At 54.8% G+C, this 111,104-nt stretch carries 121 protein-coding genes, 2 tRNA genes and 1 pseudogene (2 of these 124 cut by a window edge); 62 read left to right on the top strand and 62 right to left on the bottom strand.

From position 1 onward, the window contains the following. The 8 genes from FPV09_RS01180 to ndk form a co-directional block, all read left to right on the top strand. On the top strand, positions 1-320 hold the 3' end of the coding sequence (locus FPV09_RS01180; RefSeq protein WP_148882067.1) for a phosphoadenosine phosphosulfate reductase domain-containing protein. 1,576 nt of this gene lie to the left of the window's left edge; only the last 320 of its 1,896 coding nucleotides appear in the window; its start codon lies off the left edge, out of view; the stop codon is at positions 318-320. Then, on the top strand, positions 272-1,228 hold the full coding sequence (locus FPV09_RS01175) for a helix-turn-helix transcriptional regulator (protein ID WP_168194710.1): 957 nt from the start codon (positions 272-274) through the stop codon (positions 1,226-1,228). The genes FPV09_RS01180 and FPV09_RS01175 overlap by 49 nt, the downstream gene beginning before the upstream one ends. A 45-nt stretch (positions 1,229-1,273) precedes the next feature. Further along, complete coding sequence (locus tag FPV09_RS01170) at positions 1,274-1,864, top strand: HVO_0476 family zinc finger protein (protein ID WP_148883583.1); 591 nt, start codon at positions 1,274-1,276, stop codon at positions 1,862-1,864. Positions 1,865-2,041: 177 nt separating this feature from the next. Beyond that, entirely contained in the window at positions 2,042-2,413 is a 372-nt protein-coding gene (gene rpl7ae / locus FPV09_RS01165; protein WP_058939102.1) for a 50S ribosomal protein L7Ae, read from the top strand. A gap of 75 nt (positions 2,414-2,488) precedes the next feature. After that, on the top strand, positions 2,489-2,701 hold the full coding sequence (locus tag FPV09_RS01160; RefSeq protein ID WP_014011629.1) for a 30S ribosomal protein S28e: 213 nt from the start codon (positions 2,489-2,491) through the stop codon (positions 2,699-2,701). 5 nt (positions 2,702-2,706) lie between these two features. Beyond that, a complete protein-coding gene (locus FPV09_RS01155; protein WP_148882066.1) occupies positions 2,707-2,913 on the top strand; it encodes a 50S ribosomal protein L24e in 207 nt (68 codons plus the stop codon). Positions 2,914-3,020: 107 nt separating this feature from the next. Then, positions 3,021-4,205 carry a V4R domain-containing protein gene (locus FPV09_RS01150; RefSeq protein ID WP_246112280.1) on the top strand — a complete coding sequence of 395 codons (1,185 nt, stop codon included), beginning with the start codon at positions 3,021-3,023 and terminating at the stop codon, positions 4,203-4,205. A gap of 50 nt (positions 4,206-4,255) precedes the next feature. Continuing rightward, positions 4,256-4,780 carry a nucleoside-diphosphate kinase gene (ndk, locus tag FPV09_RS01145; protein ID WP_148882065.1) on the top strand — a complete coding sequence of 175 codons (525 nt, stop codon included), beginning with the start codon at positions 4,256-4,258 and terminating at the stop codon, positions 4,778-4,780. On the opposite strand, the gene FPV09_RS01140 is transcribed toward ndk, so the two are convergent. Together FPV09_RS01140 and FPV09_RS11900 are read right to left on the bottom strand one after the other, a co-directional pair. Next, positions 4,777-5,427 (bottom strand): hypothetical protein, encoded by a 651-nt coding sequence (locus FPV09_RS01140; protein WP_148882064.1) that lies wholly within the window; start codon positions 5,425-5,427, stop codon positions 4,777-4,779. The two genes, ndk and FPV09_RS01140, sit on opposite strands and share 4 nt — an antisense overlap. A gap of 7 nt (positions 5,428-5,434) precedes the next feature. After that, complete coding sequence (locus FPV09_RS11900; RefSeq protein WP_168194709.1) at positions 5,435-5,596, bottom strand: hypothetical protein; 162 nt, start codon at positions 5,594-5,596, stop codon at positions 5,435-5,437. A gap of 93 nt (positions 5,597-5,689) precedes the next feature. On the opposite strand from FPV09_RS11900, the gene infB reads away from it, so the two are divergent. Then, positions 5,690-9,115 carry an intein-containing translation initiation factor aIF-2 gene (gene infB, locus FPV09_RS01135; RefSeq protein ID WP_148882063.1) on the top strand — a complete coding sequence of 1,142 codons (3,426 nt, stop codon included), beginning with the start codon at positions 5,690-5,692 and terminating at the stop codon, positions 9,113-9,115. Positions 9,116-9,210: 95 nt separating this feature from the next. Here infB and FPV09_RS01130 read toward each other — a convergent pair whose 3' ends face one another. After that, entirely contained in the window at positions 9,211-10,596 is a 1,386-nt protein-coding gene (locus FPV09_RS01130) for a dolichyl-phosphate-mannose--protein mannosyltransferase (protein WP_148882062.1), read from the bottom strand. Between the two features lie 61 nt (positions 10,597-10,657). Here FPV09_RS01130 and FPV09_RS01125 point away from each other — a divergent pair, with 61 nt between their 5' ends. Continuing rightward, positions 10,658-11,809 (top strand): methyltransferase domain-containing protein, encoded by a 1,152-nt coding sequence (locus FPV09_RS01125; protein ID WP_148882061.1) that lies wholly within the window; start codon positions 10,658-10,660, stop codon positions 11,807-11,809. Here the strand turns inward: FPV09_RS01125 and FPV09_RS01120 are convergent. After that, positions 11,804-12,007, bottom strand: a complete 204-nt coding sequence (locus tag FPV09_RS01120; protein ID WP_148882060.1) for a PCNA-inhibitor — start codon at positions 12,005-12,007, stop codon at positions 11,804-11,806. The two genes, FPV09_RS01125 and FPV09_RS01120, sit on opposite strands and share 6 nt — an antisense overlap. A gap of 160 nt (positions 12,008-12,167) precedes the next feature. Here FPV09_RS01120 and glmS point away from each other — a divergent pair, with 160 nt between their 5' ends. Both glmS and FPV09_RS01110 read left to right on the top strand, forming a co-directional pair. Further along, complete coding sequence (glmS, locus tag FPV09_RS01115) at positions 12,168-13,976, top strand: glutamine--fructose-6-phosphate transaminase (isomerizing) (protein WP_148882059.1); 1,809 nt, start codon at positions 12,168-12,170, stop codon at positions 13,974-13,976. A gap of 10 nt (positions 13,977-13,986) precedes the next feature. Then, the gene (locus tag FPV09_RS01110; protein WP_148882058.1) at positions 13,987-16,851 is read left to right on the top strand and encodes an STT3 domain-containing protein; all 2,865 of its coding nucleotides are present in this window, start codon (positions 13,987-13,989) and stop codon (positions 16,849-16,851) included. Between the two features lie 6 nt (positions 16,852-16,857). Here the strand turns inward: FPV09_RS01110 and FPV09_RS01105 are convergent, their stop codons facing one another. The 4 genes from FPV09_RS01105 to FPV09_RS01090 are packed head-to-tail and all read right to left on the bottom strand — an operon-like array spanning position 16,858 to position 18,494. Beyond that, positions 16,858-17,262: a ParB/RepB/Spo0J family partition protein gene (locus tag FPV09_RS01105; protein ID WP_210411142.1), complete on the bottom strand. Its 405-nt coding sequence runs from the start codon at positions 17,260-17,262 to the stop codon at positions 16,858-16,860. After that, on the bottom strand, positions 17,259-17,930 hold the full coding sequence (locus tag FPV09_RS01100; RefSeq protein ID WP_148882056.1) for a class I SAM-dependent methyltransferase: 672 nt from the start codon (positions 17,928-17,930) through the stop codon (positions 17,259-17,261). Before FPV09_RS01100 ends, FPV09_RS01105 begins: the two co-directional genes overlap by 4 nt. Next, entirely contained in the window at positions 17,931-18,212 is a 282-nt protein-coding gene (locus tag FPV09_RS01095; RefSeq protein ID WP_148882055.1) for an MTH1187 family thiamine-binding protein, read from the bottom strand. Continuing rightward, a complete protein-coding gene (locus FPV09_RS01090) occupies positions 18,213-18,494 on the bottom strand; it encodes a MoaD/ThiS family protein (protein WP_148882054.1) in 282 nt (93 codons plus the stop codon). Positions 18,495-18,556: 62 nt separating this feature from the next. On the opposite strand from FPV09_RS01090, the gene FPV09_RS01085 reads away from it, so the two are divergent. Further along, a complete protein-coding gene (locus tag FPV09_RS01085) occupies positions 18,557-19,306 on the top strand; it encodes a hypothetical protein (RefSeq protein ID WP_148882053.1) in 750 nt (249 codons plus the stop codon). Here the strand turns inward: FPV09_RS01085 and FPV09_RS01080 are convergent. Further along, positions 19,269-19,943, bottom strand: a complete 675-nt coding sequence (locus FPV09_RS01080) for an adenylate kinase (RefSeq protein WP_148883581.1) — start codon at positions 19,941-19,943, stop codon at positions 19,269-19,271. The genes FPV09_RS01085 and FPV09_RS01080 overlap by 38 nt on opposite strands. Before the next feature lie 111 nt (positions 19,944-20,054). On the opposite strand from FPV09_RS01080, the gene FPV09_RS01075 reads away from it, so the two are divergent. Further along, complete coding sequence (locus tag FPV09_RS01075) at positions 20,055-20,564, top strand: hypothetical protein (protein ID WP_148882052.1); 510 nt, start codon at positions 20,055-20,057, stop codon at positions 20,562-20,564. 2 nt (positions 20,565-20,566) lie between these two features. Here FPV09_RS01075 and moaC read toward each other — a convergent pair whose 3' ends face one another. Genes moaC through FPV09_RS01045 form a run of 6 tightly spaced genes read right to left on the bottom strand, consistent with a single transcriptional unit; the run spans position 20,567 to position 25,971 of the window. Continuing rightward, positions 20,567-21,031, bottom strand: coding sequence for a cyclic pyranopterin monophosphate synthase MoaC (moaC, locus tag FPV09_RS01070; RefSeq protein ID WP_148882051.1), 465 nt, complete (start codon positions 21,029-21,031; stop codon positions 20,567-20,569). A 46-nt stretch (positions 21,032-21,077) separates the two neighbouring features. After that, positions 21,078-23,891, bottom strand: coding sequence for an RtcB family protein (locus tag FPV09_RS01065; protein ID WP_148882050.1), 2,814 nt, complete (start codon positions 23,889-23,891; stop codon positions 21,078-21,080). A gap of 36 nt (positions 23,892-23,927) precedes the next feature. Continuing rightward, positions 23,928-24,389, bottom strand: a complete 462-nt coding sequence (locus tag FPV09_RS01060; RefSeq protein WP_148882049.1) for a methyltransferase RsmF C-terminal domain-like protein — start codon at positions 24,387-24,389, stop codon at positions 23,928-23,930. Further along, positions 24,386-25,321 (bottom strand): tRNA (cytosine(49)-C(5))-methyltransferase, encoded by a 936-nt coding sequence (locus tag FPV09_RS01055; RefSeq protein ID WP_148882048.1) that lies wholly within the window; start codon positions 25,319-25,321, stop codon positions 24,386-24,388. The genes FPV09_RS01060 and FPV09_RS01055 overlap by 4 nt, the downstream gene beginning before the upstream one ends. A 9-nt stretch (positions 25,322-25,330) precedes the next feature. After that, complete coding sequence (locus FPV09_RS01050; protein WP_058938396.1) at positions 25,331-25,759, bottom strand: archease; 429 nt, start codon at positions 25,757-25,759, stop codon at positions 25,331-25,333. Continuing rightward, positions 25,756-25,971 (bottom strand): hypothetical protein, encoded by a 216-nt coding sequence (locus tag FPV09_RS01045; RefSeq protein WP_148882047.1) that lies wholly within the window; start codon positions 25,969-25,971, stop codon positions 25,756-25,758. Before FPV09_RS01045 ends, FPV09_RS01050 begins: the two co-directional genes overlap by 4 nt. Before the next feature lie 86 nt (positions 25,972-26,057). On the opposite strand from FPV09_RS01045, the gene panB reads away from it, so the two are divergent. Together panB and FPV09_RS01035 are read left to right on the top strand one after the other, a co-directional pair. Then, positions 26,058-26,915 (top strand): 3-methyl-2-oxobutanoate hydroxymethyltransferase, encoded by an 858-nt coding sequence (panB, locus tag FPV09_RS01040; protein WP_148882046.1) that lies wholly within the window; start codon positions 26,058-26,060, stop codon positions 26,913-26,915. Continuing rightward, the gene (locus FPV09_RS01035; protein WP_148882045.1) at positions 26,916-27,584 is read left to right on the top strand and encodes a glycosyltransferase family 2 protein; all 669 of its coding nucleotides are present in this window, start codon (positions 26,916-26,918) and stop codon (positions 27,582-27,584) included. Positions 27,585-27,614: 30 nt separating this feature from the next. On the opposite strand, the gene FPV09_RS01030 is transcribed toward FPV09_RS01035, so the two are convergent. The 3 genes from FPV09_RS01030 to FPV09_RS01020 are packed head-to-tail and all read right to left on the bottom strand — an operon-like array spanning position 27,615 to position 30,264. Beyond that, the gene (locus FPV09_RS01030; protein ID WP_148882044.1) at positions 27,615-28,796 is read right to left on the bottom strand and encodes an RNA-guided endonuclease InsQ/TnpB family protein; all 1,182 of its coding nucleotides are present in this window, start codon (positions 28,794-28,796) and stop codon (positions 27,615-27,617) included. Then, entirely contained in the window at positions 28,777-29,385 is a 609-nt protein-coding gene (locus tag FPV09_RS01025; protein ID WP_148882043.1) for an IS607 family transposase, read from the bottom strand. The genes FPV09_RS01030 and FPV09_RS01025 overlap by 20 nt, the downstream gene beginning before the upstream one ends. A gap of 36 nt (positions 29,386-29,421) precedes the next feature. After that, complete coding sequence (locus FPV09_RS01020) at positions 29,422-30,264, bottom strand: DMT family transporter (RefSeq protein ID WP_148882042.1); 843 nt, start codon at positions 30,262-30,264, stop codon at positions 29,422-29,424. Positions 30,265-30,488: 224 nt separating this feature from the next. Between FPV09_RS01020 and FPV09_RS01015 the strand changes: the two genes are divergently transcribed. After that, positions 30,489-30,926 carry a hypothetical protein gene (locus FPV09_RS01015; protein ID WP_246112279.1) on the top strand — a complete coding sequence of 146 codons (438 nt, stop codon included), beginning with the start codon at positions 30,489-30,491 and terminating at the stop codon, positions 30,924-30,926. A 141-nt stretch (positions 30,927-31,067) separates the two neighbouring features. Here FPV09_RS01015 and FPV09_RS01010 read toward each other — a convergent pair. Together FPV09_RS01010 and FPV09_RS01005 are read right to left on the bottom strand one after the other, a co-directional pair. Continuing rightward, a tRNA-Thr gene (locus tag FPV09_RS01010) sits at positions 31,068-31,144 on the bottom strand. A gap of 40 nt (positions 31,145-31,184) precedes the next feature. Further along, entirely contained in the window at positions 31,185-32,000 is an 816-nt protein-coding gene (locus tag FPV09_RS01005; protein ID WP_148882041.1) for a phosphatase PAP2 family protein, read from the bottom strand. Between the two features lie 108 nt (positions 32,001-32,108). Here FPV09_RS01005 and FPV09_RS01000 point away from each other — a divergent pair, with 108 nt between their 5' ends. Both FPV09_RS01000 and FPV09_RS00995 read left to right on the top strand, forming a co-directional pair. Further along, positions 32,109-32,555, top strand: coding sequence for an HAD family hydrolase (locus tag FPV09_RS01000; protein WP_148882040.1), 447 nt, complete (start codon positions 32,109-32,111; stop codon positions 32,553-32,555). A 3-nt stretch (positions 32,556-32,558) separates the two neighbouring features. Then, positions 32,559-33,188, top strand: coding sequence for a YigZ family protein (locus tag FPV09_RS00995; RefSeq protein WP_148882039.1), 630 nt, complete (start codon positions 32,559-32,561; stop codon positions 33,186-33,188). Between the two features lie 44 nt (positions 33,189-33,232). Here the strand turns inward: FPV09_RS00995 and FPV09_RS00990 are convergent, their stop codons facing one another. Next, complete coding sequence (locus FPV09_RS00990; protein ID WP_148882038.1) at positions 33,233-35,932, bottom strand: DEAD/DEAH box helicase; 2,700 nt, start codon at positions 35,930-35,932, stop codon at positions 33,233-33,235. Positions 35,933-36,083: 151 nt separating this feature from the next. Between FPV09_RS00990 and FPV09_RS00985 the strand changes: the two genes are divergently transcribed. The 3 genes from FPV09_RS00985 (at position 36,084) to FPV09_RS00975 (ending at position 40,401) form a co-directional block, all read left to right on the top strand. Beyond that, positions 36,084-37,859: a ribosome biogenesis/translation initiation ATPase RLI gene (locus FPV09_RS00985; protein ID WP_148882037.1), complete on the top strand. Its 1,776-nt coding sequence runs from the start codon at positions 36,084-36,086 to the stop codon at positions 37,857-37,859. A 221-nt stretch (positions 37,860-38,080) separates the two neighbouring features. Further along, positions 38,081-39,268, top strand: a complete 1,188-nt coding sequence (locus FPV09_RS00980; protein ID WP_148882036.1) for a cell wall-binding repeat-containing protein — start codon at positions 38,081-38,083, stop codon at positions 39,266-39,268. A gap of 140 nt (positions 39,269-39,408) precedes the next feature. Continuing rightward, entirely contained in the window at positions 39,409-40,401 is a 993-nt protein-coding gene (locus tag FPV09_RS00975; protein ID WP_148882035.1) for an AIR synthase family protein, read from the top strand. 6 nt (positions 40,402-40,407) lie between these two features. Here FPV09_RS00975 and FPV09_RS00970 read toward each other — a convergent pair whose 3' ends face one another. Then, the gene (locus tag FPV09_RS00970) at positions 40,408-41,280 is read right to left on the bottom strand and encodes a type I restriction endonuclease (RefSeq protein WP_148882034.1); all 873 of its coding nucleotides are present in this window, start codon (positions 41,278-41,280) and stop codon (positions 40,408-40,410) included. Positions 41,281-41,362: 82 nt separating this feature from the next. Here FPV09_RS00970 and FPV09_RS00965 point away from each other — a divergent pair, with 82 nt between their 5' ends. The 3 genes from FPV09_RS00965 to FPV09_RS00955 are packed head-to-tail and all read left to right on the top strand — an operon-like array spanning position 41,363 to position 44,123. Continuing rightward, entirely contained in the window at positions 41,363-42,154 is a 792-nt protein-coding gene (locus tag FPV09_RS00965) for a class II glutamine amidotransferase (protein ID WP_246112278.1), read from the top strand. Positions 42,155-42,198: 44 nt separating this feature from the next. Beyond that, a complete protein-coding gene (locus FPV09_RS00960) occupies positions 42,199-42,606 on the top strand; it encodes a CBS domain-containing protein (RefSeq protein WP_148882033.1) in 408 nt (135 codons plus the stop codon). 5 nt (positions 42,607-42,611) lie between these two features. Beyond that, entirely contained in the window at positions 42,612-44,123 is a 1,512-nt protein-coding gene (locus FPV09_RS00955) for a metallophosphoesterase family protein (RefSeq protein ID WP_148883578.1), read from the top strand. Here the strand turns inward: FPV09_RS00955 and FPV09_RS00950 are convergent. Together FPV09_RS00950 and FPV09_RS00945 are read right to left on the bottom strand one after the other, a co-directional pair. Further along, positions 44,113-45,003 (bottom strand): 2-phosphoglycerate kinase, encoded by an 891-nt coding sequence (locus FPV09_RS00950; RefSeq protein ID WP_148882032.1) that lies wholly within the window; start codon positions 45,001-45,003, stop codon positions 44,113-44,115. The genes FPV09_RS00955 and FPV09_RS00950 overlap by 11 nt on opposite strands. Continuing rightward, positions 45,000-46,307 carry a 2,3-diphosphoglycerate synthetase gene (locus FPV09_RS00945; protein WP_148882031.1) on the bottom strand — a complete coding sequence of 436 codons (1,308 nt, stop codon included), beginning with the start codon at positions 46,305-46,307 and terminating at the stop codon, positions 45,000-45,002. Before FPV09_RS00945 ends, FPV09_RS00950 begins: the two co-directional genes overlap by 4 nt. A 179-nt stretch (positions 46,308-46,486) precedes the next feature. Between FPV09_RS00945 and FPV09_RS00940 the strand changes: the two genes are divergently transcribed. Further along, a complete protein-coding gene (locus FPV09_RS00940; protein ID WP_148882030.1) occupies positions 46,487-46,666 on the top strand; it encodes a hypothetical protein in 180 nt (59 codons plus the stop codon). Between the two features lie 77 nt (positions 46,667-46,743). After that, positions 46,744-47,622: an MBL fold metallo-hydrolase gene (locus tag FPV09_RS00935; RefSeq protein ID WP_148882029.1), complete on the top strand. Its 879-nt coding sequence runs from the start codon at positions 46,744-46,746 to the stop codon at positions 47,620-47,622. Positions 47,623-47,630: 8 nt separating this feature from the next. Here the strand turns inward: FPV09_RS00935 and cas4 are convergent, their stop codons facing one another. Together cas4 and FPV09_RS00925 are read right to left on the bottom strand one after the other, a co-directional pair. After that, complete coding sequence (cas4, locus tag FPV09_RS00930; RefSeq protein ID WP_148882028.1) at positions 47,631-48,272, bottom strand: CRISPR-associated protein Cas4; 642 nt, start codon at positions 48,270-48,272, stop codon at positions 47,631-47,633. Positions 48,273-48,440: 168 nt separating this feature from the next. After that, a complete protein-coding gene (locus tag FPV09_RS00925; RefSeq protein ID WP_148883577.1) occupies positions 48,441-48,776 on the bottom strand; it encodes a PIN domain-containing protein in 336 nt (111 codons plus the stop codon). A gap of 470 nt (positions 48,777-49,246) precedes the next feature. On the opposite strand from FPV09_RS00925, the gene FPV09_RS00920 reads away from it, so the two are divergent. The 10 genes from FPV09_RS00920 to FPV09_RS00880 all read left to right on the top strand — a co-directional run bounded on the left by FPV09_RS00920 (position 49,247) and on the right by FPV09_RS00880 (position 62,372). Next, entirely contained in the window at positions 49,247-50,128 is an 882-nt protein-coding gene (locus FPV09_RS00920; protein WP_148882027.1) for a hypothetical protein, read from the top strand. Between the two features lie 99 nt (positions 50,129-50,227). Then, on the top strand, positions 50,228-51,073 hold the full coding sequence (gene taw2 / locus FPV09_RS00915; RefSeq protein WP_148882026.1) for a tRNA(Phe) (4-demethylwyosine(37)-C(7)) aminocarboxypropyltransferase Taw2: 846 nt from the start codon (positions 50,228-50,230) through the stop codon (positions 51,071-51,073). 252 nt (positions 51,074-51,325) lie between these two features. Further along, positions 51,326-53,227: an aldehyde ferredoxin oxidoreductase family protein gene (locus FPV09_RS00910; RefSeq protein WP_148882025.1), complete on the top strand. Its 1,902-nt coding sequence runs from the start codon at positions 51,326-51,328 to the stop codon at positions 53,225-53,227. 74 nt (positions 53,228-53,301) lie between these two features. Continuing rightward, the gene (locus FPV09_RS00905; protein ID WP_148882024.1) at positions 53,302-54,855 is read left to right on the top strand and encodes an N-6 DNA methylase; all 1,554 of its coding nucleotides are present in this window, start codon (positions 53,302-53,304) and stop codon (positions 54,853-54,855) included. A gap of 10 nt (positions 54,856-54,865) precedes the next feature. Further along, a complete protein-coding gene (locus FPV09_RS00900) occupies positions 54,866-55,954 on the top strand; it encodes a PIN domain-containing protein (protein WP_246112330.1) in 1,089 nt (362 codons plus the stop codon). Continuing rightward, positions 55,944-57,224, top strand: coding sequence for a restriction endonuclease subunit S (locus tag FPV09_RS00895; RefSeq protein ID WP_148882022.1), 1,281 nt, complete (start codon positions 55,944-55,946; stop codon positions 57,222-57,224). Before FPV09_RS00900 ends, FPV09_RS00895 begins: the two co-directional genes overlap by 11 nt. Before the next feature lie 28 nt (positions 57,225-57,252). Beyond that, entirely contained in the window at positions 57,253-57,402 is a 150-nt protein-coding gene (locus FPV09_RS11895) for a hypothetical protein (RefSeq protein ID WP_168194708.1), read from the top strand. A 119-nt stretch (positions 57,403-57,521) separates the two neighbouring features. Beyond that, positions 57,522-58,709, top strand: coding sequence for a hypothetical protein (locus FPV09_RS00890; RefSeq protein WP_148882021.1), 1,188 nt, complete (start codon positions 57,522-57,524; stop codon positions 58,707-58,709). A gap of 58 nt (positions 58,710-58,767) precedes the next feature. Further along, entirely contained in the window at positions 58,768-61,719 is a 2,952-nt protein-coding gene (locus tag FPV09_RS00885) for a type I restriction endonuclease subunit R (protein WP_148882020.1), read from the top strand. Next, entirely contained in the window at positions 61,710-62,372 is a 663-nt protein-coding gene (locus FPV09_RS00880) for a M48 family metallopeptidase (protein ID WP_148882019.1), read from the top strand. Before FPV09_RS00885 ends, FPV09_RS00880 begins: the two co-directional genes overlap by 10 nt. Positions 62,373-62,646: 274 nt before the next feature. Here FPV09_RS00880 and FPV09_RS00875 read toward each other — a convergent pair. From FPV09_RS00875 to eif1A, 15 genes and pseudogenes are all read right to left on the bottom strand, one after another. Next, positions 62,647-62,732, bottom strand: a tRNA-Ser gene (locus FPV09_RS00875). A 16-nt stretch (positions 62,733-62,748) separates the two neighbouring features. After that, positions 62,749-63,057 carry a 30S ribosomal protein S10 gene (gene rpsJ, locus FPV09_RS00870; RefSeq protein ID WP_058938293.1) on the bottom strand — a complete coding sequence of 103 codons (309 nt, stop codon included), beginning with the start codon at positions 63,055-63,057 and terminating at the stop codon, positions 62,749-62,751. Positions 63,058-63,108: 51 nt separating this feature from the next. Beyond that, positions 63,109-64,395, bottom strand: coding sequence for a translation elongation factor EF-1 subunit alpha (tuf, locus tag FPV09_RS00865; protein ID WP_148882018.1), 1,287 nt, complete (start codon positions 64,393-64,395; stop codon positions 63,109-63,111). A 150-nt stretch (positions 64,396-64,545) separates the two neighbouring features. Next, positions 64,546-64,866 (bottom strand): annotated as a pseudogene (locus FPV09_RS00860) (DUF234 domain-containing protein); the annotation flags it as partial. A gap of 151 nt (positions 64,867-65,017) precedes the next feature. Beyond that, positions 65,018-67,216: an elongation factor EF-2 gene (locus FPV09_RS00855; RefSeq protein ID WP_148882017.1), complete on the bottom strand. Its 2,199-nt coding sequence runs from the start codon at positions 67,214-67,216 to the stop codon at positions 65,018-65,020. A gap of 136 nt (positions 67,217-67,352) precedes the next feature. Further along, positions 67,353-68,429 carry an HD domain-containing protein gene (locus FPV09_RS00850; protein WP_148882016.1) on the bottom strand — a complete coding sequence of 359 codons (1,077 nt, stop codon included), beginning with the start codon at positions 68,427-68,429 and terminating at the stop codon, positions 67,353-67,355. 26 nt (positions 68,430-68,455) lie between these two features. Beyond that, positions 68,456-69,262 carry a GTP cyclohydrolase IV gene (locus FPV09_RS00845; protein ID WP_148882015.1) on the bottom strand — a complete coding sequence of 269 codons (807 nt, stop codon included), beginning with the start codon at positions 69,260-69,262 and terminating at the stop codon, positions 68,456-68,458. Between the two features lie 61 nt (positions 69,263-69,323). Continuing rightward, positions 69,324-70,094, bottom strand: a complete 771-nt coding sequence (locus FPV09_RS00840) for a DUF4129 domain-containing protein (RefSeq protein WP_148882014.1) — start codon at positions 70,092-70,094, stop codon at positions 69,324-69,326. A gap of 79 nt (positions 70,095-70,173) precedes the next feature. Beyond that, positions 70,174-70,581: a DUF1699 family protein gene (locus tag FPV09_RS00835; RefSeq protein WP_148882013.1), complete on the bottom strand. Its 408-nt coding sequence runs from the start codon at positions 70,579-70,581 to the stop codon at positions 70,174-70,176. Positions 70,582-70,585: 4 nt separating this feature from the next. Then, entirely contained in the window at positions 70,586-71,833 is a 1,248-nt protein-coding gene (locus tag FPV09_RS00830; protein ID WP_148882012.1) for a DUF530 family protein, read from the bottom strand. Next, positions 71,830-72,990, bottom strand: a complete 1,161-nt coding sequence (locus FPV09_RS00825; protein WP_148882011.1) for a DNA topoisomerase IV subunit A — start codon at positions 72,988-72,990, stop codon at positions 71,830-71,832. The genes FPV09_RS00830 and FPV09_RS00825 overlap by 4 nt, the downstream gene beginning before the upstream one ends. Next, positions 72,983-74,680 carry a DNA topoisomerase VI subunit B gene (gene top6B, locus FPV09_RS00820; protein WP_148882010.1) on the bottom strand — a complete coding sequence of 566 codons (1,698 nt, stop codon included), beginning with the start codon at positions 74,678-74,680 and terminating at the stop codon, positions 72,983-72,985. The genes FPV09_RS00825 and top6B overlap by 8 nt, the downstream gene beginning before the upstream one ends. Positions 74,681-74,682: 2 nt before the next feature. Then, positions 74,683-75,429, bottom strand: a complete 747-nt coding sequence (locus tag FPV09_RS00815; protein ID WP_148882009.1) for a KH domain-containing protein — start codon at positions 75,427-75,429, stop codon at positions 74,683-74,685. An 11-nt stretch (positions 75,430-75,440) separates the two neighbouring features. Beyond that, on the bottom strand, positions 75,441-76,217 hold the full coding sequence (locus tag FPV09_RS00810; RefSeq protein WP_148882008.1) for a serine protein kinase RIO: 777 nt from the start codon (positions 76,215-76,217) through the stop codon (positions 75,441-75,443). Positions 76,218-76,261: 44 nt separating this feature from the next. Beyond that, a complete protein-coding gene (eif1A, locus tag FPV09_RS00805) occupies positions 76,262-76,636 on the bottom strand; it encodes a translation initiation factor eIF-1A (RefSeq protein WP_058938267.1) in 375 nt (124 codons plus the stop codon). Between the two features lie 207 nt (positions 76,637-76,843). On the opposite strand from eif1A, the gene FPV09_RS00800 reads away from it, so the two are divergent. From FPV09_RS00800 to rnhB, 3 genes are read left to right on the top strand one after another with little or no spacing between them, the layout of a single operon-like run. Next, positions 76,844-77,638, top strand: coding sequence for a metal ABC transporter ATP-binding protein (locus tag FPV09_RS00800; protein ID WP_148882007.1), 795 nt, complete (start codon positions 76,844-76,846; stop codon positions 77,636-77,638). After that, the gene (locus tag FPV09_RS00795) at positions 77,635-78,456 is read left to right on the top strand and encodes a metal ABC transporter permease (protein ID WP_148882006.1); all 822 of its coding nucleotides are present in this window, start codon (positions 77,635-77,637) and stop codon (positions 78,454-78,456) included. Before FPV09_RS00800 ends, FPV09_RS00795 begins: the two co-directional genes overlap by 4 nt. Before the next feature lie 4 nt (positions 78,457-78,460). Then, positions 78,461-79,156, top strand: a complete 696-nt coding sequence (gene rnhB, locus FPV09_RS00790) for a ribonuclease HII (protein WP_148882005.1) — start codon at positions 78,461-78,463, stop codon at positions 79,154-79,156. A gap of 283 nt (positions 79,157-79,439) precedes the next feature. On the opposite strand, the gene FPV09_RS00785 is transcribed toward rnhB, so the two are convergent. Beyond that, positions 79,440-80,327, bottom strand: a complete 888-nt coding sequence (locus FPV09_RS00785; RefSeq protein ID WP_148882004.1) for a nucleotide-binding protein — start codon at positions 80,325-80,327, stop codon at positions 79,440-79,442. After that, on the bottom strand, positions 80,327-81,196 hold the full coding sequence (locus tag FPV09_RS00780) for a nucleotide-binding protein (RefSeq protein WP_148882003.1): 870 nt from the start codon (positions 81,194-81,196) through the stop codon (positions 80,327-80,329). Before FPV09_RS00780 ends, FPV09_RS00785 begins: the two co-directional genes overlap by 1 nt. A 73-nt stretch (positions 81,197-81,269) precedes the next feature. Here FPV09_RS00780 and FPV09_RS00775 point away from each other — a divergent pair, with 73 nt between their 5' ends. The 7 genes from FPV09_RS00775 to FPV09_RS00745 all read left to right on the top strand — a co-directional run bounded on the left by FPV09_RS00775 (position 81,270) and on the right by FPV09_RS00745 (position 85,807). Then, positions 81,270-81,677: a NifB/NifX family molybdenum-iron cluster-binding protein gene (locus tag FPV09_RS00775; RefSeq protein ID WP_148883576.1), complete on the top strand. Its 408-nt coding sequence runs from the start codon at positions 81,270-81,272 to the stop codon at positions 81,675-81,677. A gap of 58 nt (positions 81,678-81,735) precedes the next feature. Then, positions 81,736-81,939 carry an isoprenylcysteine carboxylmethyltransferase family protein gene (locus FPV09_RS12110; protein ID WP_246112277.1) on the top strand — a complete coding sequence of 68 codons (204 nt, stop codon included), beginning with the start codon at positions 81,736-81,738 and terminating at the stop codon, positions 81,937-81,939. A 117-nt stretch (positions 81,940-82,056) separates the two neighbouring features. Beyond that, on the top strand, positions 82,057-82,596 hold the full coding sequence (locus tag FPV09_RS00765; RefSeq protein WP_148882002.1) for a DUF2250 domain-containing protein: 540 nt from the start codon (positions 82,057-82,059) through the stop codon (positions 82,594-82,596). Between the two features lie 309 nt (positions 82,597-82,905). Then, positions 82,906-83,133: a FeoA family protein gene (locus FPV09_RS00760; protein ID WP_210411141.1), complete on the top strand. Its 228-nt coding sequence runs from the start codon at positions 82,906-82,908 to the stop codon at positions 83,131-83,133. After that, positions 83,134-83,358: a FeoA family protein gene (locus FPV09_RS00755; RefSeq protein ID WP_148882001.1), complete on the top strand. Its 225-nt coding sequence runs from the start codon at positions 83,134-83,136 to the stop codon at positions 83,356-83,358. It abuts the gene before it with no gap. Then, positions 83,358-85,376, top strand: coding sequence for a ferrous iron transport protein B (gene feoB, locus FPV09_RS00750; RefSeq protein WP_148882000.1), 2,019 nt, complete (start codon positions 83,358-83,360; stop codon positions 85,374-85,376). The genes FPV09_RS00755 and feoB overlap by 1 nt, the downstream gene beginning before the upstream one ends. Next, positions 85,373-85,807 carry a hypothetical protein gene (locus FPV09_RS00745; protein ID WP_148881999.1) on the top strand — a complete coding sequence of 145 codons (435 nt, stop codon included), beginning with the start codon at positions 85,373-85,375 and terminating at the stop codon, positions 85,805-85,807. The genes feoB and FPV09_RS00745 overlap by 4 nt, the downstream gene beginning before the upstream one ends. 61 nt (positions 85,808-85,868) lie before the next feature. Here FPV09_RS00745 and FPV09_RS00740 read toward each other — a convergent pair whose 3' ends face one another. The 7 genes from FPV09_RS00740 to modA all read right to left on the bottom strand — a co-directional run bounded on the left by FPV09_RS00740 (position 85,869) and on the right by modA (position 91,434). Continuing rightward, positions 85,869-86,531, bottom strand: coding sequence for an MBL fold metallo-hydrolase (locus FPV09_RS00740; protein WP_148881998.1), 663 nt, complete (start codon positions 86,529-86,531; stop codon positions 85,869-85,871). A 62-nt stretch (positions 86,532-86,593) separates the two neighbouring features. Continuing rightward, positions 86,594-87,178 (bottom strand): regulator of amino acid metabolism, contains ACT domain protein, encoded by a 585-nt coding sequence (locus FPV09_RS00735; protein WP_148881997.1) that lies wholly within the window; start codon positions 87,176-87,178, stop codon positions 86,594-86,596. Next, positions 87,175-87,870 (bottom strand): hypothetical protein, encoded by a 696-nt coding sequence (locus FPV09_RS00730; RefSeq protein ID WP_148881996.1) that lies wholly within the window; start codon positions 87,868-87,870, stop codon positions 87,175-87,177. Before FPV09_RS00730 ends, FPV09_RS00735 begins: the two co-directional genes overlap by 4 nt. Positions 87,871-87,879: 9 nt before the next feature. Continuing rightward, complete coding sequence (locus FPV09_RS00725) at positions 87,880-88,638, bottom strand: RAD55 family ATPase (RefSeq protein WP_168194707.1); 759 nt, start codon at positions 88,636-88,638, stop codon at positions 87,880-87,882. 162 nt (positions 88,639-88,800) lie between these two features. After that, complete coding sequence (locus FPV09_RS00720) at positions 88,801-89,850, bottom strand: ATP-binding cassette domain-containing protein (protein ID WP_210411168.1); 1,050 nt, start codon at positions 89,848-89,850, stop codon at positions 88,801-88,803. Further along, complete coding sequence (locus FPV09_RS00715) at positions 89,837-90,634, bottom strand: ABC transporter permease (RefSeq protein ID WP_148881993.1); 798 nt, start codon at positions 90,632-90,634, stop codon at positions 89,837-89,839. The genes FPV09_RS00720 and FPV09_RS00715 overlap by 14 nt, the downstream gene beginning before the upstream one ends. Further along, a complete protein-coding gene (gene modA, locus FPV09_RS00710) occupies positions 90,622-91,434 on the bottom strand; it encodes a molybdate ABC transporter substrate-binding protein (RefSeq protein ID WP_148881992.1) in 813 nt (270 codons plus the stop codon). Before modA ends, FPV09_RS00715 begins: the two co-directional genes overlap by 13 nt. A gap of 172 nt (positions 91,435-91,606) precedes the next feature. On the opposite strand from modA, the gene tsaA reads away from it, so the two are divergent. Both tsaA and FPV09_RS00700 read left to right on the top strand, forming a co-directional pair. After that, positions 91,607-92,095, top strand: a complete 489-nt coding sequence (tsaA, locus tag FPV09_RS00705; protein WP_148881991.1) for a tRNA (N6-threonylcarbamoyladenosine(37)-N6)-methyltransferase TrmO — start codon at positions 91,607-91,609, stop codon at positions 92,093-92,095. 99 nt (positions 92,096-92,194) lie between these two features. Further along, positions 92,195-92,641 (top strand): CGGC domain-containing protein, encoded by a 447-nt coding sequence (locus FPV09_RS00700; protein ID WP_168194706.1) that lies wholly within the window; start codon positions 92,195-92,197, stop codon positions 92,639-92,641. A 35-nt stretch (positions 92,642-92,676) separates the two neighbouring features. Here the strand turns inward: FPV09_RS00700 and FPV09_RS00695 are convergent, their stop codons facing one another. Further along, positions 92,677-93,486: a hypothetical protein gene (locus FPV09_RS00695; protein WP_148881990.1), complete on the bottom strand. Its 810-nt coding sequence runs from the start codon at positions 93,484-93,486 to the stop codon at positions 92,677-92,679. Positions 93,487-93,624: 138 nt separating this feature from the next. Between FPV09_RS00695 and FPV09_RS00690 the strand changes: the two genes are divergently transcribed. From FPV09_RS00690 to FPV09_RS00660, 7 genes are all read left to right on the top strand, one after another. After that, positions 93,625-94,242 carry a NifB/NifX family molybdenum-iron cluster-binding protein gene (locus FPV09_RS00690; protein WP_148881989.1) on the top strand — a complete coding sequence of 206 codons (618 nt, stop codon included), beginning with the start codon at positions 93,625-93,627 and terminating at the stop codon, positions 94,240-94,242. 57 nt (positions 94,243-94,299) lie between these two features. Beyond that, positions 94,300-94,521, top strand: coding sequence for a hypothetical protein (locus FPV09_RS00685; RefSeq protein WP_148881988.1), 222 nt, complete (start codon positions 94,300-94,302; stop codon positions 94,519-94,521). 55 nt (positions 94,522-94,576) lie between these two features. Next, positions 94,577-95,059 (top strand): NifB/NifX family molybdenum-iron cluster-binding protein, encoded by a 483-nt coding sequence (locus FPV09_RS00680; protein WP_148881987.1) that lies wholly within the window; start codon positions 94,577-94,579, stop codon positions 95,057-95,059. A 118-nt stretch (positions 95,060-95,177) separates the two neighbouring features. Further along, positions 95,178-95,366, top strand: coding sequence for a hypothetical protein (locus tag FPV09_RS00675; protein ID WP_148881986.1), 189 nt, complete (start codon positions 95,178-95,180; stop codon positions 95,364-95,366). 19 nt (positions 95,367-95,385) lie between these two features. Then, positions 95,386-96,402 (top strand): hypothetical protein, encoded by a 1,017-nt coding sequence (locus FPV09_RS00670; protein WP_148881985.1) that lies wholly within the window; start codon positions 95,386-95,388, stop codon positions 96,400-96,402. A 62-nt stretch (positions 96,403-96,464) separates the two neighbouring features. After that, positions 96,465-96,764: an antibiotic biosynthesis monooxygenase gene (locus FPV09_RS00665; RefSeq protein ID WP_245610365.1), complete on the top strand. Its 300-nt coding sequence runs from the start codon at positions 96,465-96,467 to the stop codon at positions 96,762-96,764. A gap of 6 nt (positions 96,765-96,770) precedes the next feature. After that, the gene (locus FPV09_RS00660; RefSeq protein ID WP_148881984.1) at positions 96,771-97,349 is read left to right on the top strand and encodes a DUF998 domain-containing protein; all 579 of its coding nucleotides are present in this window, start codon (positions 96,771-96,773) and stop codon (positions 97,347-97,349) included. Here FPV09_RS00660 and FPV09_RS00655 read toward each other — a convergent pair. Beyond that, on the bottom strand, positions 97,346-97,768 hold the full coding sequence (locus tag FPV09_RS00655; protein WP_148881983.1) for a PPC domain-containing DNA-binding protein: 423 nt from the start codon (positions 97,766-97,768) through the stop codon (positions 97,346-97,348). The two genes, FPV09_RS00660 and FPV09_RS00655, sit on opposite strands and share 4 nt — an antisense overlap. 57 nt (positions 97,769-97,825) lie before the next feature. On the opposite strand from FPV09_RS00655, the gene FPV09_RS00650 reads away from it, so the two are divergent. Further along, complete coding sequence (locus FPV09_RS00650; protein WP_148883573.1) at positions 97,826-98,398, top strand: hypothetical protein; 573 nt, start codon at positions 97,826-97,828, stop codon at positions 98,396-98,398. Positions 98,399-98,587: 189 nt separating this feature from the next. On the opposite strand, the gene FPV09_RS00640 is transcribed toward FPV09_RS00650, so the two are convergent. Continuing rightward, entirely contained in the window at positions 98,588-99,046 is a 459-nt protein-coding gene (locus FPV09_RS00640) for a 6-pyruvoyl trahydropterin synthase family protein (protein ID WP_148883572.1), read from the bottom strand. A gap of 95 nt (positions 99,047-99,141) precedes the next feature. On the opposite strand from FPV09_RS00640, the gene FPV09_RS00635 reads away from it, so the two are divergent. Then, complete coding sequence (locus FPV09_RS00635; RefSeq protein WP_058937864.1) at positions 99,142-99,495, top strand: DUF134 domain-containing protein; 354 nt, start codon at positions 99,142-99,144, stop codon at positions 99,493-99,495. A gap of 433 nt (positions 99,496-99,928) precedes the next feature. On the opposite strand, the gene FPV09_RS00630 is transcribed toward FPV09_RS00635, so the two are convergent. Continuing rightward, positions 99,929-100,279 (bottom strand): hypothetical protein, encoded by a 351-nt coding sequence (locus tag FPV09_RS00630; RefSeq protein ID WP_148881982.1) that lies wholly within the window; start codon positions 100,277-100,279, stop codon positions 99,929-99,931. 1,025 nt (positions 100,280-101,304) lie between these two features. Beyond that, complete coding sequence (purB, locus tag FPV09_RS00625; RefSeq protein ID WP_148883571.1) at positions 101,305-102,660, bottom strand: adenylosuccinate lyase; 1,356 nt, start codon at positions 102,658-102,660, stop codon at positions 101,305-101,307. A 192-nt stretch (positions 102,661-102,852) separates the two neighbouring features. Here purB and albA point away from each other — a divergent pair, with 192 nt between their 5' ends. The 3 genes from albA (at position 102,853) to FPV09_RS00610 (ending at position 104,487) form a co-directional block, all read left to right on the top strand. Further along, positions 102,853-103,128, top strand: coding sequence for a DNA-binding protein Alba (gene albA / locus FPV09_RS00620; RefSeq protein ID WP_014011661.1), 276 nt, complete (start codon positions 102,853-102,855; stop codon positions 103,126-103,128). Between the two features lie 109 nt (positions 103,129-103,237). After that, positions 103,238-103,903, top strand: a complete 666-nt coding sequence (locus FPV09_RS00615) for an ArsR/SmtB family transcription factor (RefSeq protein ID WP_148881981.1) — start codon at positions 103,238-103,240, stop codon at positions 103,901-103,903. A 50-nt stretch (positions 103,904-103,953) separates the two neighbouring features. After that, positions 103,954-104,487 carry a CBS domain-containing protein gene (locus FPV09_RS00610; protein ID WP_014011659.1) on the top strand — a complete coding sequence of 178 codons (534 nt, stop codon included), beginning with the start codon at positions 103,954-103,956 and terminating at the stop codon, positions 104,485-104,487. Here FPV09_RS00610 and FPV09_RS00605 read toward each other — a convergent pair. Continuing rightward, complete coding sequence (locus FPV09_RS00605; RefSeq protein ID WP_148883570.1) at positions 104,477-105,019, bottom strand: NTPase; 543 nt, start codon at positions 105,017-105,019, stop codon at positions 104,477-104,479. The two genes, FPV09_RS00610 and FPV09_RS00605, sit on opposite strands and share 11 nt — an antisense overlap. A 55-nt stretch (positions 105,020-105,074) precedes the next feature. Between FPV09_RS00605 and mtnA the strand changes: the two genes are divergently transcribed. Then, positions 105,075-106,142, top strand: coding sequence for an S-methyl-5-thioribose-1-phosphate isomerase (mtnA, locus tag FPV09_RS00600; protein WP_394343840.1), 1,068 nt, complete (start codon positions 105,075-105,077; stop codon positions 106,140-106,142). 29 nt (positions 106,143-106,171) lie between these two features. On the opposite strand, the gene FPV09_RS00595 is transcribed toward mtnA, so the two are convergent. The 6 genes from FPV09_RS00595 to FPV09_RS00575 all read right to left on the bottom strand — a co-directional run. Next, positions 106,172-107,950 carry an ATP-dependent nuclease gene (locus FPV09_RS00595; protein ID WP_168194705.1) on the bottom strand — a complete coding sequence of 593 codons (1,779 nt, stop codon included), beginning with the start codon at positions 107,948-107,950 and terminating at the stop codon, positions 106,172-106,174. Further along, positions 107,907-109,253 (bottom strand): MBL fold metallo-hydrolase, encoded by a 1,347-nt coding sequence (locus FPV09_RS00590; protein WP_168194704.1) that lies wholly within the window; start codon positions 109,251-109,253, stop codon positions 107,907-107,909. Before FPV09_RS00590 ends, FPV09_RS00595 begins: the two co-directional genes overlap by 44 nt. Before the next feature lie 104 nt (positions 109,254-109,357). Further along, positions 109,358-109,519 (bottom strand): hypothetical protein, encoded by a 162-nt coding sequence (locus tag FPV09_RS11885; protein WP_168194703.1) that lies wholly within the window; start codon positions 109,517-109,519, stop codon positions 109,358-109,360. A 38-nt stretch (positions 109,520-109,557) separates the two neighbouring features. After that, entirely contained in the window at positions 109,558-109,833 is a 276-nt protein-coding gene (locus FPV09_RS00585; RefSeq protein ID WP_148881977.1) for a hypothetical protein, read from the bottom strand. A gap of 77 nt (positions 109,834-109,910) precedes the next feature. Beyond that, positions 109,911-110,411 (bottom strand): GNAT family N-acetyltransferase, encoded by a 501-nt coding sequence (locus tag FPV09_RS00580; protein WP_148881976.1) that lies wholly within the window; start codon positions 110,409-110,411, stop codon positions 109,911-109,913. Continuing rightward, positions 110,383-111,104, bottom strand: the 3' end of a protein-coding gene (locus FPV09_RS00575; RefSeq protein WP_148881975.1) for a hypothetical protein. Its footprint extends 736 nt past the window's final position; the window shows 722 of its 1,458 coding nt (coding positions 737-1,458); its start codon lies off the right edge, out of view; the stop codon is at positions 110,383-110,385. Before FPV09_RS00575 ends, FPV09_RS00580 begins: the two co-directional genes overlap by 29 nt.

Here is a 111,104-nt window from a genome sequence, read left to right as displayed (position 1 = left end):
TTAAAGAGGTCGCCCCGATCCTTGGAGAGGTCGAGGAGGGCGAAAACTACATAAGAGCGGGGGAGGTTATCTTTAGGGAGGACGGCGCATACACCGGAGACTTCGACGAGGGAGTCCAGGCATACTACCTCATAAAGAGGGCCTACGAGTGCGTCGGCTGCGGCGTCTGCGTCGGTAAGTGTCCGGAAGGGGCGCTCAGCATCGACCCGAGGAGCAGAAAGATCGTCGTGAACGGTGAGCTCTGCACCCACTGCAGGGAGTGTATGGACGTATGCCCTCTGCTGAAAATCAAAAACCCCGCGGAAGGAAGCCAGCTTTAATTGGGTTAGTCTCCATTCTCCTCTTCCTCTCTTTCGCGCTCCACGGTGTGGGCGCACAGGAATACGACTACGAGATAAACGCCTACGCAGTCTATTTCGACGTGGTTACTCCCAGCCAGGTGGAGGAGACGGTTGAGATCGATTTAACTTCCCATACAAACCTCAGCCAGTACGTTATCTACACGGACTACCCCGTGGAGGATCCGCGGGCCGTTCTAGACCTTCAGAGCGGCGTGAAACCGGTAAACGTGACGGTCAGGGAGGTTCTGGGGGGAACGAACGCGATCTACATGTACTTCCCAACCCTCGGTCCAGGCGAGAGCGCGAGGATACGGCTGACTTTCACGACCAGAGGCATGATAACCGAGGACGAAGGGAAGAAGCAGTTCACTTACTACATACGCTTCAGCCAGCCGGTGGGCCTCTTCCACATGCAGCTGGTCGTTCCCAGGGGCTACGCGGTACTCTCCCCGATAATTCCATCGCCGGACAGGGTCGAGAGCTCCACAAGCCGGCTCCTGCTTGAGTGGACGCGCCGCGACCTCCGCGCCGGCGACGAGTTCTACTTCATAGTGGGATTCTCAGGCGAGATAACGACCCCCTCCCAGCCATCCCCGCTCCTCTATGTGGGAACCTTCCTGGCGGGCCTCCTCATCGGCGGCGGCTCCGTTTACGGCTACATCCTCTACCGCGAGAGGAAGCGCGAGGAGGAGAAGATCCACCTGAGGAGCGACGAGGAGAAGATACTCGCCCTGCTGAGGGGGGGCCCGGTTCTCCAGAGCGAACTCGCCGATAAGCTCGGCGTTTCGAAGGCGAAGGTCAGCATAATCCTCCGCGAGATGGAGGAGAAGGGGCTCATCACCCGCATGAAGGAGGGAAGAACCTACAGGGTCTTCCTGAAGGAGTGAGTACCTTTATAAACGCCTCCCCTCTTCTTCCCACTGGTGAGAGACATGGAGGAGTATTTCATCTGTCCAGAGTGCGGTAGCGATGACGTTGAGGTCATCAAGGAGAGGGGAAGGGAGCTCACCCTTCGCTGCAACGAGTGCGGCAACGTGTGGATCATCACGCTTCCAAAGCTCATCAAGGTTCCGCTGATAGTCAGCAAGCACGAGAGGAGTTTCAGAACCTCCGTCGAACTGCCGGAGGGCGAGGAAATACGGGTGGGCGACATAGTTGAGACCGAAGACGATGAGGTCAGGATAACCGGCATAGAGCTTGAGGGAGACAGGCGCGTGGAAAGGGCCGAGATAGGCGAGATAAGAACCCTCTGGGGCGAGAGCTTAACCTACCCGAAGGTCATCAAGGTCTCCATCTATCTGCCGAAGGGCGTAACCCAGGCCTTCAAGGTCAAAGTCGGCAGGGACGAGGAGTTCGTCGTCGGCGAGGTTCTAGAGGTCGGCGGCTACACCTTCCGGATCGAGAAGATAAAGACCGAGACCAAGATGCTCCGCCACGGTGGGGCGAGGGCAGACAAAATCGTCTCTATTATGGGCCACTCGATTCTCCGTGCCCGCGCCAGGAGGAGCCTGGAGATATACTAGGGCTACGGCAGGGAGTCCCGGTGAGAACACCGGAGATGATGAGGTTTTCTTTCCTTTTCTGACCCCTTCGGGGAATGAAGAGCTTGGCCGCTGCTGATATCGAAATCCTTTTAAAGCCTCCCCCAGAATCGAGCATGCACAACTCGATGAACGATGAGGATTCCGGAGGGATGAAAAATGGCTAAGCCAAGCTACGTCAAGTTTGAGGTTCCGGCTGAGCTTGCTGAGAAAGCTCTTGAGGCCGTCGAGCTCGCTCGCGACACCGGAAGGATTAGGAAGGGTACCAACGAGACGACCAAGGCCGTTGAGAGGGGCCAGGCCAAGCTCGTTGTCATCGCTGAGGACGTTGACCCCGAGGAGATTGTTGCCCACCTCCCGCCGCTGTGCGAGGAGAAGGAGATTCCGTACATTTACGTTCCGAGCAAGAAGGAGCTCGGCGCCGCTGCCGGGCTTGAGGTCCCGTCGGCCAGCATAGCCATCGTTGAGCCCGGCAAGGGCCGCGAGCTCGTTGAGGACATCGCTATGAAGGTCAGGGAGCTCATGAAGTGAGCTCCTTTTCCCTTCATTCACGGAAAGATTTAAGTTCATCCGTGCGAGGGATTTTTAGGTTAAGGGGTGTGAGAAATGAGCGACGAAGGATACCCGGCTGAGGTTATTGAGATAGTCGCCAGGGCCGGCGTCACCGGTGGCGTTACTCAGGTCAAGGTTAGGGTTCTTGAGGGCCGCGACAAGGGCCGCGTCATCAGGAGAAACATCAAGGGCCCGGTCCGCGTCGGCGACATAGTCATCCTCAGGGAGACCGAGCGTGAAGCCAGGGAGATCAGGACCAGGAGGTAATCGCGATGGCCAGGTGGAACGTCTGCTCCTACTGCGGAAAGGAGTTCGAGCCGGGAACCGGCAAGATGTACGTCAGAAACGACGGCAGAGTCCTGTTCTTCTGCTCCAGCAAGTGCGAGAAGTACTACTTCATGGGCAGGAACCCGAGGAAGCTCAAGTGGACCAAGGCCTTCGAGGAGGCCCGCCTTCAGAGGGCCAAGAGAAAGAAGTGATTTCTTTCTTTTCTCCCATATGTTTGCCGACTCCCGTTCTAATAACTTACCTTGAATATTCGCAATTGTTATAAATCCTTCAATACACTTTAACCCGGGGGAATCCTATGATTCCGCTGGGAATGAAGCGCCTGGATGAGGTACTGGGTGGGGGCATTGAAGAGGGATCCAGCCTCGCGTTTGTAGGTTCAATCTGTCGAGACAACATTGTCCTAATGCATCAGCTTGTTTTCAACCTTCTGAAGGCAGGATACAGGGTTTTGATTGTGGAGTTCCGGCAGTCCCCAGACATGCTCAGAAAAGAGCTCCTTCACTATAACATCGACTACTCAGGTTTTGTGGAGAACGGTCAGCTGCGGATCTTCGATGGTTTTTCAAACCTCTACGGGGTTGAGAGAATCCAGGGGGCCAACGTGCTCTCCAATCCTCTCGACCTCGGAATAACGTCCGCGGTGATAAGGGACACAATGTCCGGAGGGGGGTTTGATTTCCTCGTTATAGACGACCTAAACGTTCTTTACACCCTCCAGTCCAACTCAAAGGCGTACCTCAGGGCAATCGTGAGGCTGGTGAACTCAATAAAGAGAAAGGGGTTCCAAACCTTCGCGGCTTTTTCCGAGGACGTGTTTGAGAGAAGTGATTTAACGGCAGGTTTAATGCCCTTTGATTATGTATTTGAGGTCAAGGACGGATACATAACCCTGCGTCGCTCTCTCCAGCCCCTCAAGGTGCCTTCCCCCAGGATGCCGTATGTCAAGACGGAACTCGGTGTTGAGGATATCCTGGAGAGGCATACCACCCTTGAATCCATAAAAAGGGATCTCTGGCTCGACGAAATGGGTAACCTGTGGCTGGGTGATACTAGGGTTCAGCTCATAAACGAGGACAGCGAGGCATCATTGGTTGAGTTCGTTTACGAATACCTCGGCCCGGAGGACGGAAAACGCTTCCTTTACCTGTGGGGAAGGAAGGAGTTCATAGGTATCGGCAGGGCAGCAAGGAATCAGTACGACAACCTTCGTGATGCTTTGCTGTCCGTTAAATTTGCAACTGAATCCAGCGGAGGCGGAAGGATCGAGATAGTGGAGGTTCAGGAGGATTTCGTCGTTCTCAGAGGCAGAAACCTGTTCCCATCCAGGAAGGGTTACTCATACCAGTTCCACATTAACTACGCGGGCGAACTTTCCCAGTTTTTGACAGAGTTCACGGGTGAGCAGTGGGAGGGAGAAGAGGTCAAATGTCAGTCAATAGGCTCCGAATATTGCGAATTCGTGTTCAGACGCAAAAAGTGAATCCAAAAACCTATTAACACTATTCCATTGTATTCATTGAGGTGTTGTCAATGGCTGAGAAGAAGATAGAAAGAACACTCGTTATACTCAAGCCCGACGCAGTCGTCCGCGGGCTGATGGGCGAAATAATCTCCCGCTTTGAAAAGAGGGGGCTTAAAATCGTCGGGATGAAGATGATATGGATCGACCGCGAGCTGGCTGAGAAGCACTACGAGGAGCACAAAGGGAAACCCTTCTTTGAGCCGCTCGTTGACTACGTCACTAAGGCCCCGAGCGTTGTAATGGTCGTGGAGGGACGCTACGCTATAAGCGTCGTCAGGAAGATGGCCGGCGCCACGGACCCCAAGGACGCCGAGCCCGGAAGCATAAGGGGCGACTACGGCCTCGACGTTGGAGACGCCATCTACAACGTTGTCCACGCCTCAGACAGCCCTGAGAGCGCCGAGAGGGAGATAAACCTCTACTTCAAGCCGGATGAGCTCTACAGATACTGCAAAGCCGCAGACTGGTTCTATCACACGCACGCCAGGGCAAAGAGGGAGTACCTCGACAGCATGGACTGCCTTGAGCGTTAAACTGCCACATCAATCTTCCTCTTTCTTTTCCTGAGGAACTCCCTGTACTCCCTTGCGACTTCGGGGCACGGCGTGGGGTGCCCTTTTGTAACAAACGCGGCCCCAATGAGCGTGGAGAGATAAGCCGTTGTCAGGCCGACTATAACGGTGAGGTCTCCGGGAGGCAGCAACACTGCTAGAAGGGGCAACAGGGAAACTAGAAGCCCCGTGGCTTTTCTTAAGCTCGAGGGCTTTCCGGCGCGCTTCATGCACTCCACGAGCTCCCTGGCTCTTGGGAACTCCTTCAGCGTCCTACCGCCTATGAGGACGGTATCCCTGATGAGGGTGCCCATAAGGCTGTCTTCGTCGGTCATGCAATCCCCTATCTCCTGTGGGCACGGCTTCACATTTAGTCCTCTGAGCGGGTTTTTCAGGGATAGCACCACCACAATGCCTATCAGCACAATTCCGATTGCCAGAAATCCGGACCAGAACTGGGACGCCAGAGCAACCCCGAGGGAGATGTAGGGCAGTGTGATAAAGCTGATCTGGATGAAGTCGTCGATTCTCAGTCCTTTTCTTGTCCTGAACTCCACATACGCCAGCGCCACGATTAGCCCCAGGAATGTTTCGGTTCCCGCTATGAATTCTGGAGAAAATCCATCCATTGAGACATTAAGGCCGGCGAAGAGCCCCGAGCTCGTGAAGGGCGATGGCATAGGTTACGAGTGGAACTCCTATGATGGCGATGAGAACCTCGCTGGCCTTTCCGAGGAGCTTCCCTAGAATAAGGGCTGTTGGAATTCCTATAACCACTCCCATTACGAGCGCTATCATGCAACCACCGCTGGACTTTACTACGGAGCTTTTTAATTCTTGCCCCGAACCCTTTAAAAACCTACGCCGGATTTAACCCCAGAGGTGAGGAGAATGAGGAGGATAAGACAGCCCATCATAGCGGTTCTCGGTCACGTTGACCACGGCAAGTGCCTGCTTCCGAGTGAGACCGTGGTGGTTCCAGAGCTGGGCAGGATAACCCTCAAAGAGCTCTTCGAGCTCGGTGGGAGGGTCATCGAGAGTGACGAGGAGAAGGAGATAAGGGAGCTCTTCCTCCCGGTGACGTCCGCTGGAGCTAATGCAAGAATATCGGTCGGGACTGGAACCCACGTGTGGCGTCTCAGGCACAGGGGAAGGATGGTGAAGGTTAGGCTCAAGAACTGGCACTCGGTCGGCGTCACGCCGGAGCACCCGTTCCTGACGACAAAGGGGTGGAAGAGGGCAGACCAGCTCAGACCCGGTGATTACGTTGCTGTTCCAAGGTTCCTGCACGCCAACGAGAGCAGGGACATCTTCGTTCGCTTTGTGAGAAAGAAGCTCTCAACGCCGGAGCTGATAGCGAAGCTCAGGGAGGATGCCCTTGAGAAAGTCAAGGAGAAGTTCAGGGAAGAGAAGGAATACAAGGTTCGGTCAAACGTGTTCCGGGCCGAGGATCTTGACGGGCTCTGGGATGCCGTTGAGAGGATAGCGTTCACCCCCAGGATACACCGCTCCGGAAAGCCCCTGCACTACGTAAGGCTACCGGAGACTGACGAGGAATGGAAGGCCATCTTCTACTTCGCCGGCGTTATGTTCGGCGATGGAAGCCAGGACAAGATAGCCAACAACGACGTCGAGGTCTTCGAGAGGCTCAAGGCTGTGGAATCCCTCGGGGTCGAGCTCTTGAGGGTTAGGCGCAGAACGTCCTGGGAGATTGAAATCAGAAACGGTAAGAACGCCCTGATAAGGCTCATCCGCGTTCTCTTTGATTATCCAGAGAGACAGAAGGCCAGGAGCATAACGGCTCCGGATATCCTGTTCATAGCCCCGAGGGAATACGTTGCGGAGTTCCTCCGCGGATACTTTGACGCGGATGGCCACGTTAGCCTCAAGGATGTCAGGATTGAAATAACCAGCGCGTCGCGGGAGTTCCTTGAGGGGCTCTCGCTCGTCCTACTCAGGTTCGGCATAGTCTCAAAGCTTTACCGCTCCGACTACACGACCCTCGTGATTTCCGGAAGGAGGAACCTTGAGGCGTTCAGGAAGCTGATCGACTTCACGGTTAAGGAAAAGGCCGAGCGCCTTGAGAGAGTCGTTGAGAAAAGTAAAAAGAGCGAAACCTATCCAATATTCGAGGAACTCAAACGCCTCAGGCTACTCTTTGGATTCACGAGGACGGAGCTGAACTCGTTCGTTCCGTTCTACTCAAAGTATGAGTCCAGCGAGGCGCCGAGCTACGAGACCCTAATGAGGATTCTCGACGCTATAGAGAGGGGCTCGCCTACGCTCGTCAAGAAGCTTGCTGTGCTTGAGGGAAAAGCCAGGAACCACAACTACCTCCTCGCCCTCGAAAAGGACGGCCTAATAAAGGGCGGAAAACTCACCGACCTCGGAAGGGAGCTCCTTGAGGTCTGGCGCAACAGGGAGTTCGATTCGAGAGATGTTGCCTACGTCCGCAACCTCGCGGAGAACTTCGTGTTCGTCCCAGTTGAGGAAATTGAGGAGTTCGACTACGACGGCTACGTCTACGACCTGACGACCGAGACCCACAACTTCGTCGCCAACGGAATCCTCGTGCACAACACAACTCTCCTTGACAGGATCAGGCGCACAAACGTCGCCGGCAAGGAAGCCGGCGGAATAACCCAGCACATAGGTGCAACCGAGGTACCGATTGAGACGGTCAAGCAGCTTGCCGGCCCGCTCATCAAGCTCTGGAAGGGCGAGATAAAGCTCCCTGGCCTGCTTTTCATCGACACGCCCGGTCACGAGGCCTTCACGAGCCTGCGCGCGAGGGGTGGTAGCCTCGCTGATCTTGCCGTCCTCGTTGTCGATATAAACGAGGGCTTCCAGCCCCAGACGATAGAGAGCATCGAAATCCTCAGGAGGAACAGGACGCCCTTCATCGTCGCCGCCAACAAGATAGATAGGATAAAGGGATGGAAAGTGGAGGAGGACGAGCCGTTCCTCGTGAACATCAAGAAGCAGGATCAGAGGGCCCAGCAAGAGCTTGAAACCAAGCTCTGGGAGCTCATTGGGAAGTTCTACGAGATGGGCTTCCAGGCCAACCGCTTTGACCGCGTCCAGGACTTCACCCGCGAGCTGGCGATAGTCCCGATTTCGGCCAAGTACGGCATAGGCGTTCCGGAACTTCTCGTCCTCATCGCCGGTCTCAGCCAGAAGTACCTCGAGGAGAAGCTCAAGATCGAGGTTGAAGGGCCGGCGCGCGGTACTATACTGGAGATACGCGAGGAAGTCGGCCTGGGAACCACGCTTGACGTCATTATATACGACGGAACCCTCCGCAGGGACGACACCATCGTGGTTGGAGGCAAGGATAAGGCGATAGTTACAAAAATCCGCGCCCTCCTCAAGCCGAAGCCCCTCGACGAGATACGCGACCCGCGCTTCCGCTTCGACCAGGTTGAGGAGGTCGCCGCCGCGGCAGGTATAAAGATAGCCGCCCCTGGGCTTGAGGAGGCTTTAGCCGGCTCGCCGGTTATAGCGGCCCGCTCGGAGGAGGACATTGAAAAGGCCAGGCAGGAGATTCTGAGCCAGATACAGAGCGTCGTCATAAGCACCGGCAAGGTGGGCGTCATAGTCAAGGCCGACACCCTCGGAAGCCTCGAGGCACTCAGCAAGGAGCTTCAGGAGAAGGGAATCCCCATCAGAAAGGCCGACGTAGGGAATATCAGCAAGACCGACGTGATGGAGGCCCTGAGCGTCCGCGAGGAGGAAGAGAAGTACGGCGTTGTTCTGGGTTTCAACGTCAGGGTGAACGAGGACGCTGAAGAGGTCGCCAAGGCAAAGGGCGTCCCGATTTTCGTTGGGAGCATTATATACAAGCTCATCGAGAACTACGAGGAGTGGATCAGGGCGGAGGAGGAGAAGAAGAAGCGCGAACTCCTCAGCAAGGTCACCTTCCCGGGCGTCATCAGGCTCTACCCGGACGAGCGCTACGTTTTCAGGAGGAGCCACCCCGCGATAGTGGGCATCGAAGTCGTGGAGGGCCGCATAAGACCCGGAGTGGCGCTCATCAAGCAGAACGGTCAGAAGGTCGGCGTCATCAAGTCCATCAAGAACAAGAACGACTTCGTCCAGGAGGCCAAGAAGGGCGACGCCGTTGCGATAGCCATCGAGGGTGCGATGGTCGGCAGGCACATCCACCCGGGAGAGACGCTCTACGTTGACCTGAGCAAAAACGACGTCATAATCCTCGCCAAGCAGCTCAAGAACGAGCTGGACGAGACCGACATAAGGGCCCTCAAGATGACGGCGAAGGTGAAGGCTCAGCAGGATCCGTTCTGGAAGGCGGTTTGAGGCATCTTGCATCCCATTTTAATTTTGTATTGAACTGGGGGTTCTATAAAAAGCTAAACCTGCAACTTTCCAGGAGTTTCGACGATGAACGTCCCTCACCTCCCCAGCCTCAGCCTTATCCTGTCCTTTATCTCCAGCAGCCACCCCAGGTAGAGCCACATTGACTCCCTGAAGGCCTCCCAGCGGAGGAGCTCGTTGAGTGCCACGCCCATGACCACCGCCGCAGGGGGAACCAGGGCGGTTGCGTAGAAGCTGAACTGTGTCGTGCCCCCGAGTGCGTACTGGAGGAGGAATACTGCCACGGTGCTCCAGAACACCCCGAAAGATGCCAGGATTCCGGATTTTTTCCTGTAAAGCCATGGGAGGGCAAGGATGAAGAGCACCATCGCCAGGAGGAGGAAAGGATCGGTCTGGGCGAAGATGTCCGGGTTGTAGTGCAGGGCGAAGGCCTTCTTGTTTATGAACCACTCCCAGACGGGAGAGGCGGCGGGATGGCCGCCTTTGTTGGAGAGATGCCATCTGAAGCTTCCGAGGAATTCGTCGAACCACTTCTTCGGTCCGATAGCCGCCATCGCCGGAACGTTCGGCAGGAGGAATCCAACCGCTGGAAGAACCGCTATCGTCACGAGAAAGCTGATGAGGTTCTTCTCCCTTTTGAGGGCCCTCCCAAGAAGGACGGGCCACCCGAAGGCGCCGCTGAGCTTGGTGGAGCCGGCGAGTCCGATGGCAAAGGCCGCAGGGCGGTCCCTGTCGTAGGCCAGGAAAAACACGAACAGGGCGACGAACAGGGCGACGTGGATGTCAAGCATGGCCACCACGGACATCGCCTGGAGGGTGGGGTCTGCGACGATGAAGGCCAGGGCTATGAGGGCCGCCAGATAGCTCCCGCTCACCCGGTAAGTCGCGAGGACGACGAAGAGCTCGATGAGGGCGAAGGCGATGATGCCGGGCATGCGCCAGTTTATCGGCTTATCCTCCAGGAGCATGCCGAGCATTATGAGGTCCTTCCCGAGGAAAGGATGCTCGGTGTTGAGGTAGTTCTGGATGTTGTCCTTGTCGGGATACCAGTAGCCGGGAACCGTATAGTAAGCCCCCTCGGGTATTTCCCTCCGGACTTCTTCAAGGAAGGGCTCGAACTCGTCGGGGGGGAGCTCAAAGTAAACGCCCGGGAACTTGAGGTACTCCCTCTCGTAGGTTGCCCCGTGCCCCATGGCGATTTTCTCCACCCGGTATTGGTATTTTATCCGCATGCTCTGGTTGGAGAAGATGACGTTTACCCCTCGGGAGCCCGTGGTCTCGTTCACGTAGGTCAGATCAACGCCGAGCCTGTGGAGGATGTTCCTGCCCGCGGGGACGTACCAGACCTCATCCCCCACGTAGTCACGAAAAACGGGCTGGGAAGCAAAGTCATACAGGTACCACAGAGAGCCGATGATAGTGACGGCAACTATCAGAATGAAGGCTATCCTTCGCCACTGCATTCTACCACCAGGCAGGAATATCGCGGGCAACGTTTTTAAGCCTCTCCCCTTAGGCGAAAACATGTTCGAAGGGATAAGCGAGGAGAAGGTCAGGGAAGCTGTGGAGCTGATTAAAAAGGGCTACGACGAGAGGAAGCTCCGCGCAAGGCTCGGCAGTGACTGGGAAATCATTGCGGAGATAGCCAGGGCGCGGATCAAGGCGAAGGACAAGTTCTCGCGCGACGACCTCTGGATGGATCTCGAGGGTCTGCGCTACTCAACCCATGAGATAGTCGCGAGATACCGCTCGGAGCGCCTTGAGAAGGCTGGCGTGAGGAGCATAGCAGACGTTTCCTGCGGTATCGGAATCCAGCTTATATTCTACGCCATGAAGGTTGAGAGGGCATACGGGATTGACATAGACCCCGCAAAGGTCGAGTTCGCCAGGAGAAACGCTGAAAAGTACGGTGTCTCGAACATCGAGTTCATCAACGCCGACTCGCTCGCCCCCGAGACGGTCGGGAGGATCGACGCCGAGGTCATCTTCTCAGACCCCGCCAGGCCCCCGGAAATGCCCGAAAGGCGGCTGGAAGACCTCCTGCCCAGCCCGCTGAGAATCTACGAGGCGTACAAATCCAGGGCCGACGCGTTCATCTTCGACCTCCCGCCGCAGATAAGGCGCGAGAGGATACCCTGGAAGGGGGAGTTTGAGTACATAGACCTCTTTGGGGCCCTCAACAGGCTGACCTTCTACACCGAACCCCTCGCCGGGGCGGAGAGGAGCGCGGTTGTTCTTCCTGCAGGAGCAAGGCTGGAGAGCAATCCGGACCTTGAGAACATCCTCGAATGGACAGACAAGCCCGGCGAGTACCTCTACGAGGTCCCGCAGGCCGTTGACTACGCCGATCTGCTGAACGAGCTGTTCCACGTTCTAAACGGGGAGGCCAAAATGCTCCTCCGCGAAAAGAGACGCGTTCTTGCAACGGGCGACGCGCCCCTGAAAAGCCCGTACCTCAAGAGAACCTACGCCGTGGTCGGCGTTGTCCCGTTTCACCCGGTGAGGATAAACGACTTCCTTAGGAAGGAGGGCTTCGGAAGGGCCACGCTCAAGCTCAGCGTCCCCCAGGAGGAGTACTGGCGGGTTAGGAAGAGGATAGAGGCCAACCTGAGCGGGGACAGAAGGGCCTTCGTCTTCAGGGTCGGCGGGAAGGCCGTGGTAGCCGAGGCGCTATAGCTCCTCCACCCGGGCGTTCCTTATTTTCTTCGACCCTATGCGGAGCTGCTTGAAGTAGTCCACGTGTTCCTGCGGAAGAAAAGACTCCAGACTGGTTGATTTCAGCCGCTTCTTTTTTCTCCTCCGCTCCCCGCTATCTCCATCCTCCAGAACCTTCGGGGGAGCCGCCTCAAGGAACTCATCGAGCGTCCTGTTCATCCGGCCACCCTGAGTAGGTAGCCCAACAACTATTAAAGACTTTTTCCCAATTGATGGATGAACCAAAGGGCATATTAATGCCTGAAAAAAGCCCCCCTGAGAAAGGCTTTTAACTCTCGACGGTTTATCGGGGAAGAGAGTAATAAAGCGGGTGGTTGCCGTGTGTGGAATAATAGGCTACATCGGAGATAGGGCCGCATGCGAGGTAATAGTCAAGGGGCTCAAGAGGCTCGAATACAGGGGGTACGATTCCGCCGGCGTTGTAACGGAGGACGGAGGAAAGCTCTTCATAAAGAAGGGGGCCGGCGCCATAGACGAGCTCACCGAAAAGCTCGGCCTCCTTGAGATGCCCGGAAAGCGCGGGATAGGGCACACTCGCTGGGCCACCCACGGCGTTCCAAGCGATGTTAACGCTCACCCCCATACCGACTGCACCGGAAAGATCGCACTCGTCCACAACGGTATAATCGAGAACTTCGCCGAGATTCGCGAGCACCTGCTCTCCAGGGGGCACGCCTTCAAAAGCGATACCGACACCGAGGTTATAGCCCACCTGATAGAGGAGGAGCTTAAGAGTGCCCCCAGCTTCGAAGACGCCATAAGGAATGCCCTCCTGAAACTGAGGGGCTCCTTCGCGCTTGGCATAATCTACGCCGGGGAACCCGACCGGCTCTATTTCGTGAGGAACGAAAGTCCCCTCGTCCTGGGGATAGGAGACGGCGAGAACTTCGCGGCCAGCGACGTGCCGGCCTTCCTTGAGTACACAAACAGGGCCATCTTCCTCGACGACGGTGAGTACGCGGTCATAGGAAAGGACTTCTACGTTATCAAAAAGCTCGCAACCGGCGAGGTCGTTGAAAAGCCAGTCCAGAAGATTGAATGGACGCTGGAAATGGCCGAGAAGTCTGGATATCCACACTTCATGCTCAAGGAGATATACGAACAGCCGAGGGCGATAAAGGACGCAATCCACGGCAACATCGACGCCGTGAAGAGGGCGGCGGAGGAGATAGCCCGCTATGAGAAGATATTCATAATCGCAATGGGCACCTCCTACCACGCGGGTCTCGTGGGCAGGTATCTCTTCCAGAGGCTCGCGAAGAGGGTTCCGATCGTTGAAGACGCAAGCGAGTTCCGCTACGAGTTCGAGGATCTGATAGACGAGGACACCCTCGTGATAGCGATAACCCAGAGCGGGGAAACCGCCGACACTCTCGCGGCGATGAAGCTGGCGAAGAAGCGGGGCGCTAAGGTTCTCGCGATAGTCAACGTCGTCGGCAGCATGGCTACCCGCGTGGCGGACATGACCCTCTACACCCACGCCGGACCGGAGATCGGCGTGGCGGCGACCAAGACCTACACCACCCAGCTCACAGTCCTGACTATGCTCGCCATCGAGCTCGCGAGGGTTCTCGGAACGGCGGATGAGGCGTACCTCTCCTCCCTGGAGGACGGCCTTCAGAGGGTTCCCGACCTCGTGGAGAGCGTCCTTAAGCACGACGCGGCCCTCAGGGAACTCGCCGAGAGTCTCGCGGATAGGAGGGACTTCTTCTACATTGGAAGGGGCATAAACGTGCCAACCGCCCTCGAAGGGGCTCTCAAGCTCAAGGAGATAAGCTACATCCACGCCGAAGGTCTCAGTGCGGGCGAGCTGAAGCACGGCCCGCTGGCCCTCCTCGAAGAGGGCGTCCCGGTCGTCGCGGTGGCCCCGAGCGGGAAGACCTTCGACAAGATGGTGGGCAACGTGGAGGAGTCAAGGGCGAGGGGAGCGTTCATAATCGGCCTGGGGGACAGGGAGGAGCTGAGGCGCGTCTCCAGCGCCTTTATCGAGATGCCCGGTATCGACGAACTGCTAACCCCCATCGTGTACATCATACCGCTCCAGCTCATCGCATATCACCTGGCGGTTTTGAGGGGCAACGACCCCGACAAGCCGAGAAACCTGGCAAAGTCCGTTACCGTTGAATGAGGTGATCCGGATGGTGAAAACAGAAATTAAGGAGAAGCGGAAGAAAAAAGGGGAAAACACTCCCCTCCCCGGATACTATCAAAAGTTCAAAAGTTACGGCCTTCCGCTGATAGCACTCCTGCTCGCGTATCTGGGCTTCAAACTGAGGAACATAACCTCGAACTCCAAGACCTTCCTTGACCCAGATACGTTCTTTCACTACGAGATGTACAAGCAGGCTATAACTGAGTGGATTCCCCAGTATTTCGCCTACGCCGACCCGCCGGCTGGAGTAAAAGCAGGCGGCTACCTCGGTCTCTACACAGTCCAGGCAATATTTTACAAAATCGTATCTATATTCGGCTACGACCAGCTGGGAGCTTTCAAGCTCTGGCCGCCTTTCGTAGGGGCGATGACCATCGTGGCAGTGTACCTCCTTGGAAGGAAGCTCCACTCCAACTGGGCGGGCCTCTGGGCGGCGGCCTTCATGATGTTCTCCTACGCCAACTTCAGCAAGACATACTCCGGCAACAACCGCGGTGAAGGACCGTTCATGATGTTCTTCCTCTATGCAGTGTTCTTCCTGCTGGTCTACCTCGACGAGAGGAAGTGGAACTCGAAGAAAATCCTCTCAGGGATTCTGTTCCTGCTGACGAGCGTTCTCTACATGGCGGTCTGGACCGGAAGCCAGTTCGGTGTCGGAATTCTGCTCCTCTTCGCAGGGCTTACAGTGGTGGTCTTTTTCACCTTCGGAATGATGGACGCCCTTAAAAGGTTCGTCAGGGACTTTTTCCCGCTCTTTGGACTCTCTCTTGTTATTGGACTAGTGTTCTCGTACACCAGGCTAGTGGGCATCAGAAGCTTCCTTGTGTTTGCTATTGAGGGCCTTGTAGCCCTGAGCGCTCTTGTCGCAATAATGATCTACGGCGAGCGGGTAGGCCTCAACTACTCCGACAAGAAGCACCGGTTTGGAACCATCATCGCCATAGCGATCCTTGGGTTCCTAGCGTTCTACGGATACTTTGGCAGGGACCTCCTCAAGTTCCTCGGCGGTGCCACCCAGTCGAATCCACTCTACCAGACCGTTGCCGAGCTCGCGAAAACGGACTGGAAAACCATAGCGGCATACTACAGCGTCAAGAGCAATGACGCCATAATCTTCATACTATCCGCCGTCGGATTCATCACAGTGGCTGCGAGGTTCGTGAGGAAGCTCGTCAAAAACGACCTGACCGGCCACAAGGAGATATTCCTGGTATCCTACTACGCGGGTTCCCTCTACCTTCTCCTGCTCGCGGTTCGCTTCGTGTTCCAGGCTTCGGGAGCCATACTCCTCCTCGCGGGCGTTGCAATCGGCGAGGCGTTCCTCTTCGTGGAGAACATGAAGGAGAGCGCCACGACCAAGGCCCTCTACGCGGTACTTCTGATAATCCTCTTCCTGCCACTGCCCATCATTGGGGCCCAGTACACCGGAAACATCGCCAAAAGCACCGCCAAGGCCCAGGGTTCCGTCCCAGCCGAATGGATGAACACCCTCAACTGGCTGAAGGAGAACAGCCACCCGCTCGACAGCGCCACGAGCTGGTGGGACTACGGCTACTGGATTGAATCAAGCCTCCTCAGCCACAGGCGCGCGGCTACAGACGGCGGTCACGCATACGACAGGCGCTACATAGTCGCGGACTTCTTCTCCCACTACGGCAACGAGAGCGAGCAGGACTTCGAGGCCTGGGAGCTCAACTACATGATAGTCTGGCAGCAGGACATCTACAAGTTCAACGCCATAAGCTACCTCGGCGGGGCGATAAACTACTACGAATACAGCCACATCCCGATGTTCCAGGTCGTGCCAATGCAGTACGTTAAGTACGCCAACGAGAGTGGAAAGACGGTTGTCTACCTTAAGACGGCCGAGGGTGACAAGCAGCCAGCGATGACAGTGGATCTGGCCAGGGGACAGATTATTCAGGGCAGGGGAGACATTCCATATGTTCTCTACCTCTTCGGCAACTATGGCATTCTGGCGTACCACAAGATAGCCTTCAGCAACTTCGTCAGGCTCGCGTTCCATATCCCGTACTCCCTTGAGCCGTGGGATGCTCAGAAGCTCTTCGCCAACTTCAAGTCCGTCCACAACGACGGAGGAGTCTCGACCTACGAGTTCAGGCCGTTCGCTGTGTACAGGATAGACCAGTACGAGAACGGCACATGGAAGACATTCTACAGCACTCTGGGCGGAGGAAAACTCCCGCTCGGAGAGCAGAAGCTCAGACTCTGGATTTCGGCCTTCGGCAGGGACGTCAAGGACGCGGCCCTGGTCTTCGAGGCATACAACGGAACCGAGCTCATCAAGAGGGAGACCCTCGCCGAGGGCCTCAGCATAAACCACCTCAACGAGACCCCCGTGGAGGTCAGCCTCTTTGTCCCGAACGCCACCGACTACCGCTTTGTCATAATCCAGGACGGTCCTGTTGGAGTGCTCAACGGCGAGCCGAGGGTAAACGGGAAGGTCGTCAATCCTACCTACCTCATGGGTGAAGGCCAGAGCGGTCAGCTCGAGCTTAAGGCGGCATTCAGGAAGGACTACAGTGATGTGGAGCTTGCACTCAGGGCGAGCATAGTTTACTACGTCGCCCCCAACGGCAAGGACATCTATCAGGACAAGTTCTATCTAGAACCCCACCAGGACATCATAACCTACGTTCCGGTCAAGGAGCTGAGCGTCAAGTCCGGTGACAACGTGATAACCGCACAGGCCTCGATGCCATCCGACGTTTTCGACCCATACATCGAGAAGCTCTACCAGGAGTACGGAAAGGACAAGGTTGTCATAGTCAAGAAGCGCGTGGAGCCGGTGTTCATAACGAAGAAGGAGTACGTAATCTGGGAGGGCTGAGCCCTCCTAATCCCTGACTATTTTTATCCCTCCTAGGCCCCTAAGTCCGCTCTTCTCCGCGGTCCTCACAACCCCCGGCAGGAACCGAACCTTCGGCCGCAGCACGAGCGCCTCCACCTCTCTGAAGCCCAGCTTCCAGAGGGCAAAGGCCCTGTGGTGGCCGTCGAGGATATAGTAGCGCCCCCCATAGGGTATGACTGTTATCGGGGCATCGTACCCGTGTTTTATCTCCTCCAGCACCACGAGAAGCTTCACCTCACTGAGCTCCGCCTGTGTTGGGACGAGAAGCTCCACGGGCAGGAAAGAATACTCTATCTCAAAATCGATACCGTAGGCCGCCCTGTATTCGTTCATTATGTGCTCCGCGCGTTTAAACGCCTCCTCCCGGGTTATGAGCCGTATCCTCCTCAAACCTTCCTCCCCCTGACCGCCACGAACGCCGCAAGGTTCCTGCATTTCCTGTGGCACTTCCTGTCCGTTCCCTCGGCCAGTCCCGTGAAGGGCCAGAACGAGGGGAAGAATATTACCCCCGCGCTCTCAACTTCCCTGAATCCCGCCCCCAGGAGGAGCTCCTCAAGCTCGCCGGGAGTGTAAAAGCGAGCATAGCGGTAGGCGGTTTCAACGAAGAGGCTCTTAAGCCGTTTGAAGAGGAACCATGCGCTGCGTCCGTTCATGGTGCCGATGACCGCCTCACCCCCCGGCCTCAGGACGCGGTAAATTTCGGAGATGACTTTTTCCGGCTCGTGGATGAACTCGAACATCGTGACGCTCAGAACGAGGTCAAAGCTCCCATCCGGAAACGGCAGGCTGTAGGCGTCTCCTCTGACGCAGTTCAGGCCCTTCGAGCGCGCTACCCTCAGCATCCCCTCGCTGGCGTCGAGGCCGACGACGTCGAAGCCCATTCTTTTGAGCTCCAGGGTGTAGTTCCCAGTCCCGCAGCCGAGGTCGAGGGCCCTTCCCCTTCTGGTCCGCAGCATGGAGAATATCAGCCATTTCTCCGTTCTGTCCACGTAGCGGCCCGTCTTCGTCCGGTACCACCCGTCGTAGCGTTCGGCTATCCTGTCAAAGTACTCGACCATTCAGACGCCCACCTTGCCCTCGATTGTCAGCGGCTTATCAACGCGGTCGTCGATTTTGAGGCTTATCACGACGCGCTTTGCCCCCGCTTCCAGAATCGCCCTGTGGCATCTCTCAACCAGTTCGAGAATCTCATCCACCGGGCCCTCCACTACCGTCCCCATTGGACAGACCCTGTACTTCAGTCCGCTGGAGGCTATAACGTCGATAACCGGACGCAGGTACTCCCCGACGCTGGGACTCTCCGTGCCGAGCGGGAAGAGGCAGAGCTCCGCGACCGCCATTCAACCACCCCCCGCGGGAGGGAATATGTGAACCACATCCTCCTCACTCAGCTCGGTATCGAGGCCCTTGAGGTGAAGAACGTTGTGGCCGTTGACGAGGACCATGCCGTCTATGGGCTTATCCGGGCCGACGCGGGGCGTTCCAAGGAGCTGCTTCTTTATCTCCGGGGTATAATGTTCGGCGAGGTAATCTATGAGCTCGCGGACGGTCCTCACCCCATGAACCTCAACCTCCCGTCTGCCGATTATCTCGCGGAACGTGGCATAGAACATGACCTTCATCTGGGTCACCCGGGGGAGGTTGGACAAAAACCCTTAAAGTGATTTCGCCGTAGAACTATCAAATGACAGTACTAACCGTTGAACCCCCCGAGTACTATCCCGTGGTCGAGAAACTCTTCGCTGGGAACATCAGGGACGCCCTCGAAACCCTAGGCGTGGAGCTCGTGGGTATGAAAGTCGGCGTGAAGCCGGTTGGGAGGGTCATAAAGCTGGCATTCCTCTTCGAAATCCGCAGGCCCGAGACGTTTCTTCCCGGCGAGCTGGACTCGATAATATCGGGCCTCCTTGAGAAGCTAGCCGAGGACGCCACCCGCACGTTTGGGAGGCTGTACGACGCCAGGTTTCAGGTGGCGGGATTCAGAACCATAGAGGCAGCCAGAAAGCCGCGGAAGGAGGAAGTCAGCCTCGTGGTAAGCTGCCCCGACGATATCAGAAGGACGATAGAACGGCTGGGGAAGGGACTTGTAATCTACCTGAAGGACAAGCGGGTTGAATTTTCCACCATCACGTTAACAATGCCCGTGGATGGAAGGCCCAAACTGACGATCACCCTGCTCGTTCCGGAGAAAAAGTCCCCCCACGATAAGGCGGCCCTCGCAAAAGAACTTGAACGCAAATCAACCTCCTACCTCAGGACCCTTAACGCGGGATACATATCCGTGGAGGCCAAGGTTCTGGATCCAGGCGACAAGAAGATAGGGGTAATCATGAAAAAGCTCGACGAGATAGAAAAGGAAGCGGAGGAACTTTCAAGGATGGACGATATAAGGGAGCTTATGAGCGTCCTTGGAAAAGGGACTCCCGAGAGCTGATGTAATCCAGAAGAGGACGTATCCTCTTCCACACCTCCTCGACTCCCCCGTTTCCTTCTATTCTAACGTATATCCCCTTTCCCCGGTAGAATTTTATTATGGGCTCCATGTTTTTCGTGTATATGCTGTATCTGCGCTCAACGATTTCAGGCATGTCATCTTTTCTCTGAACCAGCCGCCCCCCGCAAAGGTCGCATATACCTTCCCGCTTTGGTGGATTGAACCTAACGTGATAGACGGCACCGCAGTTGGAACATATCCTCCTGCCGGAAATCCTTTCGATGCTTGTTTTCAGGTCTATGAATATCTCCATCGCAAGGTCAAGCTTGATGCCGTGATCGTAGAGGTAATTCTCAAGGGTTATCACTTGTTCGGGGGTTCTGGGGTACCCATCGAGGATAAAGTTGCTCCTCTGCCTGCGGAGCTTTGATATTATTAGAGTGTTCACTATCGTGTCGGGTATCAGCTCACCCCTCGACAGGTAGTTGTCCATCTCAACGCCAAGGGCGGTTCTCTTTTCGATCTCCGAGCGGATTATGTCCCCTGAGGAGATATACGTCAGACCGTAGCGCTCGACTATCCGTTTGGCATGGGTGCTCTTTCCACTCCCGGGAGGGCCAAAGAGGAGTATGTTCACGGACACCACCAGTGATTTTCTCTGTACTTTTTCATTGAAATATTTTTTGAGTCGTCCACTCCGATAAATTTAAATTTTTCCCAGTACACAAATACTAACAGGTTGAGTACCATGATAATCGGGAGGTTCCTGAGCCCGAGCTATCACATAAGAGTTCTCAAACTCGACAAGTTCAAACCGGAGGAGATAGTTGATGGGTTCCGCCGGAGGGGCGCCCACGTCTCCGAATTCCCGAGGGACATCGATATCGAACTCGCCATAGAGTCGTTCATGGCCTCGAGCTACGGGGACTACGTTTACGTGCTGAAGTTTCCGAAGGGCCGGCTGTTCCTGGCGAGGCACACCAAACGGCTTCATGAAAAGAAATGGCCAAATTCGGGGCGCTACATCGCCCGCGATGAGAACGGACTTAAGCGCTTCCTTCTGAGGGAGGTCTCAAGGAAATCAATGGTCATTATAGAGGTGCCCCGCATCATCATCTGGGGAGCCGTGTGGTGGCTCGTCTGGAGCTACTTCGAGGAATATCCGCTCGGAACGTTCCTGCTGTTCTTCCTCGGCTTTCTCCTGAACGACCTCTCAAAGGTGCTGGAGTACTTCGTCCTAGGCTACTGCAAGGAATGAGCCTACTCCCCCTTCACCTTCTCGACCACGTGGATGCCCTCTATCATCGTGAACGGATATTGACCGTTCTCGTCCTTCTCGACGGCCTTGACCATGTCCCATATCGTCAGCAGGGCGACGGTGACGCCGGTGAGGGCCTCCATCTCAACCCCGGTCTTGTAGGTGGCGCGAACCTCGCAGGTGGCTTCTATGTAGTCTTCACCGAACTCGAATGAGATATCAACCCCCGTGAGAGGTATCGGATGGCAGAGCGGAATCAGCTCGGGCGTTTTCTTAACGGCCAGGGTTCCCGCTATCTGGGCTGTGGCTATGACGTTCCCCTTCTTCGTCTTCCCGGATTTTATCAGCTCGATGGTTTCGGGCTTCAGTTTTATCCTGCCCTTTGCCAATGCCCTCCTAAAAACCTCATTCTTATGGCCTACCTCCACCATTTTAACGCCCTTTTCATCAACATGGGTCAACTCCATCCCAAACGCCTCCGGGAATGATAGTGAATACAAAAACAGAAAGGATTCACCCCTTGGCGACGCCCATCGGGCGCATTCTCGCCACGAGGTTCGCTATGCCAGCCTGGTGGACGACGTTGACAACGTTGTCAACGCTCTTGTAGGCCCCTGGAGCCTCCTCGGCAACGACTCTGAGAGACGCCGCGCGGATGTAGATTCCCTGCCTTGCGAGCTCGTTCCTCAGTCTGTCGCCGCGGTACTGCCTCGTTGCAGCTTTCCTGCTGAGCAACCTTCCGGCGCCGTGGCACGAGCTGCCGAAGGTCTCCCTCATCGAGCCTTCGGCGCCGGCTAAGACGTAGCTGGCCGTCCCCATCGAGCCGGGAATCAGGACGGGCTGGCCGACGTCGCGGTAAGCCCTCGGAACGTCCGGGTGGCCGGCAGGGAAGGCCCTCGTCGCTCCCTTCCTGTGGACGACGACGGTAACCTTCTTCCCATCGACCTCGTGCTCCTCGACCTTGGCTATGTTGTGGGCGACGTCGTAGACGATGCTCATCTCCATGTCTTCAGCCTTCCTCTTGAAGACCTCCTCAAAGCTCTCCCTGACCCAGTGGGTTATCATCTGCCTGTTGGCCCAGGCGAAGTTTGCAGCAGCCTTCATCGCGCTGAAGTACCTCTGCCCCTCCTCGCTCTGGAAGGGAACGCTGACGAGTTCCCTGTCTGGCCAGGGAATCCCATACTTTCTGTTGGCCTTCTCCATGACGCGGAGGTAGTCGCTCGCCACCTGGTGGCCGAGACCCCTTGAACCGGTGTGGACCATGACAACAACCTGCCCCTCGAAGAGGCCGTAGGCTTCCGCTATCTTCTCGTCGAAGACCTTATCAACCACCTGAACCTCAAGGAAGTGGTTTCCTGAGCCGAGGGAACCGAGCTGCGGAGCACCCCTCTGCTTCGCCTTCTGGCTGACGGCATTTGGATTCGCACCTTCCATCCTTCCGCCTTCCTCGAGGTGCTCCAAGTCCTCCTTCCAGCCGTAGCCGTTGTCAACTGCCCACTTGGCACCGTCAGCGAGAACGTCGTCAAGCTGCGTCCAGTGGAGTCTCACCCTTCCCTTGCTTCCCAGCCCGCTCGGGACGTTCTTGAAGAGCGTGTCCACGAGCTCCTTGATGCGAGGTCTTACTTCCTTCTCGGTGAGGTTGGTCCTGATTAAGCGGACGCCGCAGTTGTGAACGACGACGCCGTTGGCTATGAAGTTGTGGGCGCTGTGGTAGACGCCGATGTCGTAGAGCTTTTTAGAGTCGCTTTTTACCCTCTTAACTTCAATTACCCGATCAAGCACGAAGCCGCCTTCAAGCCCGTAGGTTTTGAGGAAGCTCCCAAAGTCAGGCAGAAGTTCTCTCATCTTTCTGTTTCTCTGGACTAAGTTGCTCTCTGAGATGTTTTCTCCTATCACAATTTTTCTTCTCAAGTATTCCGCGAAGATCAGTGCGTAGGACTTCTGGGCAGTGTATTCGTAGCCAATCCTAGAGAGGAAGTTGTATATCTCTCTTGTGTTGGAGTATATTACAAGCCTGTACATTACCCGATTGTCGTACTCTTTGACTTTTCTTACATGTGAGGTGACTTCAAACTCTGCCAGCAGTTCTTTAATTGAATTCAGGAACTTCACAAGGCTTTCTTCAAGTTCTTTGGTCTTAACTGCGGTTAGGGATATAGAATTTGGAGTGTACTTGTGATAGCTGGACATTAATCTTGGTTTGCTTCCGTCCGCGCCGAAAAGCCCCGCCAAGAAGTTCCGCTTAATCCATTTGGGAGTATTTTTGACCCACTCTGGGACGTCGAAATCAACGTCAGTTTTCTTGCCCGTCGGGGCACCCAGCTTGATGAGAAGCTTTGAAAACGCTTTCGATGTAACCTTTATTGAGTACTCAGTTCCGGTGGTCTCAAACTCTCCCCATGCAGTCCTGACGTTTTCCTTTCTGGTTCTCTTGTAGACTCTGGATGCTTTGATGTTAAAGTAGAACTCAAGATCCTTCCTAAGAGCCTCTAGTCCTTCCTCGTCTCCGTAGAAGACTGTGATCATCCTTTCCCTTCCGTTCTTCTCACGGTAAATGTCAAAGGATCCATCGCCTATAAAGTATCCCAGTACCCTCGCCAGGATACCTATCCTTGGGTCGTCCATCCTCAGTGGGAGCAGTCCTCTCTCTTCCAAGTACTTAACCAGCTGTCTGTCCTCGTTTTTGAAATCTTCGTGAGTTAAAAGAATCCTTGGCTCTGGTTCTTCGTACTCGACTCCTTCGAATGGATAGACTGCTACCAAATCACCGGGCTTTAGGTCCTCTGCTTTTTTGTATCCTTTCTCAGTAAGCACCGGGTGGTCTCCCGAGGCCTTAAGAACCCTTCCACTTGTGAGTTTTATTTCGTATATCTCCTCGTCGCTATCCCTCTCCGCGACTAACATTATTCTAGAGTGGTCGTTGTGGCCTTCTTTTGCATCGTAAACCTTTAGTGGAACCCTTTTGAATGATTTGGGAAGATTCTTTACCTGAATCTTAAACCCCAAGTCGCTTATAACCTCAGTTTCTTCGTGGAGACAATTCACATCGTAGCCCACTCCTCCGGGGCTTATAACGCCCTCCTTCACATCAAACGCCGCGACACCGCCGATCGGGAAGCCGTAGCCCTGGTGACCGTCGGGCATAACGATGGAGTACTTGTAGATTCCAGGAAGCATCGCAACGTTGGCGGCCTGCTCAAGGGTTCTGTCTCCCCTCATCTTCTCTATCAGCTGGTCGTCAGCGTAAACCCTGCCCGGAACGCGCATTCTCTTGTCGTACTTCGGTATCTCCCAGCGTATTTTATCTATCCTCTTCAGCGGCACCATCCTCCCACCTCCTGTTTAGATTACCCTAACGTTATTTTAAGCTTTCGTGGGGTCTTCGAGCTTCAGCCTCCTCTCCTTCGGCACGTAGTTTATGAGCCTGCCTTCCTTGGCCTTGGCCGAGCCGAGGTAGTAGGAGCGCCACTTAAGGAGCACCCACCCGCTAACGCTTTCATCAATCTCAACGCTCTCGCCGGATAAATAACGCCTCGCCTTTTCATCGTCCAGCTCAACGAGGTTTTTGGTCGCCTTCGGCCCAACGAGGAAGGAACCTTCGATGCTCAGCCTTATCCCGTCGCTCTCCACCCTGCCGAAGTACACCCCGTTTCTGTCGGGGCCCCTGATTTCAAGGGAGCAGGGCTTCCATGCATAGACCTTGTGATACCTCCCGCGTATCTCATAGACAAGCTCCGGCGCATAGCCGTAGTTCTCAATGAGGAGCCTTTTGACGAGTTCGGCGTCATTTGTCTGCCCTATCTCCGCCCTCGGATTGTCGTTCATGCCCCTCCCTCCGGCTTTACAATCTTTGCGATGAAAAACGCCTCGGTGTCGTTGTCGTTGGGATGAATCCTCAGGGCCTTTCTCAGCTCCTCCGAGTAGGTTCTCCCCTCCCACTCGAGGATCGGCTCGCTGGTCTTCACGGGCAGGTCTATACGCTCGAGCCTCGCGTCGGTCTTCCGGAGCAGGTAATCGACGACCTCCTCGTTCTCTATGGGGTCTATGGTGCAGGTGGAGTAAACCAGCGTTCCGCCGGGCTTGAGCGCCCTATAAGCCGCCATGATGAGCCTCTTCTGGATGTTCATGCACCGGACAACCTCTTTCATGCGCCACTCTGTCAGGAACCTCCATTTCTTCCGTATCATGCCAACCGAAGAGCACGGGGCATCCAGCAGGATCCTGTCAAAGCGGTTCTCAAAGCGGGCAAAGTAAACGCCGTCCTTCACACTCACCCGGGTGTTCAAAACCCCCATCCTGTTGAGGTTCGCTATGAGAACGTTCGCCCTGCTTATTTTGGGGTCGTTGGCAATTATGCAGCCCTCGTTATTCATGTACTGAGCCATCTGGCCCGTCTTCGAGCCCGGCGCGGCGGCCATGTCGAGAACCAGCTCACCAGGTTTGGGGCCGAGGACGACGGGGGGTATCATGGAGCTCGCTTCCTGGCCGAAGATGAGGCCCAAACTGTGCTCCGGAACCTTCGCGAGGTTGTCAACGTTGATGAAGAACCCCTCACGAACCCAGGGAACCGGTTCAAGCTCGAACTCCTCCTTAAGCCTCTCAACGACCACATCAAGCGGAGCCTTGAGGGTGTTCACCCTTATGCTCTGCCGCAGGGGTCGGATTATGAACTCCCAGAACTCGTCCGTGTCTTCGAGCATCGAATAGCGCTCGTAAAAGGCGGGATTGGTCTCCTTAATCCTGTCCCTCGCGCTCATGGAACCACCTCAGATGTCCGGAACCAGCTGCGCCATCCATCTCCCGTCCGGCAGCTGTTCTATCTTCATCTCGTGGTAGGTTATCGCCTTCACCTCTTCCTTCGGCTCGTGCTTCTCGTAGTCGAGAACCTCGCCGCAGGCCTTCGCCCTGAGCCGGTAGCCTTCCCCGGCATTCTCTATCTCGACGTTAACGTCCCCAAAGACCAGACCATCCATGTCGTGGAGAACCAGGAGCTCCTCAAGGAAGTTGTAGAGGAGCGCCATCAGGTCCTCACCCTCGGCCTCGACCTCACGGCATTCTTTGCTCTCCACCTTCCTCACGTCAACCATCACATCAAAGAGCGCCAGGGCAACTGCTTCAAATGCCTCCTCGAGGCTCTCACCGTAGCCGCGGATGCCCACATCCGCCGTGTGCTCGTAGTGCTCCCACTCCCTCATTCCCTCACCTCCCACAGCCCTTTCTTTGAAAGCGCTGGCGGAAATTTCGTTACTTTTAAATCCGCCCATTCAAGATGCAGAGCATCAATTAACGTCTCCTCATGAGCGTCCGCACTTGAAACGTGCTGAGCCTGCATCTCCTCCATCACTCTCAAGGCAGGTTTTCCCTTGGCTTTGACTGATCCGAAGGATGGCTCCCCCACTACTGGCACCTATACTATCTCCGCTCACTGCTTAATAAACCCAACCATCGAAACCGTTAATTAGACCGCCGTCTAACCCTTCAGAGGTGGAGAACATGAGGGAAATAACGGCGCGAAGGATTATCGAGATGAAGGGGAAGGAAAAGATCGCGATGATAACCGCCTACGATTACCCGTCCGCACTGATAGCAGACAGGGCAGGGATGGACATCATCTTCATCGGCGATTCCCTAGGAATGGTTGTCTACGGAGAGGGGAACACGCTGAACGTTTCTATGGAGCAGATGGTCTTCCACACCAGGGCGGTCTCGAAGGCCGTCAAGAGGGCGCTCGTTCTGGCGGACATGCCCTTTGCGAGCTACGAGATAGACACCGACGAGGGCCTGAGGAACGCGGTTAGACTGATACAGGCCGGTGCGGATGCCGTTAAGATCGAGGGCGGCTACGACCACAGGAAGCTCGTCAGAAAGCTCGTGCGCATGGGAATACCCGTCATGGGGCACACCGGGCTTACCCCGCAGCGCTATCTGAGGTTCGGGGGATACAGGCTGATGGGGGAGACCGAGGAGGAGATCGAGGAGATACTTCGGGACGCCAGGGCACTTGAGAAGGCGGGGGCCTTTGCGGTTGTCCTCGAGTTCACCCTCGCGGACGTGGCAAAACTCGTGACCGAAGAGATATCAATCCCCACGATCGGCATTGGTGCCGGGCCGTGGGTCGACGGCCAGGTTCTCGTCTGGCATGACCTTCTCGGCATCTACGAGGAGACCCCACCCTTCGTCAAGAAGTACGCTGACATCGGCGGGATGATGCGCCTGGCTATTGAGAACTACCGGGAGGAGGTTAAGGGCGGCGCGTTTCCATGCAGGGAGCACTACTGGGAGTTCCTCGATAAGGAGGACTTCAGGAAAAAGGCCGCGCGTGCCCTGGAGAAACTGAGAGAGGAGGATTGAATGCTGGATGGAAAACGGGTAAGCGTTGTGATTCCAGCGTACAACGAAGAAAAGCGCCTTTCCAACGTTCTAGACAGGATACCGGAGTTTATCGACGAGGTAGTGGTCGTGGACGACGGCTCCGGCGATGGGACTTACGAGGTGGCACGGGCGTTCTCCGAGAAGGACCCCAGGATAAAGGCGATTAGACTCGAGAGAAACTGCGGCAAGGGCTGCGCAATGAGAAGGGGCGTTGAGGAGGTCTCTGGGGACGTGATAGTTTTCATCGACGCCGACGGACAGCACAGGCCGGAGGAGATAATAAAGCTCGTCGAGCCCATAGTCCGCGGTGAGGCCGATCTGATGATCGGGGCAAGGAAGGTCGAGGAGGCTGGAAAAAGGCCGCTGCACAGGAGAATCAGCAACATCCTGACGACACGGCTTATACGTCTCAAACTGGGGCGCTATGTCTACGACACCCAGAGCGGGTTTAGGGCCTACAGACGGGAGTTCCTTCCGGAAATAGAGAGCGACCGCTACGAGGTCGAGACGGAGATGCTCCTGAAGGCCGCAAAGATGGGCGCCAGGATAAAGGAAGTTCCTGTGGGCATGATATACGACCCCTCGAGGGAGGGCCGCTTCGAGGTCAGGGACGTGTTCCGCTTCATCAAGGCGTACCTTCGGTTTTGATTGCACTTTTAACCTTTATCGCCGTTCTGGTTATCCGCTACTTTTGGAACTTTCAAACCAATCGTAGCGGATAACCTTCCCCACTCCCGTCTTCATTGTGGGGCTTTCGGGGGGAACGGGAACTCCCCACATCTTCAATGCTCTCAAGCGAATATTCCAACTCCCAACCACATCACGGTCGGCTTCAAACCCACACTTTGAGCACTTCAAAACCCTGCCCCCATTCGGGCTTAACTTATCCCCACATACCGGGCACAGGGAGGAAGTGAGAGCGGGATTAACAAAAACAACGTTTATTCCTCTCAACTTCGCCTTGTATTCGATAATGCTTTGAAGCTTCCTAAAACTCCACCTGTGAAGCCTTCCATTCAACTCAGCCGAATACCTGATTGAATCCCTGATTTCCATCAAATCCTCTAAGGCAATTCCACCGTATTTTTCCGCCAGCTCAACAATCTTGTTCGCCAGCTTGTGGTACAAGTCGTTCAGCCTGTTCTTTTCCCTCAGCCCATACTTTTCGAGGAGTTCTTTTCTCATCTTCCCAACCTTGATTTTCTGCTGTATTCTCCTCCTCTTCACGAAGTAACCCGTCCTAATCTCCCGCTCGTGGGTGATGAACTGGACAAACTCCCCGTTAGGAAGAGAAAGCGTAACGTTGTTCTCGTTCAAATCCACTCCGACAAAAGCTTTCAGCTCTTTAACCTCAACCTCCCCGGAGAAAACAACGTTTAGAAAGACGCCTTTTGACGTTCTAACCAACCAAGCCTGCCCAACCTTCCACTCCCTAAACTTCTCGTGATACTTGGCAGGATAAAATTCCAACTGGACTCTTCCTTTGGGAGTGGAGAGTTTTACGGTTTTATTCTCCAAATCGAGTTTGAAGAGATGGTCGTCGAGCATAATGACGTCTTTTTTGAATACCGGCTTCCCCTTGGCTCTGCCTTTCTTCTTCCGTTTCCTAAAACTCTTGAAGATGGCTGTTGCCATTTGGCAGGCCGTGTAGAGGTAATGGCTCGGGAGTTCTGGATATTCCTTGCGTAAGCCTTTGTAAGTTTCTTTCTTTAGCCGGTAAAAACTGGTAACGTTGTTTTCAAAAGCGTAAGTGATGAGAAGGTTCACGATTTCTCGATAGGTTTGGAAAAGCTCATCTAATCCTTTGAGGGTTCCCTTGAGCTTGAATTTTGCTGTTAGTTTAATAGTCTCTGAGGGCATTCTTTACCGCCTCAACGAGGCGTTTTTTCTTGTGCGAACGCATACCATAAAGCTTTCCAGCGAAGGAAGTTACTATGGCTAACAAGTCCTCCACGAGTTCTTTCTCTGGTGTTTTCTCCTCATCATCGAAGATTACTTCAATTTCCACCCCGTGAGAGTTAAAGTATTGTTCGAGGTATTTGAAACCGAAGCGTGTAATTCTGTCCCTGTGAGTTATGACGACCTTGGTAACTTCTCCGCTTTCGATGAGTTTGAAAAGCTGTTTTAATCCTTTCCTGTTCTCGTTCAGGCCGGAGGAGATATCCGTGAGTATTTTGGCCACTTGGTAGCCTTTTGAAGAAGAGTAATTTTTGAGGTATTCGACTTGTCTTTCGAGGTCTTCCTTCTGGTCTCGGCTTGAGACTCTAGCGTAAATCACAACCTTGTTGGGGATTTTGCCCTCAAGAATTCTCTTGATTTCGCTTTCGGGGACTCGGTATTCTTTGCCGATTCTGTGGGCTTTGAGTTTGCCTGCTTTAATCCAGCGGAGGACTGTCATCTTGGAAACTCCGAGTTTCTTTGCGACTTCACCAGTCCGGTAAAGCTTCACCCCTCTCGCCCAAAAAAAAATTAGTGCCAAAAATATTTAAAAGTTTCGCTTGTTACAATTTATGGAACAACCCAGGGTTCCGGCGGTTATGAGGGCGAAACCAACGACGTGATAGAGTGTCAGTGTCTCCCCCAGCAGCACACTGACGCCTATTGCAACCGCCGGGGCCGGGGTTATTATGGCCGTTGCCTTGGAGAGGTTGATGCGCTTTATCGATCCGTACCACACGAGCTGACCGGCCGCTATCACCAGACCCTCTGCGATTACAAAGCCTGAGAACTCAAGTCCTGACGCAGCCGCCAGAGGCAGGAGAAGGAGGAATCCGAAGGTGTTACGAAGGGCCGCTATCGTCTGAGGGCTGTAGGGAAGCCTCTTGGCTATAACGTGGCCCAGCTGCCAGAAGAGGGGCACGAGGAGGAGCAGAAGATCACCCAGCCTGAGCTCAACCGAATGTCCTGGAACCATGATAAGAACCAGGCCCACCAGGATAACTAGGGAATACACCACAAGGCGCTTCGTTATCCTCTCCCCCAGGAGGAGCCACGCTAGAAGGAACGACCACAGAACCTCGCTCCTCGTTATGAGGGCGGCGTTTATTGCGGTGCTCATCCGGGCCCCAAAGGAGTATGCAAGATAGGCGAGCGCAGTTCCGAAGAAACCGACCAGAAACGCCGGTTTTATTCCGGCGGGATTTTCATGGATCTCATCCAGCCCCCCACCCCAGCCGACCGCGGTCCAGAGAACGAGCGACGCAACGAGGGCCGAGAGAGCGGCGAAACTGATGGGACTGGTCGGGTTGGATTTTATAACAACTGGCTCAAGTCCGTATATCACCATCCCCGAGAGCGCCAGGGCGGTCCCCAGAGCTTCGCGCCGCATACCCAACCTTTGGTGCTCCGGGTTTATAAACCTCCCAGTAGTGCGCCTGGAAGCCGACCACGGGTGGATAGTACCTGCCGCCGCGGTGCTCCAACATCCTGGATTTTGTCCAAGTATGTATTAAAACAGCAAAAATTGGGGATATTGGTGATAAAATCGTCTAAAATCAAGACTTTGAGTCACAATGTTTAAATAGGGCAGATACTATTTTGTAAATCGAGGGAATGAAGATGGCCGCAATAACCGTGAGGCCCCCGACCCTGAAAAAAATGGAAGCTCTCGGTTTCTCCCTCATGATAGTGGCAGCCGTGCTTATGGCCGCCGCGGTGTGGGGGGGCCCTCACAGGTTCCAAGAGGACGTCGTGCTGAACCCCGGGGAGTACTATCTTTACACGCTCAACGGCCATCAGTGGAGCACCGTGTACTTTTCGATAAAATCCACAGGGCCGGTGACGGTCTGCATCACCGATGGAACCGGCGTTGAAATGCTCAAATCTGGAGAAGGGCCCCTGTGCTTCTTCAAGGCGGAGGACACAACCAGCATTGAGAAGATCTGGAGGTTCCCGGAGAAGGGTCCGCTCTACCTGGTGCTGGTCCCGGCCCCGGGTACTCGGCAGGCCATAGTCTCAATTACGGTAAAGAGCGGACTGGTTCTGTGGTGACCATCGGGATGATCTGACTCTGTCAAGGCTTGAACGTTAGATCTGCCCGTTGCAACGTATAATAGGAGCCGTTTTATTGAGGATGCGATTTTAATGCGGCTTTCGACCAAAAGCGTGGCTTTTAGAAGGGAAGGACGATTGTGGAGCCGGGAGCGGGATTTGAACCCGCGACCTGCGGATTACGAGTCCGCCGCCCTGCCGAGCTAGGCTACCCCGGCACCCGATGTTAAAGACCAGCGGGGAGTTTATAAGCTTTTCTCAGGGACCACCAAGGAGCCCCCCGAAGATGGCCAGGGCCCTGGCGGGATCGGCCGCCACTATCAGGACTATGACCGCGAGGAGGAAGTTTAAGACTGTGACCCTCTGGAGCGAGGAAACCTCCCACCGGTATATGCCCGCGGATATCCTTGCGCCCCATTCCCAGGAGGTTCTTGACACGGCAATACCCAGGAGAAAGCCTGTGAGGACATCATAGATCCAGTGGTGCCCCAGGAACACCGTTGCGAACGGTATAAGGCTGTTCGTGAGTATCAGGACCTTTCCGCCGAGGCGCTTCCGGTATTTCCACAGGGTGATTATGTTTATCATTATGAACGTGTTGTGAAGGGAGGGGAGGACGAATTCCTGCCTCGTTAGGAGGGTATTGTCGGAGGTGTAGCCGGGCAGGTTGTAGACTATATGCGGGGCGTAGATGTGGGCTATCAGGTATATCGAGCCTGCAACGGCATACGCCATCAGATACCGGGCAAGCAGCCGGTCGGACGCCTCTAGATCCCTCAGATACAGCAGGAGGTAAGCAACGATAAGGGCTATGGAACCGGCAAAGCCGAGATAGTACACGACGGTAAAGAGTGCGTGGAGGGGCGGCACACCCTTGGTGAACTCCACCAGGCCAACGACCAGATCCCTCGATGTGAGGGGGAGTCTGAGAAACTGCGGCGTTAAGTCCACACTCCAGCGCCCGATGACGCCGTACAGAACGCCGAAGGCAACCCATCCAAAGTAGCTGAGGAAGAACGCGTTCAGCCTTACGAGCACCTCCGGATCTTCAAGGCGCCGCTGGAGCATGTTCATAACTTCTACCCCCAAGTAGTCAAGCCTTTAACTCCGCCTTCTTGAACACTGCAGGTTTGACTCCAAGCCTTAAAAACCTTACACTCCAACTTGTGATGGTGAACGGGCATGGAGATTCCGAACTACGGGAACCTGGAGATAAATGCGGTACTTTTTGACCTGAACGGTACCCTGGCGGAGGGCGGAAGGATCGATGACGAAGTTAAACACCTCCTAGAGAGGCTCGCGGATAAATACACGGTCGTCGTTCTGAGCGCGGACACCTTCGAGACGCTCGAGGAGGAGTTCAAAGGCCTTCCGGTGAGGATCGAGAGGGTTTCGAGCGGTGCTGAAAAGGCGGAAATCGCGAGGGGCTACGAACCCTACATAGCGGTTGGCAACGGAAACAACGATGTGGCCATGCTTGAGAGCGCGGAGTTGGCCTTCTGCGTGATAGGGCCGGAGGGAGCGACAACCGACGCCCTCCTCGCCAGCGACGTAGTGGTGAGGGACGTTAAGGACGCCATAGGCATGCTCCTCGACGAGAGAAAGCTCATAGCAACGCTCAGAGGGTGAGTTATGGACTACAGAACGCTGAAGGGTATCGGAACAGCGGAGCTGGTGATCAAGAAGTCGGTCTTCATAGGCTACGCATCACCCGCGGAGACGGAGGATGAAGCGAGGGAGTTCATCGCAAAAATCAAAGCCCACCACAGCGACGCCACCCACAACGTTTCCGCATACCTCATCAATGATGGAAAGAACTTTGCGGTTCGCTACGATGACGACGGCGAGCCGAAGGGTTCGGCGGGAAAGCCCGTGCTCAAGGTTATCCAGAACAGGGGGCTGAGCAACGTTGTCGTCGTTGTTACCCGCTACTTCGGCGGCATAAAGCTCGGCTACGGCGGTTTGGTCAAAGCATACAGCGATGCGGCAAGTTTGGCCATCGAAAACGCGGGTATCATTGAGGTGTACGAGACGGAGCGCTTCCAGGTCACCTTCCCCTACAGCCTCTTTCACACCGTCAGGGAAACCGTTGAAAAGGCTGGAGGAGGGGTTGTTAAGGAGGACTACGGCGAGCTGGTGACGTTCACCGTTGAAACGAGGAAAGGAGAGGCGGAGAAGCTGATGGAGCTTTTGACGGAGAGGACGAGGGGAAGGGTTCGGCTGAGGAGGCTCTTCATGAGCTCCTTCGAGGGGAACCTTTGAGTTTTTACATCTCATGTAAATTACATACCATGTAAAATCCCGAGTCAGTCATCCCTGCTCTCGGAAGAAGACCCTTCCAGAACCCTCTCCCAAACCCTTATCGCGGCCCATTTGTCTAAGAACTCGTTGAAGGTGCCGCACTTCGGGGAGAGCGTGCAGACGGGGCAGCCGTCCTGGCAGGAACAGGAACGGAGGTGCTCAGGGCTTTTCTCCATCAGCCTCACGGCGTTCTCGTAGATTATCGGTGCGAGGCCCGCTCCCCCCTCGTTGCCGTCGTAGATGAACACGACCGGCCTTCCAGCGTGGGGTAAGCCCGGGAAGCTCGCGTAGCTGTAGCCCCCGAGCTCCCTCGAATCCACGTAGGTAAAGATGGGAGCGATTTTTATCATGTTGTGCTCTATCGCGTGAAGCGCCGAGCCGATTCCGTCCTTGCTGTCGATCATCTTCTTTATCGCAAAGGCCAGCTCTTCATCGCTGATTCCGAGCCTCTGGAGGGCATCCCCGATTGTCTTCCTTATGACGTGGGTAGTCGTCCCGAGGTAGAGAGGGAAGAGCTTCCTCCTGTCGAGGTTGCTGTAGAGGGCAAAGGCAGGGTCTTCAAAGCCCTTCTCGGCAGCCACATCGAAGAACTCCCTGAACTCCTCGCTCGTGACTTCCCTTATTGAGTCCGGAAAGACTAGCCATATTCCCTCCGTCTCAAACTCCCGGACGTAGGGTTCCTCGAACTCCACCTTCGCGAACTTCTCCCAGTTGAGGATCGAGAAGTCCTCCTCGGCCTCGATCCTCTCGCCGGTCATCGGGGAGTGTATCTCGCCACGCAGGATGCCGTCCTCCTTCAGCCTGACCAGCTCACCGACGTAGTTCCCGGTGTCTGCCCCTTTGACGGCGAATCCGGTGTAGACGTGCCTGACCCTCAGCCGGCCGAGATGAATCTCCACTCCCCTGCAGGTTTTCTCGTCCCGGCTCTCAAGTATCTCGACCTCCTCCCTCTTGGCCACGAAGGTTTCCACGTCCCAGAAGCGGTTAAGTCCCCTCGCGAAGACGAAGTGGAACTTTCCGAGGGCTAACCGGTCTTTGACCATGTAGAGCTCTCCCCTCGAGAAGTAGGCCATCCCCGGCAGGAGCGAGCGGTGGTACTCGTCGGAATCGACCTCCTCGATGATGTAGCCCGTGAGCTTGAGCCAGTTGATGAAGTTGAGCAACTCCCTGAGCGAGGATTTCTCCATCAGCTTGCCCCTTATCCAGGGCTCGTCCTTGACGAGGAAGAACGTCTCATCGCTCGCTGTCCTCAGAGAGGAGTAGCTGAAGGCCGGCTTCCTCCGGCGAACCTCGAGCTTTCCGGTGAGCGGATTTTTCTTCAGGTCAGCCTTCCGTTCGATGACGAGCCTTTCGGCTATCTTCCTCTCGAACTCGTCAAGCTCGTCCCAGTCGATTATTCCCAGCTCGGTGAGGAGGTAGTGAAGGTGCTTCTCGGCTATGCGCTCGTTCTCGAGGTTTACCGGCATGTACTCGATTATTCCCCGCTCCAGCCTCTCAACGAGCTCGTCGAAGTGCTCTCGGTAGTAGTAGTCGAGACCGTTCTTTCTGAGGACTATGGCGTTGAGGGCCTCCCTGTCGGCCTTCCTCCCGGCCCTGCCGAAGCGCTGGATGAGGGAGAAAAGCCCGTCCGGAGGGATGCCGTAGTTGATGACTGCATCGAGGTCGCCGATGTCTATGCCGAGCTCGAGGGCGTTGGTCGTCAGGAGAACGAGCAGCTTTCCCTTCTTGAAGTCCCGCTCTATCTCCCAGCGGACGTTCTTCGGCAGGGTTCCCTTGTAGGTGCTCGTTCTGTGAAATACCGGCGAGCCGAGGAGGAAGCGGAGGAGCTTTTCGGTTCCCCTTCTGCTGTCGAAGAAGACCAGCGTCTTGATTTTCTCACCGACGAGCCTCTCAATGGCACTCCTTATTAGTTGCCTCTCGTCGAGGTTCCTTGGCTCGAAGAGGACCAGGTACCTCCGTGGGAAAGGATTCGTGGCACCGCTTACCGCCTCGAAGTTCTTCCGGAAGAGCTTCTCCGCGAACTCCTTCGGGTTCCTGAGCGTTGCAGAGAGCGCTATGGTTTGGGGCTTTGCTCCGAGTCTCCTTAGCCTGAAGTCGAGGCGGCGGAAGAGGTAGGCCGCGTTGCTCCCGAAGACGCCCCTGTAAACGTGAAGCTCGTCAACGACCAGGTAGCGGAGGTTTCTGAGGAGCCACTCGTAGTCCCTCCAGCGGCGCAGGATGTTGTAGTGGAGCATGTCCGGGGTTGTGAAGATAACCCTCGGCTTCTCGCGGAGGAGTTGCCTCCTCTCCTCCCAGGGGACGTCTCCGGTCAGGATCCTCGCGCTCACGTGCTTTCCGGTGAGGTGGTAGAAGACGAGGTTCTGAAGCGAAAACTTCTCGAGCTGGTTGTTTATGAGTGCCCTCGTGGGGTATATGAGCAGGTAAGTCGCGCGGGGGTTCGAGAGGTAGGAGTCGAAGATGGCCAGTCTGAAGATCTCGCTCTTCCCGCTCGCCGTCGGCGTCGTCACGACGACGTTTTTTCCAGAGTAAAGCCTCTCGAGGGCCTCGACCTGGTGGCGGTAGAGCCTAAAGCCGAGCTCTTCGAGGAGGGTGTTTACCTCGGGGTTGTTGAACCGAAAATCGCCGAACTCGCCTTCCTTTGGAGGAAAAACGTGAACCCTCGCTATCTCGGACTTGAGGGGCTTGAGCGTCTCGAAGAGGGACATGGGGGTAAATTGAAAATAACGGCTAAAAAAGTAGCGGGCGTGCTTCTACTAGACAACCCCTGCCCATTGAAAAGATGGGGCGGACGACAAGAGGGGCAGTATCCCGCAACCCTTTAAAACCCTCTCCCTCAGCCTAACCCGGTGGTGAGTGATGAGGATAGCGGTCATCGATTACGACAGGTGCAATCCGGACAAGTGCGGCAACTTCCTGTGTGAGAGGGTTTGCCCCGTCAATCGAATGGGCGGAGAGGCGATAATCATAGACGAGGAGAACTACCGCCCGGTGATTCAGGAGGCGAGCTGTACGGGCTGCGGAATCTGTGTGCATAAGTGTCCCTTCAACGCGATAACCATAGTGAACCTCCCGGATGAGCTTGAGGAGGGCTGCGTCCACCGCTATGGAGTAAACGCCTTCGTCCTCTACAGGCTTCCGGTGGTCAAGGACGGCATGGTCGTCGGTATCCTCGGACCGAACGGAACCGGTAAGACCACCGCGGTTAAGATACTCGCCGGCCAGCTCCTGCCGAACCTCTGCGGCGACAACGAGGATTGGGACAACGTCATCAGGGCATTCCGCGGCAACGAGCTCCAGAACTACTTCGAGAAGCTCAAGAACCGGCAGATTAAACCTGTAGTCAAGCCCCAGTACGTGGACTTAATCCCCAAGGCGGTTAAGGGCAAGGTTCGGGACCTGCTCAAGAGGGCCGACGAGACAGGCAAGTTAGAGGAGGTCGTAAGGGAGCTCGAGCTGGAGAACGTCCTCGACAGGGACATAAAACACCTCTCCGGCGGTGAGCTTCAGCGCGTGGCCATAGCCGCGGCGATACTCAGGGACGCGCACTTCTACTTCTTCGATGAGCCGTCCAGTTACCTCGACATAAAGCAGAGGCTCAAGGTGGCCAGGATAATCCGCCATCTGGCAGATTCGGGCAAGGCGGTTCTCACCGTTGAGCACGACCTGGCGGTCTTGGATTACCTCAGCGATGTTATCCACGTCGTCTACGGTAAGCCCGGCGCCTACGGTATATTCTCCCAGCCGAAGGGCACGCGCAACGGAATAAACGAGTTCCTGCGCGGCTACCTGAAGGACGAGAACGTCCGCTTCAGGCCTCAGGAGATAAGGTTCACCAAATCCAGCGAGAGGAAGAGCCAGGAGGGCGAGATACTGGTTGAGTACCCGAGGCTGGTGAAGGACTACGGCGGCTTCAGGCTTGAGGCTGAGCCCGGAACGCTCTACATGGGCGAGGTTGTGAGCATCGTCGGCCCCAACGGAATCGGTAAGACGACCTTCGTGAAGATGCTCGCAGGCGTCGAGAAGCCCACCGAGGGAGAGGTCGATTGGGAGCTGAAGGTTTCCTACAAGCCGCAGTACATCAAGGTTGATTATGATGGGACCGTCTACGATCTCCTGAGCAAGATAAACGCGGGGAAGCTCCTCAACAGCTTCTACAAGACGGAACTTCTCAACCCGCTCGGCGTTCCGGATCTCTACGACAAACAGGTGAACGAGCTGTCGGGCGGTGAGCTTCAGAGGGTTGCAATAACCGCGGCCCTCATCCGCGACGCGGACCTGTACCTGCTCGACGAGCCCTCAGCCTACCTCGACGTCGAGCAGAGGTTGGCGGTTTCGAGGGCGATAAGGCACCTGATGGAGAAGGAGGGCAAGACCGCCCTTGTCGTCGAGCACGACGTTCTCATGATAGACTACATCAGCGACAGACTCATGGTCTTCGAGGGCGAACCCGGAAAGCACGGCAAAGCTTTGCCGCCCACCGGGATGCGCGATGGAATGAACCGCTTCCTCGCGGGGGTCGGCATAACCTTCAGACGCGACCCGGACACGGGCAGGCCCAGGGCCAACAAGGAGAACAGCGTCAAGGACAGGGAGCAGAAGGAGATGGGCGAGTACTACTACGTCGCCCCATGATTCTTTTTCTGTTTACTCTCCCCCACACCCTCCGCAGCCAAAACCACCGGGTTTTGTGCCTCTGTAAACTTAAATAAACGTTGGCTAACGTTGTTTAACGATAAGCTATGAAAAAGCCCGTAAAGAGGGATTATGCTGAACAAACATGAATCTAAGACTACGATTTCGTGAAAAAAGCTTAAATATAACAGTCTTCAAAAAGAAAAGCGAGGTGAAGCGCCATGGTGTGGAAAAAAGCTATTGCATTGCTCTTTGGTCTGATGATGGTGGCGACGACCGTGTCCTTCGGCCATGCCTCCGCCGCGGATACCAGCGTGACCGTCATACTCGTCAGCGACAACGAGGCTGACTGCACACTGGCCCAGTACCTCGCCAACATGACCGGCGCGGTGGTCGTGACGACCCCCTGGGGGATCTATGACCCGAACGTCACGGCGAGCGTGATGAGCTACGGCCCGGATAATGTTATAATAATCGGCGGACCCAATGCCGTCGTCGATAGGTACCTGGATGACCTTGAGGAGCTCAACATCACCGTCGAGCGCTGGTGGGGCAGGAACCGGTACGAGACCAATCTGGCGGTCATAGGAAACGCAACCGCCAAGCTCAGGATAAAGTTTGAGAACAATGTGATAGTGGTTCCCGGCAACGACACCGCCGCGATCAAGGTCGCCCTCAGGAAGGCCGTGAAGGTTCACGGGGTGATAATCTTCGCCAACGACACCACCAACATAACCAGAGTCATGATGAAGATAGAGGCCCACCCGAAGAACATGACCCTCATCAGAAGCCAAGTCATGATGGAAATGGCCGAGAGACTCAGGGAGAGGTTCGAGAACCGCGTCGGGGCCAACGTCACAGAGATCGATGTCAACATAACCCCTGAGATGGCGATGGAGGCCATCAACACGAGCGAAGAGCGCATTGCCTCCGCCGAGGAACTGCTCGCGAACGTTACCCTGCCGCCCCAGATGGACCGGGTCGCGGAGAAGATGCTGAACCTCGCCAAGAAGGAGCTTGAGAGAGCCAGGAACGCCTATGACAACGGTGAGTACGGAAGGGCCTACGGGCAGGCGACGGCCGCAAAGGCCCACGCCGAGTTCGTCATAAGGATGGCCTCGAAGGAGTGGCAGAACAGGGTGAGGATCGACGCCGCTGTGATGGCGAGGGTGTTCCTGCACCGCGTGGAGATACAGCTCAGGATCATGGAGAAGTCGGGAATGAACGTCACCAAGGTAGAGACCCTCGTTGACCAGCTCAAGACCGCCATCGAGAACAAGGACTACGACGCTATCGATGCCCTGATGGCGCAGATCAGGCAGGAGCTGCTCCAGATGTACGCCCACGGAAAAGGCAAGTTCAGGGAGCACATCCTTCTCCCGGACCGTGCCGGACGCTGGCAGCCGTGAGGGCTGCCCTCCCCCGTTCTTTCATATTCTCGCCGCTCCGCCCGACAGTCCACGTATTCTGAAACACTCATCCTCGGGCAAAGTCTTTAAGCATTCACCTGTTATGTCGTACAGACACAAAGGAATTCAGGGGGATCAAGATGCTGCCTGTGGGTAAAATTCCACCGGAAAAACTCAGAGAGCTTGTTTTCAACCGCCTCGGGGCCAGGGGGGAGAGGGTGATAATCGGGGCCGACCTCGGGGTGGATGCGGCCGCGATAGACTTCGGAGAGACGGTTCTCGTTGCATCGACCGACCCCATAACCGGTGCCGGGGAGGGAATAGGTTTCTACGCGGTTCACGTCAACGCCAACGACGTGGCCACCTTTGGGGCCAGACCGAAGTGGTTCCTCGCTTCAATTCTCCTCCCCGAGAACTCCGACGAGGCCATCCTCTCGGGGATAATGGAGGAGCTCCACAGGAGCGCCGCAAAACTCGGCGTCGCCATAGTGGGCGGCCACACGGAGGTGACGCCGGGCCTCGACAGGCCGATAGTCGTCGGGACGATGCTCGGAGAGGTGCCAAGGGGAAAGCTCGTGACGTCGAACGGCTCGAAGCCCGGGGACGCGATAATACTCACCAAGTGGGCCGGCCTTGAGGGAACGTCGATAATAGCGGGCGAGAGGGCGGAGGAGCTTGAGAGGGCTTTCGGAAGGGAGTTCGTCAAGAAGGCGAGGAAGTTCATCGAGATGATAAGCGTCGTGGAAGATGCCCTCACGGCCAACGAGGTCGGCGTTCACGCCATGCACGACCCGACGGAGGGAGGAATAGCGAACGGCCTTCACGAGATGGCCGACGCCGCCGGCCTGGGCTTCAGGGTGCACCTCGAGAGAATACCCATACGAGAGGAGACGCTCGGAATATGCCGCTTCTACGGTCTAAACCCCCTCGCCCTGATAAGCTCCGGGGCCCTGATGATAGCCGCCCCGAGGGACGGCGTGGATGAAATCCTAAACGCCCTCGGAGAGAAGGGCATAAACGCCTCCGTCATAGGAGAGTTTGTGGAAGACCCCGGCGTCAGGGTCATCGTTGAGAACGGTGAAGAGAGGCCCCTTGAGAGACCTGAGAGCGACGAGCTCTGGAAGGTGGTCTGAGCCCCATCAAATCTCAACCGATATCCTCAGCTTTTCCTCTTCCTCCAGCTTTTTGAGTACACCCAGGGCGGTCTCGGGGCTGAGCGACATTCTCCTGATGTGCTCGTAGGCCCTCCGTATCTCCTCCCGCTCGTACCCCTGGGCGCGCTTCTCCAGATACAGCAGGACGGAGAGAAGAACCCCCTTGATGCTCCTTTCCTGGAGGGGAAGGAGCTTCCATCCACCGTCATAGACATAGGCTGCCTTGGGCGTCTCGTCCCCCTTCAGCTCCCCAACGGGAACCGTGTTCATGCCCTCCCGCGACGTCAGGTACTCGATCAGCATCTCCTCGGAGTAGCCCTCCTGCCTGAGCCCCAGAAAGCTCAGTTCAAGCGCCCTCAGAAGGGAGGCAACCCTCTCCATCTCGGTTATCCTGGACTTCGAGAGAATAGACAGCTTCAGCACGGCCTTCTCAAGGGGCTCTTCCTCGATGTTGACGGTGACGAGAACCCTGTCCCTCAGACGGGAGCCCTCTTCAAAGGCCTTCACCGCTATCCACACGGCACCGTTCGTGAGGATGCCGTATTTAACGCCGGAGTTGAAGCAGTAGCGCGCCAGCTGGCGGAGGGGCTCGTCCCGTTTGATTATGTTAACCCCGAGGTTCTTGGCCTCGACGTAGGCAAAGACCTCGCCGTTGAGGATGAGCGCGTAGTCCGCCCTCCCGTCCTCCGTCCGCTCCTCCGGTCTGACCTCTTCGGGGTTGTTCCAGTCCCATCCCAGTGCCTGAAAGACCTCCCCTATGAGGTGCTGCTTCACCGCCTCCTCGTTCTTGGCGTAGAGTTCCCTGTGTGAACGGATTTTCCTCCTGACGCTGGCCACGGCCTTGGTAAGTCCCTCCATGCCCATACCCCCGACCGCTTTAGTGCTCTCCCCACGACCTAAAAGCTTTTGGGCGGTGGGTTCAAATTGCTCCGGTGGGACTATGTGCCGCATAATGTTTGCAGCAGGTGACGGAAAGCGGATTCGTCCGCTGCTGGATGCCCTGGTAAGGTCCTCCGAAAATGACCCGTACAAGGAGCGGAGGGGAAGGGGGAATCAGCACAGGGACGGATGGGGGTACGTCCTCCTGAAGGAGGGTTCGGTGAAGCACTACCGCTCGCTGAGGCCCATATTTGAGGACGCCGCCGCCCTCGGTTCCCTCAGAGAGGAGTTTGAGGGCTTCACCGTGCTGATGGCCCACACGAGGGCGGCCAGTCAGGGGGCCAGGAACCTCTTCAACGTCCACCCGTTTGCATTTTCGTCCAGACACGGCTTCACGTTCTGGCTGCTTCACAACGGCGACCTTGACAAGGGGAGGATTATGGAGCTTGCCGAACTGGACGGGGAGGAGCTGGGGAACGTTTCCGACACCTACGCCTTCGCCACCTACCTGTGCAGGAGGCTCTCCAGCCCGTCGCTCGATGACGTTCTGGAGCAGTACCGGATCATCAACGGGACGATGAAGTCCCTCTTCAACACCGTCACCCTGTTCCAGGATTCCGGGGGAAGATTCTCCGCTTTCATAACCGCCAGCATGAGCGAGAAATATGCCGAGAACCCGCTGAACTACGACTACGGCAGGCTGCTCCTCATTGAAGGTGAGGACCTCTTCGCGGTGACGTCGTCAACCTTTGAGCTGTACCATCCCGCGGACTACCTGGTAATCCCAAACGGAACCGCGTTCTACGTCAGGCTTGGTGAGGACGGCTTCGACGTTGAGACCGTTCACCTGTGAAACGTTATATACGATGCCGCCCCACTTTTATTTTGGGTGGTAACATGGATGGGGACGCTCCGATCAAGGTTTACATGACGAGGAAACTGATAGGCGTTTCTCCGGACGACAGCGTAAAGCGCGCCTGCGAGGTTATGGTGGAGTTCGACATAGGCTCCCTGGTTGTCGTTGAAGAAAACAGGGTGGTGGGATTCTTCACAAAGAGCGACATAATCCGACGTGTCGTCATCCCGGGGCTGTCGAACGGCACCCCCGTCAGGGAGATAATGAGCGGGGAGCTGATAACAGTCGACGCGAACACTCCCGTGAGGGACGTCCTCAACCTGATGGCCAAGAAAGGGATCAAGCACATGCTCATCGAGGAGGATGGGGAGATAGTCGGCATATTCAGCCTGAGCGACCTGCTGACCGCCAGCCGGAGGCGGCTCGAGACAGCCATCGCGGCGGAGTGATGGTTATGATACGGATAGCGCACATAAGCGACACCCACATAACCGGCGAGAGCGCCTACAAGGGCTACGCCTACGACCTCATAGTCAACGACGTGAACCGCGGGGACTTCGACTTCGTGATACACACCGGTGACGTGACCAACCAGGGCCTCCGCGAGGAGTATGAGCGGGCCTCGTACGAGCTTGGAAAAATAAAGAAGCCGCTCGTTGTCATTCCTGGCAACCACGATGTCAGGAACGTCGGCTATGAACTGTTCGAGAAGTTCATAGGTCCGCTTAACGGCGTTTACGAGTTCCGCGACGGTGTCGTCATCTGGGTTGACTCGACCATACCCGACCTGAGCGACGGCAGGGTGGGCGGTCACAAGTTCCGGTGGCTCAAGTCGAGGCTCGAGGAGTACTCCGAGAAAAAGTTCAAAATCGTCGCCGCACACCATCACCTCGTCCCGCTGCCCGACACCGGGCGGGAGAGAAACGTTCTGTACAACGCCGGCGACGTCCTCGACCTCCTCCTCAGGCACGAGGTGGGCCTCTACACCTGCGGCCACAAGCACGTGCCCAACGTCTACCGCATCGAGGATATGGTGGTTGACAACGCGGGCTGCACATCCTGCAGGAAGACGAGGAAGGGGGACGTGAACAGCTACAACATCATCACCATCCACGACGACGGCAGGATCGAGGTTACGATAAAACGCGTGACCGGGGACGAGGTGCGGAAGGAACACAGACCCATAAAGCCGAAGATCTTCGTGCCCCGCGGGGAGCGCCTGCTCCGGATAGTCCAGATGAGTGAGAGCAACGTCTCGGACAGGATGTACTTCAGGAGGAAGGTACTCGAAAACGCGGTGCGCACCATAAACGAAAAGCTGAGGCCCGACATAGTGATCCACAACGGTGACATCGTGGATATGGGGATAGAGCGCTACTACGAGAAGGCCTACGAGTTCTACGAGAAGATCAAAGCGGAAAAGCTCGTCGTTCCCGGCCATAACGACATAACCTACCTGGGCTACGACCTGTTTCTGGAGTACTTCGGCGAACCGGAAATCGTGGAGATGAAGGGCTTCACGTTTCTTCCGGTGATAAGCGCCCAGTACGAAACTCCAATAGGGGTCGTCGGGCGGATAGGCCAGCGGAAAATAGCGAGGCACCTCGAGGAGTATCGCGAGAGCTTTACGGTGGTCGTTCTGCACCACAACATCATTCCGATTCCGCGGAGCAGGGAGGTGGGATTCCTCGAAGACGCCGGCGACGTGCTGAGGACATTGACGTGGGGGGAGGCCAACCTCGTGCTGACCGGCCATGGGGGCAACTCCTTCGCGGTCAAAGTTGAGAAAACACCCATAGTCAACGCGGGCTCAATAAGCTGGGAGCTCCACAGGAACCCCTTCGGAAACAGCTTCAACCTTATAGACATATACCCCGGAATGATAGTCGTCTTTGAGGTTCAGGCCACGTGGGGGAGCGGAAGGCTCCTTGGAATATGGAAGATAAAGGGCCCGTTCACCCCCTGACGTCTCTTCCCATCTTTCTCATCAGCCGCTCCATTATGTCCTCCATTATAACGTCCACCGTGCTCTCGAGTTCGACGTTGTTTATCACCCGAACCCCGTGCTCCCTGGCCATCTCCACGATGAAATCCTGTATCTCCATGATGGCGTCTATGTGCTCGATGTAGTACTCGGCGGGCCTCTTGCTGTAGCGCGCCCTTTCGTAGAACCTGGCCTCCAGGTCCCGCTTGCTCCCCACGGTTACCACGTACATGAAGTCCCTGTCGTTGAGCTCCACGTAGCCGGGAACCAGGTGTATGCCCTCGATGACCGTGTTGAAGCCCTCCTTGTGGGCCCTCTCAAGGACCGCCTTGAGGCCAACGGACACGTGACGGACCTGCTCCTCGAAGCCCCTGATCAGGGGGGAGTCCCTTCCCTTGACCCTGCCGGCGGCCGTCCAGGCGAGGAAGGACGATGTGTGGAGGTCGGGGAGAAGTTCGGGTGCTATTATCTTCCTCATGACCTCCCTTACCGTGTCAGTTCCTATAACGCTCCTTATGCCGAGGCGAAACGCCAGCTCGGTCGCTATCGTTGACTTCCCGACGCCCGTTGCCCCGCCAAGGAGAATGGTTATCGGCACCTTCAGGCGGCGGAGCTGGCGCCAGAACAGGTAGCGCTTAGCCGCCTCCCTGAGGCCGTGGTCAATGAGCTTCCTGTACGTCAGTTCCCGTATCTCCTCCGTGGTGACGAACTTGGCCTTCCTGGAATTCAGCTCCTTCTGAACCTCCGTGGCTATACTGTAGGCGATGCCAACGTCAACCCCCGCAAGGGTTATGGAGCGCGTGAGGATCCCCCTCGAGAACGGGAGTCTGGCCCTGCTCTCGGGGTCGGTTACGATTATCATCCTCTCCCCTCCAGTATCGAGCGGCCGAGCCTCAAAACGGCCCCTTTCAGGTCCTTTCCATCGATGTTGACCGGCTCGTTGTCCAGGTAGATCACCTCGATTCCCCTCTCAAGTGCCCACCTGGTAACAACGTCCACTGCGGCGGCCTTGAGCTCAACGGCCACCGCGTCGATGCCCTCAAATCCCTCCAGGTCTTTTCTCAGTGCGGGCCGCCTCGACAGGTTGCCGGAGGCATGGACGACATCCGCCCCCAGACCCTCGATGTACCTCCTCGCCCCCTCGAGGGCCAGCCCCGACGTCATCACAAGGGCCAGCCTCTTCCCGGAAACGTCCCCGAGGGGCCTCGGTTTGAACGCGGTCAAATGCACGTCCGCGTCGGGGTTAGTCTCCCGGATTATCCTCTCAAGCTCCCTCAGCCGCTCCGGGCGTACCGAGTCGGCCATCGTGACGACGACTATGTCCGCCAGAGAGAGCCTGAAGGGGCCGAAGTAGCCGCCTATGAAGTCGGACTTCTGGGCGGCGCTGACCATGAGGACGTACCCATCCGCACGGTACGCCGGAAACGTTGCCCCGCTGCCCTCGAGGATTATGAGGTCGTTTGGCAGGCTCTCCGCCAGCTTAACGCCCTCGTCCACAACGTCGAAGAAGGAAAACCCCGCCATGCCTCCCCCGCAGCGACGGCACCCTATGGTTGCAACACGTGAGGTGAGCGCGTTCTCAAAGTGGTCCGAGGCGGCGTGCTTCCCGCTCTCAGCGAGCTTGAGGAGGAACTCGGGGGTTATCTCAAACTTGTCCCCCTCTATCAGCTCCGGCTCTTCAGGACCTCCGCGGCCCATCGTGACTATGACGGGGTTGGCTATCTCCTTGAGGGTTCTGGCTATGAAGCCGCTGACCGCAGTCTTGCCGACCCTCTTCCCAGTCCCTATGACGGCAAGGCTCGGCTTTCTCGTCCTCTTCAGCTGCCTGGGGGTGAACGTGAAGTCCGCCCCCCTGTAGGTCACACCGTGGAGCATGCACAGGGATGCAATCCTAAACCTGTCCTCATAGTTCAGGACGGGCTCGTCGCTCAGGTCAACGACCTCGCAAACGTCGTTCTCCCTGAGGGCCCTCGCGAGGGCGGCAAGGTAGTTCCCCGCGTAATACACGGGAATCCCGAGCCTCTCCTCTATGTCACGAATGTCCCCAATCTTCTCGCTTCCGCCCAGAAAGACGGCGCAGCAGACGCCACCGAGCCGTTCCACCGCCCACGCGGTAACGTCGGGATAGTGTTCGCCGTCGATAAGGACGAGCCTCCGATTTTTCATGCCACCACCGTAACCACTATCTTCATAGAGCATTTAACATTTTGGAGTGCGCCCCAGTGGCACCTCTCCGGAGAGAATAGGTACACCACCCTGGGAACCGCAGGAAGGATTATAAACCCCAAGGAGGTATGATTATTGGCGGCCACTGAAAGCGGCCCCGCTGAAAGGAGGTGTATGAAATGGTTGAGATGATTGTTAAGAGCAAGGTTAAGGAGGCCGTTAAGGCCATCGACCCCGAGATGAGGGTCAACCCGGAGTTCTACGAGGCCCTTGAGGCCGAGATCAAGACCCTCGTTGAGAAGGCCGTCAAGAGGGCCAAGGACGAGGGCAAGAAGACCCTCTACCCGAGGCACGTTTGAGGCCTCTCCCTTTTCCTGCTTTTTCCATTCCATCGATGGCCTTTTATTCTCCTTTTCCTAACTTTCGCGGTGGTAACATGGCGCTGAGAGAGCTCGGAGATTCTATCTACCTATACCCGGGCAGTCCCTCCACCCTGATAAAGGTTCTCAGGGAAGGGGCGGTTCTGATCGACCCCGGCCACGGGAGCGGGCGGCACAAGGATCTGAAAAGGGAGGTTCGAAAGCTCGGGGTCGAAATAAAGGCCCAGCTTGCGACGCACGGCCACGCGGACCACATATCGGTTGCGCCGAGGATCGACGCTCCCCTGCTCATGCACCGCTTCGAGTTCTCGATAGCCGAGAGTCCGCTGAACAGGGAACTGCTCACCTTCGGCTCGAAGGCGCCGAACGGCTTCCTCGTCTTCCAGTTCCCCGATGAGGTCAAGGTTCATGCGGTTTTCGAGTGGGGTGACGAACCCTTCGGTCTCAAGTCTGTGAAGCTAAACGGACATTCCCCCGGCATGACCGGTTTCGTGGACGAAGCGGGCGGTGTCCTCTACGCGGGGGACGCCTTCTTCGGGGAGCGGGTTATAACCTCGGTCGGCCTGCCCTACATGGTCGACCCGGACCTATTCAAAGCTTCAATTGCAGAATTAAAGAATTATGCAGAAGATGGCTTTCTCCTGATACCCTCCCACGGCAGGCCGGTGGAGGGGGAGGCACTCGAACTGCTCGACTTCAACCTCACCCGTGTCGAGGAGACAGAAAGCCTCATCCTGGACATCCTGCGGGAGGGCCCGATGGGCATCGACGGTATCGCCTTCCGCATAATGAAGCACTACGGGGTCGAGGTCACGCCCCAGAAGCTCGCCCTCAACCTCGTCCCCGCCAGGGCCTTCATTGCGAAGCTCTACAACGAGGGAAAGGTGGGCGCGGTCGCTGATAACGGACTCAAATGGAGGGCGGAGAGGGGTTAGGGGGGCGCTCACTCATCGTCAGGATAGCACAGATAGCGGTAGGGGCAGAACCTGCACGTGTAGGAGTACTCTCCCTTCGGGGGCTTTCCTCTTTCGTAGGCCTTCTTGACTGAGTAGAAATGCTTGAGGGTCTCGCGGAAGAGCTTGCCGTCGTAGGGGACTTCAAAGGCCCTGAAGTTCGGCCCCTTTACGATGGGGAAGCGCGAAAAGTCGATCTTGCTTATCACCTTCATAGGTTCCTCGTGGAGCTTTATGTAGTAGAGATAGCCGTACTCCGCCTCCGCCCAGCGCATGTAAATGTTGAGCTGGGCCATGTGGTAGTCATAGGGTTTGGTGGGGAGGCTGGTCTTGCCCTTTATCTCGATCGGGAAGTCCCCTATGGCGTCTATCCTGCCGTGTATCTCGAAACCGAGTCTCTGGGACCTGAGAACGAGGTGCTTCTCAAGCTCGAAGCCGAAGCGTTTTTGCAGGATCTCACCGAGGACGTTGTGGGTATTTATGCCCTGGTTCAGCCGCACCTTCACAAACTCCGGCCACCTCTCGGGGTAGCCCTTGAGCCTGAAGTATATCCTCCTCGGGCACGTCAGGGCCTCGCTGGCGTAGAACTCGATGAAACCATCGTTCCCATTGCTTCCGTCATTTCCGGCCATTCCGTTCCCTCCAGGAAGGGGGGCGGGTCATCGGCCCGCGAACCTCTCCGCCCCTGCGTCAGCTAATACCGACGTCATCACCCATCAGACTGGGCAAGGGTCGTCATCCGCTTGGAAGGTTAGGGCTAACCCGGCATTTAAACCTTTGGGGGAAGGGAAAGAAAGGGGTCAAAGAATGGTGCCCCTCTTCCTCTTGAGCGAGTAGCTCAGGCCGTAAGCAGGCCAGATGCTCGGCGGCTGCTCGTAGTGGTGGAGGTTCCTCAGTATCTTCTCTGCGGTCTTTTTGTTCCTGGCCTTTACCCTCAGAACGCCGTCCTCGAGTTCAACCGTTCCGTTGGACAGCCTCAGGGTGAGCTTCGAGCCGTTCACTTCGGGCCTGGCCTTCATTAAAAGCTCCCTGTAGTCCTCGTATGCCTCCCTGCTGAGCTTCTGCTCAAGAAAGACGGGTTTCTCACGTGACTTAAACAGACGGGAGAACCAACTACTTGAAGGTTCTTCATCCATACTCCTCATCTACCCCCGGAGGATTTCTCGTTTTAAATTCGCCGTTCCGCTTTTTAAGGCTTTCTCCTCGCTTTTTGCCGAAACGGCAAGCTTGTACAACTTCTTTCAATTTCTTTTAGGATTCATATATTTGATCAAGTAATAAAAAAGTTTTTAGACACTAATTAATAAATAGTATCAAAAACACTCTGGAGGAATTTAAATGGCAACTTTCGGCCTGTGGTGGTTTAGCGTGGAGAACTGTAGATCATCTAATCCCACTTCTGCCCTCAGTTATGCCGGCGATTATCTACGGGCACAGAAAGATGTTCTTGGACACAAATTTTATCACAGGGCATACTACTTTAGTACAGACTTGAGAGTTATCGACAACATGGAAAGATATTGCCAGGATAGCCTAGGTGAACATTATGTCTAAACATTTCGTATTATTTCTTTTATTTCTTTTGATCATTTTCATCCCCCCTTTAGTGGCAGCGCAGAGCGATGGATTTATCACATCCATCCGCGTTTACCCCGGAGAATCCGACGCTTTCATCGTCGTTGAGTGGGACCTGGCGTATTATACGATGTGCCCAGGCACCGGCTCGGAGGAGAAACTATGTTATTGCTCACTCGATCCAACGTTTTTCAGGTGCTATGTGTTTTACTTCAACGGGAGCAACGTTGCCTACGTCCCCCAGCTCTCCAATGTGGATGTAGAAATCGGGTTTAGCCATTCGAACTCATCGTGGAGGATGGCCTACATGTTCGGTGAAATAAAGCCTGGGCTTCCGGAGGCAAACGAGTCGAATTACTACGAAATCCATCCGGGGAAGGCATGCGTTCGTCCATTAGGTAACCTGTCCTATCTATTTCGCCCGTATCATGGAATTCCGGGTAGAGTGGAAGGAGATACCCTCGTTTTTTCTAACGGCTCCCAGACATACAGAGTTCCGCTGGAAAACCTGAAAGGCTACGTACTGTTAAAATCCGACTACGACAATTTCAGGGCAGTTTTTCTCAAAAACGGGGTTCTGTTCTATGTCCCTTTTTATGAGGGGACGACGGATTATGGATATCCAAATGTTATAATACACGGAAGGGGAAACTGTTCCCCTGATAATCTCATGGTCGAAAATGTGGATAAACTGAACCCCATCGTTCTGTTTTTCTACGACGGAGATGAGCTCAAAACTTTTCCCCTCTACCGGATAACATACGATGATTCCCCCGATCTCAGGCCAGAGGTTTTGATCAATATGACCCTTGATTTTTCGCAGTGTGAACGAGAAATATGTGGTAATGGGATCATATTAGTCATCTCATTGCTCGCATTCGCCTTTGTGCTGTGGACAAGCAGGAGGCACTGAGTCAGAAAATGCTTTCTATTTCAATCTTGGAAACATTATGGGACTTATGACAGGTAGTGGGCAAAGGTTTAAAACCCCCGCCTAAGGATTAGACGTGAAATGGGACAAAGGAACACCAAACTAATCAAACCCCGCATTCGGAAAACGTTGTCCCGTGAACTCCCCGGGGAGTTAGTTGAGATGCTCCCCAAGCACTGGGTTCAGATAGGCGATGTACTGATCCTCCCGCTTCGGCAGGAGCTTGAGCCGTACAAGCACCGCATCGCCGAGGTCTATGCCCAGGTAATCGGGGTCAAAACCGTCCTGAGGAAGGGCAGGATAGGCGGTGAGTTCCGCGAGACGAACTACGAGGTTCTCTACGGGAGCGATACGGTAACGGTGCACATTGAGAACGGAATCAGATACAAGCTGGACGTTGCCAAAGTCATGTTCTCCCCCGCCAACGTCAAGGAGCGCGTTAGAATGGCCAGGGTTGCAAGGCCGGGCGAGCTGGTCGTGGACATGTTCGCCGGAATCGGACACCTCAGCCTCCCGATGGCTGTCCACGGGAAGGCCAGGGTCATTGCAATAGAGAAGAGCCCGTACACATTCCAGTTCCTCGTCGAGAATATCGAGCTGAACCGGGTTCAGGACAGGATGACGGCCTACAACATCGACAACCGCGACTTCCCGGGGGAGAACGTAGCCGACAGGATTCTGATGGGCTACGTCGTTACGACCCATGAGTTCATCCCCAAGGCCCTGAGCATAGCTAAGGATGAAGCGATAATACACTACCACAACACGGTGCCCGAGAGGCTGATGCCGGAGGAGCCCTTCAGAACGTTCCAGGAAATCGCGAGGGAGTACGGCTACGAGACCGAGAAGCTCAACGAACTGGTAATCAAGCGCTACGCTCCTGGGGTCTGGCACGTCGTCGTTGACGTGAGGGTCTTCAAGAGATGAACCCTTCTTCTATGTTCCTGTTGAAAGGCGCTATCCCAACCGAACGGCGGCGTTCCAGCGGCCGTTTAAACTTTCTCCATTAGGTTCATCCATGGAACTTTCTGTTCCATCGGACAAACTTTTGGTCCGTTGTGTCGGAGGCGGTTCGTCGGTGGTTAACAATTGAACTTAACTTAACATATGCTGTGAAACGCTTCCTTTTGCGAAGACCTTATATCCTCCAACCCGAAAATCTTTCGAGGTGATTCTGAAATGGAGGCAAAAGGCGGCTACTGGGGCAAGATTCTGAGGGTCAACCTGACCACCAGGGAGGTCAAGGTTGAGCCCCTCCCCGAGGAGTTCCCGAGGAAGTACCTCGGCGGCGTTGGCTTTGGAACCAGGGTTCTCTACGACGAGGTCCCGGCGGGCGCGGACCCCCTCGGGCCCGAGAACAAGATGATAATCACGCCCGGTCTGTTCGTTGATACCGGCATTGGAACCGGCTCTAAGACTGCCTTCAACTTCAAGAGCCCGCTCACCGGCGGCTATGGAAGGGCCATGGCCGGTGCCGAGATGGGCGTTCAGCTCAAGAGGGCAGGCTACGACATGCTCATCGTAGAGGGAGGGAGCGATGAACCCGTCATGCTCATCATCAACGACGATGACGTCGAGATCGTTCCCGCCGATGGCTACTGGGGCCTCACCACCGGCGAGGCCAGGTCCAAGGCCAAGGAGGAGTACCCCGGCTACGCGACCGCGTTCATCGGACCCGCGGGTGAGAGACTCAGCCTCATCTCGACAATCGAGACCGATGACAGGCAGGCCGCCCGTGGAGGACCCGGTGCCGTCCTCGGAAGCAAGAAGCTCAAGGGTATCCTTGTGAAGGGCAGCAAGAAGGCCCCGATAGCCAGCCCCGAGAAGTTCCGCGAGCTCCTGAAGGAGTGGGCCCTCGTCTTCAAGGACCACCCGGCCACCAAGGCGGACATGGACTACGGAAGCGGTGAGTTCCTCGACTGGATGAACCGCGAGCGCGGTACCTTCCCGACCAGGAACTGGCAGATGGGCTTCTTCAAGAAGGCTTACGAGAGGGCCAAGGAGGAGGGCAGGGAGCACATCGGAATCGACCCGTACTTCTGGGCGCCGAAGTACCGCGCGGGAAGGAAGCCGTGCCCGATGTGCAACAAGCCGTGCAGCCAGTACGTCAGGGTGGAGAGCGAGAAGTGGGGCAGCTTCATGGTGGACGGTCCCGAGTACGAGACCCTCTACTCCTTCGGCGGCGTCCTTGAGCTCGACGACTTCGAGACCGTTGCCTACCTCAACTACCTCGCAGACCAGCTCGGCCTCGACACCATCTCCGCCGGTGTCACCATCGCCTGGGCCATGGAGGCCTACGAGCGCGGATTGCTCACCAAGGAAGAGGCCGACGGCATCGAGCTCACCTTCGGCAACGGAGAGGCAGCGGTCGAGGCCCTCAGGAAGATGGCCTACCGCGAGGGCAACCTCGGAAAGCTCCTCGCCGACGGTGTCAAGAGGGCCAGCGAGAGGCTCGGAAAGGGCAGCGAGAAGTTCGCCATGCACGTCAAGGGCATGGAGCCGCCTGCCTACGACGTCCGCGGTATAAAGGGAATGGCGCTCGCCTTCGCCGTGAACGTCCGCGGTGCCGACCACCTGACCAGCGGCGCCTACGGAACCGAGCTCGTCGGCAGGTGGTGGAAGTTCGACGGCGTTGACAGGACCAGGGGCGAGAACAAGGGATTCGAGATCGCCTTCCACGAGAACCTCATGGCGGTCTACGACGCCACCGGAACGTGCAAGTTCTCAAGGCACATGTACTTCCTCGAGGGCTTCCCGCCGCTCGTCGAGGCCATCACCGGCATGAACATCGGCGAGGCCGAGCTGATGGTCATCGGCGAGAGGATAATGAACATCGCCAGGGCCTTCAACGTCCGCGAGGGCTTCAGCAGGAAGGACGACACGCTCCCGTACAGAATCATGTGGGAGCCGATTCCGGAGGGTGTCAGCAAGGGTATGCATGTACCGCCGTGGGAGCTCGACAGGATGCTCGACGAGTACTATCAGGCCCGCGGCTGGAGCAGGGATGGAATCCCGACCAGGGCCAAGCTCATGGCCCTCGACCTTCCGGACATCGCGGAGGACATCGGGGCCGGGGTTTGAAGCCCTCTTTTCTTTGCTTCTTCCAGGAGTTAAATATAAGAACCTGGGAGAGTATCCCCTCGTTGGTGTGAATCATGGAGAGAAAGCTCACGGATTTTATCAACTCACCAGCTCAAGAAAACAAGGGTCTGACCCGCGAGGAGCTTGAGAGGGTTCTTAAGAAAGCCGCTGATTTAATCAGGACAAGGGTCGATTACAAGTACATCCTTCTTCTGCTCTTCCTGAAGCGTCTGAGCGACGAGTGGGAGAAGGAGTTTGAGGAGTACGTTAGGAAGCTCATGAAGGAAGGCCTGGACAGGAAGACCGCCGAGGAGCTTGCCCTCAAAGACAGGGAAGCGTACACAATTAACTATCCACCCGAATATCTCTGGAGGAAGCTCCGCGAAAGGGACATCGAAAGTCTTCCCCAGAACCTCTCGCAGGCCCTCAAGAAGCTCGCCGAGCTGAACCCCAACCTCAGGGGAGTCGTTGACCGCTTTGACTTCATGGAGTTCATGCTCCACAGGGACAACGCTGAAATACTCAGGCAGCTCTTTGAGCTCTTCAGCGGGCTTGACTTAAAGAACGCCTCTCCCGATGTTCTTGGTGATGCCTACGAGTGGATTCTCCGCTACTTTGCCCCGCAGAAGGCCAAGGAAGGCGAGGTTTACACGCCGAGGGAGGTCATCAGGCTCCTCGTTGAGATCCTCAAGCCGGAGCCGGGCGAGGAGGTTTACGACCCCGCGATGGGCTCCGGAGGCATGCTCATCGGGGCTTATCTCTACGTCAAGGAGCACCGCGGAGCGGATGAGGCTAAAAAGCTCTTCCTCTACGGTCAGGAGGTAAATCCGACCACCTACGCCCTGGCCGAGATGAACATGATACTCCACGGCATTAAGTCGCCGAAGCTTGCCGTAGGTGATACGCTTCTCAGACCAGCCTTTAAGGAGGGTGAGAGGCTCAAGCGATTCGATGTGGTTATAGCAAACCCGCCCTGGAACCAGGACGGCTACGGCGAGGAAACTCTCAAAAAGGCCGAGTTCAAGGAGGAGCACTTCAAGTACGGCTATCCGCCCAACAACTCCGCGGACTGGGCGTGGATACAGCACATGCTCGCGAGCGCCAAAGATGATGGAAGGGTTGGCATCGTCATAGACAACGGCGCGCTCTTCAGGGGCGGGGCTGAAAAGAAGATAAGGGTGAAGATACTCAAGGACGACCTGCTTGAGGCAGTAATTCTCCTCCCGGAAAAGCTCTTCTACAACACTGGCGCGCCGGGGGCTATAATGATATTCAACAGGAACAAGCCGAAGGACAGGAAGGGAAAAGTCCTCTTCATCAACGCATCCCAGGAATATGAAAAGCATCCCGAGATAAGGAAGTTGAATAGACTCGGCGAGGGCCATATAAAGAAGATCGTCGAGGCCTTCGAGAAGTTCGAGGACGTTGATGGCTTTGCGAGGGTCATTGAGCTGGACGAGATAAAGGAAAACGACCACAACCTAAATGTCACCCTCTACGTCTTCCCGATGGAGGAAGAGGAGGAGATCGACGTTAAGGCCGAGTGGGAGGAGCTGAAGAGGATTAACGAGGAGCTTGCGAGGGTTGATGAGAAGATCGAGGGCTATTTGAGGGAGCTGGGGTATTGAGGTGAGCGACATGACTAATCCCCGCCCAATTCCAATAGTTGAGAGCATTTCTGTTCAAAACATCTACGAGGCTCCAGAATTGAAGCCAATATTTGACGAGTTCCTAGTAGAACTGCCTCCAAGCATGTTGGAGATTATCAAACAATTCGCAGAGCGCATTCTCATAGATATCACAGGGATTAAAGGCAACTTGGAGCTTTCTATTGTTGTTGATGCAAATCAAGTAATATCTCAAGCAATTAACTACATCCGAGATGGTAGATTGCCCCCCATTATTGAACTATCGAAAACGCCATTTGTTAAGCTATATGCTCCCCCATCAATTCGTGAGGAAACTTTGAAAGATAAGAGAAAACTAGAGAAAATCTCAAGGAAGAAGAGAATCCCAGTTAAAGCACTCAAGAGCGCCATTGAGGAAATTCTAGAGCACATCACCTTTAAAGTGCCAGAGGGATATGAAGAATATAAAAAGGCCATGGAATTAGTAGGTGAGCGAGACCCCAAAGACGTGGACTATGTTTGGTTGTACTTCTCAATAAACGCCAACGCTATCGTTTCATCAGACAAGGACATAACTGAGACTACAATCAAAACATGGAAAAACATGGGGCCGTTAAAACACGTTGAAGTTATCCTTCGGAAAGGCTCGCTTTCTTTTGTTGTGTTCTCCTTGGGGGGAAGTGCCATCTTGGATTTCCTATTTAAGACCATTCTGGCCATAATTAGTACAATTCTGGGAATATTGAAAGCTATGTGGAATGGTGTAAAGAGCGTTATCGCATGGATTGGCGAGGGTATTCAGAATCTGTCTGAAACTCAGGCATTGATCCTCTTCATGACTCTTGGAGCTATCCTGTACCGTTTTGGCAGAGAAATTAAAGAGTGGATAGAGAACTTAGTAAATAGTGTTATTGAATTCTTAAAGTCTGTAAAAGACCTTATCGTTGGCCTCTTGGAAGTGATCCTCGACAGTCCGGTAGCTAGGGCCCTAAGAAGCCTGATAGAATACTCTGTGATTCTGACGGAACTCTACAAGGAAATTAACCTTAGGGATCTTGAGGGGAATGTTATCAAAGTAGGTGGTTTCAATGCAAGTTAAAGCCAAGTTCAAGAAAACTCCAATCGGCGAAATTCCCGAGGATTGGAAGGTTGTGAGGCTTGAAGAAGTAGTCCACTTTGAAAGCGGAAAACGACCAAAAGGTGGAGGTCAAGAAACGGGAGAAGTTCCAAGTATTGGTGGGGAACACATTGGTTCCGATGGCAGAATTAAATGGGAAAATATGAAATTTATCCCCAAGGAGTTCTTTACTCAGCTTAGAAAAGGAAAGGTCAAAGTTGGGGACATCTTACTTGTTAAGGATGGAGCAACAACAGGTAAAGTCGCATTCGTTGAGGACATAAAAGGTTACTCCGAGGTTGCTATAAATGAACATGTCTACCTTCTGAGGCCAAAAGACTCTAATACACTTCATAACTTGTTCTTGTTTTATTTCATGTACTCTCCATTCGCCCAAGTACAGATTCAACAGGCATTCCATGGCATGATTGGGGGAATAAAAAACAGCGAACTGAAACGATTACTCTTGTTTCTCCCACCCCTCCCCGAGCAGAAGAAAATCGCCGAAATTCTGCGCACCGTTGATGAGGCCATCGAGAAGACCGACGAGGCCATCGAGCGGACGGAGCGCTTAAAGAGAGGCCTCATGCAGAGGCTTTTAACGCGGGGCATCAATCATGAGCGGTTCAAGAAGACCGAGCTGGGCGAGATTCCGGAGGAGTGGCGGGTTGTAAGAGTTGGTGAAATTTGTCAAAGTATAGTTCCTGGTAGAAATAAACCAAAAAAATTCGATGGTGATATTCCTTGGATAACCCTAGCAGATATAGATGGCATGTACATTGGGGCTTCAAAATCTGGCCTAAATGTGAGCAAAGAGGAAATTAAAAGATGTGGGAATAAAATTATTCCTCCTAATAGCGTCATAATGAGTTGTGTAGGAAAGTTTGGTATTGTTGCAATAACTACAAGGGAAGTTGTATTAAACCAACAACTACACGCTTTTGTGTGCCCTAAAACATTAGATCCATATTTTCTTGCAGTTGCGTTAATGTCCCAAGCTAGATATATGGAATCAATAGCAACTAAAACAACCGTTCCATATCTAAATAAAGACAAGATTAATAGCATTCCCATACCTATTCCGCCCCTCGAAGAGCAAAAACGGATCGCCGAAATTCTCATGACTGTTGACAGGAAGCTCGAACTCCTGAGGAAGCGCAGGGAGAAGCTTGAGAAGGTCAAGAAGGGCCTGATGAGAGACCTGCTGACCGGAAGGAAGAGAGTACTTGTTACAACCGAAAAACATAAATAGTTATAACATCCTTATTGTTAATATCCCGGTGGGCCTCTTGCTCCTGATGACCTTGGGAACCGTCAGCCCCAACATGATTTCAGCAGTCGTTGGAGTGATTGACATGGTGGTTCGAGCAACTTCAAGGTTCCCGAGATGGGGGGCGGCCCTCCTCCGGGTTTCTGGGGGCGACGGGTAGAGGGAGCGGAGACCCGGGGGTAGAGGCTCGGGAGGGCCACCCCTAGGAGGGCGCGGTGATTGGGGTTCAAATCCCCACGCCCCCCAAGTTATATTCTTTTTGCTTGGAGGTCGATCCAGATGGTCGAGACTCCAGAGTGGGATACATTGGTAAAACTGACCAAAAATGGGTCTCTCCCGTTAGTATCACTTTCTTATTTTACTGCTATTTATGCCGCTAGTAGATTGTGCAATGATATCAAATGTTTAGGAATTGCCTTTATCGTATTTACCTTTGGAGTTGCATTAGTTATTTGGTTAATGACAAGATATTCCCAAGTAAACGTCGAAGTAAATCGTGAAAAAACAAAACAGATAACAACAAAAATTATAGAAAAACACTTTTCCCCACTGATTTTGAATTTCTTTAGAGTTCTTGAGCGCAGAGGTGTTTTAACTCTATCTGAGATTGAAAAACGACTATTTGATAACCTCTCACTGGCATTTTTGATAATAGAACGTGGTGAATCACTAGAAAAGACAGATAGGAGGCTGAAATATATTATTAGCAACATTCTTGAACAAAGAAATCCAACACAATACAGGCGATTTCCAGGAATCTCAACATTGTTTAGGCACTTCATGCTCTCAGTAGTTCCAGAGTGGGAAACTATCGACAAAGTTATTCCATTCAACCTCGGTCCAGGATTTTCACTATTTCTCGTGATTCCTCGAAAGCATTTCAAAAACTTGGGAGACAAAATCATAGAAGAGTACAGAAACTATGTTAGCCATTTATATGAGAGGATTCAAAATGATCCAAATATAGAAGAAACTCACAAAGAGATATTTACCCAATGGTTTAACGAATTCTCACCTCCCTCTAACCCAATTATCATTGTCTCCTATCCATATCAGACGACAATTGATATGCTCCTAGAACGACTTCCAGCAGTGAGCGGAGTAACAGGGGAATACATTAAATTCGTCCTTGAATCAAAAATACTTAAACAGAGTTTGGACATTGGAAATATCAAACTAGCATATTTGTTTGAAGCTGCTGGATATAACAAGAAGATAGTAGGCAAACTTATTAATCTCGACAAAAGACTCAAAATAAAGCTCGGTAATGGACAGCAGATAACTCTAACGGAGTTCCTGGGTCTATCAAATCCATACCATCACCTTTTAACTTCGATACAGTCCATAGATTCACAATTATACAATGAAATAGTCACTAACGAGGGACCTCTTACTAATCTTGAAAGGCTAATTAATGATTTAAGATTGGCCCTGTATGGGGTACTGTCCCCAAGGGAAACGGTTTAATCATAAACATCCAACCTCTCTAATGTCCCCAATGTTAACACGCTAACAGGTGTCCCCCATGCCCGCTCAAACCCCCGAATACCTCCAGTGTGAGAAGCCCATCATTGAGCGGTTGGAATCGAAGAGCTGGACTTACAGGAGGGGCATTGAGGTTCTTGAAAACGAAAACGAGCCCCTCTTAATCTCAAGGCTGAAGCGCGCGATAGTGAGGACAAACGGAGTTAGCGAGAGGGAAGCGGAGGAGGCAATCAACCTCCTTAAGGCGAGTCCCTTCGGCGTTGAAGGTTCCCGCAGGGTTCTCGACTACCTCAAGAACGGCGTTCCCGTGAAGGATGAAGAAACCGGTGAGCCCAAGAGACTGATGCTCATTGACTATGAAAACCTCCAAAACAACGAGTTCCTCGTTGCCAACCAGATTGGCTATCCGTTTAAGACCAAGATACCCGACCTAATCCTCTACGTCAATGGCATCCCGCTGGTCATCATCGAGTGCAAAAGGCTGGACGTGAGCTGGAAAAAGGCCTACGAGCAGATTAAGGACTACGAGAAGGAGATGCCCGAGCTCTTCAAGTACGTGCAGGTAGGGATCGCCGTCGGAGATAAACCCGTCTATTTCCCCATAGTGCCGTGGCTCGGGAGCGTCCCGGTCTACGAATGGAAGGGCGAGAGCTTTGATGAGCTGGACAACCTGGTTGAGCTTTTAAAACCTGAGACTCTCCTTGACGTCCTCCGCTACTTCACCTTCTACCGCGAGAGCGGTGGGGCGTTCACGAAGGTTCTGCCGAGGTACATGCAGTACCGGGCGGTTAGGGAGATAGTGAGCATCGCCGTCGGCTATGTAAAGGGCGAGACGGAAAGAAACAGGGGTTTAATCTGGCACTGGCAGGGAAGCGGGAAGACGCTGACCATGATATTCTCCGCCTATAAAATCAAGCGCCTGCTCGGCAACCCCACGGTTTTCTTCGTCGTTGACAGGAGGGAGCTGGAGAGACAGCTGAGCGGCGAGCTTAAAGCCGTGGGGCTGAGCTTTGAAGTGGTAGATTCAATCGAGAAGCTCAAGGAAGTCCTAACCCACGCCGATGGGAAGAGGGGAATATTCATCACGCTCATCCACAAGTTCCGCGCCGAGGACCTCAATGACGTGCTGGAGGGACTCAAGAGGGAAAGCCGGAGAAGAAAGACTATAATGAACCGCAAGGACGTCGTGGTTCTCATAGACGAAGGCCACAGAACCCAGTACGGAGAGCTTGCTTCGACCATGCGCTCGATACTCAAGAGCGCGTCCTTCTTCGCCTTTACTGGCACCCCAATAGCAAAGAAAGGACGCGACACCTACGCCACCTTCGGCTATAAGGACAGACCCTACCTCGACAGGTACTTCATAACGCAGTCCATAGAGGACGGCTTTACCGTGAAGATAGCCTACCAGGCGAGGCTTGAGGAGGACGTTCACCTAAAGAGGGAGCTCCTTGAGGCGTTTCTCTCATCGAAGCTGGAGGAAATCCCGGAGGAGTACCGCGGAAGGGTGGAGGAGAAGCTCAAAAAGCGGCTCAACGCGATAAAGGTGTTCCTAAAAAACCCGAAGAGGATCGAAATGATAGCCCAGGACATAGCAAAGCACTATAAAGAGAGCGTGGAGCCGTTTAAAGCAATGGTGGTAGCGGTTGATAGGGAGTCCTGCGTCTTATACAAGCGCGCCCTCGACAAGTATTTGCCAAGTGAGTACACCGAGATCGTGATGACTTTCAATCGGGACGACAGCGATGTTATCAAAGGATACCAGAAAGAGCTTGAGGAACGCTTCCCCGGAAAAGACATGGGGGAAATCCGCGAGAGAATTCGTGAGGATTTCAGGAACAAGGAAATTCCAAAGATTCTGATAGTTACCGATATGCTCCTCACGGGCTTTGACGCCCCAATCCTTCAAACCATGTATCTGGACAAGCCGCTCAAGGAGCACAGGCTCCTTCAGGCGATAGCGAGGACCAACAGGCCCTTCATCAAGAACGGTGAGAACATCAAGCCCTTCGGCCTCGTTATAGACTACGTGGGCATATTCAAGGAGTTGAAGAGAGCGCTGGAAATCTACGATGAGGTTGATATCGAAGGGGCCGCCTACAGCGTCGAGGAGATAAAGAAAGAGCTCAGGAGAAAGATCGCCAAGGCCATGGGGTACTTTGATGATCTTGAGCCGAGACGGGATAGGGAGACTATAATGAACGCAGTCGAGACACTGTTCAGAAACAACAAGGGCGAGGAGTTCCAGAGGCTGTACAGGGAGATAAGGCACCACTACAAGCTCCTCAGGGAGGACAGAGATGAGTTCAGGGAGGCCTTCAAATGGCTCACGGAAGTCTACTATGCATACAGAGCGAAGGTTGATGGTGTTCCGCCGGAAGTTGAACTCAAAGCCGACGAATTCTTTGAGGAGGCGCTCAGATTCATACAGGAGACCGTTGACATAGAGGAGATAAAGGCCGACTTCCCAGTAATCGAAATTGACGAGGAGTTCCTCAGGAAAGTAATGAGGGAGAGGGATAAGCGGAAGGCGTTTACTAACCTCCTGTTCTCAGCCAGACACTACGTAAACACTCACAAGGGGCCCTTAAGCGAGGATCTGGTTGAACAAGTGGAAAGGATAATCGAAGCCTGGAGGCACAAGAAGGAAGAAATCGAGAAGCTCTATGATGAGCTCCTTGGAATAGCTGAGGAAATAGAAAAGCGCTCACAGGAGCAGAGAGAGCTCGGTTTGAACGAGCTCGAATACGCCCTCCTGATGGTGCTCAAGAGGCACGTAAAGGGCAACACCCGCGAGCTTATCGAAGGGGTCAGAAAGTTGCTCAAGGAGACGGAGGCGCTTAGGTTCACCCGTTGGACGGAGAAAACTGAGGTCGTCAGCGAAGTCTCGCGGAGAATTATGCTATTCATCGTAGGGGAATATAATGGGAAATGTGACGACATCATCAAGACGCGCAACGAGCTCCTAGAGGTGCTCAAAAGGTGGGGATAGAGTATCGCGTGATTCTGAGGGATGTTAAGTATCCCCGCATCGAGATAAGCCCCCTTGGGGAGGTTAAGGTAGTAATCCCACCAAACGCAGATGTAGAGGATCTGATGAAGAGAAAGAAAGAGTGGATAGAGAAGAAGCTAAGGGAAATCGAAGAAGCCAAGATAAAGTTCCTTCCGCTTTCCAATAAGCTCCTACTCGACGGTGAGTTCTACGAACTCGTCGAGTCGGAGGAGTTCGGGGTTAATCCAAAGTTTCACGTGGTTCTCTTGCCAAACAACGATTTGGGAACCCTAAAAAGATGGCTGAAAAGTCAGCTAGGAGAAGAGCTGGAATTCAAGGTGAGACTCTTCTCATCAGTCTTTGGGGTAAAGTACAGGAAAATCTACATCCGCTTCCAGAAGACGAAGTGGGCGAGCTGCTCCGAGAAGGGAAATCTAAGCTTTAACCTGATGCTTATGGCGTTGCCGGAGGAGCTCAGGGACTACATCATAATTCACGAGGTGGCCCACCTCAAATTCCAAAAGCACTCCCGAGCATTTTGGGCGCTTGTGAGGGATTATTATCCAGATTACATACGTGCTCAGAGAGAACTGAGAGAGTACTGGCTAGCACTCCAGTACAATGAGGTGTGGAGAAAGCTTAGAGAGGTTTAGACGAACCAGTTTTAAGAGAGCAAAGTTTGTCGAGGGACAACTTTTAGAAAACGAGTAGGGGTGAGTTAGTATGTCCTTTAAATTAGCTCACTAATGTAGGTTTTCAGTGGAGAATTTTGCATTTTTAGCGGGTTTCTCAATTTTAGGCGCTCTTCGAGCGCCGAGGGCAGTGAAACACGGGGAAACGGCGATTTGAACTGAAAACCACTTGGAAAATTACGGGTCCAAAAGAGACGTACAAACTTTGATCAAACTTTGCACAGGCAAAGTTTGGTGGCGCCGGGGCAGGGATTTGAACCCTGGTGGGCAGAGCCCACTGGCTCTCCAGGCCAGCGCCTTCCCAGGCTAGGCTACCCCGGCGCATAAAGGAGAGGAATCAGGAGATGAGCTCGATCTCGATGGTGACGTCCTCGGGGACGCGGATACGCATGATCTGGCGCATGGCCCTTTCGTCGGCCTCAATGTCAACGAGCCTCTTGTGAACGCGGAGCTCGAACCTGTCAAAGGTGGCGGTGCCCTCTCCGTCCGGGCTCTTCCTGGTGGTGATCCTTATCCTCCTGGTCGGGAGCGGGATGGGTCCGCTCATCCTGACGCCGGTCCTCTCGGCGATCTGCTTGATCTGGTCGGTGACCTCGTTGAGGGCCTTAATGTCCGTGCTCGCAAGCTTAATCCTTGCCTTCTGCATTTCCGTCCCTCCTAAGGCTTAAGGAAGTAAAGGAAAGGTCAGAGAAGGCCTTCACTCGGCCTTCTGAACGGAGATGACCATACCGGCAGCGACGGTCTGGCCCATGTCACGGATGGCGAACCTGCCCATCTGCGGGATCTCCTTGACCGGCTCGATGACCATCGGCTTGGTCGGCCTGAGGACGACGATGGCGGAGTCACCGGTCTTGATGAACTGCGGGTTCTCCTCGACGATGTTACCGGTCCTCGGGTCGAGCTTGGCGAGGATCTGCTCGAACCTGACGGCGACCTGGAGGGTGTGCGCGTGGAGAACCGGGGTGTAGCCGACGGTGATGGCGGTCGGGTGGTTGAGGACGATGATCTGGGCCTTGAAGGTGTCCTTCGGCCTGACGACGGTCGGCGGGTTGTTGGTGTGTCCGGCAACGTCACCGCGCTTTATGTCGTTCTTACCAACGCCACGGACGTTGAATCCGATGTTGTCACCCGGAAGGGCCTCGGGCATGGACTCGTGGTGCATCTCGATGCTCTTGACCTCACCCTGGATGGCCTTGTGGAAGATGGTGCTGGCCGGCTCGAAGATGACGACGTCACCGACCTTGAGGACACCGGTCTCGACACGGCCGACCGGGACGGTACCGACACCCTTAATGGAGTAGACGTCCTGGATCGGGATGCGGAGCGGCTTGTCGGTCGGCTTCGGCGGCTCCGGTATCTGGTCGAGGGCCTCGAAGAGGGTCGGGCCGTTGTACCAGGGCATCTTGTCGCTCTTCTTGACGATGTTGTCGCCCTCCCAAGCGCTGGTCGGGATGACCTGGACGTTCTTGTAGCCGAGCATCATGAGGAGCTTCTTAACCTGCTCGGCGACCTGCTTGAACTTCTTCTCGTCGTAGTTGACCATGTCCATCTTGTTGAGGGAGACGATGATGTGGTTGATACCGAGGGTCTTGGCGAGGAAGGCGTGCTCCTTGGTCTGCGGCATGACACCGTCGGTGACGGCGACGACGAGAACGGCGGCGTCAGCCTGGCTGGCACCGGTGATCATGTTCTTAACGAAGTCCCTGTGGCCCGGAGCGTCGATGATGGTGATGTACCTGTGCGGGGTCTCGAACTTGGTGTGGGCGACGTCGATGGTGATACCCCTCTCGCGCTCCTCCTTGAGCCTGTCCATGACCCAAGCGAACTTGAAGGACTTACCCTTCTCACCCATCTGCTCGAACTTCTGGATGATGTTCTCCGGAATGTTCTGGCTGTCGAACAGGAGCCTTCCAACGGTGGTGCTCTTTCCGTGGTCGACGTGTCCGATAAAGACAATGTTAATGTGCGGCTTCTCCTTAGCCATTTCCATACACCTCCAAACTTTGGTCTAGTCCGATTGACTAGGATGGCTTTTTAAATCTTTCGAACCTCGGCCCCCTCGGGCGGGAAACCCGCCATTTATCGGGGAGGCCTCACGAGTTCCGTGCTTAACTTACGAAGCGGGTTTAAAAAGTTAACTAATGGGTTTTGGACGGGAATTTGTTAATTTTCGGGAATGCACTTTAAAATCACCCAAATCCAAAACCCTCAAGCCTTCGGCGTTCAATCTTTCCTTTCCGTCAACTTTCTTGGCAACCAGCCCCAGTGCTTTTTTCCAGTCTTCGAGGCCAACTAACTCGCTCTTCCGCTCCAAGTCCCTCAAAATCCCCCGCGCTTCCCTCGCACCCAGCTCCTTCCACTTCACCTCGACGAACAAAGCATTTTTCTCGCGCTCGTTTAACGCGAGGAGATCGATCTCCTCCCCCTTGTGCCATCAGCGACCGAGTTTCGTGAAGTGGAGCTGGTTGTTGTCTATTGAATAAAGCCCCCTCTTACCAAGTTCCCCCTCATGTCTTACGAAAGTTTGTCTACTCAGGAGTATACTACTTATGCTTCAACTATTTAAGAAGGCAAGAGAAGAGAAAAGTTCAGAGGGCGGAAAGCCCTCACTGCTGCGGGCAGACGTCCTGCTCCCTCGGCGGGTTCGGGTCGAGACCCTTCCTCTGCCTGATCTGCCTGATGATGTTGGTGGCCAGCTCTCCCGGAACCCTCTTGAAGCCGGCGTGCTCGGTGCTCCAGAGGGCCCTTCCGCTGGTGGCGCCACGGATGGCTCCGGCGAATCCGAACATCTCGGCGACCGGGGCCTCCGAGATGATGATCATGACCTCGCCCTCCTGCCTCATGTCGATGAGCTGGCCGCGCCTCTGGTTGATCTCCCTGCTGACGGCACCCATGTACTCGTAGGGCACGTTGATGATGACCTTCTGGTACGGCTCGTAGAGGATCGGCTGGGCCTTCATCATGGCGCACTGGATGGCACTCCTGATGGCCGGGTAGATCTGGGCCGGACCGCGGTGGACGTTGTCCTCGTGGATCTTGGCGTCGTGGAGCCTGACCATGACCTTCATGACCGGCTCCTTGGCGAGCGGACCCTCGTCCATGGCCTGGTGGAATCCGTCGACGAGGAGGTCCATGACCTCGTTGAGGTACTGGATACCCTTGGTGTTGTCGAGGAATATGTTGCCGTGGTATATGTCAACTATGCCCTTGGCGACCTCGTAGTCCATGCCGAGCTCGGCGAGCTTCTTGGCGACGGCCTTCGGGTCCTTCGGCCTGCCCTCGGGGATGAGTCCCTCGTGGATGGCCTCGTATATCTCGTCCGGAAGCGGCTCCACGGTGATGTAGAACCTGTTGTGCTTGTTCGGGCTCTTTCCTTCGACTATCGGGCTGATCTTGCTGACGCTCTCGCGGTAAACGACGATCGGCGGGCTGACATCGACGTCGAGCTTCCAGTCCTCCTTGAGCTTGACGAGCTTGACCTCGAGGTGGAGCTCACCCATACCGCTGAGGAGGTGCTGGCCGGTCTCCTCGTCGATCTTGACGTGCAGAGTTGGGTCCTCCTTGGCGAGCTGGCGGAGGGCCTCGATGAGCTTCGGAAGGTCCTTGACGTTCTTGGCCTCGATGGCGACGGTAACGACCGGCTCGCTGGCGTAGTGGAGGGCCTCAAACGGCTCGATCTGCTCCTGGGAGACGGTCTCACCGGCCATGGCGTCGCGCAGTCCGGTGACGGCGACGATGTTACCGGCCGGAACGGCCTCCATGTTGACCCTCTCGGGACCCATGTAGATACCGACCTGCTGGATCCTGGCCTTCCTCTTGGCGTTGATGAGGTAGACCTCCTGGCCGGTCTTCACGGTACCGCTCCAGACACGGCCGGTTGAAACCTCACCGGCGTGCTTGTCGAGGATGATCTTGGTGACGACCATGACCATCTTGCCCTTCGGGTCGCAGTTCATCATGGCCTGGCCGACCTCGCTCTCGACGTCGCCCCTCCAGAGGTGCGGGATCCTGTACTTCTGGGCCTCGAGCGGGTTCGGCAGGTGCTTAACGACCATATCGAGGACGACGACGTGGAGCGGAGCCTTCTGCCTGAGGGTCTTGAGGTCGCCGCTGTTGGTGAGCTCGACGATGTCCTTGAAGGAAACGCCGGTCTTCTTCATGTAGGGAACGCTGAGGGCCCAGTTGTAGTAGGCACTTCCGAAGGCAACGCTACCGTCCTCGACCTTGACGAACCACTGGTTCTTGAACTCGTCCGGGGCGTACTTCTTGATGAGCCTGTTGACGTCGGTGATGATCTTGGCGAACCTCTGGAGGATGTCGTTCGGGCCGAGCTTGAGCTCCTTGATGAGACGGTCAACCTTGTTGATGAAGAGAACCGGCTTGACGTACTCCCTCAGGGCCTGCCTGAGAACGGTCTCGGTCTGGGGCATGACCCCCTCGACGGCGTCAACGACGATGATGGCACCGTCGATGGCACGCATGGCCCTGGTAACGTCACCACCGAAGTCAACGTGACCCGGGGTGTCGATGAGGTTGATGAGGTAGTCCTGGCCATCGTAGGTGTGAACCATCGAAACGTTGGCCGCGTTGATGGTGATTCCCCTCGCCTGCTCCTGCTCGTCGAAATCGAGGACGAGCTGCTTTCCAGCTAACTCCTCGCTGATCATTCCGGCACCGGCGAGCAGGTTGTCGCTCAGCGTCGTCTTACCGTGGTCAATGTGAGCGGCAATACCCATGTTCCTGATCCTCTCGGGCTGGGTCATGAGCTCTTTAATCTTCGCAACCATCTCTTCCCTTCTTCCCATTTACACCACCTTCTAACCTGATGAGCTTGTTCACCTCTCACTTAAAAGGTGCGGTTATAAAGCTTTTCCCGGTTGAGAAGCGGCGGCTCGAGGATACGTTCAAACTACTTAAGGGTTTTGGATGAAAAAATCACCCTCAATCAAAGAAGGCCCCCAGAAACCTTTCAACCCGCTCCCTCACGTCGGCCCTCGCATAAACTCCCCAGCGCCAGTGGGTGTCCTTCAGTTCAACGAGGGAACGGACAAGCGGCGAGACCTCACTGAGGCGCTTCAGTCCCCTTTCGGTCTCCACGAAGGCGTTCTTCTCCTCAAACTTGGGTTTGGGGGGATAGTCAACGATGGCGAGGTGTCCGAACTCGGCCTCAAGCTCTCCCCAGAGTTCGGCAACAGCGTCCCCTCCAGGGTCGCTGGCACTGTAGAGAACACGCTTGTAGAGCCTCCTGTCATCTATCGCCCGAACAAGCTCCCGAACCTCTGCCCTTTCACTCGCCCTGAGCCGTGCTATCAAATCAACCTCGTCCATAGTGCGTATTTCCTCGGAGGGAATTCCTTCGAGCTCAACGGCCGTTACGAGCATGGCACTCGCTATCTTTGAGACGTGGTGCTGGTAAACGGTGGGATACATCATACTCCTCGCCAGGAGCAGGTTCTGGGCAGCTATTACCCCCTTTTCCCCAACGATGAGCATGCCATCTCTCCACAGCAGGTTCCTCACGAGCCTGTCGAGGTCAACCAGGCCGTAGGCTGCGCCGGTGTAGTAGGCGTCACGCACCAAGTAATCCATCCTGTCGGCGTCTATATCTCCGCTCACGAGGGGGTGCTTGAGGAGCTTGAGGAACTCCCCCACGGAATAGCGCTCCCTGATCACGTCCCCGATTTCGCCGTGCCTTATGAACCACTTCGTGTTCTCCTCGTGCCGCGGGTAGAGGGCCTCGAGCGTGTGGCTGAACGGGTAGTGGCCGAGGTCGTGGAGTAAAGCCGCGTAAACGGCGCCTTCCCCGATTTCAGGGTTGTGCTCGACTATCCTCTTCGCAAGATAGAAAGTTCCCAGCGAGTGTTCGAAGCGCGTGTGCCTGGCAGAGGGATATGCGAGGAAGGCCAGACCAAGCTGAGTTATTCGCCTGAGCCTCTGGAACTCGGGGGTATCAACGAGTCCAACCACAAAGTCATCCAGCTCGATGTGGCCGTGTATGGGGTCGTGGATGAGCTTCATATCCTTCACCAAAAAGCTGTGGAAAATCAGCTCCACGTCTCGGCTATGACGTCGTGCTTGTGGATGCTCTCGTTGCTGATTACCCTCACGTGTATCTTCCCGTTGAAGCGCTCCTTCGCCCGGGCGAATATCTCACGCGCGACGTCCTCGACGAACTTCGGGTTGGCGAACATCCCCTGAACCACGGCGTTCTCGTCTATCGTCTTCAGCAGGGTGTACGTCGGGTGGCTGAACGAGCTCTCGACCACGTCGATCATGTCCTCCAGCGCTATCTCCTCGTCGAAAGCAGTCCTGACCTCAAGCTCGCCTATTGCCCTCTGTATGTGGGTCTTCCCGTTGTTGTTGGCCATAGCGTGAGGGCAGGCGGTGTTTCCGATGACCTTGACGCGGAGAACCTTCTCAAAGGCCCCGTCGTAGTGCTTTATAACACCGACTTCGACGTCGTAGGGCTCGTAGGTGGTCTTTCCGCTGGCCGGGGTTTCCCGCGGGATGATGAGATGGGTTCTTATCCACACCTCGGCCCTTCTGTGGGGGTGCTTGCCCTCCAGGTGGCCGATTATTGCCCTCCCAAGCTCCTCAAGGGAGGAATGGGCCTCCATAACCTCCTCCTCGACGGCCTCACTCATGGCCTCGGTTATGCTCTCGACCAGCCTGCTCATGTGGATTCCCTTCTTCTCCTCGGGGACGTCGATGGTTATCTCGAAGAGCGGGAGGAACGTGTAAACCTTCCCCTTCCAGTTTATCTTCGCAACGCTCCTCAGGTTGGTGATTCCGACGCGGTGAAGGCGCTCCTTTATTTTCGGGGTCTCCTCCTGGGTCTCAAATATCGGCATTAGCATCACCCTCACTTTTTAGTTAGGTGGTTCTAACCGCGGCCCCTTTTAAAGCTACCCGCTACCTGAGGAACTCCATGAGCCGGTCGTAGCTCTCGCGCGCGGCTATGACCTCTTCCTCGCTCAGCCTTCCGGCGTACTTGGCCTTCTCGAAGAGTCTGGTAAGAACGTCGAGGTCCTTTAGGTCGGGAAAGACTTCCCTCAGCCTCTCCTCGTGCTCCCAGTGGGTCCAGCTCTTCCGGTAGGGATAGCCCTTCTCGACGAGACCGGCGACCACGTTCTTGTACATTCGGATAACCTTTTCCGCAGGGGTTCCTTCAATGGCGTCGTAGGTCAGTTTCGGCTCGAACTTGACCTCCGGAACGGGCCGTCTCTTCTTAGTTCTCTTGGCGGTGAGGACTATGGCCACGAAGAGAAGGAACGGAATCAGGTAAGCCCAGCCTGGAAACTGATTCCAAACAGTCACGAAATCGCCGGAGGTGACGTTGTACCAGACTCCCTCGAGACCCCTGCCTATCTCCTCACCCTTCACCAGCTTCTCCGGCTCCCTTTTGAAGAAGACCAGGTACACCGCCACCATCAGTGCTATGAACGTTATCATGTCCGCGAGGGGGTTTCTCTTTCCTCCCCTCACGCCGTGGGCGTTGAGGCGGCCCTCGATGGCCAGCTTGACGACGTAACCGGCGGCACCGAAGAGGAAGAGCGCGGAGAGGAAGAAGTACCACTCGAAGTTAAAGGCAGTCGTGCCGCCGTGGACTGTCGATGACTGGAGCAGGGAGAAGATGACCACGAGGGCAAGCATGACGAGAGTGATAGTTTTTCGCGCCTCCATTGCTCTTCGTACGTGTAATCAGTGCTTGGCCTTAAAGGCTTTGCGGATTTCACGGGGCAGAGAATCGAACATCGGCCCCTTATGTGCGGTCGGCCTTGGAGGTGCGCTCTATCATATAGTAAACTGTCCTCAGGGGGATGCCCATGCGGATGCTTATCTCCTTGGCCGGCACCCCCCTCATCAGGAGGTTCTGAACCTCCCGGATGGTCCTCTCGTCGTACTTCCGCGGCCTTCCGCGGGGGTAGCCCTCGGGGACGAGTTCTATGCCCATCTGGGCGAGTGCGGCGATGACCCTCTTGGAGACCTTAGGATAGAGGCTGGGAGGGCAGGAGATTTTGCGCACGTTGGGTGCCCGCTCGAGTATTCTGACGAGTATCTCCTTGGTGGGGCGGAGGTTAATGTAGACCTCGGTGACCTCCTCGTCCAGGGTCTCCTGGAGCTTTGCTATCAGCTCCGCGTTGTTGCGCGCTTTTATCTCCACCCTCATACCCTCACCCCTGGAGGAGGGCCAGGAACTGTTTGGCCTTGTCGCTCTTGGGCATGAACTTCTCGAACTTCTTTGTGTCGGCGAAGAGCCTCTTGTGCAGGCCGGAGATGACGAACTTCTTCACGGCCTCAACCAGCTCGTCGGCCTGAATACCGAGAAGCTCCGCGACTTTGTCCTCGCTGTACTCGCTCATTCCATAGAGGAGCACTCCCCCCAGGAGGTGGTTGGGAACGTTGGCTATGTCCTTCCTCCTCCCCACGAGGGCCTGTTCCATCTCACACTTCCTTATGAGGAGCATGCTGCCGTGGCCCGTTCTGAATCCCTTCTCGTCGGCGAAGGGAAGGTCAAATATCGAATAGTGGCAGTCGATGCAGAGCCTTATGTCCGGATAGAGGCCCAGGCCCTCCCTCTCGTTCTCGGAGGTCAGGAAGTAGTAGCGGAAGAGGTCGAGGCCGAGCTTCCTGGCGCCGTTTTCAGGATCGAGGATGGAGTAGGCCAGGGCCAGGTTGTCAACCGTGTAGTGGTTGTTTATGAGCACTCCACGCGTCTTGACGAAGCTCAGCACGCGCCAGCGGAAGCGCCTCCCGTACCTCTGGCGGAGTTCAGCCTCTATGTCCGCATCCGTGGGCAGGTCGAGGCGGGCTTTCTTCAGCCGGTTGTTCTCCCAGTACTCGACCTCTATCCTGATCCCGCGGTTCCTGACGGTTCCTTTCTCGCGGAGCTTGCCCTTTATGAACTTGAACGACTCCCTGACGTCCACGCTCTCCCTGGCGAGCAGACGGAGGACGTCGCCGGAGTAGGCGAGGTGGGGAAGAACCTCAACGCGCCCGAGTTGAACCGGGTTGGGAACGGCCTTGATCCGCTCAACGTTCTCCCTTGTGAGCTCCCTGAGGCTCACGAGTTTCTTCCCCATGAAGAAGGTGTAGTTGGCGGAGATGAGTGCGAGGGCCATCTTGTGGGCGGTTATGGCCGAGCGGAGCCTCTCAAGGGCCAGGACGCGGTTGCGCTTCTTCTTGTATATCCACTGGATGTGGGGGTCCTTGTTCTTTTTGTCCGAGAATCCGGCCGAGGGTGTGGTCTCACCCACGCGCCTTGAGAGGTCATCCTCAAGCTCCTGAAGGAGCGAGAGATTCTCCTTTAAACGGAAGGAGATGGACGGGATGTCGAAGGTCTCGAATAACCCGTCCATGTCTATCCCGATATCGTCCAGTATCTTGTTAACCTGTGCGACGAGCTCTTCAGTCGTCGTCATGGCAGGAGCTCACCGTTGTTTATCTTTTCGGGGAGGTACTTCTTCGCGACGAACTCGAGGCTCTTGTTGGCGAGGGCCTGCTGCTCTATCCTGACCCCCATCTTGATCGCCATCTTAAGCTGCCTCTGCCACTCCCTGTTCTGGAACCACGGGTACTCCATCTCCTCCAGGATTCTCTTGTAATCCGCCGTCGGGCCGCCCTTCTTGTTCGGCGGGATTCCCTTGAGCTTTTCGGTGACGTTCTTGAGGCCGTAGCGCTCTATGTCGTCCATGGTCATTCCAACGAACTTCGCCTCCGGTGTTGCGAGCTTGTCGCTGAGGTATGCGAGGTTGATGGAGCCCTGCTTTATGGTGGAGTAGATGTACCAACCGTAGGGGTCGCCATCGGTGAAGACTATTATCGGCAGTCCCTCCTCGTAGTGGAGCCTGTGGATGAGCCTCCTGACACCGCGCGAAGCCTGTCCCTGGGTGGCTATGATGAGGGCCTTCTCCTTCTTCGGGAACTTTTCCTCGATGAGACGGTCGGCCATAGCGGCGGTCTCGACTACGAGGGCATAGTCAACGTTTATCTCCGGGAATTGGAGGTGCTCGACGGTTCCCGGGACGGCCCAGCCGCCCATACCAAGCTTGCTGGTGTTGAACTCATCTTCCCCGTCGCGTATGACTATGTCGCCGTAGATGTAGCCGCGCCTGTCCGCCGTGAGGTGCATCTCCTCACGCAGGACGCCCATCATCCTCTCGAGGTCCTCTATGATGGGGTCGCTCTCGCGCTGGTCCTCGAAGGTGTTCTCCTTTGTTCCGGGGATTGTGTGCTTGTTGGCGTAGTAGGCTTCACGAAGGCTCGCGTGCTTGTTCTCGCTTACGAGGCGCTTGACGTAGGCCATTATGAGGAGCGTCTGCATGAACTTCCTCGCGTGGGCAACGTTGAGGAAGTAGCGCCTTGAGAGCTTGTCGCCCATCCTGATGACGCGCCTCTTCTCGTCGAAGTAAACGTTGCCGATGCCGCGCATGGGGATGTCAAAGTAGGGGTTCTTTCCGATCTTTATGTCCTCAAGGATTCTCTTTCCGTACTCCTCGAGCCTGGTGAGCACTTTGGTCGGGTCATAGGAAAAGCGCTCCCTCGGCTTCTCACGCCGGACTGCTTTGGGTTTAGGCATTCTCGCTCACCTCCTCCGCTCCACCTGCCTCCTTGGCCGCGAAGTGGCCCTCTATGTAGGACAGGAAGTAGTTCTTAACCTCCTCCTCGGGCTTCCCGGTGAGTACGCTCAGGGCCCTCGCTATCTCAGGCACGTACTTTTCGAAGGTCCTCCTCCTCTTGGCCTGGTGGAGCCTGCGGTGCTTTCCGCTGAGGTAGGTCTGAAGTCTCCTGGCCGCGTCCATTATCGCCAGCCTTATCTCGTTCTGAATCTCCTCCACGTTGGCTATGCTCTGCTTTCCTGTGCCGGTATACGGCACGTGGACGCTGATGACGTTTATCATGAGCACGAGGGGGGCGCGGTCGAGGTCATCAACCTTGTAGCGCCTCCAATCAACGGAGCGCGCCGCCAGCGTCGTCACACAGGAACCGGCATCGAAGAGCAGCGGCACGCGGTTGGCGTAGCGGAGGAGCTCGAAACCTCCGGGAATCTCACCGCCGTAAGCGAGACCGACCTCGACCTGGAACGGGATACCTCCGGAGTAGACCTTCGGCGACCTGGTGACCGCGGTGACGAACTCTGGCTTGAGGATGTTGGTGAGGCCCTTCTCTATGTTCTCCTCGCCGATGGGCCTGAGGCCGTGGGTCGGCGGGGCCAGGAACTTCATGTACCTGAAGGCTTCGACTATCTCCTCAGCCTCGTGCCAGCTCAGCTTCTCGGGGGGCTTGTCCATGAGCTTCGCAACCTGCTTTACGACCTTCGTGTAGCCCTTGAACGAGCGCAGGACGGCCTTTACCTCGCCCTCCATGAGCCTCTCGTAGAGCTGTTCCTGGACGTTCTTGTCGTCCTCCGTCTTTATGAGCCTCAGCGCCGCGATGTACTCAACGAGCTCGTCGATTTTCTTGTCGCTTATCCTTGAGAACTCCCCAACGAGGAAGCGCTTGACGGAACTCCTCCTCGTCTTCTTGGCCATCCTGTAAACGTCGTCGGTGAGGACGCCGCGCGGATGGGGCTTCATCTCCACCGGGGGCTCGGGAACGTCCTCGCTGGAGCGCGGGAATACTATGAGTTTCCCGTCCGGTTCAATGAGCTCTATGTGGGCGTGCGGGTTGGCTATCGCGGTGAGCTTGAGGTACCAGTAGATGCCCTGCTTTGAGCGCACGTAGCGGACGTTCTTCACCTCCAGCTCTATCCTGGTGCCGCGCCAGCCCTTTGGGTTGGGGTGCTTCTCCTTCTTCACAATCTTGCCCTCGTTCCTGTCAACGTCTATCTTAACCCATGCCTCGATGATACTGTCGTCGCCCGTGGAGGTGATGACGCGCGTTGCCTTTCCGCTCGTTATCTGGGCGAACATAACGGCGCCGCTTATACCGATACCCTGCTGGCCGCGGCTCTGTATGTTCCTGTGAGCCTTCGTACCGGCCAGCATCTTACCAAAGACGTGGGTTATGTACTTCTCGGGGATTCCTGGTCCGTTGTCCTCGATTATGACCTTGTAGTGCTCCCTTCCAAGCTCCTCTATCTCAACACGGACGTAGGGAAGTATACCCGCCTCCTCACAGGCGTCGAGTGAGTTGGTCACTGCCTCATGGATCACCGTGGTGAGGGAGCGTATCTTGCCCGTGTAGCCGAGCATTGCCGCGTTCCGTCTGAAGAACTCGCTGACACTCTGGATTTTGAACTCCTTAAACAGCTGATTCGCCTCGGCCATATTCAGTCCTCCCAAAAGTCTTCGTCATCGTAGTCCTCATCGGGGCCCTCGTAGTTCTCCCCGAAATCGCCCGGCTCCCCTTCAAGGGCCTCGTAGTAGGTCGTGCTCTCGAGTTCAAGGTCCTTCTTTCTGCGCTCGAGGTACTTGTAAACGACACCGTGCGGGGAGCCCCTGGCGAGCTTCTCTATGGCGGTCTTGGCAACCTCGACCTGGATCGGGTTGCCGATTATCGCGACGGTTTTTCCGTAAACGCTCACATCCGCACCGCTCATTTCCTCGATTATCTCGCGCGTCCTTCCCTTCCTTCCGATTATCCTCCCCCTGACGCGGGGAAGGGCGTTCTTATCGTTGCCGATTATCACGTCCGTCAGGTTGACGACCTCAAGGACCTCCCCTTCGTTGAAGAGCCGGAACGCCCTTTCGGGGGAAAAGCCCCTACCTATGGCCATTACCACGTCGCGCGCCTTCCAGACGGCCAGGGGGTCGTCAGTCTTCTCGGTGGAGGTTATGAAAACCTCACCGGTCTCGCTGTCCACCTCTATCTTGGTCTTGGTTCTCTCCTCTATCTCCCTCTTGGTCTGCCCCTTTCTGCCTATGACGACGGCAACCCTGTCGCGGGGGATTCTTATGAACTCCTCCTGCTCGCCCTCCGCGGCGTAGGTGATCTCCTCATCGCGACCGCCCCGGGTGGGCCGGCCGTCCTTGTCTATCCGCTCATACTTCCTCAGCAGTCTCTCAAACTCGTCCATGCTCTCACCCTCTAAACCCCAACCAGCTCACGGAACTTATCGTCGAAATCATCAACATCAACGCCCTTCCTTCCAAAGTAGTTTATGACGTTCCTCAGATCCCTTCTGAGCAGCTCCACGCTCATCCTGTTCCTCTTCACCGTCGCCTGCGACCAGTCTATCACAACGGGCCCCTCGTGGAGCAGTATGTTGTACTCGCTCAGGTCGCCGTGCACCATGTCCCCGCGCTTCCAGAGCCTCTCGATGACGCCCATCGTGAAGTCATAAAGTTCCTCAAAGTCCGAAGGCTCGAGCGAACGCTCAACGTCTTTGATGCGGGGTGCGGGGAGCTCGTCCCCGATGAACTCCATCACGAGGACGTTGTTGCGGAAGATCACGGGTTCCGGAACGCGAACCGCATATTTTATCGCCCGCTGGAGGTTCTTAAACTCCCTCCGGGTCCACACAAAGACCAGCTTGCGCATATCCTTGGGCAGGTAGCCGACACGCGGGTCTGCCGCGAGGTACTCCCATATGCGCCGGAACTCGGTCGTGTACGTGCGGTATATCTTGACGGCTATCCTGTTCCCCTCGGCGTCCACGCCGGCAAAGACGTTGGCCTCCTTGCCCGTGCTGATGACGCCGTAGAGGGCTTCGATCTTTCCTCTCCTGTGGAGATAGGCGAGGGTCTCCTTCGTCGTTCTGTCGAATACCTCATTGGCTATCTTGTAGAGGTCGCTGTCCTTCTCCCGCCTCTCCCGGAGGCCCAGCATTCCCTCGATTTCGCGCTCTATTACCTCCTCGCGCATTCCCCATCACTCTGCCGGCAGCCGGAATTTTAGAAGAAGCGGGCTCAGAACAGGAGCTCGCCACCGCTGAGGAATTCCTGACTTATCTTGCCCCTCCTCAGGAGCCAGTCCACCTGAGTCCTGGTGTAGCGGTAGACTATGTCCCCACGCTCCTCGGTCTGCACGTCCCAGGGCTGGACTATGACGACGTCGCCCACGCGCATCCACATGCGCCTCTTGAGCTTGCCCGGTATCCTGCACCTTCTGATCTTCCCGTCGGAGCACCTCACGTCCATCCATCCAGACCCCAGAGCCTGCTCGATTACACCGAACAGCTGTCCTTCCTTCGGGAGGGGAACACGGATGACCTCGTCACCCTGAACCTGCCTGTTCTTTTTCTTCCCCCCACTTCTTCCGCCTCTTCCTCTGTGGTACGCCATGATCATCACCTCCAGCGAATAGGCCCGAGCCCTTATAAACCTGAGCCTTGCAAAAATTTTCTAACGAGAGTACAGGCATGTGCTTTTAAAATTTTTGCACAAATCCAGGAAGGTGCAAAAACCGGCCCTTCCATTACCCATCTCTGTCCAGTAGAGGCACATTAAGGTTTAAAAACGCACCGCTTAAACTGGAGTCTGGAGATTACCATGGAGGCAATAACCGCCGAAAGCCTCACGATACTCTACGACGGAAAGCCCGCTGTGGAGGGGGTAGACTTCACTCTCGAGGATGGCGAGACGCTCCTTCTGCTCGGCCCCAACGGGGCAGGCAAGACGACCCTGCTCAAGGCAATCGCCTGCTTCCACCGGGACTACACCGGACGGCTGGAGGTCTTCGGGAAACCGCCCTGCGAGGCGAAAGAGCTCATAGGCTACGTCCCTCAGAGCCACAGCCTCAACGAGAGGGTTCCCCTCACCGCCCTTGAGGTCGTTGCGATGGGCGGCGTCTACCGCCGCGGCTTCGTCCACTTCAAGCTTCCGCCGGAGACAATGGAGAAGGCGGGGGAAGTCCTCGGATTCGTCGGGCTCGCTGAGGTGGGTGACAGGCTTTTCAGCGAGCTGAGCGGCGGTCAGAAGCAGCGCGTCCTCCTCGCGAGGGCCCTGATGAGCGACCCCAAACTGCTCCTCCTCGACGAGCCACTCTCCGCCCTGGACCCCAGCGCAAGGGCAGAGGTCGCCAGCGTTCTGGCCAAGATAAAGCGCGAGAGACGGGTGACGATGGTCATCACCACCCACGACATCAACCCCCTAATCGAGGTCGGGGACAGAATCATGCTCCTCAACAGACGCCTGATAGCCTTCGGAAGGCCGGAGGACGTCCTTCAGGACCCGATAATCAAATCCGTATATGGCCCGCTGGCAAGGGTCATACCCGTTGAGGGCAAGCTCTTCTGCATAACCGGCGACGTCCACCTGCACAGGCACGGGGGTGGCGGGCGGTGATTCCGGAGTATCTGATCAGGGCTCTCCTTGCCAGCGTTATGGTAAGCGTCCTGCTCGGCATGCTCAGCCCGCTCATCAACACGAAGGGACTGGCCTTTCTAACCCATGCCCTCTTCCACTCCCTGCTGTTCGGTGCGGTCCTTGGAATGATACTCGGCCTGCTGTTCGAGAATCTCTCCCTGGTCATGCTCGTTGCACTCATCATCACCATCATCGTCGTGCTCACGATAGCGGAGCTTGAGAAGCTCGGATTCTCCCCCGATTCCGCCGTTGGAATAGTGGCCAGCTTTGTCGCCGGCCTCACGGTCCTCGGCTTTGGCGTGCTCTACAAGGTGATGGCAACCAGACCATACTTCCCGCTCGGCGAGAGCATAGTCTCCTACCTCACGGGGGACATCTTCCTGATAACCCTCGACGACCTCACGGTCCTCGTTATCGGAGGTACCTTTCTTTTCTTCGTCGTCCTCTTCCTGTACCGCGATTTCCTCTACCTCAGCTTCGACCCCGAGGGCATGGAGAGCTACGGGGGCAACGCGAGGGCCTACCTCATGATCCTCTACGTCCTCGTCGGTGCCATCGGCGCTCTCATCGTCCAGACCGTCGGCCTCATAACCCTCCAGGTGGTGGCCGTTCTTCCGGGCGCGATAGCGCTGATGGTCAGCAGCGACCTGCGCAAGGTCATCGGGGCCAGCCTGTTCCTCACCCTGGGCGTCCAGGTGTCCTCCGTAATCCTTGCCTACTTTACCGACATACCCCCCAGCGGCCTGGCGACGATAATGCTCGGCGTCATCTACGGCGCTCTGCTCTTCAGGAGGTGAAACCTTGAAGCTCGCTGGAATCGACGAAGCCGGCAGGGGCCCCGTAATTGGCCCCATGGTCATAGCGGCGGTTGTTGTGGATGAACGGAACGTTCCAAAGCTCGAGGAGCTTGGGGTTAAGGATTCGAAGAAGCTCACCCCCAGGCGGCGTGAGAGGCTGTTCGATGAGATAATCTCTCTGCTGGACGATTACGTGGTTCTGGAGCTTTGGCCGGAGGAGATAGACTCCCGTGAGGGAACTTTAAACGAGTTCGAGGTGGAGAACTTCGTTAAAGCCCTCAACTCGCTCAAGGTGAAGCCCGACGTGATATACATAGACGCCGCCGACGTGAAGGAGGCCCGCTTCGGCGAGGACATAGGGAAGAGGCTGGATTTTGAGGCGGAGATAATAGCGGAGCACAAGGCCGACGACAAGTTCGTGCCGGTCTCGGCGGCCTCGATAATAGCGAAGGTAACCCGCGACAGGGCGATAGAGAAGCTGAAGGAGGAGTACGGCGAGATCGGGAGCGGCTATCCCAGCGACCCGAGGACAAGGAAGTTCCTCGAAAACTACTACCGCGAGCACGGCGAGTTCCCGCCGATAGTCAGGAGGAGCTGGAAGACGCTGAAGAAGATCGAGGAGAAGCTGAAAACAGAGATGGAAACGAAGAAACCCCCGAGGAAAGGACAGCTCAGCATTGAAGATTTCATGAAAAACTGACCTCCTCCTGGCTAAGGGCGAGGGTTCGGCTTTAACCCCCGCCAAAGGAGGGGCTTTCAAAAGAAAAATGTACACCGGCAGAAAACACGATACGTTGGACCTCAAGGTTTATCGTACGTGTTAAATATTATGTTTAGGAATAACAGAAAACAAAAGAGACTAAATATGCGTCCTTCAAAAACCGCCTTTGAGCGGTTTAAAACTCCGAAGGGTGGTCTCTAAACGATAACCCCCAATCTGCTTTGCGGTGGGGGTAATGGGCCCAAGACCGGGCCCGGTGGAGTCACTTCAGAATCTCCTTCCTAACCCTCTCGGCTATCTCCCTCATCGCGTCAGCCGCCTTCGAGTCGGGGAACGCCTCGACGAAGGGCTTGAGCATGCTCATGCTCCTCGGAATGGCCCTGTCGTAGGGTATTTCTCCGAGTATCGGGATCCCCTCGGCTTCAGCCCACTCCCTGAGGGCAGTGAAGCCGGGGTTGAAGTCGGCCTTGTTGATGATGAGGTAAGCCGGCTGCCTGAAGTGCTGAACGACCTTGTAGGCCCTCTGCACGTCGCTGAGGGAAGCAGGGGTAGGCTCTGCCACGAGTATCGTCAGATCCGCCCCGCCTATGCTCGCTATAACCTGACAGCCGATTCCGGCGGCGCTGTCAACCACCATGTGCTTCAGGCCAAGCTCGCCCATGAGCTTTTTCGCCCACTCCTTCTCCTCGGTGACGAGCTTTCCACTGTTGGGCCTGCCGACGTCGAGCTGGGCCGAAATCAGCGGGAAGCCGTAGCGGGTGGTCGTCTTCCTGACGACTCCAGAGCGAACCTCGTCGAGACTTATCGTCCCCGGAACGGGGCACACCAGACCGCAGACGTTGCAGCCCTCACAGGTCAGCTCGCTGACAACGTAGTCGCCGTCTATGACTTTAATGCAGTCGTAGGGGCAGCGCTCCTGGCAGATGCCGCACCTTATGCAGCTCTCCGTGTTTATCCTTGCCACCTTCGCCCCTACCAGCTCCCTCTCCTCCTCCCAGCGCTCCACGCCGAGGAGCAGGTCGAGGTTCGGCGCGTCCGCATCGGCATCAACGGCAACGAACCGGTACTCGTCCTTCAGCAGGTAGAGGAGCGAAGCCGTAACAGTGCTCTTTCCAACTCCTCCCTTGCCGCTCGCTATGACCAGCTGCATCACTCACCACCTCCGAGGAACTCAACGACCCTGGAAGCAATCTCCCTGAAGAGCCCCGCCTCGGGATACTCCGTCAGGACTATGGGCTTCCCATCAACGTAGCTCCTTATGATGTTCTCGCTGTACGGAATCTCCGCTATTACCTCCGCACCGTACTTCTCGGCAATCTCGCGCACCTTAGCCACGTCGCCGAGGTCCGAGCGGTTCACAACGACCATCGCAGGGATGTCCATCAGCTTCGCCAGCCTAAGAATCAGCTCGCCGTCGTGAATGCCGAGGGGAGTTGGCTCGGTGACGGCTATGATGAGCCTCGAGTCCTCAAGGGCCTTCGAGACGGTGTTGCTCGTTCCCGCGGCAGTATCGACCATCAGAAGCTCCTTGTCAAGCCCCTGGGCACGCTTCTTGGCCCTGGAAACTATCGGCATCGCCCTCTCCTCACCCTCAAGGAGCCGGCCCGTAACGAGCGGGAAGCCGTAGGGAGTCTCTGTAAGGTAAGTGTGCCCCATCAGCTTCTTACCCGGCAGAATCGCCCCTGGAACCGGGCAGACTATTTCACAGGCGGCGCAGCCGGAGCAGAGGTTCGGCATGAGGAAAGGTGTCCCGTCGCGCATGGTTATTATCGCGTGCTCCTCGCAGACTTCAGCGCACTTCCTGCAACGGGTGCACTTCCCATAGTCAAAGCGCGGCATGAACAGTTCAACCGGCTCCTCGTTGGCCAGCTCCACGCCGAGGAGGAGGTGGTCGTTCGGCGCCTCGACATCGAGATCCGCCAAGACAAGGTCGTAGCGCTCCCTAAGCGCTATTGCCAGGTTAATCGCGACCGTGGACTTTCCGGTGCCACCTTTTCCACCACTCACCGCTATCTGCAAGCTCTCACCTCCAGGAATTAGGCTAACCTAAAAGCTTTTAAGCTTTGTGCATACGCTCAAAACGGTGATGCTCATGAGGTGCCTGAAGGTCGCGTTTGGAATGGAGAACGACGAGACGCTCATAGATGCCCACTACGGGGATTCGGAGTTCTTCGCGATATACGAGGTCTATGAAAACGGGAGCGTTAAGCTTCTCGAAAAGAGGCACAACAGGGCCAAGGACTTCGAGGAAGAGGACGACGGCCACGGCGACCCCAGGAAGTTCAAGGCCGTCGTGAGCCAGCTCCTCGACGTTGACGTCCTGGTTGCATTCAGAATGGGGCCGAACTTCCTGAGGATCCGTGACAAGACCAACAAGGTGGCCTTCTTCACGAGGACAAGGGACCTTAAGATAGCCCTCCAGCGTGTCGTTGAGAACTTCGACGACCTCTGGGAGCAGACCCAGGCGAAGAAGGCCGAAAAGCCGCCGATAGAGGAGTGAGCGATGAGGTTCCTTGGGATAGCTCCCAAGGTTCCTTTTCGCGGTTCCCTACGCGGTTTTGGCCTTCTACTTCAATTCGAGGCTCAACTTCTCTTTTCCCAGGTTTCCGGCTTTGGGGGTTGCCCTTCTCACAGTCGGCATAGTCTTCTGGCTCCTCTGCTACCGGCAGATTTCGAAGGCCTACCGAAGGGACGAGCTGCTCACAACGGGCTGCTACTCCAGAGTCCGCCACCCTATCTATTCAATCTGGGCTTTCTTATAGTGCCAGGCTTCTCGCTCGCCATCGGAGGCTTTATGCTGGGCCTACCACTCGTCTACTGGCCCGCATTGGTGAAATTTATAGGGGAAGAAGAGAACGCCCTAAAGGAGAGGTTCGGCGATGAGTGGCGAGAATACACGAAAAGAACGGGCAGGTTCCTACCGAGGATCTGAGCTCCTCCCGGTTCACCTCTACGTCCTGACCCACCTGAAAAGGGCGGGCGTTGATTACGCGAAGATGATGGCAAAGATGAGCGGCCTTCCGCTTGAACTCATAACGGATGCAATCGGTGACCTCCTTGAAATCGGCCTGATAGAACGCGACCCAGGGAGCGCGGTAAAGCGAAGCAGGGCGCGCTTTAAGAAGGCCTTCGAGGTTCACAAGCACCACACCTACTACCGCCTCTCCAGAGAGGGCGAGCTCTTCGTCCGTTCGATTGACAGGAAGTGGGTGGAGGAGTATTTTAACGCGCTCCTTCCAAACGGGGGGAAGATCGTTAAAGCGCTCGCTGAGAGCAGGGATGTAAAGGAAGCGGGCAGAAAGGTAAGCATTGACGGTGAGACCCTCGAAGAGCTAAGGATTCTCCGCTTCGTGGCAGGGAAGGGCAGGAAGACGGAGTTCTTCAGGCGGCTGTGTGAATTCCTTGGAATCCGAGAATAACTAAAAACCATTATCCAAAAGTTTTTAAGCTTTAATCCGTGCATATGCACGGAAATTCATAATGGAGCAGATTTGTAGCTTCATTTTTAATTTAAAACTCTTCCTATTCTCCTTCCAAACCTCTTCTTTTTTGTTTTTATCGGCAGGTGATGCACATTTCAGAACATTCTAGTTAGGTTAGCCTAACCTAATTTTTAAGTTTCAAACATCTAGGGTTAATTTTACAAACAGAAAGTTATTTAAGGGCATGCTGGATTAGCCTATCCTGAAGTTATTAGGGAAACCTAAATATTGCGTATAAACGTGTACATGGAGGGATGGGAGATGAGACTGAGCGATGTGGAACCCGGAAAAACTGTCCGGGTCCGGGAGATAACTGGAGGACCAAAGGCCCGCTTCGCAGCAATGGGTCTGGGTAAGGGCACAGAGGTCAGAGTCCTGAAGAGAGCACCCCTAGGAGACCCCATAGAGATTGAAGTTCGCGGCTACAAGCTATCCCTTAGGGAAGGTGAAGCGAGATTCATAGAGGTGGAGTGAATGACGCCCTTGAGCTTTCTCAAAGAGGGCACAAGGGCAAGGATTACCCGTGTAACGGGGGGAAGGAGTGTCCTCACGAAGCTCATGGCGATTGGCCTCGTTCCTGGAAGCGAACTTAAGGTGATCAGAAACCAGATGGCCGGTCCGCTGATAGTGGCCGTTGGAGACACCCAGCTCGCCCTCGGGAGGGGGCTCGCAATGAAAATCCTCGTGGAGGTGGAATGATGGGGGAAGCTGTGATAGCTCTAATTGGGAACCCCAACGTGGGTAAAACGACGATTTTCAACGCCCTGACGGGTTTGAAACAGCATGTCGGCAATTGGCCCGGCGTTACCGTGGAGAAGAAGGAAGGTGAGTTTGAATACCTGGGAGGAAAGTTCCATGTTATTGACCTGCCCGGCGTCTACGCGCTGACTGCTTACTCTCTTGACGAAAAGATAGCAAGGGACTTCATAGTCCGCGAAAAACCAGACCTCGTTGTGGACATCCTCGATGCCTCAAACATTCAGCGCAATCTCTACCTCACACTCCAGCTCCTCGAGATAGGGGCCAATGTTCTCGTTGTCCTCAACAAGATGGATTTGGCGGAAGAGAAGGGCATCAAGATAGACCCGAAGGAGCTTGAGAGGGCCTTAGGGGTTCCCGTTGTCCCAATGGTTGCTTCCAAGGGGAAGGGGATCGAGGAGCTCAAGAAGGCCATCACCGAAAGCCTTGGAAGGAAGCCCAAACCGCTGAGGTACCCAAACTTCGAGCCATACATAGAACGCCTTGTAAGAGTTATACGGCTTGACAAGAGGCTCTCAGAGGAGTACAACCCGCGCTGGCTTGCCATAAAGCTTCTCGAGGGGGACAAGGATGTAAAGGGCGTTATTGAAGGCAGTTCCGAGAGGGACGAGATAATGAGAGGACTGATAGACATAAAGAAAGACCTCCAGAGGAAGTACGAGGATCTCGAGTTAGCTCTCGCCGATGAGAGGTATGCGCTCATCACCCAAACCGCGGAGAGGGCGATAGTCGCGCGTGAGGAGAGGATGACGTTCTCGGAGATGCTCGACGAGGTCTTCACCCACAAGTATCTCGGCATACCGATATTCATAGGCATCATGTGGGCAACCTTCAAGTTCACCTTCGACGTTTCCGCTCCGTTCAGTGACATAATAGACTGGTTCTTCGGCTGGCTCGGCGATGCCCTTGGCTCCCACATAGCAAACGACGCGCTGGCCTCTCTCCTAAGGGACGGAATCATAGCGGGCCTCGGGAGCGTCCTCGTGTTCCTGCCGCCGATAGCGTTCCTGTTTTTGGCTTTCTCGTGGCTTGAGGACAGTGGGTACATGGCAAGGGCCGCCTTCGTCATGGATAGGGTTATGCATCGCTTCGGTCTCCACGGGAAGTCGGTAATCCCCATGATAATGGGCTTCGGCTGCAACGTCCCCGCGATAATGGCCACGAGAACGCTCGAAGACGAAAAGGACAGAATTCTAACGATACTCGTGAACCCCTTAATGTCCTGTCCGGCGAGGCTTCCGATTTACAGCGTCTTCGCGGGGGCTTTCTTCACTGGGAAGGAAGGAGCGGTGATAACAAGTATGTACCTCCTCGGAATAGGCCTCGCGCTAGTGATAGCGTGGCTCTTCAGGAAAGTAATCTTCAAGGGCGAGCCGTCCTACTTCATCATGGAGCTTCCGCCGTATAACAGGCCGAACTGGAGGGGGATCCTTGGCGCTGCGTGGGCGAGAACCGAGAAGTTCCTGCGAAAGGCGGGCACTGTAATCTTTGCAGGGGTTGTAATCGTCTGGCTGCTCTCCGTCACCGGGCCAAGCGGCTACCTTGGGTCAGAGGCCCTCGAAAACGGCGAGCTATTGGCCAAGTCGTGGGTGGCGGCGCTCGGGCACGCCCTCCAGCCCCTGTTCAGTCCGATGGGCTGGGACTGGAAGGCAGCCGTGGCCCTGTTCTTTGGCTTCATAGCAAAGGAGATAGTCGTCGGAACGCTCGGTGTGCTTTACGGCGTCGGTGAGGAAGAGACCGCAGTTTCCCACGCGATAGCGGCGAGTGGAGCCTTTACCCCTGAGACAGCCTACGCCTTCATGGCATTCTCTTTGATATACGTGCCCTGCGTAGCTGCCCTTGCGGCCATAAAGGGAGAAGCAGGGTGGAAGTGGACGCTCTTTGCTCTAGTCTACGAGTTGATTTTAGCGTATCTCGTGGCTCTCGCAATAGTTGGAATAGGGGGTGCACTGGCGTGAGCAGGGAAGTGAACCTCGGAACCATGAAGGTTATCAGCGCCATCTTTGGCCTCCTCTATCTCATCTACGGGGTCATCGAAAGTCTGAGCTGGCTCGGCAGGGAAATAAGCCTCGGGGTACCCCCGACGGGCGACATCTTCGTTGGCCTTGCCCTCCTCACGATAAGCGCTGTCTATCTAACGGGCCTGAAGAGGATCACTGAAAACGACGGGAGGGCCGTTGCCTACGTCTATGTCGGGGCACTCCTCGGAATGGCATTGGGTGTGCTCGCCCTATTCGTCATGGGGGCAGACGCCATCGAGGCATACCTCCTTCACAGCGAGGACTTTGCAGGGTGGAGGCCAATAAACGACGTGACATCCTATTTAATCCTTGGAATCCTTTCGGTCGGGGCGTATTTTACCGTGAAAGACGTCCACCGGAGAGGGTAAAAGAGTGAGCCAACCTTCCATGCCATGGGACTTTTTCTTTATCATTTTTTGTTCAGACAGCTCAGATTTCCAAAACACTCCCCGTTCTCACTCCCACGAACTTCTCGGGATATTTCTTCCGCACGTACGCCTTCGCCTCCTCCCCGGAACAGTGGGCGGGGCCTATTAGCTCGGTCAGCTTCGCCAGTCTATCAAGGGTTCTGGCCGAGGGGCCGTGAAAACCACCGATTACGAGGTGGGCTTTCTCATAGCCAGAAACCTCAAGGACCGCCTTGGTGAGCCTGTCAACGCCCGGATGGGAACAGCCAACGATGATGACGAGGCCGGAGGGCGTCTCCACCCCAACCGCCTGCTCAAACCCGTTTAAGGGCCCCGAAGTCCAAACTCCGGCTTCGATCTCACAGGCCTTCGTGACCTCCCTAACCCCGAACCCCCATTGCCTTCCCATTGCCCCGTTTCCCGGCGGAGCATAGAGAGGAATTCCCGGATTCAGCTCGCCTACGAGGGAGAAACCCCCGTAGTGGTCGTAGTGCCAGTGGCTAAGAACGGCGAAGTCGAGGTTTCTCAGGGAGACTCCCAGAACGGTGGAGTTGTAAGCCAGGATGGCCGGGTTTGTATCGGCGTCAAAAATAAAGCGGAGGTCCCCTTCAAAGAGAACGCTCCACCCCCAATCGTTGAGAAAGCCCTTCGAAGGGGCGTTGTCGTTGAGGACGAGGAGCCGCATAACATCACACCCCAATATCAGCTCCATTTTGAATGCTCCCATCCCGGAGTCCCTCAAAGCCCCTAATCCGCAATTTCCACGCCCCCAGAGAGCCTCCTCGGACAGTACTTAACCTCACAGAAGGTGCACACCAGCTTAGTCTTGACTTTTTCCGGGGTTTTTATGAGCATCCTCTCGATTCCGCCTATCCCCTCGATATCGGAAATCGCCTCCCCGCTTATCGGCCGCTCCACGACGATGGAGAGGTACGGCGCTTCCCCCGGGAGGTTCCTGAACCTGACGGATATCGGCCTGTTCCCATCCCTTAGAAGGACGTCCAGTACGGCGGGCACTGCCCTGCCATCGCTCTCCGCCAGTCTGAGCTCCAGCACCTCCCAGTTCATGGCGGGAGCGAGATCCTCGATTCTCAGCTCCGGGCGGAGCCTCTCAAAGAGAAGCCGGAGGGCGGTGGTGTTCTCTATGGTCTCAACCGTGAGGTACACGACCTTTCTCGTCACCCCCGTCGCCCTCGCAACCTCGGTTATGGGGAGCTCGACCCCGTCAAGGAGCATCGAACCGTTGCGGATTTCGATACCGTGCCTGAGCAGGAACTCGGCGACCTTTTTCCGGGCGGGGTAATGCCTGAAGTATTCGTCTATGAGTATCATCTTCCCACCTTCTTTTCACGGATTATCCTCGCCGTTCTTTCGGCGACCTCCTTCTTGGTCCCCTCGAACATTTCGCGCGGGAACTCGAAGGGAATATCCTCCCGAGGCGCGCTTCCGCGGAACTTCAGCGGCCTGATGTAAACTTCATCCCTCCTCTTAAGGAACTCAAGGACGTTATCCGCGTTCTCGGCGAGTTTCCTGTTGTGGTCCCCAAACATCGCCGAGTTGACGGCCACAAACGATACCGTTCTTCCCCTACCGAGCCAATCCAGGAGAACATCCACCAGCCGCTCTTTTTCTCCGCTTCCGATCAGGAGGAGAGTAAACGACGGAATAACGACTATGCTTTTTTGACCAGCCATGTCAAGGGCGCGCTTCAGCTGCTCCGGCTCCGAGAAGTTGCCGATGTAGTACCCGGCGTCCGCCCTTTCGATTTGGGCGCACGAGGGCTGGTAGTCGAGAAAGGTTATCCCGCGGATTCCCTCGTCGTCCATGCCAAAAATCCGCAGGTTCCTGAGAACGCCGCAGACCGGCGAACTGGTCGCAAAGTAGAGGACGTCATACTCCGGGTGCACATTCAGGAACTCGACGATGAATCTCTGGGCGAAGAGGGGCTTCGCCGCGGCCATCGGACCGGAAAGAAGAGTAACGGCGGGAAGCTCGAACCCAAACCCCCAAAAGCCGAACCTCATGCTCCCACCTCACAGCCTCTTTATCGCGGGAATGAGGTTCTTCTTACCCCTCTCCGCCTCTTCCCTGATTTCATCAAGGATTTCGCGCGAAAGGGGAACTTCGACCTCGTTCTTCCTGAAAGGCACGTCCCTGATGCGTTCCACCCGCAGAAAGAGCCTCATGGGCTTCTCCATCCTGCTGAACATAAGGTTATCCGCGGCCATCTCAAGCTCCTCCACCCTATCCTTGAAAACGTCGGTGTTGACCGTGAAGAAGTACGTTTTTGTTTTGTTCGACGCTAGTGTATCCATTATCTTCCTGTGAATGGCCTCTCCGTAGGTCGGGGAGAAGAACAGCAGGTTGAGGGCGGCGCCGACGACCATCGTTCCGAGGGGGGCTATCGTCTTCGGGACGTTGCTGAGGTAAACGCTCGCCAGCGCAAGCGCCTCGTCCCATATCTCAGGCTTTACAAAGTTCGCCCTGATGTGCTCGTCCGAGACGATCTCAATGCTCTCTATGCCTGGATCGAGCTCCACGAAGAAGACCCTGCCCCAGTAGTCGTCCAGGTCGGCGCCGAAGAGACCCATGGTGTTCCTCAGGTACTCGAGTGTCGTGCTCGTCAGCAGGAAAACCACGTTCCCGCCGTTCTTAAGCCAGCCGGAAGCGAAGATATATCCGATGAGGGGCTTTCCAGAGCCGCCGGGACCGCTCACAAGCGTCGAAGTGTTGGAAGGAAACCCCCTGGGGATTATCCCTTCGATCCAGGGAATCCCGAGTTTCACGAGCACCGAAACCACCTCCGAGTTAGATTAGCCTAACCTAATTCCACTTTTGATGTGAATTACACACACTTTAAACATTACGGTCCAAAAATGGATAATCAGTTAACGTTTCTGACCAGGGTTCGTCCGAACTTTGGAAGAAGGAAAAAAGCACGGGAGGACACGGATTCACCCAACCACCCTCAGCGCACTCGCCTTGAAGAGGGCGTAGAACTTTTCTCCAGGCCTTATTTTGAGGAGCTCCACGGCGTTCGGCGTCACCACCGCGCGGAGCGAAAGGCCGTCCGAGACCAGAGAGAGCCAGACAAGCTGGCCGCGCCTCTCCATTTCCCCAACCTCAACGGGGACCACATTCTGGGCGGAGCACTCGCCGGGCTCCCTCGCGAGTATTATCTCCTCCGGCCGTAGGGAGAGGATAACCTCCCCCTCCGCTTCGTCCGAGGTGTAGAGGATTACGTCGCCGACCCTAACCGCGGTGAGACCATCGCACTTCCTTCCGGCGGTTCCGCGGAGCAGGTTCGTTCCGACGAAACCGGCTATGAACTCATCTCCGGGCCTTGAAAAGACTTCCTCAGGTGTTCCGAACTGGACGATTCTGCCGTCCCTCATCACGGCGACGTGCTTTGCCAGGGCGAAGACGTCCTCGAAGTCGTGGGTGACGTGGATCACCGTCGTGCCGTACTCCTCTATGACCCCTTTCACCAGCGAGCGGAGTCTCTCCCTCGTCTTCGAATCCAGGGCGGAGAAGGGTTCGTCCATAAGGAGGATCCTCGGTCTAATCACAAGGGCCCTCGCGAGTGCGACCCTCTGCTGCTCCCCACCGCTCAGCGTCCCGGGCTTCCGATGGAGAATATGCGCAATGTGAAGCTCCCCTGCTATGGTTTTGACCTCGCGCTCTATCTCTTCCATGGAGAGGCCCCTCTTCCTGAGGCCAAAGGCTATGTTGTCGAAAACACTCAGATGGGGGAAGAGCATGTAGTCCTGATAGACTATGCTTATTCCTCTCCGTTCCGGCGGTTCTTTCGTCACGTCCCGGCCGTCAAGGACTACCCTACCGGAAAGGAGGGGGTAAAAGCCCGCTATGGCCTCAAGGAGGACGGACTTTCCCGCCCCCGTTGGCCCGATGACCGTCAGGTAATCCCCCTTCTCAACCGAGAGCGAGACGTCTCTGAGATGGAAGTCCCCAAGGTCTATGCCCAGGTTTTCAACCTCTAACAGGGCCATGCTCACCACCCTCCAGCCTCTCGAAGATGAGTATCGCGAGGAACGAGACAACGACGAGGACTATTCCGCTCGTTATTGCCATGCCGATGTTGCCGTAGGAGATATTGAGGTAGAGCGTCACAGGCAGTATCTCGGTGTTCATGTAGCTCCCGCCGGCGAGTATCAGGACGGCACCGAAGGCGCCCATCGAGCGCGCGAACGAGATTATCGTCGAGGCGAAAAGGCCATCCTTGGCCATAGGCAGGGTCACCTTCCTGAAGGTCTCGAACTCCGAATAGCCAAGGCTCCTCGCGACGAGCTCGTAGCGCGGACTTATCCCCTCGAAGGTCGTGTAGATCACCCTGACGGCATAGGGCAGAGCAGTGAAGAACTGGGCCACAACTATGCCGAGTTTCGTGAAGACCACATTTATCCCGAGGGCGCTCAGGGCATCCCCAAACGCGGTCCTTCCGAAGAGCAGGAGCAGGGCGAGACCCAGGACGAGCTCGGGGAAGGCCATCGGAAGGTCGAGGATTGATTTAACGGCGCTCTTCCCCCGGAAATCAAAGCGCGAGAGGGCATAGCCTATGGGGATCCCGATGAGGATGACGAGGAGGGTTGAGATTGATGCCGTTATGAGCGAGAGCTTGAGGGAGTAAACCATCTCCTCAGATTTCAGCGCCTCAAGGATTTCGTGGGGCCTTGGGACGAAGAAGAGGGTGGCTATCGCTATGAAGAGGAAAAATGTGAAAAGAAAGGCCACGAAAATCGTCAAAGCTCTGAAGCTCAGCCTTTCCATGGCCTGAACCCCCACTTCTCCCAGATTTCTGTGTGGTTCGCCACGAACTCGTTGAAGGTCTTCGCGACCTCAACGTGGCCGTCATTCTCCGCACAGGTCGTTACCGCGGTTGGAATCGTCTTAATCGAGTTCTGCTCCCGTGGTATCTGGACAACCTCAATTTTGCCCCTGGACTGCGCCCACGTAACCATATCCTCCCAGATTATCGCAGCATCGGCCTGTCCGGTGGATATATAGATGAGGAGCTGATTGACGGTCGGCGTGAAAACCACGACGTTGGGCTTCACTTCATCCCAGAGGCCGTTCTTTTCGAGGATTTTCTTCGAGACCTTGCCGATTGCAGCAGCCTTCGGGTCGCCGAGGACGACTCTAACGCCCGGCTTCGCGAGGTCTTCGAGGGAGTGAATCCCCTTCGGGTTGCCCTTCGGAACCGCTATGACTGGAACGTGCTCCGTGACGTTTCTGACGGTGCCGTTGAGGATGTATCCCTTCTTCATGGCCTGCTCAGTGTAGTACCAGGCCCCGGGGATGAAGACGTCGCAGCCACAGGTCGTCTGCAGGACGCCGAAGATTTCACTGCTCCCGCCGTAGTGCACCTCAACCTTCGCGCCAGTCTCGTTCTCGAAGAGGCTTATCAGCTCGTTCATCGGCTTCATTAGACCCGCTCCAGAGCAGACGGTGAGGGTCTGACCTTCAAAGGGTCTCTGCTTCGTTGAGGCGTTGGTCGAGCCGAGACAGCCAGCGCCGATGACGGCACCGGTGAGAACCAGAACGAAGAACAGGGCTTTAACGCTCTTCATTAGACCACCCGAAAAGAAGTTTGAAGTTCGAATTTAAACGTTTGCGTAAACAAAAGAGCTTAAAGTAAAACAAGATAGCTTAACCAACGCCGCGTACTTCCGGGGAGAGAGTGGCTGATCAATAGTGCAAAAGGATTTAAGGTCGCCTTCAAATGGGAACTGGGGGATAGAATTGAGAGAGATCTCATACAGACCCATTGGAGTCATCCACAGCCCGTTCAATGAGCCAAAGGGCGTTCCAATACAGCCCTCGGCGGCGAAAGGGGTCAGAGGAACCGTTGAGGTCTTCCCCGAGTACGCATCCGGACTGAAGGACATCGAGGGGTTCTCGCACATCATATTAATCTACCACTTCCACCTTGTGGAGCCAGGAAAGCTCCTCGTTAGGCCCTACATGGACGACGAGGAACACGGAGTCTTCGCCACCCGTGCCCCCAGCAGGCCGAACCCGATAGGCATCTCGATAGTGAGACTCATCGGCGTCGATGGGAACGTGCTCCACATCGAAGACGTTGACATCGTTGACGGGACGCCGCTGCTTGACATAAAACCGTACGTGCCCAAGTTTGACATCAGAAGGGTCGAGAGAACGGGCTGGCTGGAGCAAAACGTTCACAAGCTTCCCGAGGCCAAGGATGACGGCAGGTTCGTGAAGGGGTAATCGATTTTATCCTCAAAATTCACGGATGAGCAAACGGCATCCAAGCAAAAGCTTTAAGCCAACTTTTTTGTTAAGATGTCTGTCTGAACATTTAGGGAGATGCCGAAAATGGTAAAGATTGGAATTATAATTTGCGACCGCTACCGCACCTGCGCGGGCGGCAAGTGTTTTAGGGCGCTGAGGGAACACGAGGGAGCCTTCAGCATATACAAGGACCAGGAGGTCGAGGTTGTCGGGTACACCACCTGCGGAGGCTGCCCCGGAGGGAACATTGAATACGCCCCAGCGGAGATGAAGAAGAACGGTGCCGAGGTAATACACCTTGCAACGGGCTTTCTGGTGGGCTATCCCCCCTGTCCCTGGATAGACTACTTCAAGAGGTTCATCGAGGAGAAATACGGCCTCAAGGTCGTCCTTGGAACCCATCCCATTCCGCAGAAATACTACACGACCCACAAAGCTTTGGGCACGTGGGACTCGCCCGACTGGGATGAAAAACTGAAGTACGTTATCTGCGATGAAGAAACGAGAAAGAAATACGACTAATGGCTGAATCAATTCCTAAAGCCAACGTTAAAACCTCACAGCCGCACAAAGGTCAGCTTCACGGCTTCTCCCTCCTCAAACCTGCCCACAAGCTTGAAGAGGGAATTGTTGCAGTAAACCCCGACCCCTCTTATTTCCTTTCCATTGGCCAGCACCCTAAAGTTCGCGTCAAAAATCGAGACGCCGTTTGATAATCTCTCCCCAACCGGAAGCTCCAGGCCAAAGAGCTTTACGTTTTCTACCCCACCAAAGAGCACCCCGTAGCGGTAGTGCGGGAGACCACCCTCGATGGAAAAGCCCTCGGATGTCAAGGGCGTAAGGGAGCGTCCGTTGGTTCTCAGGGGTCGTGCCCAGCAGTGACTTTCCTCGCACCTCACAACCTCAAACTCATCCCCCCTCAAAGAGGGCACCAGCTCAAGGAGAATGGGACTCATTAGAAACGCCCCGCGCGCCCGGTAGGCGTCGTGGCACGACCTAAGCTCAAAGTGTGCGTGCCTGTCGCTCCAAGGACTGAAGAAGCCCGAGACCACCATCTCTCCTATAGGATCACCAAGAACCAAACGTTCACCCTCCCCCACAGCGGGTTTCACGTGGAGCACCTTGAGACAGAACTCCCCAACCTTCACGATTGTGAGGTAATCCTCCCGCACGGGCACATACCTCGGCGTCATTACCCTCCTGATAGCCACCACTGTGCCCTCTTCAAAGGGAAAGAGCGCCTCGTCGGGAAAATACACATCAACGGCAGTCCCGAGCCTGTGGGCTGGATAGGGACTATTGTAGAAGCTCCACCACGCATTCTCCGGCACATCAAGAGGGAATCCCTCAACAATGGCTATCCTCATGGGTCACCGTTCAAGTCCCTACACAAGCCAATATATGAACGTTGTGCGAATTGCAGGACTCAGAAGGATTAGGGTAACCGAAAACTTTAAATGTTGTGCATATGCACAAAATAATAGAATGAAAGTGAGGTGGTTGAGATGAGAATCGCGATACCCACCAATGGAGGGGGACTCGAGGACACCGTTGCCCCGGTCTTTGCCAGGGCGCCCGCGTTCCTCATAGCGGACGTTGACGAAAACGGCAACGTCACCAACAGCAGGGTCATCCAGAACGGTGCCGCCATGGCGGGAGGCGGAGCCGGACCAATGGCCGCCCAGACCCTCATCAACGAGGGTGTCGAAGCGGTGATAGCACCGCAGGTCGGCCCCAACGCCCTTGGAGCCATACAGGCCGCAGGAATAAGGCTCTACCAGGTCGCTCCGGGAACCCCGGTTGAGGAGGCGGTAAAAGCCGTCGTTAGCGGAAGCGTTGGCCAGTTCACGGCGCCAGTGCCGCCGGCTCCAACAGCCCCGACAACGCCGGCTCCCGCATATGGCCCGTACCCGGCGACGCCCACATACCCGGCCTACCCCGCTTACGGCTACGGCTTTGGCCCGGGCAGAGGCTGGGGCCGCGGTGGCGGCTGGGGGAGAGGCAGAGGCTTCGGCCGTGGATGGGGCAGAGGAGGAAGAGGCTGGGGAGCCAGACTCGGCTACTGCCCCTGGACCGGCCAACCCAGCAGGAGGACCATTCGCTGGCTCTACGGCTGGTGGTGAACCCTCTCTTTTTACATTATGGGCATGAGCCTTGATAACGTATCGGAGGAACGGAGAATGCCAAGAGGGATGGGAAGGGGATACGGCAGGCCAGGGTACGGATTTTATTCATTCGGCGGCGCGTACGGTCTAATCGACCTGCTCTTCATTGTGGGGATCCTGTATTTCATGTTCAAGCTATTCGTTGTGGCGTTTCCATACGCTCTGGGTCTCGCGGCCCTTCTAGTCCTCAGGTCATTCCTGAGGCCCCGTTTCTGGGGAGGGGGGAGGCCATTTTGAGCGTATGCAAACTTTTTTAAGTTCGGTTTTCCTAATTCTCCCGGAGGTGATGTGAATGAGGATCATAGTCTCAACCGTAAACGGAGGACTCGATGACAGGGTGAACCCGGCATTCGGAAGAACCCCCACTTTCACGATAGTTGACGTCGAGAACGGGGGAATAACCAACGCCCAGGTCGTCCAGAACCCCGGCTACAGCCAGCCGAGAGGAGCCGGAGTTACCGCGGCGCAGTTCTGCATAGACCAGGGGGCCAACGTTGTCATTGCAGGAAGCTTCGGGCCCAACTCATCGGGAGTACTCCAGGCTGCCGGCATAAGGATGGTCTCGGCCCCGGCCACGATGACCGTCAGAGAAGCGGTCGAAGCCTTCCTGAGGGGCGAGCTCACCCAGGCCGTTTTCGGCCCCGAGGGAGGTGGAGCCGGCGGAGGAATGGGAAGAGGTATGGGACGCGGCATGGGAAGAGGCAGAGGTATGGGCCGTGGAATGGGCGGCGGCCGCGGCAGAGGCGGTGGATACGGCCGCGGTGGCGGTTGGTGAACCTGAGCCCTTTCTTCCAACATTTTTCGTGAGCACACTCCCGTCAAAAGTTAAGGTTCTACCCCACTGCCAGCGAAATGTTAAAATACTCTAGAGCGGAGAAAACAATGGTGAGTCTATGCGCGGTCCGTTCCCCGACCAAGTCACCATTAAGAGGTCCGACCCCCTTGCCCGCGAAAGGACTGAAAGGTTCCAGCGTGAGAGTGGAGAACTCCGGGAGTATTCAACCCTTGAAACCGTGATAGTCATCATTCTTGGAATACTCGCTCTGGGGTTCGCCGTGTTCATACTGAGAAACTACCTGTAAGATTGATAGTTGGTGAACCATGCGCCCGATAAACACCTACATGGGACACACAATGGGCGGGCGGGGGATGCAGGGGTACTTCTTCTGGTTTCTCCTCGCCTCGCTGTCAGTCTTCTTTGCCGAGGTGACGGTGGCTTCATACCTCTATCCGTATTTTACACCCTGGGGAATAATTTCCCTCCTTCCTCTCTACGGCCTCCACACACTGGTTCTCGCGGGAATCGTCTACCGCTTTGGGAAGCCCCGGTTCGAGACCCTCTACCTCGCGGGAATCCTCTTTGGCCTCTACGAGGCGTACATAACCAAAGTGGTGTGGAACCCTGAGTGGGACTCCGTCCTCAAGATCGGTGGCGTCGGAATCTTTGAGGTTCTCGTCGTGGTGCTCTTCTGGCACCCGTTCATGTCGTTCATCATCCCCCTTGGAGTCGCGGAGCTCCTGACTTCGGGGAGGAGGATCCTTCCCGGTATCGTGCTCAGACATCCGTACCTTACTGCTACACTCCTCGGCATCGTCGAATCCTCAAACGCCCCCTCACCGCTCCATTCATTCCTCTCCACTTTCTCCTCCTCGGCGTTCCTGATCCTCCTCGTACACATCTGGCTGGGGCGTTTTAAAGGCGGACGCTATGACATGGAAGGGCTCCTTCCAACGTCAAAGGAGCTAAAACCCCTGTTTCTGGCTCTCCTCGCGTATTACATCATCTTCGGCTCCCTGCTGAGAAGGGAAGCCCTCCCTGACCTCTCCGCCCAGGCCCCAATCTGGCTGCTCTACGCGGCCACGTTCTTCCTGCTGTACCGCGCCCTAAAGAAGTCCCGAGAGCACGGAGAGGTTGGGCTCACGGAATGTAGGCTCGAACTTAGAAGGCTCAGCAGACTGGCAGGGGTTTTCGTAATCTCCGCGACCATATTCACCTCAATCAAAACGCTCGCGCTGCCAGAGCTCGGAGTTGCCCTTATCATGGCCCTCTGGGCTTTTGCGAGCGTCGTTGCGGTCGTGAGTCTTGTAAAGAGCGCCAGGTGGGCGCTTACCCAGTAACCCCGGGAGGTTTTTTATATGATGCGGCCGAGAATAATGCTGGGGTGATTTCAGTGGCCGTTATGAGGCTCTGGCACGGGAGGGTGCCGATCGAAAAGGCGGACGAATACGAAAAGTTCCTTATCGAAAGGGCGGTTCCGGACTACGGTTCCGTTGATGGCCTTTTAAAGCTCTACTTCATGAGGAAAGACGAAGAAGGCGTTGCCCACTTCCTTCTCGTCACGATATGGGACTCAATGGAGTCCATCAAGAAGTTTGCCGGCGAGAACCCGGAGATAGCGAAGTACTATCCTGAGGACGACGACTTCCTGCTGGAAAAGGAGAAGTACGTTCAGCACTACCGGATCTTCTACGAAGGGTGACCGAGAATGAAAAAGAGCCAGCTGTGGGCTGGCATTCTTTCTCCCCCAATCGCCCTCGGCGGGATAGGGGCGGCGATCCTCATAAACCGCTCCTGGTGGAGACTCACGAACAACGCGATAAGCGACCTGGGAAAGGTCGGCCTGCCCCACAGCTGGGTAATGAACGTTCCCCTGTTCATATCCGCGGTTCTCGCCATCTACTACGTGATGGGTCTTTTCAAGGAGGTTAAAAATCCCGTCTCCAAGCTTGGAATCGGCGTTTTCATTCTTGGACTGGCCTTTCTGGCGGGAATAGCGGTCTTTCCGGAAGGAACTGAACCGCACTACCACGTCAGCTGGGGCTTCTTTCTGGCCGGGAGCGTCGGATTCCTGATAGCCGGAGCCAGCCTCTGGCTCGAAGGTCGGGGAAGATTCGGAGCCTTCACCGTTCTGCTCTTTACCGCAGAAGTTCTCCTCGCGAGGTGGGCGTTTAAGACCTTCAGCGGCGTCGCCATTGCCGAGTTCACCGGAATCTTCGCCATGATAATCTGGCACTACGCGCTGCTGTGGAGCGTAGTCCGGCCAAAAAGGTTAGGAAAGGCTTAGATGCTCGCCTCATCCCACAGCGCCAATCCGTTCTCCTGCGGCTTTCTTTCAAGCAGCTCACCGAGGAGTTCCTGCATGAAAACCTCGGCCACGAAGACCTCGCCCTCAACAAGATGACCGCCGTAGAGCATGCCGTCGGAGTCGCCCAGGGCAACGTGGATGTGAGCGAACGGCTCACCGTCCTTAACACTTATGTTGCCCGCGAGGGAGACCAGCTCATAGGTGCCGGTCAGCTCAATGACCTTGTACTCACCCGCATCCTCATCGAAGTAACCTATTTTCGGATTCTTCAGACTCCCGATGGCGCTGACCGTCCCAATCAGGACGTTGTTCTTCTTTGCAAATTCGTTTATGAACTTCAGGAGCTCCTCCCCCTCAGGAACCCTGAACAGGAAGTTCCTGCCCCTCGAGAACCTCACGGTACTCACCTCAAAGCTAATAAGCCTCCCCCGATTTAACGGTTTTGGGTGAAAGGAATGGACACCAAAGGGGCGATAATGCGTATCTTTCCAGAGATTCCGGAATTCGGCGAGGTTGACTTCTCCCAGTACTCAACACCCTATGCGGCCATGCTGATGGCCTTTCTCAAGAGCGGGAAAGCCGGCTTAAGGGAATTCGAAGAGTTCATTGAGGAAAACGGCGGAACGAAAGCCGACGTTGGAAAGTTTTTCATCTCAGTCTTCCAGTATCTTCTCATCAGATACCGCCGCTACGGGGACGAAAACGTCGAGGTGCCGGCATTCAAAGTCTTCCTTACCCTCAAGGGTTGGCTCAACGAGCATGGCTTTGAGAACGACTACAGACGGCTCCTCCATTCGTTCGTCGGCTATCTCGTGGACATAGCGGGGAAGATTGCAGAAAGGTCCGACTGCGAGCTCGGTCCGGCCTACATGAAAACCGCCTACCTGCTGACAATCGAGGCGGAGGAAACCTTCGGGAAGGCGTATTTCAGCGAGCTCAGAAAGAAGGCCGGAGAGATGCTTGCGAAGGTTTACAAGGACTGTGGAATCGAAGAGGTACTCCCCGAAAAAAGGGAGAATGGCTGCTAAGCCTTTCCCTCTTCAATCTGCTTCTTAAAGTAGGCGTACATGGCGTCGTAGAGGTAAAACTCCTTCTCGAGGGTTTCGTAGTCAACGTGGACGTGTTCACGGGTCACCCACTTCATAAAATCGCCTCGAAAAGGATCGACGTCTTTCTATCTACAGGTTTCGAAAATAGAGACAAAAGGGAGTTAAGAGTCATCTCTCCAGGGTTACCTCCGCGTAGCTCCTCGGGTCTTCCCATATCTTGACCCGGATTTTTCTCACGTTTTCCCCCGCCTTCTCCGTTATCCTCTCCGCGAACCACTCGGCTATGTACTCGGCGGTGACGTTGGGCTTATCCAAGATCACCGCCTCATCCGCAGGCAGCTCCAGACGTTTTCCATTCTTTTCAATGACAATAAGACCTTCCTTCCTCTCCACAATCCAGCTCTCGCTCACGATGATCCTGTGGTCGAGGAGCTTGATAAGCCTGCTGAGGTGGTTGAAGTCAAATATCATGCCGTTCTCATTAACGTCACCCCATATCTCAACGTCCACGTTGTATGTGTGCCCATGTATCCGGAGGCACTTGCTCTCGTAGGGCAGGGCAAGGAAATGCGAGCTGTCAAAGTCCTTGTGCCATCCTATCTTCCTCTCAGTCACGTGAAACCCCATATCTCTCACCACCCAGGAGTTAGTGGGAGGAGTTATAACCCTTACTGGGTGGGGGAAAGCCTATAAACCCCAAAGCTCAAAGGTCTTTGATAGCCATGCCGATGGGAATGGGACCCGGCTGGGGCCGCGGAAGGGGAAGGAGAAGGAAACTGAGGATGATAGGATTCGTTCCGGAGGTTAGACATTTCTATCCCGCGTTACCCCCGATGGGTCAGCCCAAACCGCCGATTTTCATGACCTACGAGGAATTCGAAGCCCTTAGGCTGGTGGATCACGAAGGGCTGACACAGGAAGAAGCTGGAAAGAGAATGGGAGTTTCCCGCGGCACCGTGTGGAGGGCGCTGAGCTCGGCCAGGAAAAAAGTTGCCCAGATGCTGGTCGAGGGGCGGGAACTCGTGATACTGCCCCAGGGGAATGAGGTTCCAAAGAACATCGTTGAAGAGGAATAACTGTCCTCTTTTCTAACCTCCGAATGATATTATGGCCCGTTTTTGCCAGACGGGGTTTCTTGGCCGTTTATTCTTTTTTAGGGTTGCCTAATTTTTGTGCGGGGGTTTGTCTCTCAAATTTTTGGGTGAATTCTTACTTTTTAAGAAAGTCATTAAAAGTACTTGTTTTTATGCTTCAATAAATACTTTATGATTTATTATTGAAATTAAGATAATATCAAATAAAAATATCAAAATTTTCAAAAATCGTGATATTACCATTTTAAAAAATTAGTAAACTCAAAAAATCTACCATCTAAAAAAGTAAAATCTCAAAAGATGAACACATTCATACAGCCCAAACGGGTTCGACCCGTTCATGCAGCGTTTGCTAAAAATATGTGGGAGCAAGCTCCCGCACGGTACAGTCAGACTATGTGAGCCCTACTGCCGATCACATCCGCCGATACGCGGATAGTATTGCCTCCGCTAGCTCGGGAGACGTAGCCTCAACCGCCCGCACATCGATAACGAAGGCCTTAGCTAGTCCCGCATTCTCGTCTCCCCGTACAAGCCTCTCGGGATATCCCGCCTCCTTCAGGACATGCTTCTCCATACTGGTAAGGGCTTTAAACGGTATGACAAATTCAAGGTGCTTGGTTCGGTAGTTCTCTCGGAAGAACGGGCTGATTGAATTACGTGCGGTGGAGACCCTCTCAAGCTTCTTGAGGATTATCTCCTCGGCCAGCGGCCTCAGGTACCTGTACCCAGAGGCTCCATATTTAGGAGTATTGGTATTGTTCATCCGCCGAACACCTCCAGTGTGAATTGGGATACCTGAAAGCAACGTCGTATTCAATACACGAAGGTGTGTATTCACCGGCCCTTTATATGGATATCTCCCCACTCAGAAAAGTCCACAGGGGCCTACAAAGGACTTGGCGCACCTGCACTGGCGCCGACAGTAGATGCCCGCGACCCTCACTGTCGCCCCTTGTTAGTATTTACCACTTTATTTAATTTTCCTATAATGTGCCTTATATCCAAAATCCATGGACATGCTTGAGCATTAAAAAGAGCAGAAACAGAGTGGCCGATGAGTGAACTGCACGGGGGGCATCACTTACATGCTCAAAGCTCTATGTTCCAGCTAACTGCTACCCGTGCCATCGACAAATGCCACGGTGGATTGAAGTGACCCCCACGGAGGTAGTGCCGGAGACGTCAAGAACTCTTAATTTGCATCTGATTCGCGGAGACAGAGCTACAGCTGCAGGAACTGCAAATAAATTATCATGATGTACTGAGCAGGATTGAACAACACAAGCTAAGCACATATAGACAACCCGAAACCAGATTATCCCCCTCAACTGGATATTGAGGGTACAACTATGGACACCCTTTCTGAATTGGGGGATTTTATCGACAAGGTCCCGGCTTCTACAGACCAAAAATTGATTACAATTAAAGGTAGTATCGATTCCAGTCGTGAATGCTACTGTCAGTGGACTCAAAGACAGCAGCAGGGACAAAGTCACTCGTCGGTATATGCCAGCCACACATCTTGCCCTACCTAAGACGATTGTGGAAATTACGCTAAGAAAAAGTTAAAAATCCAAATTTTTTAATATTTTAACAAGTAATTTTTAAGTCGAATAAACAAGAATTAAACACACAACATGATTTGAGTGTGAATAAGAACCAAATAGAAAACATAAAAATTACTATAACTAAATGTAATAATTCGCCCAAAAATTTGAGAGACAACTTCAACAATGATGGCGGAGCAACAAAGATGATGCATAAGATAAAAGGCAAGAAATCAAAGCCTCACCGCCCTTCTTTTCGCTCTTTTTCCTCTATCCACGCGATTACGTTGTCGACTATCTGCGGGGCCATCCCTATGTAGTTCCCTGGCTTCAGGCTCTCAAAATCATCCTGGCTTAAGAACTTTCTAACATCTTCGTTTTCCCTGGCAACCTCAATCAGGTCTCTATTCTCCCCAAATGCCTTCATCGCGAGCTGTCTGACGAGTTCATGTGCCTCCTGCCTCCCCATACCCTTCTCAGTTAGCTTCAGCATCAACGGCTCGGCCATGATGAGGTTGTTGGTCATGTAGAGGTTCCTTTCAATGTTCTCGGGGAAAAACTCCAGGCCGGCAAGAACTTTCTTAATGCTCTTCAGCATTTCATCAAGGAGGACAAAGCTCTCGGGGAGGATAACGCGCTCAACGGAGGAATTTGTGAGGTCTCTCTCGTGCCAGAGGGGATTGTTGAGCAGGGCCGGGAAGACGTTCGAGTACAAGACCCTCGCCAGACCGCTTACCTTCTCGCTCCTGATGGGGTTCCTCTTGTGGGGCATAGTAGAAGAGCCCACCTGCTTTTTCCCAAAGGGCTCACTGATTTCGAGTATCTCGGTCCTCTGGAGGTTTCTTATCTCCAGGGCAATCTTGTCAAGGGTTGAGGCAATGAGAGCGAGAACCATCATGAGTTCCGCATAAACGTCGCGCTGGATTATCTGGTTGCTTATCTTGGCCGGCTTCAGGCCGAGGTCTTTCATGACGAGACGCTGTATCTCAAGGCCCTTCTCCCCGAAGCTGGCCATGGTTCCAACGGCGCCGCTCATCTGGCCAACCAAAATCCTCTCCTTCAGCTCTTCTATCCTGTCTATGTGCCTCTGTATCTCGTCGAGCCATATCGCAAACTTCATGCCGTAGGTGGTCGGCACCGCGTGCTGGCCGTGAGTCCTGCCTATGCAGACGGTGTACTTGTGTTCCCTAGCGAGGTTCTTGAGGATCGAGCGCAGCTCCTTGAGGTCGTTCTCCACTATGGCGAGGCTCTCCTTTATGAGGAGGGCATTGGCAGTATCTATTATGTCATTGGAGGTGGCGCCGAGGTGAACGTACTTGCCGTGCTCGCCGCAGACCTCGCTCAGGGCCTTGACGACGGCCATTATATCGTGGTGTATCTCGGCCTCTATCTCCTTGACACGCTCCACTTTGACCCACTTCGTGTTGGACCTCTCGGAGATTACCCTGGCACTTTCTTCGGGGATGTTGCCGACCTTCGCGTGGGCCCTCGCCAGAGCCGCCTCCACATCGAGGAGTTTTTGAAGCTTGTTCTCCTCGTCCCAGATGCGCCTCATTTCCTCGCTTCCGTAGCGGTAATCTATCGGATGAACGGCCATCTTATCACCAACCATATGGCAATTTCTGGACCTTAAAACCTTTCGCTTAACATAAATTTGCAGGAACATGGTTGGTCATTTGATTCGCTCATCGGAGCCACAGGAGTGTTCAATAACGCTATTAAACGACCGAAAAGTATTTAACCGGAACCCAACGATAGCCTAACGACAAAACTTCCGGAGGTGCCAGAAATGGCTGAGGAGCACGTCGTCTACATTGGAAAGAAGCCGGTTATGAACTACGTCCTCGCTGTGATAACCCAGTTCAACGAGGGCGCCAAGGAGGTCAGCGTCAAGGCTCGCGGTAGGGCCATCAGCAGGGCCGTCGATGTCGCCGAGATCGTCAGGAACAGGTTCCTCCCAGAGGTCAGGGTCAAGGAGATCAGGATCGGCACCGAGGAGCTCCCGACCGCCGACGGCAGGACCGCCAACACCTCGACCATCGAGATTGTTATGGAGAAGCCGTGAATTCGACTCCCTTTCCTTTTCCTTCGGGACTCTTCTGACGCTTCAAACTGGCTTGAAGCTGTGAAAAGATTTAATACGTCCTCACCGTATTCTCCCCAGGTGGCGCCGTTTGGACTATGAGACAATAGACATACACGACGAAAGGGCCAAGGAGCTCGCGCAGATTCTGATGAACGACAAAGCGATAGCCATCCTGCATCTCGTGGAAGATCAGGCGCTGTCAATAAGCGAGATATCCCGCGAGCTGAGCCTCCCCATCTCCACGGTCTCATACCACATAGACAAAATGCTCAAGGTCGGCCTCATCGAGGTGGCAGGGAAGAAGTACGGGAAGAGGCTCCAGGAGGTTAAGCTCTATCGCGCCTCCAACAGGCCCATACTTCTCGTACCTCGCCGGAACGTTGCAAAGGTGAGGAAGAAAGCTGTTATGAGCTTTGAGAAGCTACACGTTATAAGCCTGGGCCTCGCCGGGCTGGTGGCGGCCGGTGTGTACGCCGCGGCGCGGAATGTACTGCCCCCCGTAAGTTCCGGCGGTGCACCCGAGTCAATCACGCAGTCGGCGGTGGACAACGTCTCGATGATGGTGGCATCTGAAAGGGCCACCGTTCCATCGGCAACGAACACGAGTACCGAATCCGTGCTCTATGCGCTTCACTCCACGGTGCCCCGTTCCGGCCTTGAAGCCCATGCAACGGCCGTTTCGGTGGGCTTGGCCATTGCCGCGTTCATCTTAACGTTTCTCCTGATTTCGTACATTATGAAGCGCAGGAGTTGAAGAAAAGGTTTTTAAGTTTCTTCTCCAACCCCCGTTGGCGAGGTGATAAAATGGCACCTAGGATAGCCGTGGGACAAGTGGTTAAAAGGAAGGCAGTCATCGTCAAGCCGGACGACACCGTCCACAGGATCGCCAAGATTCTCTCAAAGAACAAGGTGGGAAGCGCGGTTGTTGTTAAAGGCGACGAGATCGTTGGAATAATCACCGACCGCGACATACTCGACAAGGTCGTCGCGAAGGGAAGGGACCCCAAGACCGTCAAGGTCGAGGAGGTCATGACAAAGAACCCGATAACCATCGAGGACGACTACGAGGTTCAGGACGCGATCGACAAGATGATGGACAAGGGCATCAGGAGGCTCCTCGTTACTAGGCTTGGAAGGCCGATAGGCTTCGTCACCGCGGCGGACCTTCTCGCTGCACTCAACGCGTACAACAGTGAGAGTGAGGAGGAAACCAGCGAGGAGACCGAGGTCTACGGAATCTGCGAGCTCTGCGGACAGTACGGCCCACTCTACAAGGTCTACATCGAGGGCGGCGAGAAGTGGATATGCGAGAGCTGCAAGGACAGCCTCAACCTCTGACTCCCTTCAGTTCTTTCATAACTTCGTCCATTACCTCAGCGAAGGCTCTGTTTCTGTTCTCGACGCTCAACGTGTAGAGCTTTCCAAGGGGGCGGAACTTATCGGCCATCTTTCTGTGCACAACGGCCAGAAGGGGCTTTTCCGACTTCAGAACCTCGCCAACAACGCGGATGAACTCGTCGCTCTTGTACTCCATCGGGCCGATTTCGTCTATGACTACCAGGTCGGCCTCAACCAGGGCGCGTTTTATCGCCGAAACGCCGACACGGTTTATTTCGTCAACGTGGACGACGTACTTCCCGAAAGGAACGCCCGGGAGGTGCGAGGTCCCCCTAACGCTGGCCAGGGTTCCCTCCTCTCCGGTGTCGAGGGCCGTGATCCTGAAACCCACGCGCCTTCCGTTCCTCCGTACTTCCTTCGTTATCATCCCACCGACGAGGTAGCCCCAGCGGTCGGCTTCCCTCGCAACCCTCTCCACCAGCGTTGTCTTCCCGACTCCCGCCGGACCGGTAACGAATATCCTCAACGTCATTCCCATCACCGAAGGAGATTTAAGCTCGAGCCTTAAACCCTTTGGGGTGATGCTCATGCTGAGGTACAAGCCAGAGGAACTCACGAGACTACCGAGGAGCGTGCGCTATGAGAGTGGAAAGGTCATCATGATAGACCAAACACTTTTGCCGGGAGAGTTCAAGACGATAGAGCTGGGAACCGTTGATGAGGTCGCCGAAGCGATAATCACGATGAAGGTTCGCGGTGCGCCGGCAATAGGTGCGGCGGCAGCCTTCGGTCTGGCCCTCTACGCCGACACAAGCAAAGCTAAAACCCGGGACGAGTTCATGGACGGCTTTTACAGCGCCTACGACAGGCTTAAGAACACCCGGCCAACCGCCGTGAACCTCTTCTGGGCGCTCAACAGGATTAAGAAGCTGGTAGAGGAGAACCTTGAGAGTCCGCTCGACGAGATTAAGCGCATGATTGTCGCCGAGGCACAGAGGATAGCGGACGAGGACGTCGAGGCCAACCTCAGGATGGGCCACTACGGTGCCGAGGCTCTCCCGGAGGGGAACGTTCTAACGCACTGCAACGCCGGAAGCTTAGCCACCGTTCAGCTCGGAACAGTTGGGGCAGTTCTGAGGGTCATGCACCGCGATGAGAACCTCAAGCTCCTTTGGGTGGACGAAACGAGGCCGGTCCTTCAAGGCGCGAGGCTTTCAGCCTGGGAGTACCACTACGATGGAATACCTCTCAAACTCATAAGTGACAACATGGCCGGCTTTGTCATGCAGCAGGGGAAGGTTGATGCTATCATCGTCGGCGCGGATAGGATAGTGGCTAACGGCGACTTCGCCAACAAGATAGGCACCTATACTTTGGCCGTCCTCGCCAAGGAGCACGGGATACCGTTCTTCACCGTCGCACCGCTCTCGACGATTGACATGAGCCTGAAGAGCGGAAAGGAGATACCCATCGAGGAAAGGAAGCCCGAGGAAGTTCTCACCTGCGGTGGCTGCAGGATTGCCCCCGATGTGGACGTCTACAACCCTGCCTTCGATGTCACGCCGCACAGGTACCTGACGGGAATAATCACAGATCAGGGCGTCGTTTACCCGCCCTTCGAGAGGAATTTGAAGAGGCTGTTCAAGGAAAGGTAATAAACTAACTCTCCGTTTTATTATTGCATTTAACCCGTGTCAATTCCAAACCCATCCAAGATGTCCTCTAAAAGTTCCTTGACATCAGCGGGAATCATGTTCAATTCGACCATTTTCTTTGCAATCTTTCTCCCGTGTTTTATTTTGCTGTATCTTTCTCTGCAGAATTTATCCTCATTTAATTTAGACGTATCAAAATTGGGGTCATGCGCAGCTTCGATTTTTACTAGTTCCCTGCCAACAATAAGCGGAACGTCATCATATGGTCCAATCTCAGACTGAAGATTAATCTCACTGAAAGCCTCGTTTATAGCCGCTTTAGTGAACAAGTTTTCTATTGTTCTAATAATCTTTCCATTTTTCTTCCAAAAATACACAGGAATACCATGCTGTTTGAACTTCTCTTGGAGTTCCTTTTTCTTAGGTGATAGCTCGGAACTTTCATCTCTCAGGTCGGAGTCTAAGATAACCGCAATATTTGGGTTTATCTTCGTCAGAATCGCAGGATCTTGATGCCTAATGTTTGACCCGCCAATAGGAACAATAGCTATATTATATTCATCCCACTGGGGAAACAGTGCTTTGGCAAATATTTCCAATATCTCTCTATCAGAGGGGCCTTCCACAAAGAGAATTCCATCAGTTAAAAAGAGGTCACTCGGGGATATTCCAAGTTCTTCAAGGATATCTCGACTTCCAGAAAACTTCCGTAGTTTGGTTTCACCATTCTCTTTAACAAGAAGGTATGACCTAGAAAGATCGCCTCCATTAACAAAAACACTTGAGTGGGTTGAAATAATGACCTGTCCCTCCTTAGCGAATTCCTGAAGAATGTTACATAGCTTCTTTTGGGCCCCAATGTGCAAATAAATCTCTGGTTCCTCAAACAGTAGAACATAACCTCTGCCAATTTTTTGTTCTCTGTAAATCTCCAGCAAGGATAAAATAAAATACCTCTGCATGCCGCTTCCTCGGTATGTGATTGGAGTCTCTTTTCCTGTGTATTTATCCTTAACTTTGATTACTGGTGTGAATGCCTTTTCCAATTTTAACTCGGGTACTTCAATTGTCACATCTTCTATGTCACTCCACATCTTGGAGAGTTCTTTCTTTAAGTCTCTCCGGAGACTTCTGGTTTCTCTTTTTATCGCCTCTGTTAAACGTCGTTTTAAATCAGCCACACTCTCTGTCTGAGCTTTTTCTTGACTTGTTCTTTCAATTATCGGAAGAAGCAACTTTGAAATCAGGGTGTCCCTTCCAAATTTCAACTCATCTTCAACGTTCTTCACGGCAGGGATTAAAAGAACATCGGGAAGAAGAGATTGGATAAACCTTAGAGACTCACCAGTCAGCTTTTTATCAAAATTCAGATAGTATTTCCCTCTTCCATCAAATCTCTCATTGTTCCATTCAAATTTTTTAGAAATTGAAATGACGTCGTCACCATTGTAGTCCTGTTGAAACTTCTCTTCTAATATTCCTTTAAACTCATATGGAACCTTGAAAAACAGAGTTATCTCACAGGAAACTTTTTGCCCTTTATGCAGGTCATCTTTGGATATGCCTTTGTTGTCCAATACAATGTCTATTGCTCTCAGAAGGTTAGATTTTCCGACATCATTTTTTCCTATAAACGTTGTGAATTGTCCAAGCTTCAAATAATCCTCGTCTTCGGGAAACCTCCTGTATGAGCGGTAGTTCTCCACCTTAATCCCTATTAACTCCAACTTTGGGTCATCTTTTCCTGACATCATTTCCTCCCCCTTAAAATTCAAGGATACCCATGAGTCTAAAGTAAGTTGCCTCATTGACCCACACCACATGAGGATAATGACAGTTCACGCATATATCACCTAAGACTTGTGATGAAGGATGACCATATCTGTTGTGAATTCCTGCAGAGACTATCCAAAAGTTGCTAGTGATGGTATTGCAAAGTACATTTGTCCAGTTGTATCTGGAACCATGATGAGGAACAAGTGTTGTTATAGTGTGATTGATTCTACTACCAAGCCCAAAATGCTGAGAAATCTCGTTGAATCTACAATTTAAATTAATATCTCCTGTTAAAAACTGGGATAGCTCCTGAGAATCTAGATCCCACCATACGCAATAGTTATAGTGACAACATAATCCACAGCAGGGAGAGACGCAGGTAATTTTAGAGCTTGAGCATCTAAAAGCGGGCATGTGTAAAATTATCAGTGATAAGTCGTTAAGATACTTAACCAGGGATTTTCTTGACCAATATTTTGGCTTCTTGTGATAACACATAGGTATAAGATGTGAGTTTCTTAGTATCTCGTCAATATAACAATCTACCAATAACTTGTATTTATTTTTATTTTCTTTATAATACATAGTTCTAATTGCATCTTTAAGAGTACCAGAATCAACTGCGCCTAATTTCTGCTCTACACACTGCTTAAAGGCTACTAACACCCAAAGAGGGGTTAATTTATAAGTGAAAAGTCTGAATACCCATATTGGAATAGTATTCAGAGATACTTTCAAAATTCCTGAGTGGTTCTTAACTTCCACATTGCCTTTCCCGATAGAACGAGATAGCTCTGGTTCCACACTTTTAATATAAAAGCTAAGTTCCTCATCTGGTGGCAACTCATCAATTAATTCAAATCCTCCCTCAAGAGGAAAATCAGGGGGCCTTTCAAAGGGAGGCATCCAATTCTCACGCCTATCCGCTTCTTTTCCTCCGACTAACACTACTCTTCTGACATTATGTTCAAGGAAGTATGTCACGGGATCAGCAAGAAAATGGTAATACTCTCGTGATGCTCGTGGTGTTGTCAATGCAACAATTAACCTCTCTAAAGGAGACAAATAGGGGAGTATTACAGTATCCACACTTGCCCTCTTAAACAGGTGGGGAATACCACTAGTGTGATCTCTGTGCAGATGAGATACTATCAGCAGGTCAATCTCCTCATCAGGTTGAAACTCCCGGTCGATAGCATCTTTGACTAAAGATGTTTTCTCAGAGCCACAATCATAAACAAAATTGAATACTGTCCTCTCGTATTTTAGTCTTCCAGTGTAAAACAGTCCCTGACCTACATTGTGGAACTTGAAATCAACCTCAAGCTTCCCCATGTTCATCACCAATAAAGTAATTTTATGCTGTACAGTATAGACAAAAGTTTTTAAAGATTACTCAAAAGAGTCCAAAACTGAATTATAAAGTAGAGAAGTTCAGTTCAAATCCTCTCCAGTACGATGTCCTCGCTTAGCTCGCCCTGAATGGGTTTTAAAAGCTCCCTGACTTCCTCTACCGGAGGGGCCTTCTTCAGGAACCTCTTCAGATGGGGATAGGTTATCATGAGCTGAACGCGCCTCGCGGAGAGGGACATTGACGCCACCGTTTAAATTTGGGCTATCAACCAATAAAACGTTTTCTTCATTTCCCTCGAAGTATTTTCCTGAGTCGTTTCAGGAGGGGATTTCTATCCTCAACAACCTCTTCCACGAAGACCCCTTTTATCTCCCCGATTTCTTCCTCTATGGCCGGCAGGAGGAGGCCGAGAAGCTCGAGGGGTTCCAGGCAGGAGCAGTCCGTCGAGTACTCAAAGGGTTCGCTCGGGAGTTCGACCCGGAGGGAGATGCCGTCTTCGGTCTTTAAAATCTCAAAGGGTGCCCTAACACTCTCGCCGATAATCTTACCCCTCACGAGCATCATAATAGAAATTGAGCCTGATAATTAAAGGATTTCCAGAACGGAAGGTTTTAAACGTCAGGTTAATGAAAAAATCCTCAGAGAGGTTTCTCCATAACAACCGCCCTGTCCCTGTAACCCTTTCTCCTGTACCACTCGGAGGCAGTGTTATCGAGCTCAACGCGAAGGGAGACTTTTTTCACCCCCATTGCCTGCGCCCACTCCTCAGCCCGTTCGAGGAGGGCACTGCCTATCCCAATCCCGGGAAAGAGGGTCTCTATATCGAAGATGTAGGCCGCCAACACGAAATCAACCGTGTCAACCCTGAGACAAACCCAGACATGGCCGAGGTAGCGTCCGTACCTGTCCACAGCCACAAAGAACTTGTGCTCACCGGTTGCAAGGAGCTCTTGAATGACCCTACTGTAGTTCTCCCTGTATTCCTTCTCATCCAGTTGGAGGCGCGTAAAGGAGCGGCTTATTCTCATGTCGTTCTCGAATATCTCGTTGATGTAATCCTCGCCGTCAGCGATGACGAACTCCCCTGCAGTCTCTTCAAGTGGCGGGAGTTCATCCGACTTTTTCTTTAAGAGCCCCATTCACGGCCTCCTCCCTTGAAATTCTAATCCATCTGTCGCCGTCCAGATAGGCGTAACCCCTCGTGTACTTCTCAAAAATCGAGTAGAGCCCCTCCCTGAATTCTGGGGGTACGCTGTCCAAGCGGGAACTTTTGTTATCGAAATGTACCATCTCAACGTGCCAGTGGGGCTTTCCATCCAGCGGGAACTCCGGAAAATTGCGTTTGATCAAATGAAGCGAGTGCTCCAGCTCGTCTTTATCCAGGCGCGCCATGCCTCCTCTGAGTCTTTCAGGAAGCGTGGATATGTGCCCGTCCTTGTATCCTATCAGCCTAGGGTCTATCCCGTTGGCGAGCAGGAAGGTGAGGATTCCGTTGCACTTGAAGCAGGTTCCACAGGGAAGGTAGTCGTCGCCCTCCTTGTGAACTGAGTGACAGCTACGCTGGAGGCGGAACAGCCCGGGATAGCGTTTGTAGAGGACCCTCTCAACGATTAAGCCGGTTATGGGTCTGACCGCAGACCACTGGCGGATTCCAAGGCCCCTCTCCCTGAACCAGTTCGTCATATACAGCTCGAAGGCCTGGCTCTGGTCGTAGGTGGCGTTGTAGTGCTCTACCCCGTGGAACGGCTCGTAACCGCGGGGATCATCGTACTCGTTGCCAAAGAGCAGGTTCCCGATTCTATACTTGTAGAGAATGGGCAGAAAGGCGAAGG

This window comes from Thermococcus aciditolerans, assembly GCF_008152015.1.
Classification (GTDB): Archaea; Methanobacteriota_B; Thermococci; order Thermococcales; family Thermococcaceae; genus Thermococcus; species Thermococcus celericrescens.
This window is presented reverse-complemented; position numbering and strand designations above follow the sequence as displayed.

Bases quoted from the DNA above. Each gene is read 5' to 3' on its own strand.
- FPV09_RS01175 (WP_168194710.1), top strand. From the start codon at position 272: ATGCCCTCTGCTGAAAATCAAAAACCCCGCGGAAGGAAGCCAGCTTTA.
- FPV09_RS01170 (WP_148883583.1), top strand. From the start codon at position 1,274: ATGGAGGAGTATTTCATCTGTCCAGAGTGCGGTAGCGATGACGTTGAG.
- rpl7ae (WP_058939102.1), top strand. From the start codon at position 2,042: ATGGCTAAGCCAAGCTACGTCAAGTTTGAGGTTCCGGCTGAGCTTGCT.
- FPV09_RS01160 (WP_014011629.1), top strand. From the start codon at position 2,489: ATGAGCGACGAAGGATACCCGGCTGAGGTTATTGAGATAGTCGCCAGG.
- FPV09_RS01155 (WP_148882066.1), top strand. From the start codon at position 2,707: ATGGCCAGGTGGAACGTCTGCTCCTACTGCGGAAAGGAGTTCGAGCCG.
- FPV09_RS01150 (WP_246112280.1), top strand. From the start codon at position 3,021: ATGATTCCGCTGGGAATGAAGCGCCTGGATGAGGTACTGGGTGGGGGC.
- ndk (WP_148882065.1), top strand. From the start codon at position 4,256: ATGGCTGAGAAGAAGATAGAAAGAACACTCGTTATACTCAAGCCCGAC.
- FPV09_RS01140 (WP_148882064.1), bottom strand. From the start codon at position 5,427: ATGGATGGATTTTCTCCAGAATTCATAGCGGGAACCGAAACATTCCTG.
- FPV09_RS11900 (WP_168194709.1), bottom strand. From the start codon at position 5,596: ATGATAGCGCTCGTAATGGGAGTGGTTATAGGAATTCCAACAGCCCTT.
- infB (WP_148882063.1), top strand. From the start codon at position 5,690: ATGAGGAGGATAAGACAGCCCATCATAGCGGTTCTCGGTCACGTTGAC.
- FPV09_RS01130 (WP_148882062.1), bottom strand. From the start codon at position 10,596: ATGCAGTGGCGAAGGATAGCCTTCATTCTGATAGTTGCCGTCACTATC.
- FPV09_RS01125 (WP_148882061.1), top strand. From the start codon at position 10,658: ATGTTCGAAGGGATAAGCGAGGAGAAGGTCAGGGAAGCTGTGGAGCTG.
- FPV09_RS01120 (WP_148882060.1), bottom strand. From the start codon at position 12,007: ATGAACAGGACGCTCGATGAGTTCCTTGAGGCGGCTCCCCCGAAGGTT.
- FPV09_RS01110 (WP_148882058.1), top strand. From the start codon at position 13,987: ATGGTGAAAACAGAAATTAAGGAGAAGCGGAAGAAAAAAGGGGAAAAC.
- FPV09_RS01100 (WP_148882056.1), bottom strand. From the start codon at position 17,930: ATGGTCGAGTACTTTGACAGGATAGCCGAACGCTACGACGGGTGGTAC.
- FPV09_RS01095 (WP_148882055.1), bottom strand. From the start codon at position 18,212: ATGGCGGTCGCGGAGCTCTGCCTCTTCCCGCTCGGCACGGAGAGTCCC.
- FPV09_RS01090 (WP_148882054.1), bottom strand. From the start codon at position 18,494: ATGAAGGTCATGTTCTATGCCACGTTCCGCGAGATAATCGGCAGACGG.
- FPV09_RS01085 (WP_148882053.1), top strand. From the start codon at position 18,557: ATGACAGTACTAACCGTTGAACCCCCCGAGTACTATCCCGTGGTCGAG.
- FPV09_RS01075 (WP_148882052.1), top strand. From the start codon at position 20,055: ATGATAATCGGGAGGTTCCTGAGCCCGAGCTATCACATAAGAGTTCTC.
- moaC (WP_148882051.1), bottom strand. From the start codon at position 21,031: ATGGAGTTGACCCATGTTGATGAAAAGGGCGTTAAAATGGTGGAGGTA.
- FPV09_RS01065 (WP_148882050.1), bottom strand. From the start codon at position 23,891: ATGGTGCCGCTGAAGAGGATAGATAAAATACGCTGGGAGATACCGAAG.
- FPV09_RS01060 (WP_148882049.1), bottom strand. From the start codon at position 24,389: ATGAACGACAATCCGAGGGCGGAGATAGGGCAGACAAATGACGCCGAA.
- FPV09_RS01055 (WP_148882048.1), bottom strand. From the start codon at position 25,321: ATGAGCGCGAGGGACAGGATTAAGGAGACCAATCCCGCCTTTTACGAG.
- FPV09_RS01050 (WP_058938396.1), bottom strand. From the start codon at position 25,759: ATGAGGGAGTGGGAGCACTACGAGCACACGGCGGATGTGGGCATCCGC.
- panB (WP_148882046.1), top strand. From the start codon at position 26,058: ATGAGGGAAATAACGGCGCGAAGGATTATCGAGATGAAGGGGAAGGAA.
- FPV09_RS01035 (WP_148882045.1), top strand. From the start codon at position 26,916: ATGCTGGATGGAAAACGGGTAAGCGTTGTGATTCCAGCGTACAACGAA.
- FPV09_RS01030 (WP_148882044.1), bottom strand. From the start codon at position 28,796: ATGCCCTCAGAGACTATTAAACTAACAGCAAAATTCAAGCTCAAGGGA.
- FPV09_RS01020 (WP_148882042.1), bottom strand. From the start codon at position 30,264: ATGCGGCGCGAAGCTCTGGGGACCGCCCTGGCGCTCTCGGGGATGGTG.
- FPV09_RS01015 (WP_246112279.1), top strand. From the start codon at position 30,489: ATGAAGATGGCCGCAATAACCGTGAGGCCCCCGACCCTGAAAAAAATG.
- FPV09_RS01005 (WP_148882041.1), bottom strand. From the start codon at position 32,000: ATGAACATGCTCCAGCGGCGCCTTGAAGATCCGGAGGTGCTCGTAAGG.
- FPV09_RS01000 (WP_148882040.1), top strand. From the start codon at position 32,109: ATGGAGATTCCGAACTACGGGAACCTGGAGATAAATGCGGTACTTTTT.
- FPV09_RS00995 (WP_148882039.1), top strand. From the start codon at position 32,559: ATGGACTACAGAACGCTGAAGGGTATCGGAACAGCGGAGCTGGTGATC.
- FPV09_RS00990 (WP_148882038.1), bottom strand. From the start codon at position 35,932: ATGTCCCTCTTCGAGACGCTCAAGCCCCTCAAGTCCGAGATAGCGAGG.
- FPV09_RS00985 (WP_148882037.1), top strand. From the start codon at position 36,084: ATGAGGATAGCGGTCATCGATTACGACAGGTGCAATCCGGACAAGTGC.
- FPV09_RS00980 (WP_148882036.1), top strand. From the start codon at position 38,081: ATGGTGTGGAAAAAAGCTATTGCATTGCTCTTTGGTCTGATGATGGTG.
- FPV09_RS00975 (WP_148882035.1), top strand. From the start codon at position 39,409: ATGCTGCCTGTGGGTAAAATTCCACCGGAAAAACTCAGAGAGCTTGTT.
- FPV09_RS00970 (WP_148882034.1), bottom strand. From the start codon at position 41,280: ATGGAGGGACTTACCAAGGCCGTGGCCAGCGTCAGGAGGAAAATCCGT.
- FPV09_RS00965 (WP_246112278.1), top strand. From the start codon at position 41,363: ATGTGCCGCATAATGTTTGCAGCAGGTGACGGAAAGCGGATTCGTCCG.
- FPV09_RS00960 (WP_148882033.1), top strand. From the start codon at position 42,199: ATGGATGGGGACGCTCCGATCAAGGTTTACATGACGAGGAAACTGATA.
- FPV09_RS00955 (WP_148883578.1), top strand. From the start codon at position 42,612: ATGATACGGATAGCGCACATAAGCGACACCCACATAACCGGCGAGAGC.
- FPV09_RS00950 (WP_148882032.1), bottom strand. From the start codon at position 45,003: ATGATAATCGTAACCGACCCCGAGAGCAGGGCCAGACTCCCGTTCTCG.
- FPV09_RS00945 (WP_148882031.1), bottom strand. From the start codon at position 46,307: ATGAAAAATCGGAGGCTCGTCCTTATCGACGGCGAACACTATCCCGAC.
- FPV09_RS00940 (WP_148882030.1), top strand. From the start codon at position 46,487: ATGGTTGAGATGATTGTTAAGAGCAAGGTTAAGGAGGCCGTTAAGGCC.
- FPV09_RS00935 (WP_148882029.1), top strand. From the start codon at position 46,744: ATGGCGCTGAGAGAGCTCGGAGATTCTATCTACCTATACCCGGGCAGT.
- cas4 (WP_148882028.1), bottom strand. From the start codon at position 48,272: ATGGCCGGAAATGACGGAAGCAATGGGAACGATGGTTTCATCGAGTTC.
- FPV09_RS00925 (WP_148883577.1), bottom strand. From the start codon at position 48,776: ATGGATGAAGAACCTTCAAGTAGTTGGTTCTCCCGTCTGTTTAAGTCA.
- taw2 (WP_148882026.1), top strand. From the start codon at position 50,228: ATGGGACAAAGGAACACCAAACTAATCAAACCCCGCATTCGGAAAACG.
- FPV09_RS00910 (WP_148882025.1), top strand. From the start codon at position 51,326: ATGGAGGCAAAAGGCGGCTACTGGGGCAAGATTCTGAGGGTCAACCTG.
- FPV09_RS00905 (WP_148882024.1), top strand. From the start codon at position 53,302: ATGGAGAGAAAGCTCACGGATTTTATCAACTCACCAGCTCAAGAAAAC.
- FPV09_RS00900 (WP_246112330.1), top strand. From the start codon at position 54,866: ATGACTAATCCCCGCCCAATTCCAATAGTTGAGAGCATTTCTGTTCAA.
- FPV09_RS00895 (WP_148882022.1), top strand. From the start codon at position 55,944: ATGCAAGTTAAAGCCAAGTTCAAGAAAACTCCAATCGGCGAAATTCCC.
- FPV09_RS00890 (WP_148882021.1), top strand. From the start codon at position 57,522: ATGGTCGAGACTCCAGAGTGGGATACATTGGTAAAACTGACCAAAAAT.
- FPV09_RS00885 (WP_148882020.1), top strand. From the start codon at position 58,768: ATGCCCGCTCAAACCCCCGAATACCTCCAGTGTGAGAAGCCCATCATT.
- rpsJ (WP_058938293.1), bottom strand. From the start codon at position 63,057: ATGCAGAAGGCAAGGATTAAGCTTGCGAGCACGGACATTAAGGCCCTC.
- tuf (WP_148882018.1), bottom strand. From the start codon at position 64,395: ATGGCTAAGGAGAAGCCGCACATTAACATTGTCTTTATCGGACACGTC.
- FPV09_RS00855 (WP_148882017.1), bottom strand. From the start codon at position 67,216: ATGGGAAGAAGGGAAGAGATGGTTGCGAAGATTAAAGAGCTCATGACC.
- FPV09_RS00850 (WP_148882016.1), bottom strand. From the start codon at position 68,429: ATGAAGCTCATCCACGACCCCATACACGGCCACATCGAGCTGGATGAC.
- FPV09_RS00845 (WP_148882015.1), bottom strand. From the start codon at position 69,262: ATGCCGATATTTGAGACCCAGGAGGAGACCCCGAAAATAAAGGAGCGC.
- FPV09_RS00840 (WP_148882014.1), bottom strand. From the start codon at position 70,094: ATGGAGGCGCGAAAAACTATCACTCTCGTCATGCTTGCCCTCGTGGTC.
- FPV09_RS00835 (WP_148882013.1), bottom strand. From the start codon at position 70,581: ATGAGGGTGGAGATAAAAGCGCGCAACAACGCGGAGCTGATAGCAAAG.
- FPV09_RS00830 (WP_148882012.1), bottom strand. From the start codon at position 71,833: ATGACGACGACTGAAGAGCTCGTCGCACAGGTTAACAAGATACTGGAC.
- FPV09_RS00825 (WP_148882011.1), bottom strand. From the start codon at position 72,990: ATGCCTAAACCCAAAGCAGTCCGGCGTGAGAAGCCGAGGGAGCGCTTT.
- top6B (WP_148882010.1), bottom strand. From the start codon at position 74,680: ATGGCCGAGGCGAATCAGCTGTTTAAGGAGTTCAAAATCCAGAGTGTC.
- FPV09_RS00815 (WP_148882009.1), bottom strand. From the start codon at position 75,429: ATGGACGAGTTTGAGAGACTGCTGAGGAAGTATGAGCGGATAGACAAG.
- FPV09_RS00810 (WP_148882008.1), bottom strand. From the start codon at position 76,217: ATGCGCGAGGAGGTAATAGAGCGCGAAATCGAGGGAATGCTGGGCCTC.
- eif1A (WP_058938267.1), bottom strand. From the start codon at position 76,636: ATGGCGTACCACAGAGGAAGAGGCGGAAGAAGTGGGGGGAAGAAAAAG.
- FPV09_RS00800 (WP_148882007.1), top strand. From the start codon at position 76,844: ATGGAGGCAATAACCGCCGAAAGCCTCACGATACTCTACGACGGAAAG.
- FPV09_RS00785 (WP_148882004.1), bottom strand. From the start codon at position 80,327: ATGCAGCTGGTCATAGCGAGCGGCAAGGGAGGAGTTGGAAAGAGCACT.
- FPV09_RS00775 (WP_148883576.1), top strand. From the start codon at position 81,270: ATGAGGTGCCTGAAGGTCGCGTTTGGAATGGAGAACGACGAGACGCTC.
- FPV09_RS00765 (WP_148882002.1), top strand. From the start codon at position 82,057: ATGAGTGGCGAGAATACACGAAAAGAACGGGCAGGTTCCTACCGAGGA.
- FPV09_RS00760 (WP_210411141.1), top strand. From the start codon at position 82,906: ATGGAGGGATGGGAGATGAGACTGAGCGATGTGGAACCCGGAAAAACT.
- FPV09_RS00755 (WP_148882001.1), top strand. From the start codon at position 83,134: ATGACGCCCTTGAGCTTTCTCAAAGAGGGCACAAGGGCAAGGATTACC.
- feoB (WP_148882000.1), top strand. From the start codon at position 83,358: ATGGGGGAAGCTGTGATAGCTCTAATTGGGAACCCCAACGTGGGTAAA.
- FPV09_RS00740 (WP_148881998.1), bottom strand. From the start codon at position 86,531: ATGCGGCTCCTCGTCCTCAACGACAACGCCCCTTCGAAGGGCTTTCTC.
- FPV09_RS00735 (WP_148881997.1), bottom strand. From the start codon at position 87,178: ATGATACTCATAGACGAATACTTCAGGCATTACCCCGCCCGGAAAAAG.
- FPV09_RS00730 (WP_148881996.1), bottom strand. From the start codon at position 87,870: ATGAGGTTCGGCTTTTGGGGGTTTGGGTTCGAGCTTCCCGCCGTTACT.
- FPV09_RS00715 (WP_148881993.1), bottom strand. From the start codon at position 90,634: ATGGAAAGGCTGAGCTTCAGAGCTTTGACGATTTTCGTGGCCTTTCTT.
- modA (WP_148881992.1), bottom strand. From the start codon at position 91,434: ATGAAGAGCGTTAAAGCCCTGTTCTTCGTTCTGGTTCTCACCGGTGCC.
- FPV09_RS00700 (WP_168194706.1), top strand. From the start codon at position 92,195: ATGCCGAAAATGGTAAAGATTGGAATTATAATTTGCGACCGCTACCGC.
- FPV09_RS00695 (WP_148881990.1), bottom strand. From the start codon at position 93,486: ATGAGGATAGCCATTGTTGAGGGATTCCCTCTTGATGTGCCGGAGAAT.
- FPV09_RS00690 (WP_148881989.1), top strand. From the start codon at position 93,625: ATGAGAATCGCGATACCCACCAATGGAGGGGGACTCGAGGACACCGTT.
- FPV09_RS00685 (WP_148881988.1), top strand. From the start codon at position 94,300: ATGCCAAGAGGGATGGGAAGGGGATACGGCAGGCCAGGGTACGGATTT.
- FPV09_RS00680 (WP_148881987.1), top strand. From the start codon at position 94,577: ATGAGGATCATAGTCTCAACCGTAAACGGAGGACTCGATGACAGGGTG.
- FPV09_RS00675 (WP_148881986.1), top strand. From the start codon at position 95,178: ATGCGCGGTCCGTTCCCCGACCAAGTCACCATTAAGAGGTCCGACCCC.
- FPV09_RS00670 (WP_148881985.1), top strand. From the start codon at position 95,386: ATGCGCCCGATAAACACCTACATGGGACACACAATGGGCGGGCGGGGG.
- FPV09_RS00665 (WP_245610365.1), top strand. From the start codon at position 96,465: ATGAGGCTCTGGCACGGGAGGGTGCCGATCGAAAAGGCGGACGAATAC.
- FPV09_RS00660 (WP_148881984.1), top strand. From the start codon at position 96,771: ATGAAAAAGAGCCAGCTGTGGGCTGGCATTCTTTCTCCCCCAATCGCC.
- FPV09_RS00650 (WP_148883573.1), top strand. From the start codon at position 97,826: ATGGACACCAAAGGGGCGATAATGCGTATCTTTCCAGAGATTCCGGAA.
- FPV09_RS00640 (WP_148883572.1), bottom strand. From the start codon at position 99,046: ATGGGGTTTCACGTGACTGAGAGGAAGATAGGATGGCACAAGGACTTT.
- FPV09_RS00635 (WP_058937864.1), top strand. From the start codon at position 99,142: ATGCCGATGGGAATGGGACCCGGCTGGGGCCGCGGAAGGGGAAGGAGA.
- FPV09_RS00630 (WP_148881982.1), bottom strand. From the start codon at position 100,279: ATGAACAATACCAATACTCCTAAATATGGAGCCTCTGGGTACAGGTAC.
- purB (WP_148883571.1), bottom strand. From the start codon at position 102,660: ATGGCCGTTCATCCGATAGATTACCGCTACGGAAGCGAGGAAATGAGG.
- albA (WP_014011661.1), top strand. From the start codon at position 102,853: ATGGCTGAGGAGCACGTCGTCTACATTGGAAAGAAGCCGGTTATGAAC.
- FPV09_RS00610 (WP_014011659.1), top strand. From the start codon at position 103,954: ATGGCACCTAGGATAGCCGTGGGACAAGTGGTTAAAAGGAAGGCAGTC.
- FPV09_RS00605 (WP_148883570.1), bottom strand. From the start codon at position 105,019: ATGACGTTGAGGATATTCGTTACCGGTCCGGCGGGAGTCGGGAAGACA.
- mtnA (WP_394343840.1), top strand. From the start codon at position 105,075: ATGCTGAGGTACAAGCCAGAGGAACTCACGAGACTACCGAGGAGCGTG.
- FPV09_RS00595 (WP_168194705.1), bottom strand. From the start codon at position 107,950: ATGAGGCAACTTACTTTAGACTCATGGGTATCCTTGAATTTTAAGGGG.
- FPV09_RS00590 (WP_168194704.1), bottom strand. From the start codon at position 109,253: ATGGGGAAGCTTGAGGTTGATTTCAAGTTCCACAATGTAGGTCAGGGA.
- FPV09_RS00585 (WP_148881977.1), bottom strand. From the start codon at position 109,833: ATGCTCGTGAGGGGTAAGATTATCGGCGAGAGTGTTAGGGCACCCTTT.
- FPV09_RS00580 (WP_148881976.1), bottom strand. From the start codon at position 110,411: ATGGGGCTCTTAAAGAAAAAGTCGGATGAACTCCCGCCACTTGAAGAG.